Source organism: Pseudonocardia sp. Ae331_Ps2 (assembly GCF_001932405.1).
Lineage (GTDB): Bacteria > Actinomycetota > Actinomycetes > Mycobacteriales > Pseudonocardiaceae > Pseudonocardia.
The window spans coordinates 2,983,818-3,093,443 of record NZ_MCIM01000001.1 but is presented as its reverse complement, the minus strand read 5'-3'; the positions used below and the strand labels follow the sequence as shown (position 1 = coordinate 3,093,443).

Genomic DNA, 109,626 nt, shown 5'->3' with positions numbered 1-109,626 from the left:
GAACGCCGCACGACGGCCCGCGTCCCGGGGTCGCCGGGACGCGGGCCGCGTCAGCGGGACGTCACTTGAGGGTGATCGTGTCGAACGTCGGGTCCTCGGAGAAGTCCATGTTCACGTTGCCGAACTTCTCGGTGTTGACCAGGCGGGACTGCTGGCGGAACCAGAGCGGGATCAGCGCGAGGTCGTCGCCGATGGCGATCTTCTCGGCCCGCTTGTAGAGGTCGTTGCGGGCGGCCTCGTCCTGGGTCTGCGCGGCCTGCGCGAGCAGCTTGTCGAACTCCGGGTTGGAGTAGCGGCCACGGTTGTCGCCCTGGGCCGGCTCGCTCGGCGAGGCGGCACCGATCGACTGGGTGGCGAGCAGCGGGAACAGATAGTTACCCGGGGTCGGGTAGTCGGCGCTCCACGCCGCACGCCACAGGCCGGAAGCCTCGGGCTGCTGCTCGTTGTCGAGCAGGTCACGGAACGGCACACCGGTGTAGGTGACCTTCAACCCGAGGTTCTGCTCGAGCTGCTGCTTGACCGCCGCGGTCCACTCCTCGTGACCGGCGCCGGTGTTGTACTGCAGCTTCACCTCGGTGCCGGGGGTGAGACCGGCCTGCTGCGCGAGCCGCTTCGCCTCGTCCGGGTTGTAGGTGCACGCGGTGCAGACACCGGGGGTGTAGGCGTCCGGGAAGTTCGGCGGGATCAGCGCGTCGGCCGGCGAGGTCGAGTTCTGCAGCACACCCTGCACGATCGCGTTGCGGTCGATCGCCATCGAGACGGCCTTGCGTGCATCCGCACTGTTCAGCGGCTTGGTGGTGACCGAGACCAGCAGGTAGTTGTTGCCGTTGGTCTTCTTGTTCAGCCACTTGCCCTGGGGCTCGTAGGTCGACTTGGCCTGGTTCAGGACGGGGGTGGGCATGCGCGCCCAGTCGAACTGGCCGTTCTGGAAACCGTTGTACTCGGCGGGGACGCCGCCGCCCTCACCGGACGGGACGATGGTGATCTCGACGGCGTCGAGGTTCGCCTTGGTCCCCGCGGTGTAGGTGTCGTTGCGGACCAGCCGGATGCCGCGGTCGTGCTGCCAGGGGCCGTCCATCTTGAACGGGCCGTTGCCGATCGGCAGGTCGTTGTAGGTCTTGTTGTCCGCCGCGCCCGCGGTCGAGGGGACCGGGCTCAGCGCCGGGTGGTAGGTCCGCAGCTCGAACTCGCAGTCGGGCTTGGACAGCGTCACCTTGAGCTGGTTCGGGTTGGTCGCGTCCACGCCGGACAGCGCGTTGGCGGTCCCGGCCTGCATCTGGTCGTACCCCTGCACCTCGTCCAGGTGGTACGAGACCTCCGACGCCGAGGCCTTCGCCGCGGTGCGCTCCCAGCCCCGCTTGAACGAGGTGGAGTTCAGCGCCTCGCCGTTGGAGAACTTCTGGTCCGGCTTGAGGTCGAACACCCACTGCGTGCAGTTCTGGTTCGGCGTCCACTTCGAGGCCACGCCGTCGTAGACGTCACCGTTCGGCTTGACCCGGATCAGGCCCGTGAACAGCGCCCGGTTCACGAGGGTGCCCTCGGACTCCTGGGTGTTGTACGGGTCGATCGCGGTCGGCTCGGTGATCGCCAGCCGGAACGTGCCGCCCGGCTTGCCGGGCACCTCCGGCTGGTCAGGGGTCTCCTCGAACCCGGCGGCGGTGTCGCCGCTGCCTCCCGTGTTGCTCTGCTGGCTGCAACCCGTGAGGACCAGCCCCACGACCGCGGTCAGGGCGATGGCCGAAGCGGCCGCCCTTCTTCCCCTCATCTGCCGTGCCTCTCGAGATGTCGTGGGTGCACGCCGTTGTCGCACCCGTCCGGGACGCGACGGACCACCGGATGTGTGCCGGGGCCCGTCAGGGAGGCACGCTAGGAATCGCGGCCCTCCAGCAGCGAGGTCCGACGCCGATCGTGGCGAAACGGTGACCATTGAACGACGTGACGGGCTCGCAGCCGAACCGGACAGTAACAACGGAGCGTTGCGTCGCACAGCCCTCGATGCGCGCCGAAACATAGTTGGTACTTACGTACCACTCGGCGTCACCATGCAGCAGCGGAGTGCGCCCGAACGGGCGCACCCGACGGTGTCAGTTCGGGTCGTCCTCGCCGGTCGGGCGCTCGCCCGAGCCCTCCGGCTCGGCCCAGGTCCGGGCACCCGACATCGGACCGGTCGCGATCGGGCCGGGGGTGACCCGGGTGGCCGCGTCGGTCTGCTGGTTGCTGATGACCAGACCCTGCGCCTGGTAGAGCGGCAGCGCGGGCAGCTGACGCCGCAGCACCCGCTCGGCCTCGGCGACGACGGCCGGGTCCGGGCTGTCGGCGACCAACAGCTCGTCGAGCAACGGCTGCAGCGCGGGGAAGCAGGCCACGCCCGGCAGCTCGCCGGACACCGCGTCCGCGGGGCAGCCGTAGTCGGAGTCCAGTCGCGGCCCGATCGCGCCGTAGGCGGCCCGGGGTGCGACGAGCACGTCGACCGCGACCGGAGCACCGGACCCCGGGGCACCGGACGTCGTCGGAACGGTGGTCGTCGCGGGCGGGGGCGTGGTGACCGGTGCGGCGCCACCGCCGACCGGGCCCGCGCCCGGGGCGGGCGTGCTGGTGGGGGTCGGCGTCGTCGGAGCGACGCTCGGGTCGGTCAGCAGGTCCGGTGCCGGCGGGGCGACGATCGTGGCGCCGATCCCGCCGGCTTTGAGCTGCTCAGCCACGACGCGGGCGACGTTCACGTCCTCGGTCCGCTCGGCCCCGGCACCGATGACCACGCTGAGCGGGCGCCCGCCGAGGGTCCACCGGCCGTCCTCACCACGGACGTAGCCCGCCTCGGTGAACGCGGCCGCAGCCGCGGCAGCGTCGGGTCTGCCGGGTGCACCGGCCGGCGCGGTCGCCACGTAGCCGGGGTCCGACGGGGCGGCGCCGAAGGCGTTCACGGCCACGGCGTCGGGGTTGACGCGCTCCCGGATCGCGTCGCGGTCCAGCAGCGCCGCGATGCCCTCGCGGACCCGGGGATCGGCCAGCGGGCCGTCGGCGGTGCGGAACTCCAGCTGTTCGACGGCCGGTCGCGGCCCGCGCTGCACCGTCGGGGGCTTCGGGCCCCGGGCCAGGACCTCGATGGCCTGGGTGATCTCCGGTCGGGCGTCGGGCAGGGCGAGGTCGACGCCCTGGCTCTCCAGCGCCGTCGGCAGGGTGTTCGCCGGGATGCGGCGCAGGATGATCTCGTCGACGACCGCGGCGGTCGCCCAGTAGGGATCGTTGCGGGCGAGCAGCACCTCACCGCGGAGACGGTCGACCTGCATCAGCCGGAACGGGCCGCCCGAGGCGGGCACGCCGCCCGCGAACGGGGCCGTCCAGCCGCCCGGCGCGTCCTTGAGCAGGTGCGCGGGGAGCAGGTCGCCGAACAGCTCCTGCCAGTGCGGATAGGGCTCCCGGAACACCACGTCGACGGCCTTGCCCGCGGCGCGCGAGCGCACGTCGGTGATCTCGCGGTAGCCCGCGGCGCCGATCGTGTTGGGCTGGCTGCGCATCTGCTGCCAGAGGTAGACGAAGTCCTCGGCGGCGATCGGGGCGCCGGTGGACCACCCGGCATCGCGGTTGAGCTCGTAGCTGACGGTGAACGGGCTCTGCGACGTGACCGTCGCGGACGTGGCGACGGTCGTGTCGAGCTGCGGCACACCCCGGTCGTCGGGCCGGAACACCGACGGCAGGGTCATCGACGCGATCGCCGTGGTGACCGGCGACTGGTCCGACCGCAGGTGCGGGTTGAACCCGGGCCCCAGGTCGTCGACACCGACCACCACCCGGGTGGGGGCGGTGACCGGCTCGGTCGGGCGGTTCGTCTCCGGCGGAGGTGCCGGCTGCGGGTCCGCCGCGCAGCCCGTCAGCGCCAGCAGGGCGACCAGCAGGAGCGCCGGGAGCGCCCGGAAGCATCGACGTGCTCTCACGTCCGCAGTATCCCCACCGTGGCGGAGGCGCCCGCCGGACGGGGTCCGGCGGGCGCCTGCGCTCTGCTCACCGATACGCAGCGGTACCGGGTGTCGGCGAGGCTTTGCTCTGCTCACCGATACGCAACACCGCAGCGCACGAGCCGTGCGGGTCACTTCGTGGCGTTGGCCGCGGCCTTCGCACGGGACCGGGCGCGGGCCCGCAGGTTCGGGTCCAGCTCGATCTTGCGGATCCGGACGTTCTCCGGGGTGATCTCGACGCACTCGTCCGTCGCGCAGAACTCCAGCGACTGCTCGAGGCTCAGGATCGTCGGCGGGATCAGCTTGACCAGCACGTCGGAGGTCGACGAGCGGATGTTGGTCAGCTTCTTCTCCCGCGTGATGTTGACCTCGAGGTCTTCGTTGCGGGTGTACTCGCCGACGACCATGCCGCCGTAGACCAGGGTGGTCGGGCCGACGAACAGCGTGCCGCGGTCGGCGAGCTGGTCGATCGCGTACGGGGTGACGGGCCCGGAACGGTCCGAGATCAGCGAACCCTTGTTCCGGGTGCGGATCTCGCCGACCCAGGGGCCGTAGCCGTCGAAGACGTGGCTGGCGATGCCCGCGCCGCGGGTGATCGTCAGGAACTCGGTGCGGAAGCCGATCAGGCCGCGGGACGGGACGCGGAACTCCATCCGGACCCGGCCGTCGCCGTGCACCATGTCGCCCATCTCGCCCTTGCGGGCGGCGAGCAGCTGGGTGACGGCGCCGAGGCTGTCCTCGGGCACGTCGACCGACAGCTGCTCGAACGGCTCGTGGAGCTTGCCGTCGATGGTCTTGGTGACCACCTGCGGGCGGCCGACGGTCAGCTCGAAGCCCTCGCGACGCATGGTCTCGACCAGGATCGCCAGCGCGAGCTCACCACGGCCCTGGACCTCCCAGGCGTCGGGGCGCTCCGTCGGCAGGACGCGGATGGACACGTTGCCGACCAGCTCGGCGTCGAGCCGGCCCTTGACCAGGCGGGCGGTCAGCTTCTTGCCCGGGTGCGGGTCCCGGCCGGCCAGCGGCGAGGTGTTGGTGCCGATCGTCATCGAGATGGCGGGCTCGTCGACGTGGATGCGCGGCAGCGCGACCGGGTTCTCCGGGTCGGCGAGGGTGTCGCCGATGGTGACGTCGGCGATGCCCGCGACGGCGACCAGGTCACCGGCGCGCGCCTCGTCGGCGGGGACGCGGGTCAGCGCCTCGGTGCGCAGCAGCTCGGTGATCTTGACGCGCGGCGTGGTGCCGTCCTCGCGGCACCACGCGACCTGCTGGCCGCGGCGCAGCACACCGGCGCGGACGCGGCAGAGCGCGATGCGGCCCAGGAAGCTGGACGCGTCGAGGTTGGTGACGTGGGCCTGCAGCGGGGCGTCGACGTCGTCGGCGGGCGGTGGGACGACGTCGAGCAGGGTCTCGATGAGCGGCTGGAGGTCGTCGGAGTCCGGGAGCTCGCCGTCGGCGGGCCGGATCCGGGAGGCCTTGCCCGCGCGGCCGGAGGCGTAGACGACCGGGAGGTCGAGCAGGTGCGAGGTGACCGACTCGTCGAGCTCGAGCTCGTCGGCCAGCTCCAGCAGCAGCTCGAGGGACTCGTCGACGACCTCGGCGATCCGTGCGTCGCCACGGTCGGTCTTGTTGACCACGAGCATGACGGGCAGCCCGGCGGTCAGGGTCTTGCGGAGCACGAACCGGGTCTGCGGCAGCGGACCCTCGGAGGCGTCGACGAGCAGCACCACGCCGTCGACCATGGACAGGCCGCGCTCGACCTCACCGCCGAAGTCCGCGTGGCCGGGGGTGTCGACGACGTTGATCGTCGTGCCGTGCCAGTTCACCGCCGTGTGCTTGGCGAGAATGGTGATGCCCTTCTCGCGCTCCAGGTCGTTGGAGTCCATGACCCGGTCGACGAGCTCGGCGCGCTCGGCGAAGGCGCCGGACTGGCGGAGCATCGCGTCCACGAGCGTGGTCTTGCCGTGGTCGACGTGCGCGACGATCGCGACGTTGCGCAGCTCGGGTCGGCCGGCCCGATCGGGGACGGCGTCGCTCTCGATCGAGGAACGGGCATCGAGGGCCGAGGCGGAACGAGGGATGGTCACACCTCAACGGTATCCGCTGCAAGTCCTTCACCACGCCCCGGGCGCAGGTTAGCCTGACCTCATCATGGGCAAGGTCAAGAAGAAGTGCTGCCGGTCCAAGCCGAAGCGGTGCAAGAGCTGTCCGGTCGTCGCGCTGCGGTTGCGCAAGGCGGGTGCCGACGATCTGAGCGGCAAGGCACTCACGCGCGCGATCAAGATCGCGCGCATCTACTGAACGGACGTATGACCCGCTGACCTGCGACGACGTCGCGGTCCGGGTTGCGTGCGCACCGCCGGTGAGGTAACGCGGTGGAAGGTCGGTCGACGTGGTCCGACAGGTCCGGGCCTTCGTGCGCCCGGACCCCGGACCGGCCTTCGTGATCACCCCGTGGGCCGTGACGACGCGTCCGTCACCCGGACCCGACATGGCCGGAATCACAGTCGTCCGGGCGGCCCGACGACCCCGTGTGTGGTGGGGTTCGCCGGTCGTTCACCCCGCGGCCCGCCCCGCGGCACCGCCGGGGCCGGCCGGATGCCCGGTGACGGCCTCGTGGAGGCGCGCCAGGAGATCCTCGGGGCACCGGAGTTCCGCCGGTTCGACGACGAGTGTCCGCCACCCGTGCCGGCGCAGCACGGCCCGGCGCCACGCGGAGCCGCAGCCGTCGGCGCCCGTTCCGGCGTCGACCGGGTCGTGCACCTCGACGGCCAGCCGGGCCGCGGGGAACGCGAGGTCGAGCAGGACCCCGGCCACGGTGACGTCGGTGCGCCAGGCCCGCACCCCCCGGGCGGCGAGCAACGCCCGCAGCCCGTGCCGGGCACGGACGGCGATCCGGCGCGACGCCCCGGCCAGCATCCGGCCGACCACGCCCGAGCCGTGCGCCCCGAGGTTGCGCGCGTGCGCCTCGACCAGCTCGGCCACACCGACGGAGCCCGTGCCGAGGACGTGGTCGAGCAGCGCGTCCCCGGGCACCGCCGGGTCGGCCGCACCGTCCAGCACCGCGGCCGCCGGCCGGGCGACGACCACCCCGTCGTGGGTGGTGACGTCGAGCGGGTCCAGGTCGCGGCGCCGGACGAGGACCCCCGCACGCGAGCGCGGCGCCCGCCGGCGCGGCACGGTGACCGTGACCACCGCGGGAGCACCGGGCAGCAGCCCCCACCACCAGGCCGCGGCGGCCCCGGTCAGCACGGCGCCCTCCCCCGCCCAGAGCACGGCGGCCCGGACCCGGGACCGCTCGCTCGGCCGGTGGGCGGCGTGCCGGTAGACACGGGGGTGCACGGGGATCCAGCGCCGGGCGGCCAGCCTGCGGTCGACCTGGTCGGTGGACAGGCCGTGGGCGAGCGCCTGGGCCCGGGTGACCAGGCCGTCCTGCGCGGCGAACAGCCGGGCGAGCGGGTCGGCGCCACGCGCGGCCCGGGAGCGGCGGGCCGCCCGGTGCGCAGCGGTCGGGAGGACGGACGGGAGGGGCGCGGCGGCGTTCCGGTTCATGTGGCTTGGACGACGCCCGACCCGGATCGGTTCCACCGGATCCGGCGGTGATCGTCGTTCCGGCACCGGGGACCGCGCATCAGGTCCGCAGCAGCTCCACCAGTTCGGCGACGACGGCCCGGTCGGCGTCGAGCCAGCCCAGGGTCGCCACCTCGCGGCGCCCCACCCAGCGGAGCGCCCGGTGCTCGCGGGCCTCCGGCTCCGGGGAGCCGGGCTCCAGCCGGGCGGTGTGGATCTGCAGCACACGTCGCCCGAGCGGCAGGTCGGTGCCCAGCCGCTCCCCGACCACCACCCGCGCACCCAGCTCCTCGGCGCACTCCCTGACCAGGGCCCGGGGCCCGCTCTCGCCGTCCTCGACGCCACCGCCGGGCAGCTCCCAGCGGCCGGCCAGTTCGGCCGGGTAGGAACGCTGGGCGACGAGCAGCCTGCCGTCCCGGACGATCGCCGCCCCGACGACCACCCCGGCCCGGCCCAGCTCCGCGACCCGCTCGGCGAGCACCTCGCGGCGGGCCCGGAGCAGGCGCGCACCGAACCGGCGCAGCACCGGGTCGGAGATCCGGCCGAGCACACCGAGGGGCGGCTGCCAGGTGAGCTCGTCGCGGACATGGCTGCCACCCCCGGCGGCGGCCACGACCCGGGTCGAGTGCCGCAGCACCGCGGCGGGACCCGCCGCCAGCTCCGACCACACCCCACCGGCGCCGGCGCGGGTGATCCGTGTCCGGCAGGCGAGGAACCCGCCGGGCAGCGCGACCCGGACCTCGTCCCCGGCCACGAGCAGCGCCGACGGCGCGGTGAACCGGGCTCCCACCCGCGCGACCGCGCGGGCCGACGGGGCCGACTCGCGCAGCACCCCCGCGACGAGTCGGGGCGGTCCGTCCACGTGATGGTCCAGGCTCAGCACCGGCACGCCGTCGATCCTCGCAGCCGGTCCCGCAGCCGCCCGGGGCGGCCGATCGCCGGCCCCGCACCCGGCCGGAGTGGCCGAACTCGGCGAAAACGGCCCGCTCGCGCCGCCGCGCGGTCACGCTGGGTGCCGTGTACCCGACGTCCGCTCCCCTCGACCCTCCCGAGCCGCCCCCGGCGCCGCGCCCACCGGCGGTGCGCGCGATCGGTCTGTCCCGCGGTTTCGGCGCGGTGCGCGCGGTCGACGGGGTGGACCTGGATGTGCCGATGGGCGCGGTCCTCGGGCTGCTCGGCCCCAACGGCGCGGGCAAGACGACGCTGATGCGGATGCTGCTCGGGCTCCTCGCCCCCAGCGACGGCGAGGTCGAGCTGCTCGGACGGCGACTGCCGCACCGCGCGTCGGAGGTGTTGCCGCACGTCGGCGCCCTGGTCGACGCGCCTGCGCTGCACCCGCACCGCACCGGTCGGCAGAACCTGCTGCGGGCCGCGGCCGCCGAACCGCTGCTGGACTCGGCGCGGATCCCGGCCGCCGTCGACGCCGTGCTGCGCCGGGTCGGGCTCGCCGAGGCGGCCGACCGCCGCGCCGGCGAGTACTCCTCCGGGATGCGCCGCCGCCTCGGGCTGGCCGTGCCGCTGCTGACCCGGCGGCGCCTCGTCGTCCTCGACGAGCCGACCGACGGGCTCGACCCGGCCGGCACCCGGGAGGTGCGCCGGCTGATCGCGGAGATGAACGCCGCGGGCGCGACGGTGATCGTCAGCTCGCACCTGCTCGGGGAGATCGAGGCGACCTGCAGCCACGTCGCGGTGCTCCGGGCCGGGCGGCTGCTGTGCGCGGGCCCGCTCGACGAGCTGGTCGACTCGGGCCCGTCGGCGCTGGTGGTGACGACGCCGGACGGCGAGCGCGCCGTCGCGGCCCTGCTGGCCCGGGGCATCGACGCCGAGCAGGGAACCCGGGACCGGGTGTTCGTGCCGGCCGGGCCCGCCACGCCGGACGTCGTCGCGACGCTGGTGCACGCGGGTGTCGCCGTGCACGGGGTGACGCGGCCCGCGGCCCGGCTGGAGGAGTTCTTCGCCCGGCTCACCGAGGAACCGGCCTCGACGGGCGCCGGGTCCGGGGCGGGGCGGTGAGCGCGATCGTGCGCCCCGAGCACACCTGGGGCGCCCCGGACCCCCGCCCGGGCGACGACTGGGCCGCCGCACCCCACGGCTCCCCCGGCGCCGTCCCGGGCGACCCGGCGGTCGCTCCCGCGACGCGCGACCGGACCGGCGGCTCCCCGGCGACGACCGGAGCCAGGGCAGTCATCCCCCACGGGGCGGCCTACTCGCAGGCACCGGCACGGCCGCGGTCCGCCGGCTCCCCCCGCCCACGCTCCGGGCCGAGGACCGGTCGCCCGGCGCGCCGCCCCACCGCGGCCCCCTTCGGCCGGCTGCTCCGCTCGGAGCTGGAGCTCGCCCTGCTCCGTCCGCGCACGGCGGTCGTCCTCGCGTCGGCGGCGCTCGTCCCACTGCTGGCGACGATCGCGCTGGCCACCGACGACGGCCGGCTGTCCTTCGCGCTCGGGACCCTGACGGTCGCGCTGTCCGAGCCCGCGGCGTTCGCGCTCGGGATGCCCGTCGTGCTCGTGGCGGCCGACGCGTTCGCTGCGGAGCGGGCCCGCGGCACCCTCGACGCCCTGCGGCTCTCCCCCGTCGGCCCGGGACGGCTGCTCGGGCTCAAGGCCGCCGCGGTCGCGGTGACCTCGCTGCTCGCCGCGACGACGACGGTCGTCTCCGCCCTGGTCTGCGGCGGGCTCGCCCTGGGCGCGGGCCCGTTCGGGGTGGGCGACACCCTGCTCCGCGCGGTGGTGCTCACCGGCTGGGCCGCCGCGCAGCTGTGCGGGCTCGGGATGCTCCTGCTGGCGATGTCGGCGCTGGTCCGGCGGCCCGCCGGGGTCGTCGCGACCGGTCTGGCCGCGCTGACCGTCGCTCCGCTGGCGACCGTGCTGTGGGAGCCGGTCGCGCCGGTCCTGCCGTCCGGACACTGGCACGAGGTCCTGGCCGGGATCCTCGCGGTGCCCGCCGACCCGTCGGCGCTGTGGGCGACCACGGCGCGGGCGGCCGGCTTCGCCGTCGCCGGGGCGGGGGTCGTGGTGTTCGCCCTGACCCGCCGCGACGGCTGAGCGCTCCGGGACGATCCGGACACCCTCCATCGCGACGGGGTGCACCGTCTGCGCCACGATGGGCCGATGCCCACCCCGACGCTGACCGACGCCGAGATCGCCGACGCCCTGCAGAAGCTGCCCGGTTGGGACCGCGACGGCGACTCGATCGTCCGCACCGCCACCCTGCCCGACTTCGAGTCCGCGATCGCGGTGGTGGACCGGGTCGCCGAGGACGCCGAGGCCGCCGACCACCACCCCGACATCGACATCCGCTACGCCACGCTGACCTTCCGGCTGTCGACGCACTCCGAGGGCGGACTGACCGCGAAGGACGTCGACCTCGCCGCGCAGATCTCCGACCGTCTCAGCACCGCCGGCGGCTGAACCACCCACGGCCGGGCCGGGCCACGCACCGCTCCCCCACCGCGAGGCCCCCCGGCGCAGCACCCCGACGCGGCGCCCGACCGCCGAGCCACCGGACGCGGCCGGGCGCGGCTCAGAACCGCCGGTTGGCCAACACCGGGATCTGCTCGCGGACGGTCGCGGCCTCCGCCGGGTCCACGTCGACCACGAGCAGCCCGGGCTCGGCGCCGAGCGCGTCGACGACCTCGCCGCGCGGGCCGGCGACCAGGCTGTACCCGATCCCGGTCGGGGCCTTGCCGTGTTCGCGGCCGACCGTGGTCGGATCGGCCTGATCGCACGCCACGACGAACGAGCCGGTGTCCACCGCACGGGCCCGCACGAGCAGCTCCCACTGCTCACGCTTGCCCGGGCCAGTGCCCCAGGAGGCGGGGACCAGCAGCACGGTGGCGCCGTCGTCGGCGAGGCGCTGGTACAGCCCGGGGAAACGCACGTCGTAGCAGGTGGACAGGCCGACCGTGACCGGATCGTCCCCGCCCACCCCGACCACGACCGGATCGTTCCCGGGCTCGACGGTGTCGGACTCGGCGAAGCCGAACGCGTCGAACATGTGGATCTTGTCATAGTGGGTGTCGACACCGCCGCCGGTGGCGAGCAGCGTGTTGCGGACCCGGCCGTCCCCGGACGGGGTGAACATCCCCGCGACGACGGTGGTCCCGGCCGCCGCGGCGAGCTCGCGGACCCGGGTCGCCCACGGTCCGTCCAGCGGCTGCGCCACCGGGCCGAGCCGGACCCCGAAACAACACATGGTGGCCTCGGGGAACAGCACCAGCTGCGCGCCGGCGTCGGCGGCGGCGAGGGTGTTGCGCTCCACCTCCGCGAGGTTCTCCTCGGGATCCGGGGTGGACACGATCTGGGCCAGGGCGATCCGCATGTGCCGGTCGTACCACGCCGGTCCCGCGCGTGGGGTACGGTCGGGGCGTGCTGAACGCGTACTACTGGTTTCGCCGGCCGGCCCGGGATGGGCTGGCAGGTGCCGTAGCGCGCTGACCTCCATCCCCTCGAGCCGGCATTCCAGACCGGCTCGGTCGAGGTGATCCGAGGCGGTCCGCCGGGTAAGGACCACCGTCTCCGATGAGTGCGAGCACCACCCCTCTGCAGGTCGCCCCGACCGACGACCGCCGTATCGAGCGGATCAGCCCGCTGATCTCGCCCGCGCTGCTGCGCCACGACCTGCCCTGCGATCCCCGGGTCGCCGAGACCGTCACCCGCGGCCGCGCCGCGGTCACCGACATCCTCGACGGCGACGACGACCGGCTGCTCGTCGTCGTCGGGCCGTGCTCGGTGCACGACCCCGAGGCCGCCCTGGACTACGCCCACCGCCTCGCCGCCCGTGCCGAGGAGCTGTCCGGCGAGCTGTGCGTGGTCATGCGGACCTACTTCGAGAAGCCGCGCACGACCGTCGGCTGGAAGGGCCTGATCAACGACCCGGGCCTGGACGGCACCTTCGACGTGAACCGCGGGCTCCGGACCGCGCGCACGCTGCTGCTCGACATCTCCGCGCTCGGGCTGCCGGTCGGCTGCGAGTTCCTCGACCCGATCACCCCGCAGTACATCGCCGACGTGGTCACCTGGGGCTCGATCGGTGCCCGCACCGCGGAGAGCCAGGTGCACCGCCAGCTGGTCAGCGGCCTGTCGATGCCGGTCGGGATCAAGAACGCCACCGACGGCGACATCCGCGCGGCGATCGACGGAATGCGGGCGGCCGCGGCGTCGCACGTGTTCATGGGGGTCAACGCCGACGGGCTCGCCGGCCTGGTCACCACCATCGGCAACCCGGACACCCACGTCATCCTCCGCGGCGGTGCCACCCCGAACTACTCGGCCTCCGACGTCACCGCCACCGCCGACGCCCTGCGCGCGGCGGGCCTGCCGGAGCGGATCGTCGTCGACGCCAGCCACGGCAACAGCGGCAAGGACCACGTGCGGCAGGCCGGCGTCGTCACCGAGCTGGCCGAGCGGATCGCGGGCGGCGAGCGCGCCGTGACCGGGCTGATGATGGAGAGCTTCCTGGAGGCGGGACGCCAGGAGCTGGGCCCGGACATGATCCGCGGCCGCTCGGTGACCGACGCCTGCATGTCCTGGCCCACCACCGACGAGCTGCTGGGCACGCTCGCCGACGCCGTGCGCCGCGGCCGCCGCTGAGCCCGGGCCGCTCACCCCGGGCCGTCCAGCCGGTCGAGGACCCGGCGGCGCAGCAGCTCGTACTGCGCGCGGCAACGCCGCGGCGGGCCTGTCGGCCGCACGACCACCCGGGGCGGGTGGACCGTCTCGCCCGGGCCGAACTGGTCCCGGGTCAGGTCCACCTCGGCGCCGCAGGGCAGCCGGTTCCACCAGTGGTAGCCCTGCAGCGTGCCGTCGGCGTGCCACACTTCGGCGAGCAGCAGGTCACCGCCGAACAGGTCGTGCAGGACCAGTGCGGTCGCCCCGCACTGGCCCCGCGACGGACGGTCCGGCGTCCAGTCCCTGACGTCCGCGACGTCGCAGGTGTCGTGGCTCCAGGAGGCGCGCAGCGCGGCCACCACCCGCGACGGGACGGGTGGCGAGGCCGGGGGCGACGGCGGGGCGGTGGTCATGGTTCCGACGCTACGAGCGACCCCCGACAGTTCCGCGTCGCCGCAGCTCAGCGGTCCGGTAGGCCGAGGTGCAGGGCCATCAGGACGTCGTCGACGGCGACCCCGTCGACCACGAACTCGGCGCGCAGCACGCCCTCCTCGACGAAGCCGCAGCGGCGGTACAGCTCCCGGGCCCGGGTGTTCGGACCGAGGACCCGCAGCGTGACCTTGCGGCCGCCGGTGTCGCGGGCCCGGGCCACCGCGGCGGCGACCAGCGCGCGGCCGACGCCGCGACCGGCGTGACCGGGGTGCACCGCCAGCCCCCCGATGTAGTGGACGTGGTCGCGCGCCGGGACGGCGGGCGGCGCGGGCCCGACGATCACGTACCCGACCACGGCGCCGTCGTCGTCGGCGACGAGCACGTCCCCGACCGGGGTCCGGTCGAGGAACGGTTCGGGCCGCGGCGGGGCGGGGCTGACCTCGGCCGTCCAGGTCAGGGCATCGATCCGGGTCAGCTCGGGGTCGTCGGCGGGCGCCGCGGCCCGGACGGTCAGCACCGCGGGACCGGACGGCCGACGGGCCGGTCCATCCGGGTCTCGCTGATGCCGTCGGGGCGCTCGACGACGCCCCGGTCGACGAACCCGAGCCGGCGGTAGAACGCCGCGGCGCGGTCGTTGCCGACCACCACGTGCAGCGCCAGCGTCCGCGCGCCCCACCCGGCGGCGCGGTCGAGGACCGCGTCGACGAGCGCGGTCGCGGCATCGCCCCCGCGCGCGTGCGGGGCGACCCACAGGGCGATGAGGTCGGCGACGCCGTCGTCGTCCGGCGGGACGGCCACGACCTGCCCGGCGGGTCGGCCGCCGACCTCGACCACCAGGTACCGACCGGGCGCGGCCAGCCGGTCGCGCCATTCCTGCTCGCCCGCGCCGAGCCAGTCGGTGAGCCGGCTGTGGAACGCGTCGGGGGCCTCGGCCAGGGCGGCGAGGCGCAGGTCGCGCCAGGTCTCCCAGTCGTGGGGGCCCAGCTCCCGGACGGTGATCACGCATGGCCTCCCGGACGGACGGAGGCGCCGAACCTAGCAGCGCCCCGGGGCGCTCCCGCCGCCCGTCCGGCGATCGTCGATCCTGATGAGCCTGGTCCGCACGGCGCAACATCGACCCGCTGTCCGGCGAGAGGACCGGCATGAGCGCGCCGCACCGCCGTACCCGTCCCGCCGGGCCCCGCCTGCTGCTGGCCGGGGCCGTCCTCGTGGTCACCCTGTTCGGGACCGTGGTCGCCGGGCCCGCCTCCGCCGGCACGGACTGTTCCGCAGCCTGGACCGCGGCCGGATGTCCCTGATCCCGCCCGGCGGGCGACGCGATGCCGGGTCGCCGCAACCGGGTGTCACCCGTTCGGCAGAATGGTGAGCGTGGATCCCCGGGCGGTGCGCACGCGACGGCGTCTCCAGGACGCGCTGCTCGCGCTGGCCAGGGAGCGTTCCCTCGAGTCGATCACGATCGCGGACGTCGCGGAGCACGCGTCGGTGAACCGCAGCAGCTTCTACCAGCACTACACCGACAAGGAGATGTTGCTGGCCGACGCGCTCGCCAACCGGGCGGCGGACGCCGGGGCGGATCTGTCGGACCTGTCGATCGACGACATCGGGCCCGAGCCGCCGGCGGCGCTGCTGCGCTGGTTCCACCACCTCGCGGAGCACGCGCCGTTGTACCGGCAGGCGCTCGGCGGTGCCGCGGCGCCGGACGCGGCGGCCGGGATGCGCCGGCGGATGCAGTCGGTCGTCGCCGACACGACGGTGGGGCTCGGAGTCTCCGAGGACGCGTTCGGCATGCCGCTGGACGTGTTCGCCGCCGCCCTGACCTGGACGCTGCTCGGCGTCGCGGCGAGCTGGCTGGAACGCGATCCGCTGCCCCCACCCGAGGTCGCCGCCGGGTGGGCGTGGCGGATGCTGGTCCGCCGGGACTTCTGAGCTCCGCTCGGAGGAACCGGTCGGCCGTACCGCCCGGGCCGGGTCAAGCGGCCCGGGCGGTACGCGCCTCACGGGTGTTCCGCGGCGCTCAGCCCTGCACGATGCCGGAGTTGCTCTGGTCGACCGTGGTGGTCGACTGCGACACCGGACCGCCGGACAGCAGGCCGCCGATGTTGATCGACGGGTTGACAGTGGCCGCGATGTCGATCAGGCCGCCGCGCTGCGAGGCGTGCCCGCCACCGCCGTGCTTGCCGCCGGACTGCAGGATCCCGCTGTTGGAGTCGTCGACGGTGGTGGTCGACTGCTCCACCGGGCCGGAGTTCAGGATGCCGCCGATGTTGGCCGACGGGCTGACGTCCAGACCCAGCCCGACCAGGTCGTCGACCTGCACGGCGTCGCCCGCGCCGCCGCCGCTCTGCACGATGCCGGAGTTGGACCGGTCGAGCTTGGTGGTCTGCTGGGAGACCGCACCCTGGTTCAGGATGCCGCCGACGTTCAGCTGCGGGTCGACCGCGGCGTCGAGGCCGAGCAGACCGCCCTTCTGGTACGCCGAGGACGGCGCGCAGTCACGACCCTTGTCGTGGTGCTTGCCGCCGTCGCCGTAGTCACCGGCGAAGGCCATTCCGGCCGAGCCCAGGACCAGCGGGACGGACAGGGCGCCGGCGGCGGCGATCCGCCGGGCGTTGCGGCGGGCGGGAGTCGTCTCGGGGGCGTTCATGGCACTCCTTCTGTGGCGATGTGATCCGGCCGTCGTACTGACACTCCGTCACTGACCGGTGCCGCAGAACGTACGGAGGCTGATCACTCAAGCGAGAGAACCCCCTCGTTCGGGCAGCGTTATGTCCGTTTCGCTGCGCCCGAACCGACCGCTCGCCGCTGACCAGCTACACAGAGTGCTATCCACCAGGTGTCGTTTAGCTACTCTCCGTGCAGAATCAGCAGCTCGCCGATCGTTACGGAAAGCGTCTCGGAAGTGGCATGAATCACAGATGCGCAACGGGGAGGGTGAACGCGCGTCTCTAGCCCCCGGAGTCACCGCCCGCGCCGGGTGGACACCTCGCGATAACCGCATCCACCTGCGGGAATGGGCCGGACGGCGGGACGCGACTCGACCGTTCGTCGCGCGGGGAACGGCTGCCGGGTGTGTATCGATCGCCGAACGGCGGCCCGGAACGGGACTGGACAGCGCTTCGCACCAGACTGTCGCGCGGCGGCCAGCGCCCTCAGGATGGTCAACGACGTGGTCCGTCCGGAGTAACGCTGTCGGGGTGGATCCACACCCGGACGGGTCCTCCGGGAGCCGACGTCGCTGCCGGAGCCACGGTCGTGGTCGGCGGGGACCGGCCGCGCCCGGCCGTCACGGGCCGGAAACCCGGTGTCGCGCGGGACGGACGACCGCGATCCTGGGCGGGTGCACATCGGACTGCGGCGCCTCGACGAGCCCCTGCTGGCGGCGTTGTGTGACACGGCGGCCGCCGGGGCGGACCCGCTCGAGGTGATGCCGCCGGTGCCCGGTCCGCCGGGGTGGACGGTGCGGCGGCGCGCGGCGTTCGTCGCGTTCCACCGGGAGCGGTCGGTCGCGGCGCCGAGGCCGGTCGAACGGACCTGGGCGGTCGTCGTCGACGGGGAGGTGGCCGGGGCGGCGCGGCTGGAACCGGTCGACGGCGGGGAGGAGGCCGGGATCTGGCTGGCCCGGCCGTGGCGGGGCCGCGGCGTCGGTGCCACCGTGCTGCGGATGCTCGTGGAACGCGCCGACGGACCGGTCGTCGCGGAGACCACCGCGGACAACGGCGCGGCGGTCGCGGTGCTGCGCGGGCTCGGGGCGGGCGTGACCGTCGAGGGCGACGCCGTGCACGCCCGGTGGGGCCGGGCTGCCGGGCGGCCGCGCAGCGACGCGGGCAGGGCGGTCCTCGCCGCGGGCGACCGCACCGGCGGCCGGTGCTCACCACCCGGGCCCGGGTGACCGCTCAGTTCCCGACGCCCGCCCGGTCGTACCGGTCATGTCCGCAGCACACACCGCCCGCCGCATGTTCGAGCTGCTCGAGCCGATCTGCCTGGCCACCTACCTCGCCGACGAGCCGAACGAGGAGCTGGCCGCGCTCGGCCACCGCACCTACTGGGACGGCTACTTCGCGAGCCGCGCCGCGCCGCTGGGCCGGGTCCCGGCCGAGGTCGTGCACGCGGCGTTCTACAGCTTCGCCGACGGCGAGGCCGCCCGGCACATCCCGAGCGCCTGGGCGACGGCCCCGCCGGAGGAGTCCTTCGCCGCGTGGCGCCGGGGAAGCGTCGCGGCGCTGCGCCGGATCCTCGGCGCCGAGATGTCCGGCTCCCCCGGCGTGGCCCGCGCGGCCGACCTGCTCACCACCGCCTCGACGGGCGCGCCCGTCGAGGGCCGGGTGATGTACGCCGGGATGCGCGCCCTGGAGGTCCCCGCCGACCCGCTGACCCGGTTGTGGCAGTCCGCGACGACGCTGCGCGAGCACCGCGGCGACGGGCACGTGACCGCCCTGCTCGCCGAGCGGGTCGGGGGCACCGAGGCCCATCTGCTGTCCGCGCTGGACATGGGCATCCACCCGCCGGAGACGTTCGGGCGCGTGCACCACCTGCCGGCGGCCCGGCTGGCCGAGGTCATGGCCGGGCTGCGGCGACGCGGCCTGATCGACGACGACGGGTGGCTCACCGACCCGGGCCGGGAGGTCAAGGCACGCGTGGAGGCGCTGACCGACGAGCTCGCCGCACCGCCGTACGCGGTCCTGTCCGACGCGGAGCTCGACGAGCTGGTCGCGGAGCTGGAGCCGCTGTCCACGGTGATGACGGCGGCCTGGTCGCAGTGACCGTCGGTCAGGGCAGCAGTGCCGCCACCGCCGCCCGCGCCTGCCGCGCCGGCTCCGGGCTCCCGCCGATCGCCGCGGTCACCATCGCCCCCTCCGCGAGCAGGCAGACCGGCTCGACGGGGTCCACCCCGGCCGCCGACGCCCACTCCCCGAGTTCCCGGTGGAACAGCTCCTTGTGCCTGCGCACCTCTCGCAGCACCGGCTCCGAGGTACTGCCGAGCTCGCCGTAGGCGTTGATCCAGGCGCAGCCGCGGAACCCCGGCCGGGCGAACCACTCCCCCAGCCAGTCGAAGGCGGCGAGGAGCCGCTGCCGCGGGTCCTCGACCCGGGTCACGTACGCCGCCAGGTCGGCGCGCCACCGCTCGTCGCGCCGACGGAGCACCGCGACGACGAGGTCCTCCTTGGTGGCGAAGTCCCGGTAGATCCGCTTGAGCGGGAGCCCCGACGCCGACCTGACCTGGTCCATCCCGACGGCCCGGATGCCGCGCTCGTAGAACAGCAGCTCCGCCGCCTCCAGCAGGCCGTCCCGGTCGAGACGGGCCTGTTCCTCGGTGATGGCCGCAGGCACCGATGACCTCCTTGACATCGAGAACGGTCGTTCCCTACGTTACCGGAACGCATCGAGAACGATGGTTCTCGACCCACCGAGGAGGCAGCCGTGGCCGAAGGCCGTCCGCCCTACCCGCCGTTCACGCCGGAGACCGCGCGACAGAAGGTGCAGGCCGCCGAGGACGCCTGGAACACCCGCGACCCGGAGCGCGTCGCGGGCGCGTACACACCGGACTCGGTGTGGCGCAACCGCGACACCTTCGCGACCGGCCGGCAGGAGATCGTCGAGCTGCTGACCGCGAAGTGGCAGCGCGAGCAGGACTACGCGCTGCGCAAGAGCCTGTGGGCGTTCGACGACAACCGCATCGCCGTCCGGTTCCAGTACGAGTCCCGCGACGCCGACGGCCAGTGGTGGCGCAGCTACGGCAACGAGCTGTGGGAGTTCGACGAGCTGGGGCTCATGCGGCGGCGGGAGGCCAGCATCAACGACGTCCCGATCACCGAGGCGGAGCGGCGTATCCACGGCCCGCGCCCCGACTCCGAGCGGGGGGTCGACATCCCTCTGCAGTGAACGACGTCAGACCGTGTCCGCGCCGATGGTGTTCCGCATCCGGGTGAGCAGATCCTGCTGCTCCCGCCCGGGCTGGTCCGGCGCCGCGGGCCGGATGCGGCCGTCGACGTCGTGCAGCGGGATGTCCGAGCGCCCGATCGCGGAGATGCGGGCCATCGACCAGCGGGAGAACACCCGGGAGTCCACCGTCGTCGACTCGAGGACCGACACGTCGGTGTGCCGGTCGTCTGCCTCGATCTTCTCGAACAGCCCGGTGACCACTGCCTCGTCGCCCTCCAGGGTCTGGACGAACCAGTTGTCCGAGATCAACAGCGCACCGGTCACACCGGCCTTCTTGTTCTTCGACCGAGCCACGTCGAAGATCTCGGCGAGGACCTCGTCGCGGCGGTCGCGAGGCACGGTGCTGTGGCTGCGGTAGATCAGCCTGTGGACCTGCTCGGCCATGTGGTTCCCCCGTGTCGGTCGGGCCGCCTCACCGGAGACGGGCGTGGAACCGTCACGGACCCGGATCCCGGGTGATCGTCACGGCCGTCCCGACGGTAGTGGCGTACGACACACTCCGACGTCGCGATATGAGACGCCCTGTCGGAAGATCGGTCGCTACCGGGCCCCGTCGAACCGGACGTCCACCCGGACCTGTCGTCCGTCTCGCACCGCCACACCGTGGCCCGGCCGTTCCTCGCCGTCGACCCGGACCCGCAGCGGTGCGCCCTCGCCGGTGAAGTTGCGCCACCAGTTCTTCCGGTCCGGCAGCTCGACACGGATGACGCCGCCGTCGCCGGCGGGCTGGAAGGCCACGGGGAGCCGGAACTCCGTGCCGGATCGGCGTCCGTGGTAGCTGATCTCCGTCAACGGACCGAGCCTGCCCGAGCGCGCGAGGGGCGCGACGACGGTGTTGACGACCCGGGCCATGCGCTGGAGGAGGTTCACGCTCCGCCAGCGTAGCCGCGGGCGACCGGCGCCGCCCGTGCCGCGACGGGGAGGTCAAGGCAGGTCAGCAGTCGCTCCGGGGCACCAGGCCCCGCTCGCACAGGTACTGCATCTGGGTCTCGCCGCTGGTCGGTGCCCGGCCCGCGGACGTACCCGGGTCGAGGTACCCCTGGTAGGCGGAGCACGACGGGTCGAACCGGCCGGCCGCCATCGCCCGCTCCGCGCAGTCGGCACCGGCGGTCGTCGCCCTGCTCCGCTCGGCCTCCCGCGCCTCGGCCGCCGCAGCCCGGTCCATCGCCCGGCGGGCCTCGGTGAGCGCCCCGTCCACCGCCGCGCCCGGCACGGACGCCGCCGGACCGACGCGGAGCAGCACACCGGTGGCGGGTGCGAACCGGGCGGACACCGGAGCGACCGCGGGTTCCGGGACGGTGCTCGGCTCGGCCCCGGACGCCGCGGCGCACGCGCTGGTGGCGAACACGGCGGCGACGACGGCTGCCACGGCGAAGCGGCCCATGCCCATCGTCGTTCCCCCAGCCGGTCACACCGGCCCCGCTCGCCGGGGCCTCGCGCACAGTGTCGTGGGTGGCGCGACGACGGTCAGTGTGGGCGCCGGATCGTCACCCCTTCTGATGAGCGGGGGGTGCGCAGACGGGGCGGGTCAGACGTTGGAAGGGATGATCAGACGGCCGCTGCGTCGGCCACCGTCACCCAGGCGGCCGCGCGATCGGCATCGACACCGGCGGATCGGGCGACACTGCGGCCGAGGAGGTGTGCCGTCTCCAGGTCGTCGTAGCTCAGTTTCAGGGCGAGCACGGCGACGTCGTAGGCGGCTTCGCCGTTCATCCCGCGCGGGCCGATGAACCACGGCCGACCGCGGCCGTGGAGGACGTGGGGCGGTGAGAGGTCGGCGTGGCACAGTCCGGCCGGCGAGTCGGTGGCGAGCTGGTCGAGAACCACGTCGGCGGCCGGATCGGTGAGCCGTGCCCGGAGCCACGGGACGATGCTCGGCGCCGAGGGCACGCCGTCCTCGTCGGCGAGGGTGCGCAGCATCGTGGCTGCGCCCTCGAGGTCCCGCGGCCGCGGCTCCCGCTCGGCGAACGATGCGCCGGGCTCGACCGCGTCCAGTGCGGTCCACGTGCTCGTGGGTGTGTTCCGCAGGAGATGGACCGCAGGCGCCAGACCAGCTCGCGAGAGCTGCTCCAGCACCGCGGCCTGGTGAACGGCGTCCGGGTCGGGGCTCGACCGCAGGACCACCCGAGCGCCGGCGCTGGTCGTCGCCTCCACCACGTGGGCCGACCTGGAGGAGAACGTCGTGCCGGTCGGTGTGACCGAGAGTGCGGCGCAGACCTCGGCCAGCTCGACGGGGAGCGCCTCCACCCAGGCGGGTGCGCGGTCGGGCCATCGCGCGTGTACGGCTCGGGCGAGGTCGGGATGCAGCGGAGTCACGGGCGCAGTGCGGTGGCGACGGCGGGCCGGGTCAGACGTTGAAGCGGAACTCGACCACGTCGCCGTCGTGCATCACGTAGTCCTTCCCCTCCATCCGCACCTTCCCCGCGGCCTTCGCGGCGTTCATCGACCCCGCGGCGACCAGGTCGTCGAAGGAGACGATCTCGGCCTTGATGAAGCCCCGCTCGAAGTCGGTGTGGATGACCCCGGCCGCCTGCGGCGCGGTGGCCCCCTGCGGGATCGTCCAGGCCCGCGACTCCTTGGGCCCGGCGGTCAGGTAGGTCTGCAGACCGAGAGTGGCGAACCCGGCGCGGGCCAGCTGGGCCAGTCCCGGCTCGTCCTGCCCGATCGACTCCAGGAGCTCGGCAGCGGACTCGTCGTCGAGCTCCAGCAGCTCGGCCTCGACCTTGGCGTCGAGGAACACGGCCCGGGCGGGGGCGACCAGCTCGGTGAGCTCCTTGCGCCGGGCGTCGTCGGTGAGGACGGCCTCGTCGGCGTTGAAGACGTAGAGGAACGGCTTCGTCGTGAGCAGCGTCAGCTCGCGCAGCAGCTCGGTGTCGGCCTCGGCCTGGAACAGCGTCCGGCCCTCATTGAGGATCGCGACGGCGGCGTTCGCGGCGTCGAGGACCGGCTTGCGGTCCTTCTGCGTGCGGGCCTCCTTCTCCAGCCGCGGCACCGCCTTCTCCAGCGTCTGGAGGTCGGCCAGGACCAGCTCGGTCGCGATCGTCTCGATGTCGCTCGCGGCGTCGATGCGGCCGTCGACGTGCACCACGTCCGGGTCGTCGAAGACGCGGACGACCTGGCAGATCGCGTCGGACTCGCGGATGTTCGCGAGGAACTTGTTGCCCAGACCCGCGCCCTCGGACGCGCCCTTGACGATGCCGGCGATGTCGACGAACGACACCGTCGCCGGGATGATCTTCTCCGACGAGAAGATCTCGGCCAGCTTCCCCAGGCGCTCGTCGGGGAGCGGGACGACGCCGACGTTGGGCTCGATCGTCGCGAACGGGTAGTTCGCGGCGAGCACGTCGTTGCGGGTCAGCGCGTTGAACAGGGTCGACTTGCCGACGTTGGGCAGGCCGACGATGCCGAGGGTGAGGGACACGGACGACCAGGGTAGTCGGGACTCCTCAGCCCGGTTCGAGCCGGTAGCCCGCGCCGCGCACCGTCGCGATCCAACCGGCGCCGAGCTTACGACGCAGGTAGCGCACGTAGACGTCGACGACGTTGGACGAGGCCCCCGACTCGGCAGGCCCCCACACCAGCCGGAGCAGCTGGTCGCGGGACAACACCTGGCCCGGGTGGCGCAGGAACGTCTCGGCCAGCGCGCACTCGCGCGTGGACAGCTCGACGGTGCGGCCGTGCACGCTCACGTGCCGGGTGCGGGGGTCGAGCTCGAGTCCGTGGAAGGTCAGCAGATCCGGGTCCGGGACCGGGCGGGCGCGCTCCAGCCGCAGCCGGATCCGGGCCACCAGCTCCTCGAACCGGAACGGTTTGGCCATGTAGTCGTCGGCACCGCCGGTCAGCCCGGCGACGGTGTCGTGCACGCTGTCGCGCGCGGTCAGGATGATCACCGGGAGGCTGCTGCCGGCCGCCCGCAGTCGTCGCAGGACCTCGAAGCCGTCCATCCCGGGCAGCCCGATGTCGAGCACCAGCAGGTCGAACCCCCCGGACACGGCGTGGTCGTGCACGCCGGCCCCGTCGGCGACGACCGTGACCTCGAACCCGGCCCCGACCAGGCCCTTCTTCACCAAGGACGCGATGCGCAGCTCGTCCTCGGCCACCAGGATCCGGCTGGTCACGTCTCGCTCCTCGGCAGGTCCAGTGTGAAGGTCGCCCCGTGCCCGGGCGTGCTCTCGAGCAGCACGCGACCGCCGTGCGTCGTCGCGATGGCCTCGACGATGGACAGCCCGAGCCCGGCGCCGTCGGAGCGGGGTGCGTCGTCGCCGCGCGCGAAGCGCCGGAACACCCGCTGCCGGTCCTCCGGCGCGACGCCCGGTCCGGTGTCGGCCACCCAGATCCGCACCCGCCCGTCGACCGCCTCCGAGCCGAGCGCGATCCGGTCGCCGTCGCCGGTGAAGCGGGTCGCGTTGTCGGCCAGCGCGACGACGGCCTGGGTGATCCGCTGCGGGTCCATCCGGCACCGCACCGCGGCCACCGCCTCCAGCCGCCAGTCCCGGTCGGCGAGGCCGGTCAGCTTCTCGAACAGCTCCCGGGTCAGTGCGCCGACGTCGACGAGCTCGGTCCGGAGCAGCGACGGCTGCTCGGCCCGGGTCAGCGCGAGCATCTCCGACACCAGCCGGTTCATCCGCTCCAGCTCGTCGTCGACCAGGGCGACGGTCTCGACGACGTCGTCGGGGTCGTGCGGGTCGAGCACCCCGAGGTGCCCCCGCACGATGGTGATCGGGGTGCGCAGCTCGTGGCCGGCGTCGTCGACGAACCGCCGCTGGGACTCCATACCGCTCTGCACCCGGTCGAGCATCGCGTTCAGCGTGATGGCCAGCTCGGCGATCTCGTCGCGGGCCTGCGCGCGCTGCGGCACCCGGCGCGACAGGTCCCGCCCGGTGATGGTGTTCGCGGTCGCGGCGACGTCGCGCAGCGGCCGCAGGATGCGCCCGGCCACCAGCCACGCCCCGACCGCGGACAGCAGCGCCGTACCGAACCCGACCAGCCCCATCAAGCGCGCGGCCTCGTGGGCGAAGTCGTGCTCGCGGTCGGTGAAGTAGCCGATCACGATGACGCCGCGCTGCGGGTCGCCGGCGAGCCCGACCGGCAACGCCGACCAGCGCACCTCGCCCGCCGAGCTCTCGTAGGACCCGCGGGTGGGACGACGGACGTCGGCGACCAGCGCGGTGAACGCCGGGTCCTCGCGCAGCAGCACCCGCGGGCTCGTCCGCCGGGACTCCCAGCGGAAGCGCCCGTCGAGATAGCCGAGGAACTTCTCGTTCGGCCGCGCGACGTTCGCGGCGATCACCGACCGCAGGATCTCGTCGACCGAGGAGTACGGCCGGCCGGTCGTCGGGTTGATGCCGGTCTCGGTGACGCGGGCGAACTCGGCGATCTCGGAGTTCAGCGCCCCGTCGATCCGGCGGTCGGTCTCGTCGATCAGCAGCATCCAGGTCAGCAGCGTGACGACGCCCAGCGAGGCCAGCACCAGCAGCACGACCCACCCGACGATGCGGGTGCGGGCCCCGATCGCCCGACCGACGCGGCGGGGCCCGGGGCCGGACCCGACGGCCTCGGTCGCGATGATCGCCTCCAGTTCGTCCGTGCCGGTGACCATGATCCCGTACCCGCTGCGGGACGGGCGCACCGTGGGCAGCGCTCTCGTGCCGACACCCGGCACGGATGAGCACCGTCGGTCGTCGATACAGCTCCGTTGGGAGTAAGGCACGCTCCGTCGCACGGCGCACAGGTGACACACGGACATCGTCGAACGGCTGCCACCACCCGGACGGCCGAGCACCACACCCGTCCGGGCCGAGCTCCGACGACCGGGACCGAGGGGGACGTCGTGCGCCTGCCCTGGACCGGCCCCGGACACCGGTGACCGATTCCCGCCAGTGGCGACGGCCGCCCAGTGGCATCGTCGGTACCGTGCTGCTCGACCACGACTCCTGCTACCGCGCCGTCGCCGCCAAGGACGCGCGGTTCGACGGCCAGTTCGTCACGGCCGTGCGCACCACCGGCATCTACTGCCGTCCGTCCTGCCCGGTACCGCCTCCGCGCTCGCACAACGTCGAGTTCCTGCGGACCGCGGCCGCCGCGCAGACCGCGGGCTACCGGGCCTGCCGGCGGTGCCTGCCCGACGCCGTCCCCGGCTCGCCGGAGTGGAACCTGCGTGCCGACGCCGCGGGGCGGGCCATGCGCCTGATCGCCGACGGCGTCGTCGAGCGCGACGGGGTCCCCGGGCTCGCGTCGCGGCTGGGCTACTCGCCCCGCCAGCTCGGCCGGATCCTCACCTCCGAGGTGGGTGCCGGGCCGCTGGCCCTGGCCCGCGCGCAGCGCGCGCACACCGCCCGCATCCTGGTCGAGACCACCCCGCTCGGGCTGGCCGACGTCGCGTTCGCCGCCGGGTTCGGCAGCGTCCGGCAGTTCAACGACACCGTCCGCGCCGTCTACGGCGTCCCGCCCTCCCAGCTGCGCGCCGAGGCCGCACGCCGCACGCGCAACCGCGAGCCCGGCCCGCCCGGGGCGCTCGTGCTGCGGCTGCCCTACCGGTCCCCGTTCGACCCGCACGGTCTGCTCGACCACCTCGCGGCCCGCGCGGTCGACGGTGTCGAGACCGTCGGCGGCGGCACCTACCGCCGCACGCTGTGGCTCCCGCACGGATCGGCCGCCGTCGCACTGGACCTGACCGCGCGGCCCGGCGCCGTGGTGGCGACGCTGCGGGCGTCCGACCCGCGGGACGTCGGGCCCGCGGTGTACCGGCTGCGCCGATTGCTCGACCTCGACGCCGACCCGCTCGCCGTCGACGCCGTGCTGGGTGCCGACGCCGCACTCGCCCCCCTGGTCGCCGCGACGCCCGGGATCCGGCTGGCGGGCACCGTCGACCCGGCCGAGACGGCGGTCCGCACGGTGCTGGGCCAGCAGGTGTCGGTCGCCGCCGCCCGCACCGCCGCGGCCCGTCTCGCGGCCACGCACGGGACGCCGCTGCCCGCGGAGCTGTGCGACGACGGCGGGCCGCACCTGCTGTTCCCCGAGCCGGGAACCCTCGTCGACGCCGACCTCGCGGGCCCGGCCCGACGAGCGTCGTCGCTGCGCGGGCTGTGTGCCGCGCTCGCCGACGGCACGCTCGCCCTCGACCCCGGGCGCGACCCGGACGACCTGCGCGCCGAGCTGTGCGCGCTGCCCGGGATCGGACCCTGGAGCGCCGGCTACCTGGCCATGCGGGTCCTGGGTGACCCCGACGAGCTGCTCGCCTCCGACCTCGCGGTGCGCCGCGGCGCCGAGGCGCTCGGACTGCCCTGCGACGGGGCCGCGCTCACCGCGCGCGCCCGCGCCTGGGCCCCCTGGCGGTCCTACGCCGCCACCCATCTCTGGCGGGCCGCGACGTCCGCCGCCACCACCACCGCTCGGAGGAGCGCATGAGCACAGCAACGTGGTCCACACGGGACACCCCGGCCGGGCCGTTCACCGCGGTCGTCGACGACGACGGCCACGTCCTCGCCTCCGGCTGGACCGCCTCGGTCGACGAGCTGCTCGCCCTGGTGCACCGCTCACTGGCCCCGACGACCGTGGTCGAGGGCGACCTCGGCGCGGTCGGCGAGGCGGTCGACCGCTACCACGACGGCGAGCTGTCGGCGATCGACGACGTGCCCGTCCGCCAGCGGTCCGGCCCCTACCGGGAGCTGGCGTGGGACGTGCTGCGGGCCGTGCCCGCGGGGGCACCGGTCACCTACACCGGCTACGCCGAGAAGACCGGCCGCCCCGCGGCGGTGCGTGCCGCGGCCGGCGCCTGCGCGTCCAACGCGGCGGCGCTGTTCGTCCCGTGCCACCGGGTGCTGCGCAGCGACGGGACCCTGGGCGGGTTCCGCTACGGCCTGGCCGTGAAGCGGTGGCTGCTGGAGCACGAGGCGGTCTGAGACCGTCCCCGGCGACCGCGGATCGCGCACCGCGGCCGCCGGGTGCCCCGGCACCGGTGCCCCCGGGTCAGCCCTCGGTGACCGGTCCGACCTGGATCCCGGCGTCGACGCCGATCGGTCCCCGGGCCAGGAAGCTGCCCGGGATGTCGCCGCCGGGACCGTGCAGCGAGAACTCCAGCTCGTTCGCCGGGGCGGGCCCGGCGGAGTTGCGGATCTGCACGTCGAACTGCACGGGCTCCCCCGGCCCGAACTCGACGGCGCGGGTCTGGTCGCCGTAGGGCACCGCGACCTCGGAGGCGCGCGGCGAGCCGTTCAGGCTGAACACCAGGTCCGACGGCGATCCGGACAGCAGGCACGGCGCGGTGCCCGGGGCCGCGCTGAGCACGACCGAGTAGTGACGGTGCCCGGCGCTCGCCGGCGCCGGGTGGATGGTCGCCTGCTGGTTCGCCGGCCGGCAGGCGCTGGGCGCCGGGTCCCCCGCCGGCGTCGCGGGTGCGGCCGAGGCGACCCCGGCCGGGACGAGCACTGCCGCGGCGGCGACAGCCAGGGCGGCGGTGGTCGTGGCGGCCGTACGGCCGATGGTGCGGGCGAGTCGGGTGGTCATCACAGGTACCTCTCTCACTCTCGCGGCGCCCGGGCCCCCGGCCCGGACCGTCGGCCCCCGAAGGTCCGACACCGGAGAAGACGTGTGCATAGCGAACCGGTTCGCCCCGCGTGGCATCCGTCTCGCCGGGGCAACCCGTCCGGCCGCAGACCTCCCCTGCGATCCGGTGCGCGACACCGGACTCCGGACACGCCGCCGACCTGCGGCGACGCGGAACTGTCGGGGGTGCGGTGCACGCTGCGGGGGTGGACGTCCTCAGCCTGCTCCTCGGATCGATGCTCGGTGCGGCGGTCGCCGCCGCCGTGGTCTGGTCGGTGGCCGCCGCCCGGTTCCGTGCCGAGGCGGCCGAGGCGGCCCGCGCCGCCGCGAACACCGCCGCCACCACCCGGGCGGACGCCGCGGGCCTGCGCGCCGAGCGCACCGCGCTGCTCGAGCGGGTCGAGGAGCTGCACGAGTCGCTCGACGACGCGACGAACCGGGCCCGGCGCGCCGAGTCCGAGGCCGCCGGGGCCACCGCCGCGCTGCGCGCCGAGCGGGAGGCCCGCGCGCAGGCCGAGGCCGCGACGACGCGCCGCGAGGCCGAGCTGAAGGACTCCTTCGCCGCGCTGTCGCAGGACGCGCTGGCCCGCAACAACGAGGCGTTCGTGGCGCTGGCGGAGAGCCGGATCAAGGAGGCGACCGCCGCGCTCGCGGCCAGGGCCGACGGCGACCAGGCGGCCCGCGCGAAGGCCGTCGAGCAGCTGCTCGACCCGGTCTCGGCGGCGCTGGGCCGGGTCGAGGGCCAGCTGCGGACGGTGGAGAAGGAACGCGAGTCCGCCTATGCCGGGCTCCGCGAGCAGGTCAGGGCGATGGCGGCGAGCTCGGACAGGCTCGGCACCGAGACGAAGGCGCTGGTCAACGCGCTGCGGGCGCCGCAGGTGCGGGGCCGGTGGGGTGAGATGCAGCTGCAGCGGGTCGCCGAGATGGCCGGGATGCTCGAGCACTGCGACTTCTCCACCCAGGTGTCCGCCGCCGGGGAGGACGGCGGGGTCCGCCCGGACATGCTGGTCCGGCTCGCGGGCGGCAAGCAGGTCGTCGTCGACGCGAAGGTGCCGTTCGCGGCCTACCTGCAGGCGGTCGAGGCCTCCGACCCGGACGTGCACATCGAGCGGCTCGCCGCGCACGCCCGGCAGCTGCGCACCCACGTGGACCAGCTCTCCGCCAAGGCCTACTGGGAGTCGTTCGAGCCCACACCGGAGTTCGTGGTGCTGTTCGTGCCCGGCGACCCGTTCCTGGAGGCCGCACTCCGCTCGGACCCGGGGCTGCTGGAGTACGCCTTCGGCCGCAACGTCGTGCTCTCGACGCCGACCACCCTCGTCGCGCTGCTGCGCACCGTCGCCTACGGCTGGAAGCAGGAGGCGCTGGCCCGCAACGCCGCCCAGGTGCACCGGCTCGGGCGCGAGCTGCACGGGCGCCTCGCGACGATGGGCACCCACGTCGCGAAGCTCGGCCGCAGCCTCGACGCGGTCGTGGACAGCTACAACCGGACCGTCTCCTCGCTGGAGGCCCGGGTCCTGGTGAGCGCCCGGAAGTTCACCGAGCTGCAGGTGTCCGACACCGAGCTGGAGACCCCCGCGACGGTCGACCGGACCCCGCGCGGTGTCTCCGCACCCGAGCTGGTCGCCTCCGCCGGGGACTCGCTGGTGTCCCTGGAGGACCTCGGGCGGCCCGACCACAACCGGACGGACGGCACCCGATCCGGCGGTGGCCGACCCGACGGCGCACATCCGGGCACGTTCGGCGACGGCGACACGGAACACGACGAGGCGGCCGGGACACCGTGGCGGGAGGGGTTAGGCTGACCGGGTGACCACGGCCCGATCGACTTCGGCCCGCCGGCCCGGCCGGGGGTCCGCCCCCGCGCGCGGTGGCTGGCCGGTGCGCGAGCGGTCCCTGCTCCCCCCGGTCCTCGGGATCCCGCCGATGGCGGCGACCGGCCTGGCCGTCGGCACCACAGCTCTCGGGGTCCTGGTGGACCTGCTGCGGATCGGCACCGTCGGCCGGGTGTTCGAGGTCTGCTACCTGCTCGGTTGCGTGCTCGCGGTGTCCTGGGTCCGCCGGCGCAGCCTGTTCCTGCCGGCCGTGCAGCCGCCGCTGCTGCTCGCCGTCGTCGTCCCGCTGGTCGCGGTGCTCATCGGCGCCCCGTCCGGTGGCGGCGCGGCGCAGAGCCTGCTCATGGCGGGCGCACCGCTCATCAACGCGTTCCCGGCGATGGCGGTGACCACGCTGGTCGTGCTGCTCGTCGCCGGCCTGCGGGTGCTGCGCCAGCGGCTCGGCCCGGACGACGCGGTCGGCCGGCTGCGGCAGCGCCTGGGCCGCGACCCGGGCGGGTACGACCCGGACGGGCCCGGCGGGCGGACCCGGGCGCCGCGCGGTGCGGGTACGCCCGGCACGGCGACCGCGGCCCGGTCCCGCACGTCCGGCACTGCCCGCACCGGGTCGGCCACCGGGTCGACCCCGACCGGCTCCGCCCGACGCGACACGGCCCGCACCGGGTCCACCGGCACCGGGGTCTCGCGCACCGGCTCCGCAGCGCGCTCCACCGGGATCTCGCGCACCGGTTCGGCGGCACGCTCCACCGGGTCCGCGCGCTCCGGCTCCTCCCGCGCGGAGTCCTCCCGTGTCGATCCGTCCCGCTCCGAGCCCACCCGCGGGTCGACGCGCGGGGCGACCGGCCGGACACGCCGCGACACCCGCTGACGGCGGAACCGGCGCTCCGCATGCATCCGCCCAGGTGGACGGCCGGAACGTACCCCGCAGACCGCCCGGGTGACGACGGACCGGACAATGGGAGCAACCCACTGCCCTCCCGAGCGTCTTCCCCATCGGGGGCACGGCGTGACCCCGCCGCTCCCCCCGACGCACGCCGGAACCACTGGAGCGCCATGTCGACCACCCGCAGCCCCCGCAGGACGCGACCCGCGATCGTCGTCGCGCTGGTCACCGCGGCCGTCGCGCTGATCGGCGTCGGCACCGCGATCGCCGGGACCCCGGCCGCCCAGGCCTTCCGGGACCAGCCGCTCGTCGCGGGCACCCCGTGCACCGTCACGGCCCGCGCCTGTGTCGACCTCGACTCGCAGCGCTCCTGGCTGTTCACCGACGGGAAGATCACCCACGGGCCCGTCCCGGTCGCCATCGGCGGCCCGGGCAAGGAGACCCCGATCGGCCACTCCCTGCGGGTGTACCGCAAGGAGCAGCTCCACAAGAGTGGCGAGTACACGATGACCAACGGCGAGCCCGCCCCGATGCCGTGGGCGGTGTTCTTCCAGGACGGCGGCATCGCCTTCCACGAGGGCCGCACCGACACCCCGTCGGCGGGCTGCGTCCGGCTCGCCCCGGAGAACGCGAAGCTCTGGTTCGACACCCTGCAGATCGGTGACCAGGTGCAGGTCGTGTCGGCGAAGCAGGTCCAGGCGGACCGCGCGGCGGGCTGACCGCTCCACCCCCTGTACGACGCAGGCCCCGGACCGAGTCGGTCCGGGGCCTGCGTCGTGCGTGACGGGCTCAGTTCACCGGGCTCAGTTCACCGGGGTCAGGCCCAGCGACCGGCCACGCGGCGGGCGCAGCTCACGGGGCAGCGAGAAGGTCAGCGTCTCCTCGGCGGTGTCGACCTCCTCGACCGAGCCGAAGCCGCGCTCGGCCAGGTACTCGACGACACCCTGCACCAGGATCTCCGGCACCGACGCGCCGCTGGTGATCCCGACCGTCGTGACGCCGTCGAGCCACGACTCGTCGATCTCACGGGCGTAGTCGATCAGGTACGAGGCGCCGGCCCCGGCGCCGAGGGCGACCTCGACCAGACGCACCGAGTTCGACGAGTTCCGCGACCCGACGACCAGCACGAGGTCGCAGCGCGGCGCCATCGTCTTCACCGCGACCTGACGGTTCTGCGTGGCGTAGCAGATGTCGTCCGACGGGGGGTTCTGCAGCTTCGGGAAACGCTCGCGCAGGGCGCGCACGGTGTCCATGGTCTCGTCGACGCTGAGCGTGGTCTGCGAGAGCCACACGACCTTCTCCGGGTCGCGGACGGTCACGGAGTCGACGTCGGCGGCGGACTCGACGAGCTGGATGTGCTCGGGCGCCTCACCAGAGGTCCCCTCGACCTCCTCGTGCCCAGCGTGCCCGACGAGCAGGATGTCGTAGTCCTCGCGGGCGAACCGCTTCGCCTCCTGGTGGACCTTGGTCACCAGCGGGCAGGTCGCGTCGATGGTCTGCAGGTTCCGGCCCGAGGCCTCGGCGCGGACCGCGGGCGAAACGCCGTGCGCGGAGAACACGACGTGCGCGCCCTCCGGGACCTCCGACGCCTCGTCGACGAAGATCGCGCCGCGCTCGCGCAGCGTCTCCACCACGTGCTTGTTGTGCACGATCTCCTTGCGGACGTACACGGGGGCGCCGTACTGGTCGAGTGCCTGCTCCACCGCCTCGACGGCACGGTCGACGCCCGCGCAGTAGCCGCGGGGCTTGGCGAGCAGGACCTGCTTGGCAGAACCGGACATGCCCCCAGGGTACGGACCACCCCGGGAACGGGCAGCCGCACGTGACCGGCCCGACCGGGCGCCCGGCGCGACAGGCGACCGCGGATCAGGGGACAATGGCGTGCATGTCTCCGCTGCCGTTCCCCGTGCGGATCGCCGCCGGCCTCGTCGTGACCGCCGTCGAGCAGGCCCGAGAGCTGCCGCGGCACGCCGTCGAGCTGCCGGTGACCGCGGTCAGCCAGGCGTTGCAGGTGTCCATGCGGGTCCAGCAGCGGATCACCGAGCTGGCCATCAAGGGTGACCGCGCGCTGGGCACCCTGCGTCCCGCCGACGACGTCCCCAGCTGGGCGACCTTCGACGACGACCTGGCCGACGGCGCCGACATCTCGCTGCCCGACCCGGAGCCGATCGCCCCGCCGCTGCCGCCCGCCGCCCCGGCCGGCCGCAACGGCACCGTGTCGTCGCTGCGACCCGCCCGCACCGGCATCCCGATCGACCGGTCCCCGTCGTCCCGGCCGGCGGCGGCGTCGAACCGGGCCGAGGCGAGCGCGACCGCGCCGGCCGTGCTGCCCGAGTACCCGACGATGACCGTGCCCCAGCTGCGCGGCAAGCTCCGCACGCTGAGCCTCGACGACCTCACGGACCTCCTCGCCTGGGAGACCGCACACGAGAACCGGCCGCCGTACGTCACGATGCTGACGAACCGGATCGCGACGGTGTCCGAGAACCGTTGAGCGCCACGACCTCCGAGGAGGACCCGTGGCCGGTCCGCACGGTCGCCCGCAAGATCGCCGAGTGGGTCGACCGGCTCGGCGCGGTGTGGGTCGAGGGCCAGCTCGCCCAGGTCAACGCCCGCTCCGGGACCACGTTCCTGACGCTGCGTGACCCGGCCGCCGACATCTCCCTGCAGCTGACGGCGCCGTCGTCGCTGGTGCGCGACGCCGGCGGCGCCGTGACCGAGGGCAGCCGGGTGATCGTGCACGGCAAGCCGTCGTTCTACCTGGGGCGCGGCACGCTGTCGCTGCGCGTCGACCGGATCCGCGCGGTCGGTCTCGGTGAGCTGCTGGCCCGCATCGAGCGGCTGCGCAGGCTGCTCGCCGCCGAGGGGCTGTTCGACCCGTCCCTCAAACGGCGCCCGCCGCTGCTCCCGCACACCATCGGTCTGGTCACCGGGCGCGACTCCGCGGCCGAGCACGACGTGGTCCGCAACGCCACCGCGCGCTGGCCCGCGGTGCGGTTCCGGATCGAGAACGTCGCCGTACAGGGCGGGCTGGCCGTGGAGCAGGTCGTCGGCGCGCTGCGGGCGCTCGACCGCGACCCGGACGTCGAGGTCATCGTGCTCGCCCGCGGCGGCGGCAGCGTCGAGGACCTGCTGCCCTTCTCCGACGAGACGCTGTGCCGTGCCGTCGCCGCCTGCCGTACCCCGGTCGTCTCGGCCATCGGGCACGAGCCGGACACCCCGCTGGTCGATCACGTCGCCGACGTGCGCTGCTCCACCCCGACCGAGGCCGGACGCAGCCTGGTCCCCGACCTCGCCGAGGAGACCGCCCGGATCTCCGGGCTGCGCGACCGGGCCCGCCGAGCCCTGCACGGCTGGGTCGACCGCGAGCAGCACCGCCTCGACGACCTACGACGGCGGCCGGTGCTCACCGACCCGCTGCGCATGGTCACCGCCCGGGAGGGCGAGATCGCCGACGCCCGCGCCGCCGCCCACCGCGCGGTGCTGCGCCGGCTGGACCGGGCGTCGTCGGAGCTGGAGCACCTGGGCGCCCGGCTCGCCGCGCTCAGCCCGACCGCGACCCTGGCGCGCGGCTACGCGATCGTGCAGCTCGCCGACCGCACCGACGACGTGCCCCCGCTCCTGCGGTCGGTCACCGACGCGCCCGCCGGCACCGGCCTGCGGATCCGGGTCGCCGACGGCGCCGTCGCCGCCACCGTGACCACCACCCCCGACCCGGAGACCCGATGAGCGACCGACCGGCAGTGGAGACCCTGGGCTACGAGCAGGCCCGCGACGAGCTCATGGAGGTCGTGCGCGCACTGGAGGTCGGCGGCCTCGGCCTGGACGAGTCCGTCGCGCTGTGGGAGCGCGGCGAGGCCCTGGCCAAGCGCTGCGACGCCCAGCTCGCCGGCGCCCGCACCCGCATCGAGGAGAAGCTGGCCGACGCCGACGCCGACGCCGACGACCCCGACGACGCCTGAGCCTCCGACACGGGAACCGGCGTCCGACACGGGTTCCGACCCCGTGTGGGACGCCGCATCCGGTGTGGGAGGTCACCGGGGCTGCAGCCTTGTACGGAGGCGGGTCAGGAGGGCGGTGGGGGCGTCCAGGTCGCGCCAGGTCCACCGGACGACGTGCAGGCCCAGGTCACGGAGCCGGTCCTCGCGGATCTTCTCCTCGGTGATCACCTGACCCGCCGTCCTCCCCGGCGGGAGCAGACGCCCGTACTTCACCTCGCCGTCGAACTCCCCGACGACGGGCGGGCTGCCGTCCCACCAGAAGTCGACGGTCGCGCACCACCGGCCGCCGGCGTCCCGGACCTCGCGCTGCAGGTCGGGGGCCGGGAGCCCGGCCGCGTGGAACAGCACGCGGCTCCGTGACTCGCCGGGGCTCGCGGCGCGCCCGTCGGCGAACCGCGCGACGCGCACCGCGGCCGCCGTCCCCCGCCGACGACGCTCCGGGCGCGCCGCGGTCAGGAGCTCCGCGGTCCGGAGCCCGTACCGCCGGGCCAGACCGTCCGCGACGACGACCGCCTGACCGAACGGCACCGTCCTGGCCACGTCGGCGACGGTGCGGGCGGGCGCGGTCACCAGGATCCCGCGCACCCGCAGCGTCTCCGCGGGATCGAGGGGCACCGCGTGGAGGACGAGGTCGTGTCCCCGGCGAGCCCCGGTCGGCGCCGACCGCGTGACGTGGACGCGGTCCAGCGGCACGTCCCAGATCTCGGTGCCGTGCACGACCGCGGCGGAGACGTGGCTGACGACCGCGGGCGACTCGAGCCGACGCACCACCCCGCGCACGGCGCGCTCGTGCCCGGCGACGAGCTCCTCCCAGCGTTGACCGGGGTCCCCCCGCAGCACCGGCGACCCCGACGGCACGGCACCGCGGTACATCCCGCGGCAGACCCGCACGATCGCCCCCGAGCCGACGGCGTGGCGGATCTCGGCCTCGCTCATCCCCGCGGCGAGCAGCTCCGAGCGCCGCACGGGCGTCGTACCAGGCAGAAGGTCCATGCCCCGACCCTGCCCCGCAACACCCCCACCAACGCCCCCGAACCGAACCCTGTGGACAACTCCCCGCAATGTGGACAACCACGTCCCACAGGGATTCCGGCGTCGCACACGGGATCGGATCCCCTGTGGGACGCCGGAACCCGTGTAAGACCGGGGTCAGGAACCGGGTGGGAAGACTCGGGCGGTGGTGAGGGCTTCCGCCAGGGTTCGGAACTGGTCCTCCGACGCCGAGCCGGTCACCAGGACCCGGACCTCGGGACGGCCGGGCAGCGTCGCGATCCGGAAGGGCTCGCCGCCCTCGGCGCCGTAGACCTCCCAGGTCAGGCCGCCCGCCTGCACGGTGCCGCGCATCGTCGGGGGTCCGTCGCCGCGGCCCGCGGAGCCGGACTCGGTGGCGAGGACGCCCTCGACCGACCCGTCGGTCTGGACCAGGCTCAGGAAGTCCGCGTCGGGGGTGACGAAGCCGATGCGCACGGCGGTGCCGCCGCCCTCGACCGGGCCCCGATCGGTGGAGTTGGCCCGGAACGGCACGTCCGGCAGCCGCAGCGGGAAGGTCGAGCCGCGGGCGTACTCGGCGATCCGGGCCGGGGCGTCGACGGTGGGTCCCGACGCGGCGTCCTCGGCCGGGCCGCCGGGCGAGAACGAGCACGACCCGCCGACCGAGAAGATCAGCAGCGCGACCGGGACGAGGATCAGGCAGGCCCAGATCAGGTCGCGCACCGACGCGTCGCCGCGGCCGGGCTTGTGCATCGCCTGCGGTCCGGCCTCCGGGATCCGGCGGGTCACCGGCGGTGGCTGCGGCCGTCCGGCCCGGGCCGCACCCGCGGGCGCGGCGGCCGGAGCCGCCCGGGCCGCAGCGAGAGCCGGATCCGAGTCCGCGGCCGGAGCCGGGCCCGCAGCCGCAGCCGGGTCCGCGGCCACAGCCGGGTCCGCGGCCGCAGCTGGAGGCGCAGCCGAATCCGGGTCCGAAGCGGGGTGCGCAGCCGGATCCGCAGCCGGGGAAACGGCCGCGGCCGGCTCCCGGACCGGCCCGGCGTCCGCGTCCGGGGCCACCGGACCCGGCGCCGGGTCCGGGGACGCCGGGTCAGGGGACGCCGGGTTCGGGGCAGCCGGGGACCCGCCGGGCCCCGAGGCCTCCGGGCGCTCCGAGGACGGCGTTCCCGGGTCAGGTCGTGCGCTCACGTGTCCATCGTCCCAGGCATGGCGTCGGTCGCTCATCACTGCTCCCCCGGCGCCCCACGTGCGAGGATCGCCGGGCGCCTCCCCGTACGCCGGTCACCACCCGGGCGAGGGGACGTCGCCGACGAGCACGCCGCCCGTGAATGGAGACGTATCCGTGAGCCAGTCCGCCAGCCCCGCCCCCCGCCGTCGTGAGGCGCCCGACCGCAACCTGGCGATGGAGCTGGTCCGGGTCACCGAGGCCGCCGCCATGGCCGCGGGCCGCTGGGTCGGCAAGGGCGACAAGAACGGTGGCGACGGCGCCGCCGTCGACGCCATGCGCCAGCTCATCTCGTCGGTGTCGATGCGCGGTGTCGTCGTCATCGGCGAGGGCGAGAAGGACGAGGCCCCGATGCTGTTCAACGGCGAGGAGGTCGGGAACGGCGAGGGCCCGTTCTGCGACGTCGCCGTCGACCCCATCGACGGCACCACGCTGATGGCCAAGGGCATGCCGAACGCGCTCGCGGTGCTCGCCGTCGCCGAGCGCGACGCGATGTTCGACCCGTCCGCGGTGTTCTACATGGAGAAGATCGCGGTCGGCCCGGACTCGGCCGACGTCATCGACATCACCGCGCCGGTCGCGGAGAACATCCGCCGGGTCGCGCGGGCCAAGGAGACCGACGTCGCCGACGTGACGGTCTGTGTGCTCGACCGTCCGCGGCACGAGCAGATCGTCGCCGAGATCCGCGAGGCCGGCGCCCGGATCTCCTTCATCTCCGACGGCGACGTCGCCGGTGCCATCGCCGCGGCACGTCCCAACTCGGGCGTGGACATGCTCTACGGCGTCGGCGGCACCCCGGAGGGGATCATCACCGCGGCCGCGCTCAAGTGCATGGGCGGCGAGATCCAGGGCCGCCTGTGGCCCACCGACGACGCCGAGCGGGAGAAGGCCCTCGCCGCGGGCCACGACCTCGACAAGGTCCTGACCACCGCCGAGCTCGTGCGCGGCGAGAACGTCTTCTTCTGCGCCACCGGCATCACCGACGGCCCGCTGCTGCGCGGCGTCCACTACCGGGGCGGCGGCGCGACCACCCAGTCGATCGTGATGCGGTCCAAGTCCGGCACGGTGCGGCTGATCGACGGCTACCACCGCCTCACCAAGCTGCGCGAGTTCTCCTCCGTCGACTTCGACGGCGTCGAGGGCGAGGCCCCGCCGCTGCCGTGAGGTTAGGCTCACTTAACACTGCGGGACGGGTCGCGGAGGAGTAGACCTTCGCCCATGAGCGAGGACTTCCGCATCGAGCACGACACCATGGGCGAGGTCCGGGTCCCCGCCGACGCGCTGTGGCGGGCCCAGACCCAGCGCGCGGTGGAGAACTTCCCGATCTCCGGCCGCGGCCTGGAGCGCGCCCAGATCCGCGCGCTCGGCCTGGTCAAGGCGGCCGCGGCCCGGGTGAACGGCGAGCTGGGCGTACTGGACGACGACCGGGCCCGCGCGATCGCCGCGGCCGCCGACGAGGTGGCCGCGGGCGGGCACGACGACCACTTCCCGGTCGACGTCTTCCAGACGGGCTCCGGCACGTCGTCGAACATGAACGCCAACGAGGTGATCGCCTCGCTGGCCGCCCGCGCCGGTACGGACGTGCACCCGAACGACCACGTCAACGCCTCGCAGTCGTCGAACGACGTCTTCCCGACGACCATCCACCTCGCCGCCACCGAGGCGCTGGCGACCGAGGTCGTCCCGGCGCTGGAGCACCTCGAGGCCGCGTTGCGCCGCCGCGCCGCGGACTGGTCGGAGGTCGTGAAGGCCGGCCGCACCCACCTGATGGACGCCGTCCCGATCACCCTCGGCCAGGAGGCGGGTGGCTGGGCCAGCCAGGCCGGCTACGGCGCCGACCGCGTCCGCGACGCACTGCCCCGCCTCGCCGTCCTGCCGATCGGCGGGACCGCGGTCGGCACCGGGCTGAACGCGCCGGACGGGTTCGGCGCCGCCGTCGTCGCGAAGCTGCGCGAGACCACCGGTCTGGAGCAGCTCGCCGAGGCCACCGACCACATCGAGGCCCAGGGCTCGCGTGACGGCCTGGTCGAGGCCTCCGGCGCGCTGCGCACCGTCGCCGTGTCGCTCTACAAGATCGCCAACGACCTGCGCTGGCTGTCGTCCGGACCGCGGACCGGGCTGGCCGAGATCCACCTGCCGGACCTGCAGCCGGGCAGCTCGATCATGCCGGGCAAGGTCAACCCGGTGATCTGCGAGGCCACGATGATGGTCTGCGCCCAGGTCATGGGCAACGACGCGTGCGTCGGCTTCTCCGGCAGCCAGGGCAACCTGGAGCTGAACGTGATGATGCCGGTGATGGCGCGCAACGTGCTGGAGTCCGCACGACTGATCGCGAACGTGGCGCGGCTGCTCGCCGACAAGGTCGTCGACGGGATGGAGGCCGACCTCGAGCGCACCCGCGAGTACGCCGAGTCCTCGCCGTCGATCGTCACCCCGCTGAACTCGAAGATCGGCTACGAGGAGGCGGCGGCCATCGCGAAGCAGGCACTGAAGGAGCGACGGACCATCCGCGAGGTCGTGATCGAGCGCGGGCACGTGGCGAACGGGACGCTCACCGAGGCCGAGCTGGACCGCGCGCTGGACGTGCTGGCGATGACCCGCGGCGAAAAGCGCTCCTGACCCCGGCTGCGCCCGGTCACCGGCCGGGCGCACCGGGTCAGTCCACCCGCTGTTCATCTCCGGTCCCCGTTCGGTCCACATCGACGTGACACTATGTGAGCACCAGTCGATCACTTTCACTCGAACGGACCGCACCATGGCCGACCAGCGCTTCGCGTACGTCCCCGTGCACGATCTGCGCACCGGTCGCGTCGCCGGGGTCGAGGTGGTGCCGCGCCGGCAGCACGACGCGGTGGCCGTCGTGGCCCGCGACCGCGGCTGGGACGCCCGCCGGATCGCCGAGCTCGACGCGGGTACCGCGGTCTCGGCGGTCGCGTCGGCCCGCGCGCACGGCGGCACGGTCCCGATCCAGGTCGATGTCGCCGCGGACACCGTCCTGCACGCGCGGGAGCGGCTGCGCGGCATGCTGGGCGACGCCACCGACCCGGTGGCCCCGCTGCTGGAGGTGGGGCCGCCGATCGCCGCCGCGGCGCCGGCCGAGCACCTCGTCCCGGCACTGGCCGAGCTGCGGCGGTGGGGATTCCGGATCGGGCTCGACGGGGCCGGGCGCGCGTTCGGGCCCGAGGTGGTGGCCGCCGTCCGGCCGGACGTGGTGAAGCTGGAGCCCGACCTCTGCGGCGGGGTGCTCGACGCGGGCACGGGTGCCGCCGTCCGCGCGGTGCTCGAGGTGTCCCGCACGGCCGGGGCGCCGGTCGCCGCGACCGGGGTCCACGACGCGGGCCGGCTGGTCGGGTTGTTCGTGACCGGCGTCGCCCTCGCCCAGGGCCCGCTGCTGGGCGGGGCGCGCGCCGTCCCCGAGGCCGACCCGGCGACCCGTGCGGAGCTGCTCGGCCTGCTGAGCGCGGTGCCGCAGCCGTTCACGCCCGGGTCCGCGCCGCCCGGGGTCACACCGCCCGGGATCACACCGTCGGTCCCCGAGCGGCCCGCGACACCCCGGCCGGCCGGTCCCCCGGTGCGCGGGCTCGCCGTCCCGGCCGTGACCCTGCCCGACGACGCCGTCGGCGACACCGCCCGCGAGGTGCTGCGCGCCCGCCCCGAGTCGGCCGGGATCGTCCTGGTCGACCGGGCGCACCGGCCGGTCGGCTACCTCGACCGCAGCCGCGTCCTGCTCCAGCTGGCAGGCAGGTTCGGCCACGCGCTATGGGCCGAGAAGCCGGCGGCCGAGCTGGCGGACCCGCCGCGGACCGTCGACGAGCGGACCCCGCTGCACCGCGCGATGGAGATCGGTCTGGCCGGCGACCCGGCCCGCGGCTACGACGACCTGGTCGTCGTCGCACCGGACGGCACCTGCCGCGGGGTCGTCCCGGTCGCCGAGCTGTGGCGCCGCGCGATCCTGCCGCCCGCGGGCGGCCCGCGTCCCGCACCGGCACCGCAGGTCGTGCGCACCGCCTGACCCGACGACGCGCGGAGTGTCGGGGGTCGCTGCTTCACTGGCTCGGTGCTGTTCACCGACGTCGTCACCACCTCGGCCGCGGTCGGGGCGACCCGCGCGCGGAAGGAGAAGACCGCCGCGCTCGCCGGGCTGCTGCGCGCCGCCGCGCCGGTCGAGGTCGTGCCGGTCGTCGCGTGGCTGTCCGGAGTGCCCCGGCAGGGCCGGATCGGCACCGGCTGGCGGACCCTGTCGGGCGTCGACGTGCCGGCCGCGGCGGGGCCGTCGCTGACGGTGGAGCGGGTCGACGCAGTCCTCGACGAGCTGGCCGGCACCGCGGGGGCGGGCTCGGCGGCCCGGCGCCGTGAGCTGCTCACCGAGCTGTACGGCGCCGCCACCGCCGAGGAGCAGCGGTTCCTGCACCGCCTCCTCACCGGCGAGCTGCGTCAGGGCGCGCTGGAGGGGCTGATGGTCGACGCCGTCGCCGCCGCGGCCGAGGTGCCGGCGGCGTCGGTGCGGCGGGCGTTCATGCTGTCCGGGCGGCTCCCCGAGACGGCGGCGACCGCGCTGACCGGCGGTGAGGAGGCACTCGCCGGGGTGGCGCTGGAGGTGGGCAGGCCGGTCCGGCCGATGCTCGCCTCCCCCGGTGACTCGCTCGACGCCGCGCTGGCCGGGCTCGGCGCCGACGTGACCGTCGAGCACAAGCTCGACGGCGCCCGCATCCAGGTGCACCGCCACGGCGACGAGGTGCGGGTGTGGACCCGGACGCTGCGCGAGATCACCGCTCGCGTGCCCGAGATGGTGGATCTGGTCCGTGGGCTGCCGTGTGACACCGCGGTGCTCGACGGCGAGACCCTCGCCCTCGACGACGACGGCCGCCCCCGCCCGTTCCAGGACACGATGAGCCGGTTCGGGACCGAGGAGTCCGGCGGCGAGGTGATGCTGTCGCCGTTCTTCTTCGACCTGCTCCACCTCGACGGCCGCGATCTCGTCGACGAGCCCACCGAGGTGCGGCTCGACGCGCTCGCCGGGCTGCTGGCCGCCGACGTCCACGCCGCGCTGCGGATGCCGGGGGTCCGGCGGCCGTCGCCGGAGCAGGCGGCCGCGGTCCTCGAGGAAGCGCTGACGGCGGGGCACGAGGGCGTCGTCGTGAAGGACCTGGCCGCGCCGTACGCGGCCGGTCGGCGCGGCAAGGCCTGGCAGAAGGTGAAGCCGGTGCACACCCTGGACCTGGTGGTGCTGGGCGCCGAGTGGGGCTACGGGCGGCGCACCGGGTCGCTGTCGAACATCCATCTCGGCGCCCGCGACCCGGACGGCGGGGAGCCGGTGATGGTCGGCAAGACGTTCAAGGGCATGACCGACGAGCTGCTGGCCTGGCAGACAGCGACCTTCCCCGACTACGAGACGTCCCGGGAGCCGGGGGTGGTGCACCTGCGCCCGGAGCTGGTCGTGGAGATCGCGCTCGACGGCGCGCAGCGCAGCACCCGCTACCCGGGCGGTGTGGCGCTGCGCTTCGCCCGGGTGCTGCGCTACCGGCCGGACAAGACCCCGGCCGAGGCCGACTCCCTCGACGCGGTGCGGGCGCTGCTGTCCGACTGAGCCGACCCGGCGCCGTCGCGGGCCGCGGTCACCGTCCCGGTCGGGTCGGCACGCAGCACACTGACGGCGAGGACCCGACCGTCGCCGCCGGTCAGGGTGCGTTCGGCGCCCAGCAGCGGGGCCCCGGCGGCGACACCGAGCAGCGCCGCGGAGTCCGGGTCGGCGGGCACCGGGCCGGAGCGGGTGTCCGCCCACACCGGGTGCAGCCCTGCCTCGGTCAGCTGCTGGGCGAAGGGGCCGGTCCCGGGCACTGCGAGCAGCCGCGCCGCGGCCGTGGTCGTCACGTAGTGGGTCTCCAGCACCGCGCCGCCGCCGGCCGTCGCCGAGACGCACTCGGTGCGCAGGCACGGCGCCCCGACCGGCACACCGAGCCACTCGGCGAGCACGTCGGGCGCGGCGATCCCGGTGCGCTCCAGCCAGCGCGGGAGGCGGGTGCCCGTGCCCGTGACGGCGGCCCGTCCGGGGTAGTGCGGGCGGGCGACGATCCGGTACCCGGTTGGCCCCGGCCGCAGCAGCCCCTCCTCGCCCAGCAGACCCAGGGCGGCCCGGACGACGGCGCGCGGCACGGCGTGGCGCACCATCAGCTCGTCCTCGCCGGGCAGCAGGCCCCCGGGGCGCCCGCCCCCGGCCACCGCGATGCGCAGGAGGTCACGGAGCCGGCGCACGTCTGCGGCACGCACACGAGGGTTCGGCGACGGCACCGGCATGTACCCGACGGTAGGACGGCGTCGTTTCCCCACCATTGACGCCGGGTCACACACAGATGACGGCCGCTTCGTCAGTCCGTCCGTCCCTCCGCGGCCCGGCGGACGACCTCGTCCTCCTCCGGCGGGCTGGGAGGGTGATGGCTCAGGCACTGCGGTGAGCGCATCAGGTCGAAGGGCCGCCCCTCGGTGGCGAGGTAGAACTGCCCGGTGCCCAGACGCGAGATCTCGTTGACCGTGCCCCCCTTGTCGCGGGCCAGGCTCTTGGCGGCGGAGATCTGCGCGGCGGAGTTGAGGAAGCCATAGAACTGGGTGGCCGCGTTGCCCGACACCTGGTTGTGCAGGCCCTTTGGTGCCTGAGTCGCGAAGATGAGCCCCAGCCCGTACTTGCGGGCCTGGGAGGCGAGGGCGATGGTGCTGGCGGTGCAGGCCGTGTGCGCTCCCGAGGAGGCGTAGTTCTGGGCTTCGTCCATGACGAGCAACCCGCCCAGGGGACGCTCTCCCGCCGGGTTCGCCTTGATCCAGGAGAACAGCGCCATCTGCAGTTGGTTGACGAACGCCTGGCGCTGCTCCGGCACCGGCAGCCCGACGAAGCTGATCACCGAGATCCGAGCCCGGCGCCCCGGCGGCGGGGTCAGCAGGACACCAGGATCCAGCGGCTCGCCCGTCTCACGGAGCAACGGGTCGTTGATCCGTGCCGCACGCAGTGCCTCCGACATCTCCTCGGCCAGCTTGACGCCGGTGCGCAGTGTGGTCAGGTCCTCCGGCAGCTCCGCCAACAGCTCGACGAGCCCGCCGAGCGAGGTCCCTCCCTGTTCCACGAAGTAGGTCAGCACTTCGCGCAGCACGGCTTTGCCCTGGGCGAGTTTGCGGCCGCTCAGTCCGGTATGCGGTTCGAGACTGGACACGGCTGAGTCGACGGCCATGCGGAACTCGTCCTCGTCATCGCTCACCGCCGCGAAGTCGGGAAGCGGACGAAGTGTGAGCGGGCGTCCACGGCTCCGTCCCGGAGTCCAGATGACGACCTCGGTCCCGTCCAGGTACGTCTCCGACCGTTCCTGGTCACCTGGCAACCAGTGGACCGGCGGTCGGGGCCACGGGTCCCCCAGCCGACACAGGTCGTTGTTGATGTCCAGGACGATCGAGGAGACGCCCTGCAGCGCGCATTCTTCGACCAGGCGCCGCAGCAGCACGGTCTTGCCCGACCCTGATCCCGCGAAGACAGCCGTGTGTTTGCGGAGGGCCTCGACCGGGAGCGCGACCGGCAGCCCGTCCGCCCCTGGCCCGATGAGTGCGCGAGGTCGGGGGTCGGTCTCGTCGGCGTCCGGTTGCTGGGCATGTGGGGCGGGGACGGCTTCGGACCCGGCCGATGCGTCGTGTACTCCGCCGGGCTCCACAGCGGGAGCACCTGGTCCGGGCAGGAATCTACGGAAGAGCTCGACGGACTCCGCCGGTCGCCGGGTCAGCAGCCAGTCTCTCCACCCGGGAGCGGCACGGCGACGCATCGCCTCGAGCGCGGTGAGGGTCCGGATGTCGGCCTCCCCGAGCGGGACTGCGACACCGCCCTGGGCCTCCAGCCGCTCGACGGTCTCCGCCGTGATCCGGCCACGTGGCCAGTCGCGGTTCCGGAGCAGCACCAGAGCCCGTCGCTGCGCCCCGCCGGCAACTCCGGCTTCCGTGCGGGCTGCCGTGATCCGGCTCTGGACCGCGCGCGCATTGGAGTGCGCGATGGCCCGAAAGGTGTAGTGCACCTCGTTCTCGGTGCTGTCGTCGAGGGTGTGCCGGAGCCGGGCATGCACCGGAGGGCGACGGGCACGGACCGTGTCGACGCTGAAGGCGTTGCCGCCGTCACCCATCTCGACGATGTAGGCCTGGAGCCCTGCCGCGAGCAGGCGCTGCATCAGCTCGTCCTCCTGCTCGGGGTCGAACGGCGCCGACACGTCGGCAGCCGCCCGTAGCTTCTCGAACTCTGCGTCGAGCCCGTTCAGCCGTTCAGGATCGGCGGCGACCGCGGGCAACGCCGTGCGGGAGACATCCTGCAGATCGGACAGCTCGCTGACTCGGCCGGCTTCCAGGCAGGCTCGGACGTGTTCCTCCACCGTTCGCAGCAGGCGCCGTGGTGTGTAGGCACCGATGCCGTCGAACGCCTCAGGTCGCACCGGCCAGGTCGGGTACGGCGGAACGTGGCCTGCCTCGGCGTAGAGGCCTCCGAGGTGCTCGGCGACGATTGCACGGGCCACCTCGTCGTCAGGCATGACGCCCTGCAGGGTCAGGACCCGGAAGCGGTCCTTGGCCGACTCGACCGCACCGGCGGTGAGCAGCGTCCAGGAGGTCGGCAGGCAGGCGACAACGGTCAGGGTGCACCGGGTGAGTTCCCGCAGCTCCATCAGACCGTCCGCGACGTTGCCCACCGTCTGCGCGGCCGTGGTCTGCGGAGCTCGTGCATCGTCGAATGCGGTGGACGCAGAATGGCTGATCAGCGGGTCGATCTGGTCGACGGCAAACACCGACGGGCCGGTCAGGGCGAGTAACCGGGACAGGTCGCGCAGCACCAGCTTCCGTGACCGGGCAGGGGCGGGCCGGAAGCCCCACTCCTCGCGCGCGGCCTCCTCGACGTCCCCGTCGTTGCTCAGGTAACCGTTGCCGACCTCGTGCACCTCTGGCCGGTCGGCCCGGAAGAGGACGAGTGCACGCAACGTGTCCTGGCAGTCGTTCCAGACCTGGGCGTCGAGCCGGCGCAGGACGGCGAGCAGGGAGTCGAGATCCGCGCGTGCCACGAGAATCGTCCCTGCGATTCGCGACACCTCGACGGGTGGAAGGCCGCACGCCGTCGCGAGCCGCCGCAGCAGCGGTGACAGTTGGTCCACCGATCCCGCCTGGAACCCGTCCAGGATGCCGTGGACAGCGTTGCGCCAGAAGTCGTCCCCCTCCATCAGCCGGAGCAGGAAGAAGTAGCCATCGATCTCCTGGACCCGCTGCCGCAGCCAGCGCAGCAGGTGGGTCTTCCCGACACCACGTTCGCCCTGCAGGACGATGCCCACTGGGCTGGCCCGTCGTGCGGCGCTCTTGGGAACCGCGGCCCACAGCGCGCGAGCCGCCGGTGCGTGCAGGCCCTCGACGTGCTGTTCGACGGGACTCCAGATGTCCTCCGCCGTCATCGCAGAGCTGAACTGCACTGCTTCGAGGGCGGCGAGGTCGTCGCCGATCATCCGTTCTCGATCATGATCATGTGGCGCGGTTCTCCGGCGACGGTGACGGCAGCCTCGTGATCCGCCGCGGTCAGTGCTTTCGTGTTGGGTTCCGACTGCAGGTGGACGCCGGGTGAGACGGCCAGGTCGGTGAGCGCGGCGTCGACATCACCCCGGGACAGATCGGCGAGTTCCTTGCGCAGCCGCGACAGGCCGACCCAGCCTCCGGGTTCCGTGAGTCGGGCCACGGCGTCACGGATGCGTGCCTGCGGGTCGGGTCGGTAAGGAAACAGCTCCGACAACGGGATACCGGTCCGCTCGATGCCGTGCAGGATCGCGTAGAGCGCGCCGCCGAGATACCCCGCACGATCCGGGCGCGTGGCGCCGAGTTCCTGCGTGCACCAGGCGGTGCCGGCGTCGCTGATCTCGTGGACGAACCCCCGGCCGACCTTCCTCGAGTCGACGAGACCGTGTTCGTTGAGGCGACGACGGGGTTCACCGTCGAGCCTCACGCCACCTGCCTCCTGGAGCTGAGCGTTGGTCAGCTCCCGCCCCTCGGCGAGCAGCGTGAGGAGCACCGCTCGCTCCCGCTGGTTCAAATCCACCCTGGTCACGTACATCCTCCGATTCCGCAACGTGTCACGACGCGCCCCCGCTGTTGTCGACCATCAGCTCGATCCGGCCGTCTCTGGTGGTCAGCTCACCGCGAACCTGGACCGGTCGGGACCGGTCGTAGCGGCGCACGACGCGCTCATAGGTGGACTGGTCCGGGAACCGGACCCAGATCGTGCGGCCCCGCCGGGCACCGTGCGCCGGTGCGACCTCTCCCGACAGTCGCGCTCGCCACCGGTCGTCCGATCCCGGCTCGTCGTGCAGACCGTCCACCATGCCCGCGGCCGTCGCCGGACCGCTGACTCCCGACCTGGACAGCCGTCTCATCCCTTTTCTGAGCCCCTCGCCCGCTCCGGCCGCGAAGCCGACCTTCTCGACTCGCGCGGATGCAACGGGCCGGTCCTGCTCCGGTGTCCGTATCGCCCACCGGAAGCTGAACTCGAAAGCGTCGTCGTCCTCCCCCGCCAGCCTCGCGAGAGCCGAGCAACACTCCAGGGAGACGCCCTGTAGGGCCACGTCCTCGAACGAGGCGCCGCGGTTTCCCACTGTCTCGGCCAGCGCACGGGCCGCGTTACGCACCTGCAGCGACACGGCCCGATGGCTGGACCTGTCGGGGCGTTCCCGAGTGTCGAAGAACAAGGAGAACCCGGGCAGGTCCCGTGGTCCGGGACCGAGATCGACCGCATCGAGGAGATCACGGACCGGTCGGGGCTCCCCCTTCGGGAATCGCAGGTGCGGACCCTCGGAGACGGCCCGAGCCGACTCCCGGACGAAGCTGCGCAGCCCCTGGAGCGCGGATGCGCCCTCGGATATCGTCAGTGTGCTTTTCCGGCGGACGGTGATCTCGTCGACGGTGGGATGACGCAGTGCGCGTCGTACGTCATCGACAAGGCGCCCCTCGGCCCGTGCCACGGTCCGGAGCAGCTCCGACACCCGCTGCGGGAAGTCCCCGACCCCGGAGGACCCTGGCAACAGCACTTCCAGACCATCGAGGGCCCAGATGCCGGCTCCCCTCCATGCCAGCCCGGTGTCGGTCCATCCGGTTCCACGCAGGTAGTCGGCGAGCTGGTCGACACTCGGATCGTCGGTCACCGTGCGACCACCGGGTCCAGCTCGACGAGTCGACGGAGCGAATCGGGGGTCAGAACGTTGGCCAGCGGCAACCGGACCGTGGTTCCGGCCCTACCCTGCTCGTCGGCGAAGAGTGTCCGGTCGCGGAGCGACGTCACATACCCGATCGTCCGAAGCAGCAGCCCTGAGGTGAACATGTCCGAGAACCGGTCCGTGTCACGAGGGACGACGACCACGACCAGGTAACGCGCCACCTGGAACCGGTCCCCGGCCAACCGGTTGAAGCTCTTGCGGTCGAGACCCCTGAAGGTCAGGCAACCGGCCCCCCACGACGGCGACGCCGTGGTCTTGATCTGCATCTCGACCGCGCGGGCGAACCCGGGGCCGGGAGCCGGCATGCGCACACCGAGATCGATGCCGTCCCGATCGAGCTCGTCCTTGTAGACGGTGAGCCCGGCGGCGGCGGCAAGCACGCGTACGTACGCTTCGCCGAAAGAACCACGGTGATTGTTCGGGTCGAGCATCCGCGCCTTTCTCGGACGCCGATCACCCGCCGGCGCGGGGCGAACCCTATGAGTGACCGATCAACCTCCGCGAGAGCCGGTCGGGTGTATCGAGGAGGCGTACAGTCTCGATACCGTGCGCTTCCTCGACGACCGCCGGCCCGAGCACGACCTGACCTACGACGACGTCTTCCTCGTCCCACGCCGTTCCACCGTGACGTCCCGCTTCGACGTGGACCTCACCGCCCCGGACCGTTCCGGGGCCACGGTGCCCGTGGTGGCGGCGAACATGACCGCCGTCGCCGGACGTCGGATGGCCGAGACGCTCGCCCGGCGCGGCGCGCTGACCGTGCTCCCGCAGGACGTGGCGACCGATGCCGTCGCCGAGATCGTGTCCTGGATCAAGTCCCGGCACCCGGTGTGGGACACCCCGCTGGTGCTGCGCACCTCCGACGCGGTCGCCGACGCGCTGAACCTGCTGCCCAAGCGGGCCCACGACGCCGTCGTGGTCGTCGACGACGGCGGCCGCCCGGTCGGCACCGTGTCCGAGGCGCACTGCGCCGGGGTGGACCGCTTCACCCGCCTCGCCGACGTCCTCGATCCGGACCCGCTGGCGCTGCCGCTGGGCACCGAGCCGCGCGAGGTGTTCGAGCAGCTCGACACCCGCCGCAAGGCCGTCGCGCTCGGCCTCGACGGCGACGGCCGCCTCGCCGGCCTGCACACCCCGCTCGGCGCGATCCGCGCCGGGATCTACTCCCCCGCCCTCGACGGCGCCGGCCGGCTGCGCACCGCGGCCGCGATCGGCATCAACGGCGACGTCGCGGTGAAGGCGAAGGCCCTGCTCGACGCCGGGGTGGACGTGCTCGTCGTCGACACCGCGCACGGCCACCAGGAGAAGATGGCCGACGCGCTCGGCGCGGTCCGCCGTGTGGTCGACGAGGCCGGGGCCACGGTCCCGGTCGCCGCCGGCAACGTGGTCACCGCCGAGGGTGTCGCCGACCTGGTCGAGGCGGGCGCCGACATCGTCAAGGTCGGAGTCGGCCCCGGCGCGATGTGCACGACCCGGATGATGACCGGCGTGGGGCGCCCACAGTTCTCCGCGGTCGCCGAGTGCGCCGCCGCGGCCCGCGAGCGCGGCGCCGTGATCTGGGCCGACGGCGGGGTGCGCCACCCGCGCGACGTGGCACTCGCCCTGGCCGCCGGCGCGGCGTCGGTGATGATCGGCTCCTGGCTGGCGGGCACCTACGAGTCCCCCGGAGACCTGCTGCGCGACGAGCACGGCCGCGCGTACAAGGAGTCGTTCGGGATGGCGTCCAAGCGCGCGGTCAGCGCACGCACCCGGGGCGACAACGCGTTCGACCGGGCCCGCAAGGCGCTGTTCGAGGAGGGCATCTCGTCCTCGCGTCAGCGGCTGGACCCGGACCGCCCCGGTGTGGAGGACGTGCTCGACGAGATCTGCTCGGGCGTCCGCTCCGCGTGCACCTACGCCGGCGCCCGCTCGGTCGACGAGCTGCACGAGCGTTCCGTCGTCGGGGTGCAGACCACCGCCGGGTTCACCGAGGGCACCCCGCACGGCCTCTGAGCCACCCCTTGACCCGGCGCGTGATCCGGCGCACGGTCGGGTCATGGCCGCCCCCACGCAGGACACCACCACCAGCAGCTCCGGTACCGCCGCCCTCGGCGGCGGCGGTACCGGCGGTCTGCCGGTCCCACCGACGTTCGCCACCTCCGCCGAGGAGCGCCTGCACCGCAAGCAGCAGCTCGCGGGGGCGTTCCGGATCTTCGGCCGCTTCGGCTTCGGCGAGGGCGTCGCCGGGCACATCACCGTGCGCGACCCGGAGGACCCGGACATGTTCTGGGTCAACCCGTTCGGCATGAGCTTCCGGCACATCCGGGTCTCGGACCTGATCATGGTCGACCACCACGGCACGGTCCGGCACGGGAACCGCCCGGTGAACCAGGCCGGGTTCGTCATCCACTCGGCCGTCCACGAGGCGCACCCGCACGTCGTCGCGGCCGCGCACGCCCACTCGGTGTACGGCAAGGCGTGGTCGTCGCTGGGCCGGCCGCTGGACCCCATCACCCAGGACGCCTGCGCCCTCTACGAGAACCACGGCGTCGTCCACGAGGGTGCCGGCGCGGTCGTGCTCGACCCGGAGGCGGGCCGGGCCCTGGCCCGCGGTCTGACCGGCCGGCGGATGGTCTTCCACCAGAACCACGGGATCTTCTCCGTCGGCGAGACGGTCGCCGAGGCCGCCTGGTGGTTCATCTCGACCGAGCGCAACTGCCAGGCCCAGCTGCTGGCCGAGGCCGCGGGGACGCCGACGCTCGTCGACCACGCCAACGCGCGGTTCACCGCCGAGCAGACCGGCACGCCCTACGCCGGCTGGTTCTCCTACCAGCCGCTGTGGGACGAGGTCGTGCGTACCGACCCGGACCTGTTCGACTGAGACACACCACGGCCCCCGTCGGCGGCTGCCGACGGGGGCCGTGTGCCGTCGTCAGGAGTTGGGTCCCTCCAGCATCTCGGTGACCAGCGCGGCGATCGGCGAGCGCTCACTGCGGGTCAGCGTGACGTGCGCGAACAGCGGGTGGCCCTTCAGCTTCTCGATGACGGCGTTGACGCCGTCGTGCCGTCCGACGCGGAGGTTGTCGCGCTGCGCGACGTCGTGGGTGAGCACGACGCGCGACGCCGTCCCGAGCCGGGACAGCACCGTGAGCAGCACGTTGCGCTCCAGCGACTGCGCCTCGTCGACGATCACGAACGTGTCGTGCAGCGACCGGCCGCGGATGTGGGTCAGCGGCAGGACCTCCAGCAGGCCGCGGGCGATGACCTCGTCGATCACGTCCTGGCTGACCATCGCCCCCAGGGTGTCGAAGACGGCCTGCGCCCAGGGCTGCATCTTCTCGACCTCGCTGCCCGGGAGGTAGCCGAGATCCTGTCCGCCGACGGCGTAGAGCGGCCGGAAGACCACGATCTTGCGGTGCTGCCGTCGCTCCAGCACCGCCTCCAGGCCCGCGCACAACGCGAGCGCCGACTTGCCCGTCCCGGCGCGTCCGCCGAGGGACACGATCCCGACCTCGTTGTCCAGCAGCAGGTCCAGCGCGATCCGCTGCTCGGCGGAACGGCCGTGCAGCCCGAACGCCTCCCGGTCCCCGCGCACCAGCTTGACCCGCTTGTCCGCGGTGACCCGCCCGAGCGCGTTCGACGCCCCGATCAGCCGCAACCCCGTGTTGCAGGGCAGGTCGCGGGCCTCGTCGTGATCGATGACGCCGTCGCGGAACAGCGCGTCGACGTCCTCCGCGGTCACCTCCAGGTCGGTCATGCCGGTCCAGCCCGAGAACAGCACGTCCTGGCCGTGGTACTCATCGGCGTCCAGACCGACCGCGGCGGCCTTGACCCGCAACGGCATGTCCTTGGTGACCAGCGTGACGTCCGGCGGCACGGACGGGTCCGCCTTCAGGTTCAGCGCACAGGCCAGGATCCGCGAGTCGTTGGAGTCGGTGCGGAACCCGGCCGGCAGGACCGTGGGGTCGGAGTGGTTCAGCTCGACGTGCAGCGTGCCGCCGGACTCGCCGATCGGCACGGGTGCGTCGAGACGGCCGTACCTGACGCGCAGCTCGTCGAGCTGGCGCAGCGCGGTCCGGGCGAACCAGCCCAGTTCGGGGTGGTGACGCTTGGCCTCCAGCTCACTGATGACGACGAGCGGCAGGACGACCTGGTGCTCGTCGAAGCGCTGCAGCGACCACGGGTCGGACAGCAGCACGGACGTGTCGAGCACGTAGCAGCGGGTGGTACCTGCCGGTGCGTCCCCGACGGACCCCTGCGGTGCGGAGGTCGGGTCGGTGAGGGCGGGACGACGATCGGTCACGGGTGCTCCCTCGCAGGCGCGGCACCGCACCTGCTCTGCGTCGGGCCGGCCGGCCCTGGTGCGGGCCGCGACGACGCGGAGGGACCATGGCGGTCCTCCGGCCGGCACGCCCGCGAGGGCCGGGTGCCGGCCCTCTCGGGTGCGTGTGACACCACTCCAGGGCCTCCCGAACGGGCCGCATCGGGTACAGCCCGTCGACATGGACGCTACTAGTGGTCACCCTCGTGCGGTCAATAGCAACGCTCCGTCGGATCGCGACGTTGACCCCTGATGGAACAGTCGTAACGTGCCGTTCATCGTGTGATCGGTACCGTCCGGCGTCAAGTCGGGTAGAGACACCTCGTTCGGCTGCGAGCCGTTCGGCTCAGTCAGGGACCGGCGTACGGAGCAATCCGACCGCTGCCGAGGGTAGTCCGCCGCGATCCGGACCGCGTCCGCTGCCACCGTCGGTGACCAGATCCGACGGCAGGACCGGGGTGTCGAGCAGGGCCGCCAGCGCGGCGGCCGGACCGTCCGGGGCCGCGGCGAGCCGGGCGCGCACGAGCGGGCCGCCCTCGGCGTAGGTGACCGGGTAGGTGCGCCACTGGGGATGGTCGAGGAAGTCGAGCATCCGCCGCGCCCGGTCGTCGTCGACCAGCAGCCATCGGGACAGGTGGGCGAGCACCGCGTCGGGGCCGGCGCCGTCGACGTGGCGCATGAGGGCGGCGTCGAGCCGGACCCGGCCGAGCAGGTCCAGCTCCCGTTCGATCCGCTCGGCGGCCGGGCCGTCGAGGCGCACGCCGACGCCCGCGAGGACGCGTTCGGCGACCGGGCCCCAGCCGGGGCCGGGCACCACGTCGACGGCGGCCTCCGCCGCACCCTCCGCGACGAGCCCCTGCGGGCTGTGGACCAGTCGCAGCGCCAGCTCCGGGTGCCGCGCCGACGCGATCTCGACCCGGCAGTACTGCAGGTGGTGGCCGGGGTAGACCTCGTGGGCGAGCAACGGCAGCAGCGACCCGGCGCGCACCCGGCCGGTCGTCGCGACCGAGACCCGGCTGTGCAGCCCGCCGCGGTAGCGGGTGAACGCCGTCCAGGGACGCGCGCCGACGAGGCCGACGTCGGCGTGCTCGCCGGCCGGGAGCCCCAGCGTGTCGCGGGTGCGGCCGCGCAGCTCCGCGACGACGGCGGCGACCGCGTCGGCCAGCCGGTCGGCGGGGACGACGTCGGCGGCCCGGTGGTCCCGCATCCGGGCGGCCAGCGGACCGCGCCCGGGCAGCACCGCCGCCAGCCTGCGGTGCGCCTCGTGCAGTTCGTCCAGCTCGCTACGACGCGGGACCACCCCGAACAGGTCGCGGACCTGCTCGAGGTAGCCGATGTCGTCGCCGGCGAGCAGCCGGGCCCGGCACCGCAGCGCGACCAGCAGCGCCTCCAGGTACCGGCGACGGTCGGCCGGGAGTCCCGCGGCCGCGACCTCCGCACGCAGCCGTCCGGCCGTGACGACCAGGGCCGCCGGGTCCTGGAGCGGCTCCGCGGCCACCCGCCGGGCGATCGACGGGTACGGCGGCGGCCCGTCCAGCACCCCCGGCCGCAGCCGGTCCAGCCGCGACGCGAGCTCCGCCGTCGCGTGCAGCAGGTCCACCCCCGGAGCGTAGGCGGCCCGGAACCGAACGACCGCGAGGGCGGCCGGTGACGCGTCCGTTCGGACGTATCCGGCCACGCAGGGTGCACGATCCGCGGACGGCGACGGCTCGGACGCGCGGGGCCAGAACAACCTATTTGGGGAGTATCGGAACCGTCAGTGAAAGTGTACCTCGATTGGGTCACGAGATTTGTTTCGTCGGAATAACACCGGTAGCTTTTCAGGTAGTCGGTACGGGCTCCCCCTCGTCAGCGTGCCGGCACGCGTGAGACCGGCTTCGGGCGGACTCGAGACTCAACAGGAGAAAACTGCGCTGAAGAAGGCTGGAATCGTGGTTGCGGCCTCCGCCGCGTCCCTGCTCGCCCTGTCCCCGCTCGCCTTCGCCGGCGACAAGGACGGCGACCACGGCCACAAGGGCGGCCACCACGGTGCCGAGAACGTCATCGACAAGGACGCCAAGGGCCTCATCGCCGGCCTGAACGGCAACAACCTCAACGTGCCGATCCAGGCCTGCAACAACAACATCCCGGTCAACGTGCTGGGCGTGCAGGTCCCGGTCGAGGACGCCTCCGCCCTCAACGGCCTCACCGGTGCCCTGGGCATCCTGGGCGACGCCAAGGCGAAGTCCGGCGACTCGGTCACCGACCAGTCCGACAACTGCGGCCAGGAGGCCGGCGCCGGCGACTCGATCGGCTGATCTCCTCGCAGATCTGAGAATGCCCCGGAGCTTCTGCTCCGGGGCATTCTCGTGTGTCACCCCGGGCACCCGCCGGAGTGACCGAAATTCCGCCGGGTCACCGTTCACCGCGTCCGCGCGGCCGTGTTCACCCCGTCGTGTCGACGCCACCGATACCGATCTGATTCACCAGTGACGTGATCACGCTCCGTACTCGGGCCGGCGGCCTCGCCGGCCGTCCTCCTCCCGGACACGTTCCAGAGCGCACGACGGTGCCGGACACCGGACACCGGACACCGGACATGATCACCGGTTGTGGAGCGGAGCGGCCGCAACGCGAACGTCGGACTCCACAACCGGTGATCATGCAGCCCGACAGGTGGAGCCAGCCGAGCCGGAGCAGGACGGCGCGCTGAGCCCGCTCGCGTTCGCGGGTGAGCACGGTGGCGACGCCTACATCGACGACAGCAGCACCAAGGCCGAGGCCTCGACCGTCGGGGGCTCCGAGAGAGCCATGACGAGTGAGTCGACCGGGAGCCACGGTCGATCCGAGTTCATCCGCCGAAACGTCGGTGTCGCGCGCCGAAGTCGCGCAGGGCGCGCAGGAAATCGACGCGGCGGAACTCGGGCCAGTAGGCCTCGCAGAACCAGAACTCCGAATGGGCCGACTGCCACAGCAGGAACCCCGACAGACGTTGCTCACCGCTGGTCCGGATGACGAGGTCCGGGTCAGGCTGACCGGAGGTGTAGAGGTGCTCCGCGATGTGGTCGACGTCGAGCGACTCCGCGAGCTCCTCGATCGTCCGTCCCGCCTCCGCCTGGGTCAGCAGCATCTTGCGGACGGCGTCCGCGATCTCCTGCCGGCCGCCGTAGCCGACGGCGACGTTCAGCTGGATGCCCCCGCGGTCGCTGGTACGGGCGACCGCCGCGGTCAGCCGGTCGGCCAGGCTGCTCGGCAACAGCTCCATCGCGCCGACCACCCGCAGCCGCCACGGCGTGTCCGGACCGGAGAGGTCGTCGACGACCCCGGCGATGATCTCCAGGAGGTCCTTGAGCTCCTCCGGGGAGCGGGTGTCCAGGTTGTCGGTGGACAGCAGGAACACCGTGACGACCTCGACGCCGGCCTCCGAGCACCAGCCGAGCATCTCCGCGATCTTGGCCGCGCCGGCGCGGTGCCCCTCCGCGGGGTCGACCAGGCCGGCCTCCCGCGCCCAGCGGCGGTTGCCGTCGAGGATGAGCGCCACGTGCCTGGGCCGCTCGGTCCCGGCGATCTGACGCAGGATCCTGCGCTCGTACACCGTGTAGAGCAGGTCTCGGAGGGCCACGTACACGGAGCCTAGTCCCGCGTGTGGCGTTCGTCCGCCGGACGGGACCCCCGCCGTCTCGACCCGTAACCTCGGGGCGCGTGAGCATCGCCCCGTCCGTCCCGCTCAAGCCCCGTATGCGGGGCTGGTTGCACCTGTGGAGCCTCGTCGGTTCCGTCTTCGCGTGCGCCGCACTGATCAGCGTCGCGGGGGCGCTCGTCGGGACCTCCGCGGCCGTGGCCACGGCCGTCTACACGCTGACCACGTTCGGCCTGTTCGGGATCAGCGCGCTGTACCACCGGCACACCTGGGCCGACCCGGCCCGGCGACGGCTGATGAAGCGCCTCGACCACTCGATGATCTTCCTGTTCATCGCGGGCACCTACACGCCGGTCTCGGTGCTGGCGCTCCCCGCGGCCACCGCCACCTGGGTGCTCGCCGTCGTCTGGGGCGGGGCACTCGCCGGGGTCGCACTCAAGCTCGCCTGGCCGACCGCGCCGGCCTGGGTGGGAGTGCCGATCTACATCGCGCTCGGGTGGGTCGCGGTGTTCGTGCTGCCCGGGCTGCTGGCCGGAGGCGGGGTCGCCGCACTCGTCCTGCTGCTCGCCGGCGGGGCGCTCTACACCGTCGGCGCGGTCATGTACGCGCTACGACGGCCCGACCCGTGGCCCGCGACGTTCGGCTACCACGAGTTCTTCCACGCCGCGACGGTCCTGGCCTGGGCCTGCCACCACGTCGCGATCTGGCTGGTCCTGCTGCGCTGACCCGCGCTCCCGCGGGTCGGCGACTCAGGAGCGGGCCGTTCCGGGCTCGCCCCGGTCGGTCGCGGCCGGGTCGGATCCGCCCTCGGCGGTCCCCTCGCCGTCGAAGGACTCCGGGAGGCGGGTGATGCGCTTGCTCATGTTGCGGATGAGGAAGACCGTCGCGAGCAGCAGGAGCAGCACGATCGCCAGCCCGGCCGGCGCCGCGTTGCCGAACTCCGGCAGCTGCCCGGGCGGCGGGGGACGGTCCTGCATCGGGACGAGCAGGCCCGTCACGACCTGGTTCACCACAGCCGTCACGTTCTCGACCTGCACCGCCACGCGCCTCCGTACTCCGGTTCCCGGGTCACCGGCACCGTCCCGGAGCTGCGGGACGGTCCGGTGGCCAGGCTACCCGCGGGGCCCGCGCCGTCAGCCGGCGCGGCGGCGCTCCCCGCCGACCTCGACGGGGATGCCGGCGAACAGGTCGTCCTCCGGGATCTCGGTGTCGACCAGGGAGTGGACCAGCTCGTAGTCCTCGGTGGGCCAGACCCGGGCCTGCACCTCGAGCGGGGTGAAGAAGAACCTGCTGTTCGGGTCGATCTGGGTGGCGTGCGCGCGCAACGCGTCGTCCCGCCGGCCGAACCAGTCCGAGCACGGGACCCTGGTGGTCACCCGGGTGCCGGGGTCGGGCCGGTCGCTGGTCCAGTTCTCCAGCCACTCCGCGTACGGCGACTCCTGGCCGGACTCGACGATCGCGTTGTGGAAGGCCTCCAGCCGGGCCTTGGAGAAGCCGTGGCCGTAGTAGAGCTTCAGCGGCTGCCACGGGGCGCCCGCCTCCGGGAAACGCGCCGGGTCGCCGGCGGCCTCCCACGCGGCCATCGAGATCACGTGGGTGCGGATGTGGTCCGGGTGCGGGTAGCCGCCGTTCTCGTCGTAGGTGACGAGGACGTGCGGGCGGAACTCACGGATGACCTTCACCAGTGCCGCGGTCTGCTCCTCGACGTCACCCAGGGCGAAGCAGCCCTCGGGCAGCGGGGGCTTCGGGTCGCCCTCGGGCAGGCCGGAGTCGACGAAGCCGAGCCAGACGTGCTGCACGCCGAGGATCTCGGCGGCGCGGGCCATCTCGTCCCTGCGGACCGCGGTCATGTTCTCCAGGACGTCCGGCCGTTCCATCGCGGGGTTCAGGATGCTGCCCCGCTCGCCACCGGTGCAGGTCACGACCATGACCTGGTGCCCCTCGTCGACGTACCGGGCGGTGGTCGCCGCGCCCTTCGAGGACTCGTCGTCGGGGTGGGCGTGCACCGTCATCAGCCGGGGACGCTCGCCGGGCGCCGGCAGCTGGACCGGGCGCGGGGCGGACGGGGTGTACTGCGTAGCCATCGGGGCGGGTTCCTCCACGGTCACCGGACTCGGGTCCCGCGCCGGTGGTCTGCCGGCGGCGGGCGGCGAGGCGTGCTCAGGGACGATCCTGGCAGAGAGGGCCGACAGGAACCGCGCCGAGCACGGGCACCGGCATCCGCAACGCCGTCGCCGGCGCCATCTGTTCCCGCCGGTGGACCGGTCTGCGACGGGCGGTTGCCGCCGGCGGGGACGGTACGGCTGCCCTGCCGTCGTCGACCCCACTACCTGCGAATACTTCTCCCGCGGGAACTTTCCGGGACCCGCACCCGTTCACCGAAAGGCTGCGACGAGCGGCACGCTCCGTGGTAAGGTGAGCCCCACACGACCCGCAGGCGGGTCGTGTTTTTCCTTACTCGGGGCGTGCTGCTCGGAGCCGCCACCCCCGTGTGCCCGCCGGGCGCCAGGCGTCCCGGCGGCGACACGTCCTGCTTTCCTGGAGGAGTTGATGACGGTGACGGACACCCAGGCCACCTGGCTGACCCAGGACGCCTACGACCGGCTGAAGGCCGAGCTGGACGGGTTGATCGAGAACCGGCCCGTCATCGCCGCGGAGATCAATGCCCGCCGCGAGGAGGGTGACCTGAAGGAGAACGGCGGCTACCACGCCGCCCGCGAGGAGCAGGGCCAGCAGGAGGCCCGGATCCGTCAGCTGCAGGAGCTGCTGCGCACCGCCCAGGTCGGCACCGCGCCGTCCAGCTCCGACGAGGCCTCCCCCGGCACCGTGCTCGAGATCCGCTACGAGGACGACGACGAGGCCGAGCGGGTCCTGCTCGGCTCCCGCGAGGAGGGCAGCCACGGCGACCTGCAGGTCATCTCGCCGCACTCCCCGCTCGGCGCGGCGCTGCTCGGTGCGAAGCCGGGTGACACCCGCGAGTACCAGCTGCCCGACGGCGGGACCATGAAGGTGACGCTGGTGTCGGTGGAGGCCTTCACCGGCTGATCCACACCCACCCGCGGAACGGGCCCGGCCGGTCGGCCGGGCCCGTTCGCGTGTCCGGGCAGGTCACGGCGTGGCGACCGCGTGCCCTGCCTCGCGCAGGTCGGCGACGATGGCGTCGCGGTGCTCGGGCCCACGCGTCTCCACGCTGAGCTCGACGTCGACCTCCCCGACCGCGAGCGCACCCCTGATCCGCGAGTGCGCGACGTCGGTGACGTTGGCCCCGAGCCGCCCGACCCGGGCCAGCAGCTCGGCGAGCGCGCCGGGCCGGTCGGGCATCCGCAGGTGCAGGGTGAGGTAGCGGGACGAGGCGACCAGGCCGTGCCGGATGACCTGCAGCAGCACGAGCGGGTCGACGTTGCCGCCGGACAGCACGCAGACGACCGGCCCCGGCCACCGGTCGGGCTGCTCCATCAGGGCGGCGACGGACGCGGCCCCGGCAGGCTCGACGAGCATCTTCGCCCGTTCCAGGCAGTGCAGCAGCGCCGCGGACAACGCGTCCTCCGAGACCGTGACCATCTCGTCGATCAGGGCGCTGACCTGGGCGAACGTGACGTCACCCGGGCGGCCGACGGCGATCCCGTCGGCCATCGTGCGCATCCCGCCGACCGGCATCGGCGCACCCGCCGCGAGCGACGACGGCCAGGCCGCGGCACCCGCGGCCTGCACCCCGACGATCCGGATGTCCGGCCGCGCGGCGCGCAGGACCGCGGCGGTCCCACCGAGCAGCCCACCACCGCCCGCGGAGATCAGCACCGTGCCGACGTCGGGGACCTGGTCGAGGATCTCGCAGCCGACGGTGCCCTGCCCGGCGATGATGTCGGGGTGGTCGAAGGGGTGCACGAACACCGCGCCCGACCGCTCGGCGGCCGCGGTGGCGGCCGTGACGGCCTCGTCGACGGTGCGGCCGGTGAGCACGACCTCGGCGCCGTAGCCGCGGGTCGCGTCGACCTTGGGCAGCGCCGCCCGCTCGGGCATGTACACGGTGGCGCGCACGCCCAGCAGCCGCGCGGCGAGCGCGACGCCCTGGGCGTGGTTGCCGGCCGACGCCGCGACGACACCGCCCGCGCGCTCGTCGTCGGAGAGGCGGGCGATGCGCGTGTAGGCGCCGCGGATCTTGAACGACCCGGTGCGCTGCAGGTTCTCGCACTTCAGACCGACCCGGGAGCCGGTCAGGTCGGACAGGGCACGGGCACCGGCGACGGGCGTGGTGCGCACGACACCGGAGAGCAGTTCGCGGGCGGAGAGCACGTCGTCGGCGGTGACCGGGGGGATGACGGGGGCGGCCATACCGGCAGTCTCGCACCGCCCCGGGTAACCTCGCCGGTGTCTCACCGGGCGTGACGTCCCCTGCGCGCCCGGTGTCGGGAGGGACTCGGGAATGACGCGTCTGCGCACGACGGCACCGCTGCTGCTGGCCGCCGGACTGGCGGCGCTCGCGGTGGCGACCGTGCACGACGCGGGCTGCGCCGACCCGGGCCGCTACGAGGCCCGCGGCGACGGCACGTGGTCGCTGGTCGGTGGCTGTGTGGACCCGGGTGACCTGGTCGTCCCGCCGCCGCCGGTGGTCCAGCCCCCCGCGCCGTCGCCGGAGCAGTCGCGCAGCTGAGCCCGTGCGGCGCTACCGGACCGCGTCGAGTGCGGCCCGCAGGTCGTCGAGCAGGTCGTCGGCGTCCTCGATGCCGACCGAGAGCCGGATCAGCGAGTCCGGCACCTCGAGCATCGACCCCGCGGTCGAGGCGTGGGTCATCTCGCCGGGGTGCTCGATCAGCGACTCGATCCCGCCGAGCGACTCGGCGAGGGTGAACAGCCGGGTGCCCGCGCAGATCCGCAGCGCCGCGTCGCGCCCGCCCGCGGCGAGGAACGACACCATCCCGCCGAACCGGCGCATCTGCTTGGCCGCGACCTCGTGGCCGGGGTGCTCGGGCAGGCCCGGGTAGAGCACCGAGGCCACCGCGGGGTGCGCGGAGAGCATCTCGGCGACGCGCTCGGCGTTGTCGCAGTGGCGCTCCATGCGCACCGCGAGGGTCTTGGCGCCGCGCAGGGTCAGCCAGGCGTCGAACGGGCCGGGCACCGAGCCGGTGGAGTTCTGGACGAACGCGATCTGCTCGGACAGCGCGTCGTCGTCGGTGACCAGCGCGCCGCCGACGACGTCGGAGTGGCCGCCGACGTACTTGGTCGTGGAGTGCACGACGACGTCGGCGCCCAGCGCCAGCGGCGTCTGCAGGTAGGGCGAGGCGAAGGTGTTGTCGACGACGAGCCGCGCGCCCACCTCGTGCGCCACCCCGGCCAGCGCCGCGATGTCGGCGATGCCGAGCAGCGGGTTGGTCGGGGTCTCGCACCACACGACCTTCGTCGTGGGGCGCAGCGCCGCGCGCAGGGCGTCGTGGTCGGCGAGGTCGACCGGGGTGTGCTCGACACCGAACCCGGACAGCACCTTGTCGACCAGGCGGAAGGTGCCGCCGTAGGCGTCGTGCGGGATCACCAGGTGGTCACCGGGCCCCAGCAGGACCCGCAGCAGCGTGTCCGTCGCCCCCATCCCGGAGCCGAACGCGTGCGCGTGCCGGCCGCCCTCCAGGGCGGCGAGCTGGTCCTGCAGCACGGTCCTGGTCGGGTTGGCGCTGCGGGAGTACTCGTACCCCCCGCGGGTCCCGCCGACGCCGTCCTGGGCGTAGGTCGAGCTGGTGTGGATCGACGTCGTCACCGCGCCGGTCGTCGGGTCCGGGACCTGGCCGGCGTGGATCGCGCGCGTGGAGAAGCCCTGCATGGGCGCCGAGGCTACTCCCGGCGCCCGTGCGGGCCGGATCAGGCGTTGCCGCCGAGGAAGGCGATCACGTCGGAACGGGTGACGACGCCCGCGGGCTTGCCGTCCTCCAGGACCAACGCGGCGTCGGCCTTGGCGAAGGCCTCCATCGCGTCCTGCACCGACTCGCCGGCGCCGAGGGTCGGCAGCGGCGGGGACATGTGGTCCTCGAGCCGGTCCGAGAGCTTGGCCCGCCCGGTGAACAGCGCGTCGAGCAGGTCGCGTTCGCTGACCGAGCCGGCGACCTCGGCCGCCATGACCGGCGGCTCCGCCTTGACCACGGGCATCTGGGAGACGCCGAACTCGCGCAGGTAGAGCGCGGCGTCGGCGACGGTCTCGTTGGGGTGGGCGTGCACCAGCGAGGGCAGTGCGCCGTCCTTGCGCCGCAGCACGTCGCCGATGGTCGTGCCCTGCGACGGGGGGAGGAAGCCGTAGCTGGCCATCCAGCGGTCGTTGAAGACCTTGCCGAGGTAGCCGCGGCCGCCGTCGGGCAGCAGCACGACGACCACCGCGTCCGCGGGCAGCGTCGCGGCCACCCGCAGGGCGGCGACGGTCGCCATCCCGCAGGAACCGCCGACGAGCAGCGCCTCCTCGCGGGCGAGGCGGCGGGTCATCTCGAAGGAGTCGCCGTCGGAGACGGCGACGATCTCGTCGCAGACGTCGCGGTCGTAGGTGGTCGGCCAGAAGTCCTCGCCGACGCCCTCGACCAGGTAGGGACGGCCGGTCCCGCCGGAGTAGACCGAGCCCTCCGGGTCGGCACCGATGATCCGCACGGCACCGTTCGACTTCTCCTTGAGGTACCGCCCGATGCCCGAGATGGTGCCACCGGTGCCGATCCCCGCCACGAAGTGCGTGATCCGGCCCTCGGTCTGCTCCCAGATCTCCGGGCCCGTCGAGTGGTAGTGCGACTCCGGGTTGGCCGGGTTCGCGTACTGGTTGGGCTTCCAGGCGCCCTCGATCTCGCGGACCAGGCGGTCGGAGGTCTGGTAGTAGGAGTCCGGGTGGTCCGGCTCGACCGCCGTCGGGCACACCACGACCTCGGCGCCGTAGGCCTTGAGGACGTTGCGCTTGTCCTCCCCGACCTTGTCCGGGCACACGAACACGCAGTGGTAGCCCTTGCGCTGGGCGACCATCGCCAGCCCGACGCCGGTGTTGCCCGAGGTCGGCTCGACGATCGTGCCGCCGGGACGCAGCTCACCGGAGGCCTCGGCGGCCTCGACCATCCGCAGGGCGATGCGGTCCTTCACCGATCCACCGGGGTTCAGGTACTCGACCTTGGCCAGGACCGGCGGGGCGATGCCCTCCGCCGACGCTCCCAGCCGGACGAGGGGCGTGTTCCCGACCAGGTCGACGACGTGCTCGACGTAACGCATGCATGCATCCTCGCACCGTTCACTCGCGCGAGACCTCGTGCATCCCGCCTGCCGGGGTCCACCACCGGACCACGAGACGGTTCCGCGCGTCGTTCAGCCCGGTCCAGACGACCTCGGTCAGGTCGACGCGGAACGCGTCGCCGGTGACCGGCCCGGAGAGCGGGCCCTGCAGCACCGCCCGGCCCGACACCTTCAGGTCACCGTCGCCGAGATCTCCGCCGGACTGGTCGGCGGGCGCGGCGTGCAGCGCGAACCGCGGGTCCCGCCGCAGGTCGGAGCCCTTCCGGGCGCCCGGCATCGATCCGAAGGAGAGCTCGGTGTCACCGGCCGCGTCGTCCAGCACCACCTCGATCCCGGAGACGCGCGGTGACCCGTCGGCCCGCAGCGTCGCGATCACGAGCGCGATCCCCCGCCGCAGGATCCGCTCGGACAGCTCGGCGAACGCGGGCTCGGCCCGCCGGAAGTCTCCCCACGTCGTCATGGACGAGAGCATGCCGCGCACCCCTGACGGTTTCGTCACGCCGTCTCCCGATCATCGGTTACCGGCGAGTAGGGTCGATGGGAGTGGTACCTGCGATGGAGGAGGACGTCCCATGCCCGAAGCCGTGATCGTCGCCGCGGCCCGGTCCCCGATCGGCCGCGCCAACAAGGGCTCCCTCGCCGGGATGCGCCCGGACGACCTGACCGTACAGATGATCCGCGCCGCCCTCGACCAGGTCCCGCAGCTGGACCCGGCCGAGATCGACGACCTGATGCTCGGCTGCGGCCTGCCCGGCGGGGAGCAGGGCAACAATCTGGCCCGGATCGTCGCGATCCAGCTCGGCTACGACTCGCTTCCCGGCACCACCATCACCCGGTACTGCTCGTCGTCGCTGCAGACGACCCGGATGGCGCTGCACGCGATCAAGGCGGGCGAGGGCGACGTCTTCGTCTCCGCCGGCGTCGAGACCGTCTCGCGCTTCTCCCGCGGCACGTCGGACTCCTGGCCGGACACGCACAACCCGCTGTTCGCCGACGCGGAGGCCCGCACCGCCGAGACCGCGGAGAAGGGCGCCGAGACCTGGACCGACCCCCGCGACCAGAACCTGCTGCCCGACGCCTACATCGCGATGGGGCAGACGGCGGAGAACCTGGCCCGGTACAAGGACGTGTCGCGCGAGGACATGGACCGCTTCGCGGTGCAGTCGCAGAACCGCGCCGAGCAGGCCATCGCCGACGGCTTCTTCGCCCGTGAGATCACCCCGGTGACGCTGCCCGACGGCACGGTCGTCGACACCGACGACGGCCCGCGTCCGGGCACCACCTACGACAAGATCTCGCAGCTCAAGCCGGTCTTCCGTCCGGATGGGCGGATCACCGCGGGCAACGCCTGTCCGCTCAACGACGGCGCCGCCGCCCTGGTGATCATGTCCGACACCAAGGCCGAGCGGCTCGGGGTCACCCCGCTCGCACGGGTCGTGTCCACCGGCGTCACCGGGCTCTCGCCGGAGATCATGGGCTACGGCCCGGTCGAGGCGTCGCAGCAGGCACTGCGTCGCGCGGGCCTCACGATCGACGACATCGACCTCGTCGAGATCAACGAGGCGTTCGCCGCGCAGGTCCTGCCCAGTGCGCGCGACCTCGGCATCGACGAGGCGAAGCTGAACGTGCACGGCGGCGCGATCGCGCTGGGCCACCCGTTCGGCATGACCGGCGCCCGGATCACCACGACCCTGATGAACGGTCTGCGCAGCACCGGCGGCCGCTACGGGCTGGAGACGATGTGCGTCGGCGGCGGCCAGGGCATGGCGCTGGTGATCGAGAACCTCGCCTGATCCCACGGCGTCCTCAGGACGGGCCGGCCCGACCCGCGCGGGCCGGCCCGTCCGCGCGACGAGGTCAGGCCGCGTGGCCGGGCGGGTCGATGCGCACACCCGTGGTCTCGATCGCGGCCTCGGTACGCAACCGGGCGAACTCCCGGTCGGCGTCGAGCGCGCCCTGGGTACCACCCATCTCGACGTGGGCGCGCAGCGGCGGGTCCTCGACGCCGACGGCCCGGCAGACGTCGAGCAGCACGTCGTCGTAGGCGGCCAGCAGCGCCAGCCGCCGGACCCGGGTGGCCTGCTGCGGCCCGCGGCGCAGCCGGTCGAGCCGGCGCAGGTCGGCGACGAGCCGTTCCAGTGGCGGCCCGATCGGGCGCGGCGTCGGACGGCCTCGCCGCGCGGCGGCCCGGCGCGCCAGCCGGGACAGGTGCACCAACAGCCCCACCAGCACCACGGGGCCGAAGGCGATGGCCAGGAAGACGGCGATCCCGGTGACGACCGGGTCGTTCCCGGGCACGGCACCGACGCTACGACTCCCGGCTCCGCCCGGCCACCCCCGACACGACGACGCCGCGGACACCGGAGGTGTCCGCGGCGCGCGCGACCGGAGGGGGCGATTCCGGCCGCACCCGGCCCTCACGGGCCGGGTCGTGGGTGACCGGTCAGTCCTGGCGCAGGTAGCTCAGCAGGCGCAGGATCTCGATGTAGAGCCAGACGATCGTGGTCATGAGGCCGAAGGCGAGGTACCAGGAGTACTTCGCCGGGACACCGGCCTTGACCGCGTTGTCCGCGGCGTCGAAGTCCATCAGCAGGCTGAACGCCGCCACACCGATCACGACGATGCTGAACAGGATGGCCAGCGGGCCGCCGTCACGGAGGCCGAAGCCACCGTCGGTGAAGAAGCTCGCGACCAGGTTGGCCAGCATGAGGACGACGACGCCGATCAGGGCGCCCATCATCCACTTGGTGAAGCGCGGCGTGACCCGGACGGCACCGGTCTTGTAGACGACCAGCATGCCGAAGAAGACACCGGCGGTGCCGATGACGGCCTGGATCCCGATCCCCTGCAGGGCCGGGCTCTGCTGCATCATCCCGGTGATGCCGCCGAGGGCGACACCCATCGCGCCGGAGTAGATCAGCGTCAGCGGAGCGCTGGGCTTCTGCTTGAAGATGACGATCAGCGAGACGACCAGGCCGACGAGGAACGCCGGCAGGGCCAGGATGTAGAGCCCCGACATCACGGTCAGGATGCCGGCGACCAGCGCGAGACCCGCGCTGATCGCGGTCTTCTGGACGACGTCGTCGACCGTGATCGGGCGACCCGTCTCCTGCGTGGCCTGGGTCGGGTCGACGTAGGACGGCTGGGAGCCGGCCATGGCGGCGCCCCCGCCCATCATGCCGCCACCCGAGCGGTCGAACGTGGCGTAGCCGCCCTGCTGCTGTGTAGGCAGGTTGCGGAACGCCGGGTTGCTCGTGGAGCGCACCTGGATCCTCCTCGACGGACGTGTGCGGGGCCCACCTCTGGCAGGCCCTCACACGTGTGCAACGCCGAGGGAGAGCCGGGGGTTCCCGCTGGTAAAAGAAAATTTACCGCGTCCGGGGGTCCGGCGTCAGTCCTGTCCCCCACAACGGGCGGTGATCACCGTCCCGGGAGTCTCACCTGCGGGAACGTCGACGTCGTCGGCAGCGGTTCGGCACGCACCGCCGGCATCTCGGGCGTGGTGTCGTCGTGCCGGTCGTCCACGGTGTCGAGGGAGTCGAGGGTGTCGACGGAGTCGGCACGCCCGTCGACCAGCGGCGCGTCACCGCGCATCTCGGCGCGGATCAACGCCGGCCAGCGCCCGACCGAACCGAGCGCGGCCACCGCGGCGCGGCGTCCCGCCGGGCTGACCAGCACGGCGACCACGACGACCAACGCGACGGCGACGACCACGCCGCTGGAACCCGGAGCGAGCACGGGCGTACCTCCTCGCAGAAGCGGGCGCCCGGCCGGGGGCAGCCGGACCCACCCTCGCGCCGTACAACGATCCTGTGGCGGGTCGGTCACGGGCCGTCACCGCGCAGCGGGCGGACCCGCGCGGGCCGCACTACTCTCGGCGCGTTCGCGACGGCGCCTCCGTCGCCCCTCCAGTGAAAGGACGGTCCGGATATGTGGGCCCTGCTCTCCCGGCACCTGCGCGTGTGGCTGCTGCTGGCGGTCGGTGCACCGCTGCTGGCCTGGCTCCTGGGCAAGATCGGCGACGCCGTCGAGCGCCGCCGCGGCCCCAACACCCTGACCAAGCTGATCCGTTCGGGCCGCCGCTACCTGGAGCGGCGCAGCCGGGGACCGCTGCGCCGCCACGAGCAGACCGACCCCGAGCGGCTCGCCCGCTGACGACTCCCGCGCCGGCGCCGCACGCTCAGGCCGGCAGCATCCGGCGCAGACCCCAGCCGCGCCGGCGGGCGGGGCGCCGCCGCGGTGCCTCGTCCGCCGGGGGCGTCGGGTCGAGCTGTCCGCAGCGGCCGCACGGCACCCCGGCGACGTCGATCAGCGGGGCCGGGGACACCAGGTGGCCGCACAGCGCCGCATAGCGGCCGGTCCGCACCGAGTGCGGCGCACAGAGTTCCGCGTCGGTCACCTTGTGTGCACGACCGTCGAGAACCGACGTCAGCGTCAGGACATCGGGGCAGCCGGCGTCGTTCGTCCGTCCGGCGGTCACGACGACGCCCACACGACGGCAGATCCGTGCGTCGACCGGCGCATTTCTCTGGCCCCCTCAGCGTGTCAGTCGTTCCATCGTCACGGATCACACTTGCGGATGCAAGATCCCTTCCACAGTCTTTCGACACTCTCCGCAGTCAAACGGACGCCGCGGACACATCCGGAGGTCCCCCATGTCCCACTCGAACGGCACGCGCGCAGCAGATCTCGGCCCGGTGACGTGGCGTCGCCCGGCCGGCGGGGCCGCCGAGGGGCAGAACGTGGAGTTCGCCGTCCTCGACGACGGCCAGGTCGCCGTCCGCAACGCCCGCGACCCCGAGGGCCCGGTCCTCGTCTACACCCCGGCCGAGATCTCCGCGTTCGTCGACGGCGCCAAGAAGGGCGAGTTCGACGACATGGTCGACCCCTTCCGCGACTGAGCCGGGCTCACGGCAGCAGCGGGTCCGCCTCGCGCCACAGCCGGGCGACCACCTCGGACGCGGGGTCGGTCGTCGCGCGTCCGGCGGCCTGGCCCGCCCAGTGGTTCACCCGGTCGACCACGCCGGGCTCACCCGCGCGGTAGCGGGCCACCAGGCGTCGCTGGTGGGGGTAGGGCGCCGGCGCCGGGGCGCCCGGCACGGTCCAGGCCCGGACGAAGTCGGTGGCGATGCCGCGGGCCAGCCGGCCGGTGTAGGCGCGGGTGGTCGTCGTACCGGTGGGGTCCAGGCCGTCGAGCCGGGCGGACCAGCCGTCGTCGATCCCGGCCTCGGGACTGCGCAGCAGTGCCGTCCCCACCTGCACCGCGCTCGCGCCGAGGGTGAGCGCGGCGGCCAGGGCCCGGCCGTCGCCGATCGCCCCGGCGGCGACCACCGGGACATCGACGGCGTCGGCCACCCACAGGACGAGCGCGAGCAGCCCGACCGAGACGGTCTCGGCGTCGGCGGGGTCGGTGGTGCCACGGTGCCCGCCCGCCTCCATCCCCTGCACGACGACGGCGTCGGCCCCCGCCCGCTCCGCAGCGAGGGCCTCGGCGCGGGTCGTGACCGTCGCGAACCAGGCGCAGCCCGCACCGTGCACCGCGGCGACCTGCTCGGCCGTGAACAGCCCCATGATCGTCGAGACGACGGCCGGCCGGGCCGCCAGGACCGCGGCGAGCTGGTCGGGGAACGCCGGTCCGGGGCCGCCGGGCGGAGCCGGCGCACCGCCCAGGGAGTCGAGATAGGCGGTCTGGAGGCCCACGTCGTCGTCGGTGGGCGAGTCGGGGATCCACAGGTTGAGCTGGAACGGAGCGGTCCCGGCGAGGACGCGGAAGCGGGCAGCCCAGTCGGCGATCGCCTCCGGGGTGTCGTTGACGACGCCCGCCGCACCCATACCGCCCGCCGCGGCCACCGCGGCCGCCAGCTCCGGCGGGCAGGCCCCGGCCATCGGGGCCTCCAGGACCGGGACCCGCAGCCCGTGGCGTGTGCAGAAGGACTCGGCCCGGCTCCGTGCGCTCACCGTCGCGAGTGTGCCACTGCACCGCGGGTGGACCGGGGCGGCGCGGACAGGAAGGATCGACCCCGACCCCGACCCGCAGTGCGAAGGAGCCCGCTCCCCCTCATGACCGGACCCTCGTTCCTCGAGCAGCTGCGTGCGCACGCCCCCGAGCTGCTGCCCTCGCGTCTCCCGCGTGACCCCGCCCAGCGGGTCCCCGCCGACATGGACGTCCCGCACGGCACCACGATCATCGCGCTGACCTGGGCCGACGGGGTGCTGCTGGCCGGCGACCGGCGCGCCACCTCCGGCAACCTGATCGCGCAGAAGGACCTGGTGAAGGTCGTCGGCATCGACGACACCTCCGCCGCCGGGTTCGCCGGGTCGGTCGGTCACGCGTTGCAGATGCTGACGATGTTCGCGGCCGAGGTGGAGCAGTACGAGAAGGTCGAGGGCGCCCCGATCAGCCAGGACGGCAAGATCCGCAGGCTGTCGAGCATCGTGCGGGAGAACCTGGGCGCGGCGATGCAGGGCTTCGTCGCGCTGCCGCTGTTCGTCGGCTACGACCCGACCGACCCCGACCCGGTCCGCATCGTCACCTACGACCCGACCGGCAGCGTCAAGCGCGCCCGGTCCGGCTACGTCGGCATCGGGTCCGGCTCGCAGTTCGCCGAGGCGTCGCTGAAGAAGCGGCACGACCCGGGCGTCGACCGGGCCGGCGCGATCGCGCTCGCGGTCAACGCGCTGTGGGACGCCGCCGACGACGACACCGCCACCGCGGGTCCCGACCTCACCCGCGCGATCTTCCCGAACCTGATCACGGTGACCGCCGACGGCGTCGAGGAGATCGGCGTCGACGAGGTCCGGGCCGCGACCGAGCGGATGCTCGCCGAGCGGGCGGAGCGCCCCGGCGGCTGAGCCGACCGGGTCAGGGCCGGGGCGGGCCACCGGCCCGGCCGATGATCTCCTCGACGACCGGGCCCTTGGCGTCGGCGTAGAGGTTCATGTCGGCCCACTCCCGACCGGCGAGCCCACGCTTGTGCGCCTCGTAGCGCGCCCGCTCGTCGTCGTGGGTGCGCAGCCGGTCGCGGAACACCAGGTAGCGGGTGATCTCCGGGCTGCCCCGCGGGTAGCAGTGCAGGTTCACGGGCAGGTCCCCGACGGCGCCGCGCAGGCAGCGGTGCCCGGGCTCGCGCACCCGCAGGTCGTAGCCGTCGGCGAGCAGGTCGGGCAGGTAGGCCGGCTCGTCGTCGGGGTCGTCGAGCGCCACGACGACGTCGATCACCGGCTTCGCCGCGAGCCCCGGCACCGAGGTGGAGCCGATGTGCTCGATGCGGTGCGCACGCTCCCCCAGCGTCGCGCGCAGGCGGGCCGCCGCCGCGTCGAAGGCCGCGGGCCAGGCCGGGTCGGGCTCGGCGAGCTCGACGACGACCGGACGCATCCCGTGCACGAGTGCCCGGTTCAGCTCGTCGTGGCGACTGGTCACGATGCCGAGCATGCGGGCAGACTGCCTCGGTGTCCACGCTGCGCTCGGTCGCCCCGGTCTTCGCCACCACCGATCTCGACCGGTGGCTGGACCACTACCGGGCGCTCGGGTTCACCGTCGAGCGCTACGACGACGGCTACGGCTTCGCCGCCCTCGGCGGCGTGGAGCTGCACGTCTCGGTGCTGCCCGACCACGACCCGGCCCGCACCGCGGGCTGCGCCTACCTGCACGTCGACGACGCCGACGCACTGCACGCCCGCTGGTCGGCCGTGGCCGGCGGCCGCGAGGTGGCGCCGGTCGACACCCCCTACGGGCTGCGCGAGGGCGCGCACCACGACCCGGACAACAACCTGCTGCGCTACGGCTCGCCGCTGCAGGACTGATCCGCTCAGCCCGCTTTCTCCCGCCGGTCCAGCACGACGACCGCGGCCCCGGTGAACACGAGCACGACCGTCGGGTAGGCCCACGGCAGCGCCGGTGCGTCGCCGAGCGGGACCGTCCACAGGCCGATCCCGCCGGTGATCAGGTACTGCAGCAACGGGATCGCTCCGAGGAGCACCCCGAGGATCCCGGCGATGTTCTGTGCTGTCCTCACATGCCCCCCTGTAGCAATGCAGTCGCATTGCAACAGCTCCATCGGGCCTTGTCAATGCGACCGCATTGCTACAGTGGCGTGGTGCCCCGTTCCGTCGACCACGACGCCCGACGCTCCGAGATCGCCGACGCCGTGCTCGCGCTCGTCGCGCGGTCGGGCACCGAGGCGGTCTCGCTGCGCTCGGTCGCGGCCGAGGCCGGGATCTCGATGGGCCGCGTGCAGCACTACTTCGCCAGCAAGGACGCGCTGCTGTTGCACGCCCTGGACCGGTCGCACCGGCAGATGGAGGAACGGATCGAGGCCAGGGCCCGGGCCGTGGGCGGCGGGGATCGGACCGTCCTCGCGACGATCCTCGACGAGCTGCTCGGCGAGCACCCGCGGACCCGCGACGCGCTGCGCATCCACGCCGCCTTCGCCACCCGCGAGGTCGACGAGCGGGCGCGGGCGATCCTCACCGACGGCGACGACGAGATCCATGCCCTCGCCGTCCGGGTCGTCGCCGACGCCGGATCGCCCGATCCGGACACCGACGCGCACGCGCTGCTCGCCCTGACCTCGGGGCTCAGCACGGAGGTCGCGCTGCACGGCGCTCCCGTCGACCGCGCCCGGCGCACCCTGACCGCGATGCTCGACCGGCTGGCCCCCGCCACGGCGCGCGCACCGGCCGGCGACCCGGAATGATCCGAGCGGTGCGCCCCTGGTTCCCGCTCCTCGCCGGCTCGGTGTTCTACGCGTTCGCCCTGGTGTGGGCGGCCGGGGAGCTGCCGGAGGACGGGGTGCCGCTGCACTTCGACCCCGCGGGCGTGCCGACCGCGTTCGGCACCCGCGCCGGGTTCCTGGCGCTCGGCACGCTGTTCGGGCTGCTCGTCGCCGGGATCGGGGCGGGGCTCTACCGCCTGGTCACGACCGGGTCGCTGGCGCGGGTGTCGGTGCCGCACCGCGACTACTGGACGGCGCCGCAGCGGGTCGGAAGGCTGCGCCACATGCTCGCCGAGGACATGGGACGGACCTTCGGCGGGACGCTGCTGCTGCTCACCGTCGTCCCGGTGACGGCGGTGTACGCCACCCGCAGCGACCCGCCGCGGCTGCCGGTCGGGCCGGTCTGGGTGGTGCTCGTCCTGCTGGTCGTCGGGATCGTCGGGTACTGCGTGTACCTGGGGCGTTACCGGTACCGGCCGGTCTGAACGGTCACGCGCCGGCGACGGTCCGCCGCCGGGTGCGCAGGGCAGTCCTGGCGCAGACGCGCCCGCTGCGGGAAGGTGCCGGGGTGGCACGGATCGGACCGGGGGACGTCGCCCTCACCATGGCCGACCTGCGGGTCGTGACCCGGTTCGCCGCGCTGACGACCGCGCTGGACGACGCGTTGCGCGACCGATGGGTCCGGGGTCAGCGGACACGCTCATAGCGCAGGTGCACGGTCCCGCCGTCGAACACACGCTGCTCGATCAGCCGCAGCCGCAGGTCCGCACCGGGCGGGAGGAACGGCTTCCCGCCGCCGAGGACGACCGGCACCACCCGCGGGCGGAACTCGTCGATCAGCTCCAGCAACGACGCCGCCAGCCCCGGCCCGCCGACGGCCAGCTCGCCGTCGTTCTCCGCCTTCAGCCGGGACACCTCGTCCAGTGCGCCGACTCGACGGACGAGGCGGCACCCGGGCGCGACCGAGGTCAGCGAGTCGGAGAACACGACCCGCGGGACGGCGGTGTAGAGCTGGGCGAACTCCGCCTCCACCGGATGCCCGTCGGCCCGCTCGGGGGCGGTCCAGAAGTCCTCCATGATCTCGTAGAGGCCACGGCCGAACAGGAACACCGACGTCGCGCGGGTCTGGTCGTTGGACAGGCGGTGCACCTCCTCGTCGGGGTCGCCGAAGGCGATGCTGCCCGTGGGGTCCTCGACGAAGCCGTCGAGGGACATGCTCATGGCGTAGGTGACCAGGCCCATGGGTGTCAGCCCTTCCGGTTCCAGAACTGGTGGATGCGCCCGCTCGGCGAGGCGACCGACTCGACGGTGAACCGGTCCTCGACGCCGGTCAGCCCCTCCCACGGGGACACCCCACGGCCGAGGACGATCGGCAGGATCACCACGTGCATGACGTCGACCAGGTCGGCGTCGAGGAACTGGCGGATCGTCGAGGGTCCCCCGCCGAGCCGGACGTCCAGCTCGCCCGCGGCCGCACGCGCGACCGTCAGCACCTCCTGCGCCGACCCGTCGACGAAGTGGAAGCTCGTCCCGTTCGCGAACTCGATCGGTGGCCGCGGATGGTGGGTCATGACGAACACCGGGGTGCGGAACGGGGGCTCGTCGTCCCACCAGCCCTGCCAGCCGTCGTCGGTCCAGGGGCCGGTCTGCGGGCCGAACTTGCGCCGCCCCATGATCTCGGCGCCGATCCCCTGGGCCCACGTGCTGGTCAGGGCGCGGTCCGGGGTGACGGGGGCGTCCACACCGCCGATCCCGTGGATGAACCGCCCGTCGAAGCCGGCGAAGAGCGCCCCGGCGTCGCCGATCGGGGCGTCGAGGCTCACGTGGTCGCCGGCGGCGTAGCCGTCGAGGGAGACGAACAGGTTGTGCACCCGGGTGCGGGACATGGGGGCTCCTCGGTGGACGTGGCTCAGATGGTCGACCGGCGGGGGCGGCGGAACTCATCGCCCGCGCTGCGACGACGGGGCGGCGGGCACGTCGAACTCGAACGGGACGGGGCAATCGTCACGCTCGGCCGGTCACCGTCGCTCGCGCTCCAGGCGGGCGGCCACCTCACGGAACCGGCTGACCGGGACGAGATGCACCCCGGCGAAGGCTCCCGTGTCGCGCAGGGCGCGGATCTGCTCGCACGCCGCGTCGACCCCCGCGGCCGGGTCGTCCGAGACCCGGTGGACGAGCTCGTCGGGAATGTCGATGTCCGGGATCGACGCCCGCAGCCTGGTCGCCATGCCGGCGCTCGCGAGGACCATCACACCGGCATAGACGGGCAGGTCCATCGGGTTGGCCTCGCGCCACTGCAGGAACGCCTCGGCCGAGTAGCCGACCTGCACGAACACGAAGTCGGCCGCCTGCTTCCAGGCCGCCATCCGACGACGGTGGCCGGCCGTCACACCGAGCCGGAAGGGCGCGACCCCCGCGAACGCATCCTGACCGGTCGCCGCACGCGCTTCCTCGATCATGGTCCGCACGGTCAGCTCGCCGGTGCGATCTCCGACCGACGGCTTGTCCCCCTGGACGAACAGGAACTGGTCCACGCCGTAGGCGGCGGCGGTCAGGAGATCCCGGCGGAAGCCCAACAGGTTGCGGTCACGGGAGTTCACGCAGGCGATGCCGGCCCCGCCCATCGCCCGGACCTCGTTGGCCACCGCGATGCTGGACACCGTGGCCCGACCGATGTGGTTGTCGGGGATCAGGAACGCATCCGACACCGGAGTCAGGACGCCGATCTGGTGGCGGGCGTGCGTCAGGTCGGGCCTGGTCGGCGGCTCGATCTCGCAGATGATGCGGAATCCGTCGGTCACGGTCCGAGGGTAGAGACCCTGTGGCCGGAACTGGCCGGGTCGAGGCACAGCGGGCCAAGCTGTCGGTGGCCCCTGTCAGCATCCCGAGCATGAGCAGCCCGAAGGACGATCTGGTCCGCTACCTCGACGAGGCGCGCAATGCCGTCGTGTGGAAGGTCGACGGGCTCGACGAGTACACCGCTCGCCGGCCTGCGACCGACACCGGCACCAATCTCCTCGGTCTGGTCAAGCACCTGACTAGCTGCGAGCTGACCTACTTCGCCCAGACCTTCGACCGCCCGACCAGGGATCTCGCCTACCTCGACGCGTTCGACCCGTGGGAGAACGAGGACATGTGGGCCCGGGCGGACGAGAACCGGGCAGACGTGGTCGAGCGCTACCGCCGCGTCTGTGCGCACTCGAACGACGTCGTCACCGAGCTGTCGCTGGACGACACGGGGCGTGTCCCTCACTGGCCCGAGGACCGGGCAACCGTGACGCTCCACCACATCCTCATCCGGATGATCGCAGAGACCAACCGCCATGCGGGCCAGGCGGACGTCATCCGTGAGGGCTTCGACGGCGCGACCGGGCATCAGGAAGGTTCGTCGTCGCTGCCTCCCGGGGACCGTGTGTGGTGGGAGCAGTACGTCAGCCGGATCGAGTCGGCGGCGCGGCAGGCTTCGCGGTAGTGGTCGCCGTCCAGCCTCGAGAAGCTGGCAACCCCCGCCAAACCCGCGGATCGCAGCGAGGTGATGGCAACGGAACGTCGAGCCCGGTTCGGGCTGGGAATGTCCGTCAGCGGATCGGGGTCGCTGACGATCGATTCCGGCCCTCGTCGCGTCGCTTCTGTCCCGGATTCGTCGGATCGCGACGGAGCCAGGAGGTCTAGCTGAGCTTCTGACGAAGTCGATCGAAGCGTCGGCGGGCGTAGGCGGGTTCACTGGCCCATCCGCAGGCAGCTTCCCACGCGTCGATCGCGTTGCTCGCGACGGCGGCACGGTGACCTCGCAGTGGCCCTCCGGGGATCTCGGCCAGGTCGAGGTCGGCGTGATCGACTCGCGATTCGTCCCAGTCGAGGAAGCCGACACAGCCGCCACTCACCCGGACGTTGCCCGGGCCGGGGTCGCCGTGGACGACGCAGTCCGGGCCGGCCGAGAGGGCGGCCCAGGCCCGCCTGCAAAGGTGGGCGACATGATCGGGCATGGCCTCGAGATCGATGTCTCCTCCGCGTGACTCCCGCTGGAGCTCCCGGGTCGACCGGAAGCCGGGGCGCTGGTTCGCCCACCCCGCAGTCAGTCGGTGCAGCCGCTCCAGCTCGGAAGCGACAAGGGCCCAGTCACTGGCCAGGGGCTCCCGCCCGTGCAGCCAGGTTTGCACTACCACGCCGCCCGCCGAGCGTCGGCCGTCCGCTGTGGGGACGGTGTGCGGCACGACGAACCCGTGGTGTTCCAGGAACTCCAGTAGATCGAGTTCCCAATCCAGGGCCGGCGCTGTTCGCCTGGTGCGCCGCGCGACCAGGCGGTCCCGACCGCGCACCTCGTAGACATCGTTCCGATGGCCACCACCGAGTGGTGCAGTCACGCTGAGACCGGGCCACGGGCTGAGGTCGATCACGGCGCCAGCCTGCCGGACGGCAGGAGAACATGCCCCTCACGACCGGCCCTTCGCTGCCGGAGTGCTCGACGACGGCGCTGGTGCCCGAGACGAGCGTCGTCGCTGGGAGCAGTGCGCCCTCAGTCGGACTCGGACCGACGCTGGAGTCTGCCAACGGGAACCGTGGTCGCCTTTGAACGTCACCTCTGTCCTCGAACGACGTGGAGGTAGATCCCTCGCAGGTGAAACATCGACGCGTACTCAGCACGTATGTGGTGAACTGGCGGTTCCGCGGACCACCGCGCAACGCGGCGGAGGCCGCAACATCCGGGAGTCCGGTCGCGCGCCCGTAGGAGGACGTTCGTGGTTCGCGCCGAAGTCGTCGCCTACGCCGGGGTTCCGGACGGATTCCAGGCTTGGCCGGTGACCGACAGCTATCCCGACATCGTCTTGGACGGGAATCAGCCCGACGAGCAGATCGCGCTTCTCGTCGCCAACATCGCGTGGCTGGCCACGCCTCCCAAACTGGCGATCGCCCAGAGGCTCCTTCGCCGACACCCGCCGACGGTGGCACAGCTCGCAGAGCCCAGCGCGGTCCTGGACCGCATTCTCGATGCCCGCCATCTGACGAGCCAGGGAGGCGTACGACTCACCGATGACACGACCGGCACTGTCATCGCTCCAGGATGCTGCACACACGTCCGTGACTGGGCCGACTGGACCGACCTCCTCCTCCATGGCCGGCCCGTGGTGATGGGACACGCCCCGGAAGTCGTTGTCGCACTGCGCGACGACATCTGCCTCGCGTGGGCAACCGAAGACATGAACACCGATGATCGAGGCCCGCTACCGGACGATTCCCACATCGAGTTCTCGAAGTCGACCGTGCCTGAGCTGGTGTCCGAGATGCAGCGCGGACTCATCGCCACCACGGATCGCATCGGTCAGTGAGGTGTTCTCAGTAGCGGGGTGGCAGGTCGTGGCGACACGCCGAGGGTGGTGAGATGAGCGGGAACGGGGCAGGACCCCGGTAGATCGGTTCGGTCCAGCACAGATCGACACCGTCACCGAGGTCCTGCATGTCTGATCCTGTCACCTACACCGCTGTCCTCCCGATCGGGGAGCGCACCGTGGCCTATCTGGCGCGGCTCCTGGTCCTTCAACGCCGTCGACGTGGCACCCGGCGGCGGGCGTTGACCCCGTTCGCCCAGGCAGTGCTGGTGATCCGCTGGTTCTGTGATGCTACCCGGGTCCGATGTTTGGCCGGTGACAACGCGATCAGCACTGCAACGGCCTACCGTTACCTGCACGAAGGCATCGACGTCCTCGCCGCGGCCGCACCCGGCCTGCACGGAGCCCTGCTCGCCGCCCGCACAGCCGGGCACACCCACGTGAATCTCGACGGCACCCTGATCGCCACCGACCGGTGCCGCGCGCTCGGCCTCACCCCCGGGGTCGACCTGTGGTGGTCGGGCAAGCACCGCCGCCACGGCGGGAACATCCAGGTCCTCACCGCACCTGATGGATGGCCGCTATGGACCAGCGACGTGCGGCCGGGCCGCGAGCACGACACCCGCTGCGCCCGTACCCACCCCGGGCTGCTCGAGGGCCTGGCCGCGTTCACCGACGACACCCACGCCGCGCTGGGCGACCTCGGCTACGAAGGCGAAGCCGACCGGCTCACCGTGCCCATCAAACCCGTCCCCGGCCGCGGGCAGACGGTCAACCAGCGCACCGTCAACACCCTGCACTCAGCCCTTCGTGCTCTGGCCGAACGCGGAAACGCCCTGCTCAAGACCACCTTCGCCGCGTTGCGGCGAGTCACGCTATGTCCCTGGCGCACCGGCGCGATCACCGCAGCTGCGCTCGTACTACTCCACACCGAGTACGACCGCACGACATGATCAACCCGCTACTGAGAACACCTCACTGCCTTGGTGGTCAACGATCTGCTCGGCGGAGACCTGGTCGTCGGCGAAGTACACAAAGACGGCACGCACGTCGACTACCACTGGTGGAACCGCTTTGGCCTCGTGGACGTCGACCTGACTCGCGAACAGTTCACCGCCCATGAGGTCGTTGTGGGCGGAGAGGCTCTCAAGCGACCGCCAACCAGCGAGCTCCGTCGATGCGTCGACGAGTACCTCTTGCTGCGTCGGCGTGTCCTGGCGAGGCTCGCGGTCGCTGACGATCCCCCTCTGGAGTCAGACGCCCCTCCTCATTTGGGGGGAGCCGTTTTGCCCGCCGATCATGGCCTCTGAGCTGCTTGGATGCCCGCACTCGGCGTCTCGCCAGCCGAGCTTCGGCGCGTATTCAGCGCGCTCGTCCGGTCGGCAGCCGCACCGAGGGCGGTCCCGGCTCAGCGAGAGATGCCTGTCCGGACGATTCTTACGATGTCCGCCTCACCACGGAACCGCCGCCGACCCGACACCTCGAGAACGTCCCCGGTGTCCCCTGTAGCCCAGACTCTCGCAACAATCTTTCCCCGCCGTACCCATTGCTTCTCGACAAGAGGTCGGTTGAGTTGGGCGGCGACCCAATCGAGCGCGATCACTGCGTGCCGCTCATCGGAGAAGGATCGAGCGTGAACGAGAAGGTTGTCGGGGTGCTTCCGGTCGAAGCCGTCCCAGATGTCATCGCCGCCCCAGGTGCCTGAGAGGCCTCCACGACCATCGAAGAGAACCTTGAGTGTGATCTCGCCCGGGTCCTCGGTGAGGGCGACGTCCAGGCAGAGCAGCACGAACGGCGCAACAGGGTAGGAGCTGACGACCGTTGCGTCGGGCTCGATCAAGCCGGTGAGTCTGTTTGGCGCGAGCCTGCGCACTGCTTCCAGGAACGGCGATCCTTCGGCCTCGCCGTCGCTGTAGGTCACCGGCCCGAACCACTCGTCGGTCATGAGGTCATCGTTCTTGATCGTTCACCGTCTGTCCCCTCCTACCGCCCGCTGAGGTCATCCCTCGCGGCGTGGGTTCACCCCCGGTTGCCGGTTCGGGCACCGTGACGAGAGCACCCCCACCACGGCTCCCCCGATCTCCGAGCAGTGTTGGGTTCGGGCGAGCCCGGCCGCCGGAAGCCATCAGTCGATGAAGCCGGTCTCCGGATCGATCTGCGCCAGGAAGCCCCTGATCGCGTCCTCGACGTCGGCCGGAGTCATGGGCTCACTGCTGGAGTAGGAGGCGGTGAACCCATAGTCGTGTGGGCCGGTCAGCCAGCGGAAGTCGTACCGGCTGTGGGTGCCGAGTTGCCAGCTCACGCGGAAGATCTGCCCGTCTACTGTCACGGTCTGGGACGTCGCCGACATTGTTTCAGCGTCGACGGTCGGTCCCCGGTCCGCAAGGACCTTGGCCCGTCCATCATGACGCTCGTCGGCGCCTGTAGGCCGCCGACCGTGCCCGGTTGTTGCATGCGGTGGAGCAGTAGCGACGGCTGGCGTTCTTCGATTCGTCGAGGTAGACCCGGTTACAGTTCTGTGCGTCGCACGTGCCGAGCCGGGCCGCCTCGCCCGCAGCGAGGATGCGCGCGATGTTCTCCGCGCAGATGGCGGTCCACATCGGAACCAGCGGAAGGTCCGGGGGATGGTGGTGAAGGCGCCACCGCCCGAACTCCTTGGCCAGATGCGGGTGCGCGGGGTACAGGGCGAGGAGCACGTTGAGTCGTTCCGCTGCCTCGTCGAGTCGGTCGCCATCGATCGCCGCGAACACCTCCCCGAGCTGGTTGGCCAGCTCCGTGAAACCCGCCTCGTCGGCCTTGTCCAGCAGCTCCACGGACGCCGGATCCACGGCGAGGATGCGTGCGAGTTCGACGACCGGAATGACGGGGCCCTCTGCCTGACGGCGCAGGTCGACGAGATCGACAGCGACGAACACCCCTGCGTCGACGTAACGATCGAACTGCTCTTGACCCGTCACGCGCACTCTCCTAACCTCGTCACGACTCAAACACCTAACGTCTGTGACGGTACAGAATGAGAACCTCGACGAGCCCGACGACACTACGACCGGCGAACGCCGCTGACCGTGAGGCGATCGCAGAGCTGTGGCACGACGGATGGCGGGACGGACATGTCGGCCACGTGCCGGATGCGCTGCTGGGGCACCGCACTCCCGCAACGTTTCGCCACCGCACGCCGGCGCAGATCTCCTCCACGACAGTCGTCGTCGACCACGACGACGTCATCGGCTTCGTGACGGTGAAGAAGGCCGAGATCGAGCAGTTGTACGTCGGGCGAGCAGCCCGTGGAACCGGTGCGGCAGCGCAGTTGCTGCGCCACGGTGAAGGACTCATCAGCGCAGACGGACACCCTCGATGCTGGCTTGCTGTCGCCCCCGGAAACAGGCGCGCCCGTCGCTTCTACGAGCGCGAGGGTTGGCGAGACGTGGGGGCCATCGACTACGAGGCCAGGACCGCTGGTGAGGCGACCATCGTCGTTCCGTGTCGTCGCTACGAGAAGAACCTTCCGCCCGCCGGAGGACGGGCATGATGAGCTGGAGCGAGTTCGTACTCGCCGCACCGACCGTCGCGGAGATCTTCGAACGTAGATACGTTGCCACCGACAACCTGTGCATGCTCGGAACCGTCCGCGCCGATGGGTCACCTCGGATCAGCCCGATGGAACCCAGGATCTTCGAAGATCGGCTGTGGATCATCGGCATGCCCGGCACACGGAAGTTCGGCGATCTCGCGGCCGACCCCCGCTTCTGCCTCCACAGCGCGACGGTGAGCACACACCCCACCGACGGAGACGCGAAGCTGTCGGGTCGAGTCCATCACATACCCGACCGAGAACAACAGCAACGATTCGCAGAACATCTTTTCACCCTGATCGGACTCGACATCCGGGGGCGGGAGTTCGAGACGTTCTACGCAGCCGACATCACGAGTGCGTCCGCCGTTCAACTCGTCGATGGCCATCTCGACATCACCGTCTGGACTCCAGGACTGTCCGAACGCACCGTGCGGAAGTACTGACGCAACCCTCCGACAGCGAAGAGGAGGACGGAACTACAGAGAGCTGTCACACCGGCCCTGACCTACGATGCAACCACGCATCGCTCCCGCGTCCGCGTATCGTCCGCGACCCGCGGCGCGGTGGCCGGGGCGGGTGTCACCGCTGGTCAGAGGGGTAGCCTCGACGTGGAAGCGGGGTGCCCCCGGTCGGACTCGAACCGACACTGGGACCCTTTTAAGGGGCCTGCCTCTGCCGTTGGGCTACGGGGGCGCCGCGACAGCGTAGCCAGGGCGGGAAGAACTCATGCCGAGCACCGAGAAGGTCGACCTCCGGGGCGCCGCGGCGACCCTGCTGATGACCCTCTACATGCGACGCCTGGACGCCCGGTCCCGCCGCCCGATCCTCGGCGACCCGTGGGCGGAGCCCGTCTGGGACCGCATCCAGCACGACGTCCACGGCCTCTGGCAGTTCACCGGCGACGTCTCGACCATCGTGTGCCGCGCCGCGATCCTCGACGGCTGGACGCGGGAGTTCCTCGCCGCCGAGCCCGCCGGACAGGTCCTGCACCTGGGCTGCGGGCTCGACAGCAGGCCGTTGCGGGTCGGGGTGCCGTCGACGTGCCGCTGGGTCGACGTCGACCAGCCCGAGGTCATGGACGTCCGCCGTCGGCTCTACGACTTCCCCGACAACGTCGAGCAGGTCTCCGGCTCCGTCGTCGACGACGACTGGTGGTCCGCCGTCGACCCGGCGCTGCCGACGCTCGTCGTCGCCGAAGGGCTGTTCATGTACCTCCCGGCCGAGGCCGTGCACGCCACCGTCGACCGGGTCGTTGCCGGCACCCCGGCGGCCACGCTGGCGTTCGACGCCGTCGCCCCGTGGACGGTGCGCGCCTCGCGCTGGACGCCGACGTTCCGCGCGGTCGGCACCGAGTTCCGGTGGTCGTGGAACCCCGCCGAGTTCGCGCACCGGCACCCGTCGTTGACCGAGCGCGACGACGTCTCGATCTACGACGAGGTGTCCCTGCGCGAGCCGCGGGTGTGGCTGCGTCCGCTGCTGTCGGCGGCCGGGCACGTCCCCGCCATGCAGGACGCGATGCGGCTGCACCGCTTCACCACCGACTGAGCCCCGCTACCGGGACACCCGCCGAGATGCAGCTCAGCGGGTGGCACCCCGCGCCGGAACCCCGCTGAGCTGCATCTCGACGACGGCAGCGGCGCGGCGGGGAGGGTGCTGCGTAGCGGTGAGCAGAGCAGAGCAACCCCGGACCTCACCCCGACCAGCGACGACGAGACTTATCGTCGGATCGGCGTCAATCCGCCGGCCGATGCGGTGTCGGCCAGGACCTGCTCCACCATGGCCGGGGTGAGTCGTCCGGTGAAGGTGTTCTGCTGGCTCACGTGGTAGCAGCCGAACAGCTCAAGCGGCTCCCGGTCGGGGCGGGCGGGGGCCAGCGTCACCGACGCCCCGTGCCCGAACTTCGGGGCCGGCCGCGGGACCGTCCACCCCGCCCCGGCGAGCACCGGCAGCAGCGCCTGCCACCCGAAGCCGCCGAGCACCATGATCGATCGGACCGTCGGGGCGAGCAGGTCGAGCTCCTGCTCCAGCCAGCCGCGGCAGGTGTCCCGTTCGGCGGGGGTCGGCTTGTTCGCCGGCGGCGCGCAGTGCACGGGCGCGGTGATCCGGACCCCGTACAGCTCCAGGCCGTCGCCGATGTGCGAGGCGGTCGGCTGCGAGGCCAGCCCGACGGCGTGCAGCGCGGCGTAGAGCACGTCGCCGCTGCGGTCGCCGGTGAACATGCGCCCGGTCCGGTTCGCTCCGTGCGCGGCCGGGGCCAGCCCGACGATCAGCATCCGCGCGTCGGGCGGGCCGAAGCCGGGTACCGGCCGACCCCAGTAGGTCTCGTCGCGGAACGCGGCCCGCTTCTCTCGGGCCACCTGCTCGCGCCACTCGACCAGCCGCGGGCAGGCCCGGCACTCGGAGATCCGCTGGTCCAGGACCGCCAGGTTCATGCGATCGATCGCGCGATCCCGTCGAGGATGTCGTGCTCGGACACGACGACCCGGTCGATCCCGGCGCGCGCGTGCAGCTCGTCGGCGAGGGCCTGCACGACCAGCGATCCGGCACCGATGACGTCGACGCGGCCCGGGTGCAGCGAACCGTGCTTCTCCCGCTCCGACCGCGACGACCGGATCAGCAGGTCCGCGACCCGGTGCAGGTCCTCGCGGGTCAGCGTCGAGCCGTGCACCTGCTCGCGGTCGTAGGCGGGCAGCTCCTGGGCGATCCCGGAGAGCGAGGTGATCGTCCCGGCCACCCCGACCCAGGTCTTCGCGGTCTCGACCGGCACCGACGCGAACGCCTCGGCCAGCACCTCACCGGCGACCGTACGCGCGGAGTCGATCTCGGCCTCCGACGGCGGGTCGGAGGGCAGGCAGCGCTCGGTCAGCCGCACCGACCCCATGTCGACCGACTTCGCCGCGGTCACCACCGCGACCCCGTCGCGCAGCTCGCCCACGACGACCTCGGTGGACCCGCCGCCGACGTCGGTGACGACGAACGGGCCGTCGTCGGGGTCGAGGTCGCCGACGGCGCCGACGAACGACAGGCGCGCCTCCTCGTCGCCGGAGATGATCTCCGCCTCGACGCCGAGGGTGTCGCGGACCATCGCGAAGAAGTCCTCGCGGTTCGACGCGTCCCGGGTCGCCGACGTCGCGACCATCCGGACCCGCTCGGCGCCCTTGCGGCGGGCGGCGACCGCGTAGTCGACGAGTGCCACCCGGGTCCGCTCCAGCGCCTCCGGGTCGAGCCGGCCGGTCGCGTCGACGCCCTTGCCGAGCCGCACGATCCGCATCTCGCGGTGCAGGTCGCGCAGCTCCTTCTGGCCGTCGAACGCCTCGGTGACGTCGGCGACCAGCAGCCGGATCGAATTGGTTCCGCAGTCGATGGCGGCGACCCGCGACATCGGCACTCCCTGTTCTCGGCGACCGTCGGACCTCACCGTAGTCGCGATCACTCGGTGGAGCCGCCGGTCCGGGTTACCCTCCGGTAATGGCGACGACGCACACCCCCGCCCCGGTGTCGGACCTCGGCACCCACGAGGTCCTCAACCAGGTCCCGCCGCGTTCGGACGGCGATCTGCTCTCCGCGGACCCGGCCGTCGCCGAGGCGCTCGCGCGCGAAGGCGGGGACGCGGCGGCGCTGGAGGCGGTGGCCGCGGCCGTCGGGACCGCGGAGCACCGCGAGCACGCCCGCGCCGCGAACGCCCACGAGCCGGAGCTGCGCACGCACGACCGCACCGGGCACCGCGTCGACGAGGTCGCCTTCCACCCGTCCTGGCACGCGTTGATGCGCACGAGCGTCGAGCACGGTCTCGCCGCCACCCCCTGGGCCGCGGCACCCGGCACCGGCGCGCACGTCACCCGGGCCGCGGGCTTCTACCTGACCTCGCAGGTGGAGCAGGGCCACCTGTGCCCGATCTCGATGACCTACGCGTCGGTGCCGGCACTGCGCCACGCCCCGGAGCTCGCCGCCGCCTACGAGCCCGGCCTGACCGCGCGGACCTACGCGCCAGGGCTCGCCGTCCCCGCGGACAAGGACGGGCTGCTCGCGGGGATGTCGATGACCGAGAAGCAGGGCGGCTCCGACGTCCGCGCGGGCACCACGGTCGCCACCCCGCAGCCCGACGGCAGCTACCGCCTGACCGGGCACAAGTGGTTCACCAGCGCCCCGATGAACGACCTGTTCCTCACCCTCGCCCAGGCCCCCGGCGGGCTGACCTGCCTGGTCCTGCCCCGGGTCCTGCCCGACGGCACCCGCAACGCGATCCGGCTCCAGCGGCTCAAGGACAAGCTGGGCAACCGGTCCAACGCCTCGTCGGAGATCGAGTACGCGGGCGCCGTCGGGTGGCGGGTCGGCGACGAGGGCCGGGGCGTCCGCACGATCATCGAGATGGTCTCGATGACCCGGCTCGACTGCGTGCTCGGCTCCGCGGCGACCGCGCGGGCCGCGGTCACCGAGGCCGCGCACCACGTCGCGCACCGGTCGGCCTTCGGCGCCCGGCTGGCCGACCAGCCGCTGATGCGCGAGGTCCTCGCCGAACTCGCCGCCGAGACCGAGGCCGCGACGGTCCTGGCGCTGCGGCTGGCCGGCGCCGTCGACCGGGGTGAGACGGCGCTGCTGCGCCTGGCCCTGCCCGTGTCGAAGTACCTGGTGTGCAAGCGGGCCTCGACCCTCGTCGCCGAGGCGTTGGAGTGCCTGGGCGGCAACGGCTACGTCGAGGAGTCCGACCTGCCCCGGCTCTACCGCGAGGCGCCGCTGAACTCGATCTGGGAGGGCTCGGGCAACGTCACCGCGCTCGACGCCCTGCGTGCCATCGCCCGCGAGCCGCACGCCGTCGAGGCGCTGCTCGCCGAGATCGACCTGGCCGCGGGATCCGACCCGCGGCTGGACGCGACGGTCACCGCGCTGCGCGCCGAGCTGGCCGCGCCGGAGGAACGGCGGGCCCGCCGTCTCGCGGAGCTGGCCGCGCTGGCGCTGCAGGGGTCACTGCTGGTCCGCCACGCCCCGACGGCCGTCGCGGACGTCTTCCTCACGACCCGGCTCGACGCCGACGGGCCGCTGCGCACCGCGGGGACCCGGCCGGGCAAGGACAGCGTCGGGGTGTTGCTGGACCGGGCGACGCCCGTCGGCTGACACACCGGCCGGTCAGGCCCGGGCGGCACCGTCGCCGGGCACGAGCACGAGCCGCCCGAACACGCTGCCCGCGTCCATCCGGCGGTGTGCCTGCGCCGCCGACCGCAGGGGCAGCACCCCGTCGACGACGGTGCTGAGTCCACCCCGCACGGCGTCCTCGAACTGGTCGGCGCGGACCGCGTCCCGCCGGTCACGGGGGACGGTGTCCAGGCTGAAGGTGGCGAGCGAGCGCGACTGCTGGAACGCCCGGATCAACGCGGACCCCACGTCGGCGGGCGGGAACCCGGCCACCGCACCGACGAGGACGAGCCGGCCGTTGGGCGCGAGCCGGTCCAGGAACGCCGGGACGTCCGGCCCCCCGACGACGTCGACGATCACGTCGTAGGAGTCCGGCCCACCCGCACCGGACCGGTCGAGGACGTGGGTCGCCCCGAGCTCGCGCAGCCGGCGGCCGCGCTCCGGCGAGGAGGTCGTCACCGCGACCGTGCTCGCGCCGCCCCGCACGGCGAGCTCCACCGTCGCGATGCCGATGCTCCCCGCCGCACCCCGGACCAGGACGCTCTCACCGGGTGCGTGATGGGCGTGGGCCAGGGCGAAGTGCGCCACGGGCCCGGCGCTGCCGAGCGTCACCGCACGGGTCGCGGACAGGGCGTCCGGGAGGGCCACCACGTCGCCGACCGCGGCCGCGACCTGCTCGGCGTAGGCGCCGCCGGTACCGGTGAAGGCCCAGACCCGGCGCCCCGTCCACGCCGGGTCGACCCCCTCCCCGGTCGCGGTCACGACTCCCGCCGCCTCGCTGCCCGGCACCATCCCGGCCGGGAAGCGCGTACCGAGACCACCGCGCCGGATCACCGCGTCGACACCTCCGACACCGATCGCCTCGGTCCGGACGACGACCTGCCCCGCGCCGGGTTCCGGTACGGCGACGTCGACCATCTCCAGCCCGTCCGGGCCACCGAACTCGCGGATCCTGACTGCCTGCATCGCCGGTCCTCCCTGGTCCCGCTACCCTGGCGACGGTAGTGGACGCACCCGTCCACTTCGGCGGAAGTGAGACGGATGGACCGCGAGCTGCCTCGTCTGCGGGCCGACGCGCAGGACAACCGCGACCGGATCCTCGTCGCCGCCCGCGCCCTGTTCGCCGAGAACGGACTGGACGTCGGGATGCGCGCGATCGCCCGGCGGGCCGGGGTCGGCCCCGCGACCCTGTACCGCCGCTTCCCCACCCGCGACGACCTGGTCCGCGAGGCGTTCACCGAGGAGATGCACGAGTGCCGGCAGATCGTCGTCGACGGAGTCGCCGACGACGACCCGTGGCGCGGATTCCGGACGGTCGTGCACCGGCTCCTCGCGCTGAACGTGCGGAACCGGGGCTTCGTCGACGCGTTGACGAGCGCGGAGCCCGCCCGGGACCTGCTCGTCGGCCACCGGCGGGAGCTGCTCGGCATGCTCGACGGTCTCGTGTCACGGGCGCGGGCGGCCGGTGCGCTGCGGGCCGACTTCGGCCTGGACGACCTGGTCCTGATCCTCCGGGCCGGGCGTGGCCTGGCCCTCGCACCGGAGGCGACCCGCGCACGCGACGCGGCCCGCTTCGCCCGGCTCGCGGTCGATGCCCTCCGCGCCCCCGGCCCGGGCCGTGAACAGCCGGTCTAGAGGCAGGGTGGCCCGGACCGCCACCACTCCCCGATCTCCTCGAGCGCCTCGTCGCCGAACGGGTTCACCCCGGACCCGGCCGCCAGGGCGTGCGCGACGTGCACGTGCAGACACTTCACCCGGTCCGGCATGCCCCCGGCGGTGACGTCGGGGTGCGTGGACAGCGGTTCGATCGCGTCGCGCTCGGCGAGGTAGGTCTCGTGGGCGCGGCGGTAGGCGGCGGCCAGCTCGTCGTCGACGGCGAGCCGTTCCTCCATCTCCTTCATCCGGCCCTCGGCCTCGAGCGTCCCGATCCGCGACGCGAGCCGGGCACACGTCAGGTAGTACAGCGTCGGGAACGGGGTGCCGTCGGGAAGCCGCGGGGCGGTCTGCACGACCGCGGGGTGCCCGGAGGGGCAGCGGTAGGCGATCGCGAGGACCCCGCGCGGGGCGCGACCGAGCTGGTCGGCGACGGCGTCGAGGTCGGCCTGGGCGACCGGGCCCGACTCCAGACCGGGCGGACGGGAACGAGTGCTGCTCACGCTCTCATCGTCGCGGGTCGCCCACGACGTCGTTCCACAGGGTGTGGAACCAGGGCACGCCGGGCTCGGCCTGACCGTCCTCGACGACCGGCGCCGGCGGGGCCGGGAACTGCGGCACGTAGGGCGTCTCCCCCGGCTCGACCATCCCGAGCCGGGCCCGGGCCTGGGCCTCGACCTCGGCCGGGTCCGAGAGCCGGGCACGGTCGGCGGCCAGCCGCGCGACGTCGGCCTCCAGCGCCTGCTGCCGGTCCGAGACGTCGGACAGCTCCTGGCGCTGGGCGACGAAGTTGTGCAGCGGCACCGCGACGGTCAGCGCGAGTGCGCAGACCACGATCGCCAGGATGGCGGCCCGCTTCGTCGACGACAGGCCCAGCAGGCCGGTCGTGCGGGCGACGACCTCGCCGGCGCGGGACCGGGCACGGGTGAGACGCGGCCGGGCGCCCTGGGGGCCGGCCGGACGCGACCGCGCACCGGAGCCGCCCGTCGACGCGGGGGCCCGCGCCGAGCGCCCGGTCGTGCTCCGCGGCTTCGCCGCGGCCCGGCCACGACCCGTGCCGGTCGTGCGGGCGCGAGCGTCCCGTCCACGTCCCCGACGGTCCGCCATGCACCCTCCCGTCCGTACCGGGTTCCCTCACCCGCCAGTGCTGCTCGGTGCCGCTGCGTGGCGGCCCGTCCAGCATGCCGCCCGATCGGGCACCGGTGACGGTGCCGCGCCGAACCGTCCGCAGACGATCCGGGCGGCACCGCCGTCACCGACGAGGGAACAACCGGAGCCTCAGCTCTGGCCGGGCACCTGGTACCGCGGGAACGCCAGCTCGCCGTTGTAGCGGGCGGCGTCACCGAGCAGCTCCTCGATGCGCAGCAGCTGGTTGTACTTCGCCACCCGCTCGGACCGGGCCGGGGCGCCGGTCTTGATCTGGCCGCAGCCGGTCGCGACAGCGAGGTCCGCGATGGTGACGTCCTCGGTCTCCCCGGAACGGTGGCTCATCATGCAGCGGTAGCCCGCGTTGTGCGCCATCGTGACCGCGTCGAGGGTCTCGGACAGGGTGCCGATCTGGTTGACCTTCACCAGCAGCGCGTTCGCGGCGCCGCGGGCGATGCCGTCCTCGAGCCGCTCCGGGTTGGTGACGAAGAGGTCGTCGCCGACCAGCTGCACCTTGTCGCCGATGGACTCGGTGAGCGCGACCCAGCCGTCCCAGTCGTTCTCGTCCAGCGGGTCCTCGATCGAGACCAGCGGGTAGGCGGCCACCAGCTCGGCCCACACCTCGGACAGCTTGTCCGCGGTGATCTTCTTGCCCTCGAAGGAGTACTTGCCGCCTTCGTGGAACTCGGTCGCGGCGACGTCGAGCGCCAGCACGACGTCGGTGCCCAGCGTGTAGCCGGCGCGCTGCACGGCGGCGGCGATCAGGTCGAGCGCGCCGCGGGTGCCGCCCTTGACGTCGGGGGCGAAGCCGCCCTCGTCGCCGAGGCCGGTCGACAGGCCCTTGTCCTTCAGCTCCGACTTGAGCGCGTGGTAGACCTCCGCGCCCCAGCGCAGCGCCTCGCGGAAGGTCTCCGCACCGATCGGCGCGACCATGAACTCCTGCACATCGACGGAGGTGTCGGCGTGCGCACCACCGTTGAGGATGTTCATCATCGGCACCGGCAGGACGTGCGCGTTGGAGCCGCCGACGTAGCGGAACAGCTCCAGGCCCGAGGACTCCGCCCCGGCCTTCGCGACGGCCAGCGACACGCCCAGCAGGGCGTTCGCGCCGAACTTCGACTTGTCCGGGGTGCCGTCGAGGTCGACGAGGCGCTGGTCGACCAGTCGCTGGTCCACCGCCTCGACGCCGACGAGCTCCGGCCCGATCTCGTCGAGGACGGCCGCGACGGCCTTCTCGACGCCCTTGCCGCCGTAGCGGTTCTTGTCGCCGTCCCGGAGCTCGACGGCCTCGTGCTCACCGGTCGAGGCGCCCGACGGGACCGCGGCACGCGCCAGCGTGCCGTCGTCCAGCGCGACCTCGACCTCCACCGTGGGATTGCCCCGGGAATCGAGGATCTCGCGTGCCCCGACCTGCTCGATGACCGCCACCGTGACTCCTGTTCTGATCGCGGGTGTCGTCCGGTGCGTCAGCGTAGTCACCGGTCGGCCCCCGGCGGGGGACGCTTGCGTCACCCTGCTCCGCACCGGTGGTCTGTCAAGGCCTCGCATCCCGCCCGGATCGCACCTAACGTGGGGGTGACCATGAGCAGTCCCCGTGCGAACCACCAGGACCCGGTCGCCGCGTTCCGCCGTGCCGACCGCCTGCTCTCCCGGCACCGCCCGCTCGAGGCCCTCGACGCGCTCCGTCCCGTCCTCGACGCGCACGGTCCGGACGAACCCGGCGACGCCTCGGTGCACCTGCTCGCCGGCCGCCCCTACCTGGACTCGGCGCAGCTGCGGAAGGCCGAGGCCGCGTTCGTGCGGGTCGTCGAGATGGATCCGGCCGACCACTACGCGCGCTTCGCGCTCGGCAAGACACTGCAACGGCAGGGCAGGCTCGGCGAGGCCGAGACCCAGCTGAAGATCGCCTCGGCGATGGACCCGCGCCCGGAGTACCAGGAGGCGCTGGGTGAGGTGCGGGCCCGCATCGCACTCGCGCCCGACCGCCCCTGAACTGCGAAAACGGATCTTCCGGGGCGAATGCCTCGCGACACTTCCCTCCTCGATCGGGTGAGGTTAGCCTTCCCGCCCGGCAGCTCACCCTCACCTGGCGACTGCTCGTGGTGTCCGTGCCGCTGGAGGTCGCATGCTGGGAAACGCGCTCATCGGGCTGCGCGAAGGACTCGAGGCCGCGCTCGTCGTGGCGATCCTGGTGGCCTTCCTGGTCCGCACCGGGCGTCGGTCCGAGCTGCCCCGGGTGTGGGCCGGCGTCGCGCTCGCCATCGCCGTCAGCGTCGGTGTCACGCTCGGGCTGACCCTGACCCAGCAGGCGCTGACGTTCCAGGCGCAGGAGGCGCTCGGCGGTTCCCTCTCGATCATCGCGGTCGGCTTCGTCACCTGGATGATCTTCTGGATGCGCTCGCACGGCCGGACCCTGTCCCGCGAGCTCGAGGGTGCACTGGACCGGGCCGTGTCGATGGGGCCGTGGGCCGTCGTCGTGATGGCGGCGCTCGCCGTGGGCCGCGAGGGCCTGGAGACCGCGATCTTCTTCTTCGCCGCAGCGCAGGCCGCGGGCGAGACCGCCGGACCGCTGGTCGGGTTCCTGATCGGCATCGCGGTCGCCGTCGCGCTGGCGTACGCGATCTACCGCGGCGCACTGAAGATCGACCTGGGGCGGTTCTTCACCGTCACCGGCTTCCTGCTGATCTTCGTCGCCGCCGGGATCCTCGCCTACGGCGTCCACGACCTGCAGGAGGCCGGGCTCCTGCCCGGCCTGAACACCCTGGCCTTCGACGTCAGCGACGTCGTCCCCGCCGACTCCTGGTACGGCACGCTCCTCAAGGGGATCTTCAACTTCTCCCCGCAGACGACCGTGCTGCAGGCCGTCGTCTGGTCGCTCTACGTCGTGGTGGTCCTGGCGCTGTTCCTGCGCCCGGCCCGCCGGCGCACCCCCGCCGCCACCGGCGCCTGAACCCTGCACCGTCCACGGTGTCCGTCCCTCGATGAGTACGCACGATGTCCCCCGTCACGCGCACGGCTGCCGGCCTGGCGTCGCTCACCGTCGCCGCCGCCCTGCTGGCCGGCTGCACCTCGACCGCCCCGGCGGCGCAGGGACCCGGCGACGGCGGCCCGATCACCGTGAACGCCACCGACACCGCCTGCGAGGTGTCGACCCCGCAGGCCCCGGCCGGCAACGTCACCTTCCGGATCACCAACGCCGGCAGCAAGGTCACTGAGTTCTACCTCTACGCCACCGGCGACCGGATCATGGGCGAGGTCGAGAACATCGGCCCCGGCCTGTCCCGCGACCTGATCGTCGAGGTCCCCGACGGCGGCACCTACACCACCGCGTGCAAGCCCGGTATGTCCGGCGACGGCATCCGCGCCCCGTTCACCGTCACCGGGTCCGCACAGCGCGCCACCGACACCAACGCCGAGCTCGCCGCCGCCACCGCCGGCTACCTGCGCTACGTGTCCTCCCAGTCCGACGCGCTGGTCACCAAGACCTCCGAGTTCGCCGCCGCCGTGTCGGCCCGCGACGTCGCGAAGGCCAAGACCCTGTTCCCGGTCGCCCGCACCTACTACGAGCGGATCGAGCCGATCGCCGAGTCCTTCGGCGACCTCGACCCGAAGCTGGACGGCCGTGAGGACGACGAGCGCGACCCCGGCGTCGCCTGGACCGGGTTCCACCGGCTCGAGAAGGACCTCTGGGTCGACGGCCTGAAGGCCGACTCCCCGCAGATCGCCGCGACCCTGGTCACCGACACCAAGGACCTGCAGGGCCGCATCCCCGGTCTGAAGCTCACCCCGGCCGAGCTCGCCAACGGCGCCAAGAGCCTGCTCGACGAGGTCGCCACCGGCAAGATCACCGGTGAGGAGGACCGCTACTCCCACACCGACCTGTGGGACTTCCAGGCCAACGTGGAGGGTTCGCAGGCCGCCGTCGCCGCGCTGCGCCCGGTGATCGACCAGAAGGACCCTGCGCTGGGCCCGCTGCTCGACCAGCGCTTCGAAGCCGTCGACACGCTGCTGCAGGGCTACCGCGTCGGCGACGGCTACAAGCTCTACACCCAGCTGACGCCCGAGGACACGAAGAAGATGGCCGCGGCCGTCGACGCGCTGGCCGAGCCGGTCAGCAAGGTCGCGGGCACCGTCACCGCATGAGCCCGCTGCACGTCTCCCGGCGGGGACTGTTCGGCCTGACCGGCGCCGGAGTGGCCCTGGCCGGGGCGGGCGTCGCCGCCGGGTACGGCCTGTCCGGGAACGGCGCCGCGGCGGGCGACGGGACCGTCGCCTTCCGCGGCGCCCACCAGGCCGGGATCGTGACCCCCGCCCAGGACCGGCTGCACTTCGTGGCCCTGGACCTCACCACCACCGACCGGGACGCGGTGCGCGACCTGCTGGCCCGATGGACGGCGTCGGCCGAGCGGATGACGGCCGGACGGGAGACCGCCGAGGGCGGCGCGCTGCCCGGCAACCGCTACACCGCCCCGGCCGACACCGGCGAGGCGCTCGGGCTGCCGCCGTCGTCGCTGACGCTGACCTTCGGCGTCGGCTCCGGGTTCTTCGACAGGCTCGGCATCACCGACCGGCGCCCGGCCGGGCTCGCCGCGCTGCCGCGGTTCCAGCGCGACCAGCTCGACACGGCCCGCTCCGGCGGTGACCTCTGCATCCAGGCCTGCGCCGACGACCCGCAGGTCGCCGTGCACGCGGTGCGCAACCTGGTCCGCGAGGGCTTCGGCGTCACCGAGGTGCGCTGGTCGCAGCTGGGGTTCGGACGGACGTCGTCGACGTCCACCGGGCAGGCCACGCCGCGCAACCTGTTCGGCTTCAAGGACGGCACCAACAACCTCAAGGCCGAGGAACCGGACCTGCTGGACCGTCACGTGTGGGTCGGCGACGAGGGCCCGGAGTGGCTGCGCGGCGGCTCCTACCTGGTGGCGCGTCGGATCCGGATGCACATCGAGGTGTGGGACCGCTCCAACCTCGACGACCAGCAGCGCACCATCGGACGGGACAAGGGCGAGGGCGCGCCGCTGACCGGGACGGCCGAGTTCGACACCGCCGACCTCGCCGCGACCGACGCCTCCGGGCCGGTCATCCCGGACGACGCGCACATCCGGCTCGCCTCCGAACAGGAGAACGGCGGGGCGCGGATCCTGCGGCGCGGCTACAACTTCGTCGACGGCTCCGACGGGCACGGGCACCTCGACGCCGGCCTGTTCTTCATCGCGTTCGTGCGCGACCCGCAGCGCCAGTACGTGCCGATGCAGCGCAGGCTGGCCCGCTCCGACGCGCTCAGCGAGTACCTGGAGCACAGCGGCTCGGCGCTGTTCGCGGTCCCGCCCGGCCTCGCCGAGGGCGACGACCACTGGGGCCGCGCGCTGCTCGCCTGACCCTGCGACGCCGGGGCCGGCCCCGTCAGGGGGCGGGCGGTGCGGGGGCGGCGGTGCGCTGCGCGTAGTCCGCGGCGGCGGCCCACACGTCGCCGGCGTACTCGCGGGAGGCGTTGTAGGCGAGCACCCCGCGCCACCAGTCCCCCGCCTCGGCGACGTCGCGCCCGTTCGCGCACAGGTAGCCGGCCGCGGCGAGCGCGGCGTCGTCGACCTGTTGGGGGTCGGCGACGCCGTCGTCGTTGCCGTCCGCGCCGTAGCGCGCCCAGGTCCCGGGCAGGAACTGCATCGGCCCGACCGCGCGGTCCAGCACCGGGTCGCCGTCGAGGCGGCCGCCGTCGGTGTCGGCGACCCGGCGGGTGCCATTGGTGCCGTCGAGCGGGATGCCGATGATCGGCGGGTCGACGCGGCCGTCCGGGCCGGGCTCGGCGCCGCGGAAGGTGGCGTGCCCGGACTCGATCCGGCCGACCCCGGCCAGCGTCGCCCAGCTCAACCGGCAGGCCGGGGTGCGCTCGCGCTGGCGCAGCTCGGCGTTCGCGTAGGCCTGCAGGGTCCGTTCGGGGATGTCCGCCTCGGCCGCGGTGGCCCTGGCCCATGCGACGACGTCGGTGTCCGCGGGCAGCGGCGCGGACGCGGGCGGGGCGGACTGCCGGTCGACCGGGGTCCGGGGCAGCGACGGCCCGAAGTCCGGGCCGGTCGCCAGCGAGACGACCACGATCAGGGCCACGATGCCGCCGATGGCCACGAGGAGCGACTGAGTGCGCACGCTCACACGTTACCGACGGGTATCACCCGATCGGGGATTGGGTCATGGGCCTGCCCAGTAGCGACGCCAGTCCTGCGCGGTCAGCGTGTGCGGATCGAGCCCGTCCGCGGCGGCGGCCTTCTCCGCCGACCGCACCCGTGCCTCGAACTCGCGGGCGGCCGTGCGCAGCGCGGCCTCGGGGTCGCCGCCGCCGAGCTGCGCGGCCGCGGCCAGCCGGAACAGTGCCGCACCGGCGTCGTCGCCGGCGGGCAGCAGGTCCACGGGCAGCCCGGCCTTCGCCGTGCGGGAGGTCAGCTTCGCGGCGAGCGCGACGGCCGGCTGGACCGTCGCGACGCCGTCGACACTGGACTCGCGCTGCTTCTCGGCGCGCTTGAGCTCGTCCCAGCGGCGGTCCTGGTCGGCGGCCGTGGCGACCTGCTCCCCCGCGGCGAACACGTGCGGGTGGCGACCGACGAGCTTGTCGACCAGCCCGGTCGCGACCTCGTCGATCCCGAACGGGGCGTCGGGGTGCTCGGTGGCGACGCGGGCGTGGAACAGCACTTGCAGCAGGACGTCGCCGAGCTCCTCGCGCAGCTCGGTGCGGTCACCGTCCTCGATGGACTGGTACAGCTCGTAGCACTCCTCGACGAGGTAGCGCAGCAGCGACGTGTGGGTCTGCTCGGCGTCCCACGGGCAGCCGCCGGGTGAGCGGAGCCGGTCCATCACCGCGACGGCGTCCAGCACCGCGTGCCCGGTCGGCGGCGGTACCGCGCAGGGGTGCGCGGCGGCGGGGTGGCCCGCCGGTACGAGCAGCACCGTGCCGTCGGCGAGCTCGGCGGGGTCGGTGCCGGTCCAGTCGACGGCCCCGGCGGCGGCACCGGCGTCGAGACCGGGCACGGCGAGCACCTCGGTCGCGGAGCGCAGCACCGACAGCGCCGCGGCCGGGAGTGCGGCCCCGCGACGGGGACAGACGACGATCGTCGCGGCCATCAGGGGGCGGGCGGGGTCGGGTTGCCGGCGGCGACCGGGAACACCACGGAGGCGTCCTCGGCGGTCGGCACGGCGAGCATCTGGATCGGGTCCCACACGCCGTAGCGGGGGTTGAGCTGCACCCCGGTGCGCAGCGCGGTGGGGGTGAGCATCCGGATCCCGGCCTCGGACAGCGACCGCTGGTCCAACTGGCCGACCGCATTGCCCGGGGCAGGGGCGCCGAGGTCGCGCTCGGTCACCCGGACCACGACCCAGCCCTGGCCGCTGCCCAGCGGGAACGCCGCGACCCAGCCGGCCGGGATGCCGATCAGCGGGGTGAGCGCGGCCTGCGGGGTCTCGGCCGGGCGGATCGCGAGCCCGCGCTGGGTGGTGCCGGCACCGGCCAGCGCCGCCTCGGCCCGCTGCCCGCCGGCGGCGACCTCGCGGGCCAGCGTCGTGGCCTGGGCCCGGTCCTGGGCGACCGCGACGTCCGCGGTCACCGACAGCCGCGGCAGCTCACGCCGGGCGAGCTCGGTCAGGGTCAGCTCGTCCCGGGTCGCGGCCTGCACACCGCCGACCGCCAGCGACGACTCCTGCACCGCCTGCTCGCCGCCCTGCCGGGCGATCGCCGCGGTGACCTGCTGGTCGGTCACGGTGACACCCTGCTCCGGGGCGGTCAGGCCGATCAGGTCGCGGATCACCAGCTGGGACACCACGGCCCGGCCGATGTCGGCCTGGGAGCCGCCCTGGGCCTTCAGACCGTCGACCAGCCCGGGCCGGGTGAGCACGGAGGTGATCGCGGGCTGCACGGTGGCGAGCGGGATCGACCTCTCGCCGACGATCGCGGCGGAGTCGACCCGGCTCGGCCCGGCACCGCAGCCGGCCCCGGTGACAGCGACGGCCCCGACGATCAGCAGGGCGGCGGTGATCCTGCGAGTGCGCACGGCGGTCAGCCTCTCACGCGATGTGGTGCCGATCTCCCCCACCCGGCCGACCCGGCAGCGCGGGCCGGGCCACCGACGGCCGCCCGGCGAGGTCCGGCGGCCGCGCGGGCGGGTGCTCGGCGAGCCGGGCCATGGCGATCTCGATCGCCCGGTCCAGCTGCGGGTCCCGGCCGGCCGCCCGGTCCTGCGGGGTCACGACCACCTCCACGTCGGGGTCCACCCCGTGGTTCTCCATCGTCCAGCCGACGTCGTCGAACCAGGTGGCGTAGCGGGGCTGGGTGACCAGGGTGCCGTCGACGAGCCGGTAGCGGCTGTCGATGCCGATCACCCCGCCCCAGGTGCGGGTCCCGACGACCGGGCCGACCCCGAGCCGCTTGATCGCGGCGGTGACGATGTCGCCGTCGGAGCCGGAGCGCTCGTCGGCCAGGGTCACCACCGGGCCGCGCGGCGCCTGCTCGGGGTAGGTCGCGGGTGCGCCGTGCCGGGGCAGGTCCCACCCGATGACGCGGTGGGCGAGCTTCTCCACCACCAGCTGCGAGGTGTGTCCGCCGCGGTTGCCGCGCACGTCGAGCAGGAGGCCGTCCTTCGCGGTCTCGCGGGCGAGGTCGCGGTGCAGCTGGGCCCAGCCGTAACCCATCATGTCCGGCACGTGCAGGTAGCCCAGCCGCCCCGCGGACCGCTCGGCGACCTCGGCGCGCAGCCGGGCCACCCGGTCCTGGTAGCGCAGCTCGTCCTCGGAGTGCAGCGGGCGCACCGCCACGCGGCGGACGGTGCCCGCGTCGGGCCGGTCGGGTCCGGAGCGGACGGTGAGCTCCACCGTGCTCCCGGCCGTCGCGACGAGCAGCGGCGCGGGCCCCCAGTGCGGGTCGAGCGGGCGCCCGTTCACCTCCAGCAGCACGTCACCGGCCCGCACGTCGACGCCGGGCCCGGACAGCGGGCTGCGTGCGGCGGGCGCGGAGGTCTCCGGCGGCAGGACACGCCGGACCCGCCATCCCGGGCCGCCGTCGGGTTCCGGCCCGAGGTCGGCGCCGAGCAGCCCGGGCCGCCCGGTCGGGTCGCCGCCCGCGCGGCCGCCGATGACGTAGGCGTGCGAGGTGCCGAGCTCGTCGTGCAGCTCCCACAGCACGTCGAGCAGGTCGTCGTGGCTCCCGACCCGGTCGACCAGCGGCCGGTACCGGGCGGTCTCGGCGGCCCAGTCGACCCCGGCCATGTCCTCGACCCAGAAGTGGTCGCGCATCAGGCGGGCGGTCTCGTCGAACATCTGCCGCCACTGGGCGACCGGGTCGACGGTGACCACGAGCCGACGGGTGTCGATCGTGAACTCGTCGCCGCCGGCGTCGTCCTCCGGGGCGGCGGACCCGCCGCGGTCGGCGCGCAGCAGCCGGACCGTGCCCCGGTCCCGGACGACGAGCCGGGTGCCGTCACCGCTCACCGCGAACGACGACGCCGGGTCGGCGACGACGGTGACCGCGCGCCGGGCCAGGTCGAACCGCTCCAGCACGGCGCGGTCGGGCTCGGCGTCGTCGTCGGGGAGGCTGTCGCCGAGCACGCCGGTGCCGCTGGGCAGCCGCAGCCACACCAGGCCGCCCCGGACCGCGGCGAGCCGGGTGTAGCGGGCGGCCTCGACCGGTACACCGACGACCCGGTCGGCCAGCCCGTCGACGTCGACCAGGACCTCCGGCGGCCCCTCGTCGGCGTCCCGCCCGGACCCGCGACGGCCGCCGCGCGCACCTCCCCGGGCCGGTGCCCCGGCCCCGGTCGCCGCGGCCACCGCGCGGCGCGCGCCGTCGGCGGCCCCGTCGACCGCCCCCTCGACCGCCCCGTCGACCGCGGCACCGACCGCGGCATCGCCGGGCGGCTCGGGCTCGTCGCCGGGCTCCGGCGGGGCCGGGGGTGTCGGTGGGGTGGCGGGTTGGTCGTCCGGGCCCTCGTCGGCCGGGTCCACCGGGCGGCCGTCCGGCCCCGCCCCGAACGGCGACGGCGTCCGCGCGGCCAGGGGCACCAGGAACGGCTTCCATCCGGTGCCGAAGGTCAGGTCGAAGGAGTGCTCGTCGTAGCTGGGGTCGAACACCCGCCGGGACAGGAACGCCAGGTGCCTGCCGTCGGCGGTGAAGACCGGGTCGCTGTCGTGGAAGCGGGCCGGGGTGACCTCGGCGTGCTCGCCGTCGGCGACCCGGGTGAGCACGATCCGCGAGAGCCCCTCGGGCGTCGGGTCGCACCAGGCCAGCCAGGCGGAGTCCGGGGACCAGGACACGTCCGACGGCTCGCCCGCGGTGCCGCGGTGCAGCTCGCGCAGCTCCCCCGCCGGCCGGGCCGGGGCGGCCTCGTCGACCACGCCGTCGTCGGGTCGCTCGTCGGGGCCGGACACCGGGTCCGGCACGGGTTCGGCGCCGGTGTGCAGCACCAGCAGCCTGCCGTCGTGCGTGGTGAGCGCGACGGCGGAACCGTCCGGCGCCGGGGCCAGCTCCAGCACCCGGCCGAGCCTGCCCGCGGCGTACCGCGCCCGCTCCGGGGCGGCCGGGGCGTGCGCGTCGAGCGGGGCCACGACCACGGCGTCCTCGCCGGTCGCGTCGTCCACCCACACGGCGCGGTCCGTGCCGAGCGGGTGCGCGAGCCGGGCGCGCACGCCGGGCTCGGCGAGCAGTGCGCGGGCGGGGCCGTCGCGGTGGGTGAGCCGGTGCACGGTGCCGAGCACCGACACGATGCTCGCCCGTCCGGTGCGGTCCGGCCGGACCGGGCCCAGGTCGGCGGGCAGCGACGCGCGGAAGGGCTCGCGGGCGCGCCGCGGCCCGCCGGGCCGGACGTCGATCCGGCGCGGCTGCGAGGCGGCGGACAGGTCGTCGAGCAGGAAGATCTCCCCTGCCGACTCGTAGACCACCCGGCGCCCGTCGGTGCTCGCGTGCCGGACGTAGAAGTCGGTGCCGCCCCCGGAGCCGTGGTCGGTGTGCCGGCGCAGGTCGGTGCCGGGGTCGGCGAGCGGGACGGAGTAGACGTTCCCCCAGCCCTCGTGGTCGGAGACGAACGCCAGCCGCGGGCCCGACCCGTCGTCGACGATCATGGGGCACTCCAGCTGCCCGGCCAGACCGGCGAGGACCCGGGTGAACTCCCCGGTCCCGGTGGCGTCGAGCCAGAGCCGGCCCGCGCGCCCGCCGCGGTAGCGCTTCCAGTGGGCCGCGTCCCGCCCGCCCTCGACCTGGGTGAGCACGGCGGGGCCGCCGGGCTGGTGGGCGAGCGCGGAGAGCGTGCCGTGCGGCAGCAGCTCCGGTGTGCCGCCGGTCGCCGGGACCGCGTACGCCCACAGCCGGGAGGTCGCGTCCCCGTGCGCCGACAACGCGACCACCGCCCCGTCGGGGGTCCAGCCCGCCGCGCGGGTCGTCGCCTCGCCCCACCAGGTGAGCCGGGTGGGCGTGCCGCCCTCGGCGTCGACCCGGTACACCTCGGGCGCACCGTCTCGCCGGGACCCGAAGGCGATCGACCCGCCGTCGGGTGAGAAGCGCGGCGCGGTGACCGGCACCCCGTCCGCGGTCAGGCGGTGGGCCCGCCCGCCCGCGACCGGAGCCGTCCACAGATCGTCCTCCGCGACCAGGACGAGTGTGTCACCCGACAGGTGGGGATGGCGCAGGAAGCTCACACGGCGACGTTAGCCGCACGCACCGACGTTCCGGACCCGCCCGTGGCGGGGTCCCCGGTGCAGACGCAGCGCAGCGGGGCGAACCCGTTGAAGCCGACCGAGGAGTAGCTGGTGGTGTAGGCGCCGGTGTGCAGCAGCCGGACCACGTCACCGGCGCACAGGTCGTCGGGGAGCAGGTAGGGATGCCTGCGGTAGAGCACGTCGGCGCTGTCGCAGGTCGGTCCGGCCAGGACGACCGGCGAGCGGGGACCGTCGTCGTGTGCGGTGCGGATCGGGTAGCGGACCAGCTCGCCCTCGGTCTCGGCGAGCCCGCCGAAGCGGCCGATGTCGAGGTAGACCCAGCACGGACCGGCGTCGCCGTCCCGGTCGGACACGAGCACGACCTCGCTGTAGAGCGTCCCCGCGCCGGCGACGAGGCCCCGGCCCGGCTCGATCATCAGCTCCGGCCGGTCGTCGCCGAACTCCGCGGCGACCGCGTCCCGGATCGCGACGCCGTAGTCCGCCAGGGGGAGGACGTGCGCGTCGTAGTGCGCGGGGAAGCCGCCACCGAGGTTGAGCAGGTACGGCCGCAGACCACGGGCGCGGACCCTGCGGAACACCTCCGCGGCGTCGGCGATCCCGGCGCGCCACGCTCCCGGGTCGAGCTGCTGGGAGCCGACGTGGAACGACACACCCGCCGCGCGCAGCCCGGCCGCGTCGGCGTCGAGCAGCAGCGACGCGGCCGCGGCGGGCGAGCACCCGAACTTGCGGTCCAGCGGGAAGCATGAGCCCGCGCCGCTGCAGGCGACCCGGACGAACACCTCGGCTCCCGGCGCGCACCGGGCGATCTTCGCCAGCTCGGCGGCCGAGTCGACGGCGAACCGGCGCACGCCGCTGCGGTGCGCGAACGCGATGTCGCGTTCCTTCTTGACGGTGCTGCCGTAGGAGATGTCCGCGGGCCGGGCACCGGCCGCCAGGCACAGTTCCAGCTCCGGCCGACTGGCGACGTCGAATCGTGCGCCGAGACCGACCAGGAATGCGACGAGCCGCGGGTCAGGATTCGCCTTGACCGCATAGAACAGGTCCACACCGGGGAGGGCGTCACCGAATTCGGCATACCGTTCTCGGACGGTGTCCATGTCCAACACCAGGCACGGAGTGCAGAAATCGGCGGAATCGGTGGAGTCTGGCCGGCGATCGGACATCGGACACACCTCTTTCCCAGAAACGGGGAGCCCACGACGGAAACGGCCTTCTCACGCGCCGTTGACCTGATCGTAAAACAGTGAGGTGTTCTCAGTAGCGGGTTGATCATGTCGTGCGGTCGTACTCGGTGTGGAGTAGTACGAGCGCAGCTGCGGTGATCGCGCCGGTGCGCCAGGGACATAGCGTGACTCGCCGCAACGCGGCGAAGGTGGTCTTGAGCAGGGCGTTTCCGCGTTCGGCCAGAGCACGAAGGGCTGAGTGCAGGGTGTTGACGGTGCGCTGGTTGACCGTCTGCCCGCGGCCGGGGGCGAGTTTGATGGGCACGGTGAGCCGGTCGGCTTCGCCTTCGTAGCCGAGGTCGCCCAGCGCGGCGTGGGTGTCGTCGGTGAACGCGGCCAGGCCCTCGAGCAGCCCGGGGTGGGTACGGGCGCAGCGGGTGTCGTGCTCGCGGCCCGGCCGCACGTCGCTGGTCCATAGCGGCCATCCATCAGGTGCGGTGAGGACCTGGATGTTCCCGCCGTGGCGGCGGTGCTTGCCCGACCACCACAGGTCGACCCCGGGGGTGAGGCCGAGCGCGCGGCACCGGTCGGTGGCGATCAGGGTGCCGTCGAGATTCACGTGGGTGTGCCCGGCTGTGCGGGCGGCGAGCAGGGCTCCGTGCAGGCCGGGTGCGGCCGCGGCGAGGACGTCGATGCCTTCGTGCAGGTAACGGTAGGCCGTTGCAGTGCTGATCGCGTTGTCACCGGCCAAACATCGGACCCGGGTAGCATCACAGAACCAGCGGATCACCAGCACTGCCTGGGCGAACGGGGTCAACGCCCGCCGCCGGGTGCCACGTCGACGGCGTTGAAGGACCAGGAGCCGCGCCAGATAGGCCACGGTGCGCTCCCCGATCGGGAGGACAGCGGTGTAGGTGACAGGATCAGACATGCAGGACCTCGGTGACGGTGTCGATCTGTGCTGGACCGAACCGATCTACCGGGGTCCTGCCCCGTTCCCGCTCATCTCACCACCCTCGGCGTGTCGCCACGACCTGCCACCCCGCTACTGAGAACACCTCAGTGTGGATCGCGTCCGCGAAGTGCTGTGGATCACCGGAAAAAATGGGAACCCACGTCGCGCGATTGATCCCGACAACTCCGACGACCGGTTCGCCGGAGTCCGTCCCGTTACGTCCCGGAAACAGCACGGACGCCGACACCCGAAGTTCCCCGGCGGTACACCGGGTGTTCATCAGGATCGCGTCAGGACCGCGTCAGGAGGAGGCCGAGCTGTGCACCGGGGTGGAGGTCGGCACGATCTGCAGCAGCAGCTCCGCGCACCAGCCGAGCAGCTCGACGTCGCGCAGCGCCGCCCCGCCGATCCGGTTGCCCTGCATCGGCTTGGGCACCGTGACGATCTGCGCGGCCGCCTTGTACTGCGCCTTCGGGTAGAGCCGGCGCAGCCGCAGCTGGGCGGAGTCGGGCAGCTGCATCGGCCCGATCCGCAGCTGGGTGCCCGCCGAGGCGACCTCACGGATGCCGAGGCGCCGGCACAGCTGGCGGAACCGGGCGACCTCCAGCAGGTTCCGCACCGGGGTCGGTGGCTCGCCGTAGCGGTCGGTCAGCTCCTCGACGATCGCGGTGAGCGCGGCGTCGTCGGGCGCTTCGGCGATCTTGCGGTAGACCTCCAGACGCAGCCGCTCGCCGTCGACGTAGTCGTGCGGGACGTGTGCGTCGACCGGCAGGTCGACCCGGACCTCCTGCAGCTCCTCCGGCTCGGCCCCGATCTCCCCGCCCGCCTGCTTGCGGAACGCGGCGACGGCCTCCCCGACCAGGCGGATGTAGAGGTCGAATCCGACGCCGGCGATGTGGCCGGACTGTTCGGCGCCCAGGATGTTGCCCGCTCCGCGGATCTCCAGGTCCTTCATCGCGACGGCCGCGCCGGAGCCCAGCTCGGAGTGCTGGGCGATGGTGGCGAGCCGGTCGTGCGCGGTCTCGGTGAGCGGGTGGTCGGCCGGGTAGAGGAAGTAGGCGTAGCCACGGTCGCGGCCACGCCCGACCCGGCCGCGCAGCTGGTGGAGCTGGGACAGCCCCAGGGTGTCGGAGCGCTCGACGATCAGGGTGTTGGCGTTGGAGATGTCCAGGCCGTTCTCGACGATCGTGGTGCAGATCAGCACGTCGAACTCGCGGTGCCAGAACGCGCTGACGGTCCGCTCCAGCAGGTCCTCGTTCATCTGCCCGTGCGCGACGGCGACCCGGGCCTCGGGGACGAGGTCCTGGATCTTCTTGGCCGCGCGGTCGATCGAGCTGACCCGGTTGTGGACGTAGAACACCTGGCCGTCGCGCAGCAGCTCGCGGCGCACGGCGGCGGCGACCTGCTTGTCGTCGTAGGCACCGACGTAGGTCAGGGTCGGGTGCCGCTCCTCCGGCGGGGTGGTGATCGCCGACATCTCGCGGATGCCGGCCAGGCTCATCTCCAGGGTCCGCGGGATCGGTGTCGCGGACAGGGTCAGCACGTCGACGTGCGCGCGCAGCGCGGTGATGTGCTCCTTGTGCTCGACACCGAAGCGCTGCTCCTCGTCGACGATCACGAGGCCGAGGTCCTTCCAGCGGATGCCGGTCTGGAGCAGCCGGTGCGTGCCCACGACGACGTCGACCTGCCCGTCGGCGAGCTTCTCGATCGTCTCCCGCGCCTCGGCCGGGTCGGTGAACCGCGACAGCCCGCGCACGGTCACCGGGAACTGACGCATCCGCTCGGAGAACGTCGACAGGTGCTGGGTGGCGAGCAGCGTCGTCGGGACGAGCACGGCGACCTGCTTGCCGTCCTGCACCGCCTTGAACGCCGCCCGCACCGCGATCTCGGTCTTGCCGAACCCTACGTCGCCGGAGATGACGCGGTCCATCGGGACCGGACGCTCCATGTCCCGCTTGACCTCGTCGATCGCCGACAGCTGGTCGGGGGTCTCGGTGTAGGGGAAAGCGTCCTCGAGCGCGCGCTGCCACGGGGTGTCCGCGCCGAACGCGTGCCCCGGCGAGGCCTGGCGGGCCGCGTAGAGCTGCACCAGACCGGCCGCGATGTCCTTGACCGCCTTGCGGGCGCGGCTCTTGGTCTTGGCCCAGTCCCCGCCGCCGAGCTTGTTGACCGCGGGCTGCTCGCCGCCCACGTAGCGGCTGATCTCGTCGAGGGCGTCGGTCGGCACGAACAGCCGGTCGGCGGGCTGGCCGCGCTTGGAGCTGGCGTACTCCAGCACCAGGTACTCGCGGGTGGCGCCCTGGACGGTGCGTTCCTTCATCTCGACGAAGCGCCCGATGCCGTGCTGGTTGTGGACGACGAAGTCGCCGGGCTGCAGCACCGCCAGGTCGACGGCGTTGCGCTTGCGCGGGGTGGTCCGGCGCGGCGCGGTGTCGAGCCCGGCGCGACTGCCGGTCAGGTCGGGTTCGGAGACGACGACCAGCCCCACCTCCGGCGCGGTGAACCCGTTCAGCACCCGCCCGCAGGTGACGGTGACGATCCCCTTCTCCGGGGCGTCGGCCAGCACCGGGACGGCCGCGGCGGGGACCTCCGCCTCGCGCAGCTGCTCCAGCGAGCGGTCCGCGGTGCCCTGTCCGGCCAGCACGAGCACCGCGGCACCGCCGGTGGCGACGTGGGCGCGCAGGTCGGTCAGCGCGCGGTCGGTGTCGCCCCGGTAGGGCTCGATCTCGTGCACGCCCGCCACGACGACGTCGTCGGCACCCGACAGCAACGGCGACAGCGACACCACGGGGCGGCCGGTCGCCGTCGCGTGCTCCAGCGTGACGCGCAGGTCGCGGTAGGCCGACCCGGAGACGTCGATCGGGGCCTCGCCCCCGGAGCCGGACGCCAGCCAGGACGCCTCCAGGAACTCCTGCCCGGTGCGCACGAGGTCGGCGCAGCGGGTCCGGATGCGCTCGGGGTCGGCGAGCAGCACCCGCGTCCCGTCCGGCAGCAGGTCGGTGAGCGTCTGCATCTCCCCGCCGACCAGCGCCGGGATCAGCGACTCCATGCCCTCCCCGGGGATGCCCTCGGACAGCTTCTCCAGCAGCTCGCGCAGCGGGTTGCGGTTGAGCCCGGCGGTCTCGGGCTGTTCGAGGGCCAGCTCGGCGGCCCGCTCGCGCACCGGGGTGGTGAGCAACAGCTCGCGACACGGCGGGACGTCGATCCGGGTGACCTCGCCGACCGAACGCTGGTCGGCGACGGAGAACGACCGCACCTCGGAGACCTCGTCGCCCCAGAACTCGACGCGCACCGGATGCTCGGCGGTCGGCGGGAAGATGTCGAGGATGCCGCCGCGCACGGCGAACTCGCCACGGGTGGTCACCATCTCGGCGCGGTTGTAGGCCAGCTCGACCAGCCGCACGAGGAGCTGCTCGAAGTCGTGCTCCTCGCCGACGGCCAGCGAGACCGGGTCGAGCGTGCCCAGCCCGGGCGCGACGGGCTGGATCAGGCTGCGCGCCGCGGTCACGACCACCCGCGGGGCGGTCTCGGCCGAGGCGCGCCGGCGGAAGATCATCAGCCGGCGGGCGACGGTGTCCGGGCGCGGGGACAGCTTCTCGTGCGGCAGCGTCTCCCAGCTCGGCAGCACGACGACGGGTGCGCCCGCGCAGTCGTGCACGGTGTCGGCGGCGGCGCCCGGCGCCTCGCCGTGGCCGAGCAGGTCCGACACCGCGGCCGCGAGGTCCTCGGCCTCCCGGTCGGTGGCGGTCACGGCGAGCACCGTGGAGGTCTCGGCGAGCCCGGCGGCGAGCAGGGGGCGCACCGCGGAGGGCCCCTCGACCTGCACGGCAGGGGTCTCACCGGCGCGGGTGTCCGCGGCGCGGGCGGCATCGACGGCGGCACGGAGACCGGCGTCGGACAGGGCGGAGGTGAGCAGACCGGACAGGATGGCCACGACGGCGCTGGCTCCTCGGTGGAGGTGGGCTGGCGGTGCGCGCGGCGGCGGGGGCCGACCGCGGGCAGGGCAGACCCCTGCCCGGGTCGCGGTAGGGCTCCCGACCCGGTCGGGGTGCCGACCCTCGACTTTACGCCTGGCCCGCGCGGCCGCCGACCGCACCGTCGGTGTGCCACGGCACGCTGGCGCGGGCCCGCCTCACGGACCGCCCGCCGCCGGTCCCGGGGTGCCCACCGTGCCGCGGACCACGGCCGCGACGGCCGCCTCCGCACGCTCGGCGACCGTGCCGCCGCCGACCGCGGCGCCGGCGAGAAAGCCGTCGACGTCGAGGGCGCCGTAGCCGTGGGCGGTCGTGACCACCCGCTCCATCAGCGACACCGCCGCGGCCGGGTCGGCGAGCTCCAGGGCCGGGGCGAGCAGGACGTCCCCGATCCGCCGTCCCACGGCCGCGAGGTCGCGGTCGCCCAGTGCCCGCAGCTCGGCGCCGTAGACGAGGTCCAGCCCGACCCGGCGCCCGGTGAGGAACCCGGCGTAGGCCCCGCCGGCGGCGGCGAGTCGCGATACCGGGTCGTCCCCGGCCCGCGCGGCCGCGGTCTCCATCTGCTCCGCCAGCTCGCCGGCCGCCGCGGTCACCACCGCGGCCAGCAGCCGGTCGCGGTCGGCGAAGTGCCGGTACGGCGCGGCCGTGCTCACCCCCAGCCTGCGGGCCAGCACCGCGACCGAGAACCCGCGCACGCCCACCTCGGCCAGCAGGTCGACGCCGGCACGCACGAGTGCGCCCGGCAGGTCGCCGTGATGGAACCTCGCCCGCCGGGCCATGCGCCCTCCTTGCTGTGATCGGGCTATCACATTAGCGTGTAAGTGGGTTATCACTTCGAGTCGGGAGACACCGTGGACACGCAGGAAACCATCACCGGCAGGGTCGTCGCCGTCACCGGCGCGAGCGGGGGCATCGGCGCGGCGACCGCGGTCGAGCTCGGGGCCCGCGGGGCGCGCCTGATCCTGGGGGCGCGTCGGGCGGACCGGCTGGAGGCCGTGGCCGACCGGGTGCGCGCCGCGGGCGGGACGGCGGTCACCGTGCCGATGGACGTACGCGACCGGGCCGACCACACCGCGCTGGTCGACCGCGCACGGGCCGAGTTCGGCAGGCTCGACGTGCTGGTGGCGAACGCGGGGGTGGGCCGGGTCCGTCCGCTCGACGAGCTCCCGGTCGAGGAGTGGGACGAGATGATCGACGTCAACCTGCGCGGCGTCCTGTACGGGCTCGCCGCGGCGCTGCCGGTCTTCCGCGCCCAGGAGGCGGGCCACCTCGTCGTGGTCGCCTCCACGTCCGGCCTGCGGGTCGTCCCCGGTCAGGTCGTCTACGCCGCGACGAAGAACGCCGTCCGGACCCTCTGCGAGGGGCTGCGCCAGGAGGCGGGACCCGCGCTGCGGGTCACCGAGGTCTCGCCGGGGTTCGTCGCGACCGACTTCGTCGAGGGCATCGGCGACGAGCGGTTGCGCGCGGACTACCGGGCACAGCGCGACGAGATCGCCCTCGACCCGGCCGCGATCGCCCGCGCGGTGGTCTTCGCGCTCGAACAGCCCGCCGGGGTCGACGTCAACCAGCTCGTCGTCCGGCCGACGGCCCAGGGGTGAGCCCGGCTCAGATCAGCCCGTCGCGCTCCAGGGTCGCCTCGTAGAGGTCGAGCATCCGCTCGTCGTCGCCCTCGGCGGCGGCGGCCGCGTCGGCGTAGGCCTTCTCGAAGCGCTCCTGGTTGGCCCGCCAGGTGCGACGGAAGGTGTCGGCGTCGCGCCGCCAGTAGCCGAGCACGCCGTAGGCGCCGGGCGGCAGGCCGCGCTCGTGGCGCAGGTGCTTGCGGGCAGCCCGGGTCGCGGACGCCTCACCGCCGACGTAGACGTAGCCGGGCCCCTCCGGCAGCACGAGCCCGGCGACGATCTCCGCCAGCCGGCTGCCGGTCTCGCTCGCGGGCTCGCGACGCACCCGGGCCCGCGCGGGGAAGTCGGCCGGCACCTCGTCGATCTCCAGGACGACCTCGGTGTCGATGCCCTCGGGGGTCTCGGTGACGATCCGGGCGAGCGCCGGGAGGGCCGCCGCGTCGCCGACGAGGATCTGCCAGCCGACCCCGGCCGGGCGCTTGAACCAGCTGTTCGTGTGCGAGACCTCGATCTCGTCGCCGACGCGGGCCCGCCGCGCCCAGCCCGCGCCGACCCCGCCGGGGTGGCAGACCAGGTCGATGGACACCCGGGTGCGGCAGGGGCTGACCTCGCGCAGGGTGTACCAGCGACCGTGGTCGTCGCGGCCGCCGTCGGGCAGCGGGAAGTGGAAGACGCAGGCCTCGTCGGGGACGCCGGGCAGGTCGAGACCGGCCAACGCCTCCCCCTCCAGCCGGGCCCGGACGAAGACGTCCGAGACCCGCTGCAGGCCCACCACACGGACCGCCGCGCGGTCCTCGGTCACGACCGACATCGCCACCTCCCCATAGGTGAGGCTCACCTAATCACGGAGAGGAGGGCGGCATCAACCGGACCTTTCGGTCACGGTGTCGCAGAGTCCCTTCTACTACGTTGCATAGTGGACAACCACCCGATCGTGTCCGCTAGCGTCAGCAGGTGTCAGACGGGTGTCGAACCCGAGTCAGCACGGAGGAGCAAGCGGTGATCACGGTCTACCTGAACCGCCGGATCGACGACGACGCGCGCCGCGAGTCCCTGTTCCGGGGCGACTTCCATCTCTACACCGGGATCGGTGGCGCGAACGCCCTCGCCGACCACGCCAAGGACCTCATCGGTCAGGCCTTCGAGGGCATGGACCCGGAGCGCGCCCAGTACGAGATGGACGTCGACGAGTTCATCCGCCGCGTCGAGCCGCTCAAGCACGAGTTCACCAACGGTGAGAAGACCAAGTCGCTCTGCCAGCAGTTCGCCGTCGACTTCGGTGTCGACCCCGAGCGGACCT

The 109,626-nt window shown here is 73.6% G+C and carries 116 protein-coding genes and 1 tRNA gene (1 of these 117 cut by a window edge); 50 read left to right on the top strand and 67 right to left on the bottom strand.

The annotated features are described in order from the left end of the window. Window positions 1–61: 61 nt before the first annotated feature. From Ae331Ps2_RS14885 to typA, 3 genes are all read right to left on the bottom strand, one after another. Entirely contained in the window at window positions 62–1,765 is a 1,704-nt protein-coding gene (locus tag Ae331Ps2_RS14885) for an ABC transporter substrate-binding protein (protein WP_075308211.1), read from the bottom strand. A gap of 319 nt (window positions 1,766–2,084) precedes the next feature. Then, window positions 2,085–3,932 carry an ABC transporter family substrate-binding protein gene (locus tag Ae331Ps2_RS14880; protein WP_075308213.1) on the bottom strand — a complete coding sequence of 616 codons (1,848 nt, stop codon included), beginning with the start codon at window positions 3,930–3,932 and terminating at the stop codon, window positions 2,085–2,087. A 152-nt stretch (window positions 3,933–4,084) separates the two neighbouring features. Continuing rightward, the gene (gene typA, locus Ae331Ps2_RS14875) at window positions 4,085–5,995 is read right to left on the bottom strand and encodes a translational GTPase TypA (protein WP_075312348.1); all 1,911 of its coding nucleotides are present in this window, start codon (window positions 5,993–5,995) and stop codon (window positions 4,085–4,087) included. 109 nt (window positions 5,996–6,104) lie between these two features. Here typA and Ae331Ps2_RS32065 point away from each other — a divergent pair, with 109 nt between their 5' ends. Then, window positions 6,105–6,254, top strand: a complete 150-nt coding sequence (locus tag Ae331Ps2_RS32065; RefSeq protein ID WP_020626377.1) for a hypothetical protein — start codon at window positions 6,105–6,107, stop codon at window positions 6,252–6,254. Window positions 6,255–6,509: 255 nt separating this feature from the next. Here the strand turns inward: Ae331Ps2_RS32065 and Ae331Ps2_RS14870 are convergent, their stop codons facing one another. Together Ae331Ps2_RS14870 and Ae331Ps2_RS34260 are read right to left on the bottom strand one after the other, a co-directional pair. Next, entirely contained in the window at window positions 6,510–7,505 is a 996-nt protein-coding gene (locus Ae331Ps2_RS14870; protein ID WP_075308214.1) for a type IV toxin-antitoxin system AbiEi family antitoxin domain-containing protein, read from the bottom strand. 79 nt (window positions 7,506–7,584) lie between these two features. Continuing rightward, on the bottom strand, window positions 7,585–8,412 hold the full coding sequence (locus Ae331Ps2_RS34260) for an NUDIX domain-containing protein (RefSeq protein WP_349289825.1): 828 nt from the start codon (window positions 8,410–8,412) through the stop codon (window positions 7,585–7,587). A 128-nt stretch (window positions 8,413–8,540) separates the two neighbouring features. Here Ae331Ps2_RS34260 and Ae331Ps2_RS14860 point away from each other — a divergent pair, with 128 nt between their 5' ends. From Ae331Ps2_RS14860 to Ae331Ps2_RS14850, 3 genes are all read left to right on the top strand, one after another. After that, the gene (locus tag Ae331Ps2_RS14860) at window positions 8,541–9,536 is read left to right on the top strand and encodes an ABC transporter ATP-binding protein (protein WP_075308215.1); all 996 of its coding nucleotides are present in this window, start codon (window positions 8,541–8,543) and stop codon (window positions 9,534–9,536) included. Beyond that, window positions 9,533–10,567, top strand: a complete 1,035-nt coding sequence (locus Ae331Ps2_RS14855) for an ABC transporter permease (RefSeq protein WP_075308216.1) — start codon at window positions 9,533–9,535, stop codon at window positions 10,565–10,567. Before Ae331Ps2_RS14860 ends, Ae331Ps2_RS14855 begins: the two co-directional genes overlap by 4 nt. A 66-nt stretch (window positions 10,568–10,633) precedes the next feature. Beyond that, window positions 10,634–10,933, top strand: coding sequence for a 4a-hydroxytetrahydrobiopterin dehydratase (locus Ae331Ps2_RS14850; protein WP_060713209.1), 300 nt, complete (start codon window positions 10,634–10,636; stop codon window positions 10,931–10,933). A gap of 112 nt (window positions 10,934–11,045) precedes the next feature. On the opposite strand, the gene Ae331Ps2_RS14845 is transcribed toward Ae331Ps2_RS14850, so the two are convergent. After that, window positions 11,046–11,843, bottom strand: a complete 798-nt coding sequence (locus Ae331Ps2_RS14845; RefSeq protein WP_075308217.1) for a carbon-nitrogen hydrolase family protein — start codon at window positions 11,841–11,843, stop codon at window positions 11,046–11,048. A 200-nt stretch (window positions 11,844–12,043) separates the two neighbouring features. Between Ae331Ps2_RS14845 and Ae331Ps2_RS14840 the strand changes: the two genes are divergently transcribed. After that, window positions 12,044–13,114: a 3-deoxy-7-phosphoheptulonate synthase gene (locus tag Ae331Ps2_RS14840; RefSeq protein ID WP_075308218.1), complete on the top strand. Its 1,071-nt coding sequence runs from the start codon at window positions 12,044–12,046 to the stop codon at window positions 13,112–13,114. Window positions 13,115–13,125: 11 nt separating this feature from the next. Here Ae331Ps2_RS14840 and Ae331Ps2_RS14835 read toward each other — a convergent pair whose 3' ends face one another. Genes Ae331Ps2_RS14835 through Ae331Ps2_RS14825 form a run of 3 tightly spaced genes read right to left on the bottom strand, consistent with a single transcriptional unit; the run spans window position 13,126 to window position 14,566 of the window. After that, the gene (locus Ae331Ps2_RS14835; protein ID WP_020622671.1) at window positions 13,126–13,545 is read right to left on the bottom strand and encodes a hypothetical protein; all 420 of its coding nucleotides are present in this window, start codon (window positions 13,543–13,545) and stop codon (window positions 13,126–13,128) included. Between the two features lie 47 nt (window positions 13,546–13,592). Continuing rightward, the gene (locus Ae331Ps2_RS14830) at window positions 13,593–14,081 is read right to left on the bottom strand and encodes a GNAT family N-acetyltransferase (protein ID WP_075308219.1); all 489 of its coding nucleotides are present in this window, start codon (window positions 14,079–14,081) and stop codon (window positions 13,593–13,595) included. Further along, the gene (locus Ae331Ps2_RS14825; protein WP_075308220.1) at window positions 14,075–14,566 is read right to left on the bottom strand and encodes a GNAT family N-acetyltransferase; all 492 of its coding nucleotides are present in this window, start codon (window positions 14,564–14,566) and stop codon (window positions 14,075–14,077) included. The genes Ae331Ps2_RS14830 and Ae331Ps2_RS14825 overlap by 7 nt, the downstream gene beginning before the upstream one ends. 140 nt (window positions 14,567–14,706) lie before the next feature. Here Ae331Ps2_RS14825 and Ae331Ps2_RS32060 point away from each other — a divergent pair, with 140 nt between their 5' ends. Both Ae331Ps2_RS32060 and Ae331Ps2_RS14820 read left to right on the top strand, forming a co-directional pair. Then, window positions 14,707–14,862, top strand: a complete 156-nt coding sequence (locus Ae331Ps2_RS32060; RefSeq protein WP_158071451.1) for a hypothetical protein — start codon at window positions 14,707–14,709, stop codon at window positions 14,860–14,862. 70 nt (window positions 14,863–14,932) lie between these two features. Further along, a complete protein-coding gene (locus Ae331Ps2_RS14820) occupies window positions 14,933–15,490 on the top strand; it encodes a TetR/AcrR family transcriptional regulator (protein WP_075312352.1) in 558 nt (185 codons plus the stop codon). A gap of 88 nt (window positions 15,491–15,578) precedes the next feature. On the opposite strand, the gene Ae331Ps2_RS14815 is transcribed toward Ae331Ps2_RS14820, so the two are convergent. Then, complete coding sequence (locus Ae331Ps2_RS14815) at window positions 15,579–16,208, bottom strand: hypothetical protein (protein ID WP_075308221.1); 630 nt, start codon at window positions 16,206–16,208, stop codon at window positions 15,579–15,581. A 693-nt stretch (window positions 16,209–16,901) separates the two neighbouring features. Here Ae331Ps2_RS14815 and Ae331Ps2_RS14810 point away from each other — a divergent pair. Continuing rightward, entirely contained in the window at window positions 16,902–17,453 is a 552-nt protein-coding gene (locus Ae331Ps2_RS14810; protein ID WP_075308222.1) for a GNAT family N-acetyltransferase, read from the top strand. Window positions 17,454–17,490: 37 nt separating this feature from the next. Beyond that, a complete protein-coding gene (locus tag Ae331Ps2_RS14805) occupies window positions 17,491–18,324 on the top strand; it encodes a MarR family transcriptional regulator (protein ID WP_249265258.1) in 834 nt (277 codons plus the stop codon). 7 nt (window positions 18,325–18,331) lie between these two features. On the opposite strand, the gene Ae331Ps2_RS14800 is transcribed toward Ae331Ps2_RS14805, so the two are convergent. Beyond that, the gene (locus Ae331Ps2_RS14800) at window positions 18,332–18,892 is read right to left on the bottom strand and encodes a TetR/AcrR family transcriptional regulator (RefSeq protein WP_075308223.1); all 561 of its coding nucleotides are present in this window, start codon (window positions 18,890–18,892) and stop codon (window positions 18,332–18,334) included. Between the two features lie 90 nt (window positions 18,893–18,982). On the opposite strand from Ae331Ps2_RS14800, the gene Ae331Ps2_RS14795 reads away from it, so the two are divergent. Then, a complete protein-coding gene (locus Ae331Ps2_RS14795; protein ID WP_075308225.1) occupies window positions 18,983–19,444 on the top strand; it encodes a nuclear transport factor 2 family protein in 462 nt (153 codons plus the stop codon). A gap of 6 nt (window positions 19,445–19,450) precedes the next feature. Here Ae331Ps2_RS14795 and Ae331Ps2_RS14790 read toward each other — a convergent pair whose 3' ends face one another. The 7 genes from Ae331Ps2_RS14790 to Ae331Ps2_RS14760 all read right to left on the bottom strand — a co-directional run bounded on the left by Ae331Ps2_RS14790 (window position 19,451) and on the right by Ae331Ps2_RS14760 (window position 25,103). Continuing rightward, window positions 19,451–19,888, bottom strand: coding sequence for a BLUF domain-containing protein (locus tag Ae331Ps2_RS14790; RefSeq protein ID WP_020623134.1), 438 nt, complete (start codon window positions 19,886–19,888; stop codon window positions 19,451–19,453). A 156-nt stretch (window positions 19,889–20,044) separates the two neighbouring features. Further along, window positions 20,045–20,374 carry a hypothetical protein gene (locus tag Ae331Ps2_RS14785; protein WP_198932129.1) on the bottom strand — a complete coding sequence of 110 codons (330 nt, stop codon included), beginning with the start codon at window positions 20,372–20,374 and terminating at the stop codon, window positions 20,045–20,047. A 64-nt stretch (window positions 20,375–20,438) separates the two neighbouring features. Then, window positions 20,439–20,888 (bottom strand): hypothetical protein, encoded by a 450-nt coding sequence (locus tag Ae331Ps2_RS32055; protein WP_075308227.1) that lies wholly within the window; start codon window positions 20,886–20,888, stop codon window positions 20,439–20,441. 164 nt (window positions 20,889–21,052) lie between these two features. Continuing rightward, on the bottom strand, window positions 21,053–21,820 hold the full coding sequence (locus Ae331Ps2_RS14775) for an aminoglycoside phosphotransferase family protein (protein WP_139318811.1): 768 nt from the start codon (window positions 21,818–21,820) through the stop codon (window positions 21,053–21,055). Between the two features lie 31 nt (window positions 21,821–21,851). Beyond that, the gene (gene ychF / locus Ae331Ps2_RS14770) at window positions 21,852–22,925 is read right to left on the bottom strand and encodes a redox-regulated ATPase YchF (protein WP_075308229.1); all 1,074 of its coding nucleotides are present in this window, start codon (window positions 22,923–22,925) and stop codon (window positions 21,852–21,854) included. A 25-nt stretch (window positions 22,926–22,950) separates the two neighbouring features. Beyond that, window positions 22,951–23,622, bottom strand: a complete 672-nt coding sequence (locus Ae331Ps2_RS14765) for a response regulator transcription factor (RefSeq protein WP_075308231.1) — start codon at window positions 23,620–23,622, stop codon at window positions 22,951–22,953. Further along, complete coding sequence (locus Ae331Ps2_RS14760; protein WP_139318812.1) at window positions 23,619–25,103, bottom strand: cell wall metabolism sensor histidine kinase WalK; 1,485 nt, start codon at window positions 25,101–25,103, stop codon at window positions 23,619–23,621. The genes Ae331Ps2_RS14765 and Ae331Ps2_RS14760 overlap by 4 nt, the downstream gene beginning before the upstream one ends. Before the next feature lie 314 nt (window positions 25,104–25,417). On the opposite strand from Ae331Ps2_RS14760, the gene Ae331Ps2_RS14755 reads away from it, so the two are divergent. Both Ae331Ps2_RS14755 and Ae331Ps2_RS14750 read left to right on the top strand, forming a co-directional pair. Continuing rightward, window positions 25,418–26,911, top strand: a complete 1,494-nt coding sequence (locus Ae331Ps2_RS14755) for a DNA-3-methyladenine glycosylase 2 family protein (RefSeq protein ID WP_170917037.1) — start codon at window positions 25,418–25,420, stop codon at window positions 26,909–26,911. Further along, window positions 26,908–27,405, top strand: coding sequence for a methylated-DNA--[protein]-cysteine S-methyltransferase (locus tag Ae331Ps2_RS14750; RefSeq protein ID WP_075308233.1), 498 nt, complete (start codon window positions 26,908–26,910; stop codon window positions 27,403–27,405). The genes Ae331Ps2_RS14755 and Ae331Ps2_RS14750 overlap by 4 nt, the downstream gene beginning before the upstream one ends. 67 nt (window positions 27,406–27,472) lie before the next feature. Here Ae331Ps2_RS14750 and Ae331Ps2_RS14745 read toward each other — a convergent pair whose 3' ends face one another. Beyond that, window positions 27,473–28,009: a hypothetical protein gene (locus Ae331Ps2_RS14745; protein WP_075308235.1), complete on the bottom strand. Its 537-nt coding sequence runs from the start codon at window positions 28,007–28,009 to the stop codon at window positions 27,473–27,475. 245 nt (window positions 28,010–28,254) lie between these two features. Between Ae331Ps2_RS14745 and Ae331Ps2_RS14740 the strand changes: the two genes are divergently transcribed. The 3 genes from Ae331Ps2_RS14740 (at window position 28,255) to Ae331Ps2_RS14730 (ending at window position 31,482) form a co-directional block, all read left to right on the top strand. Then, window positions 28,255–29,850, top strand: coding sequence for a DNA recombination protein RmuC (locus Ae331Ps2_RS14740; RefSeq protein WP_075308237.1), 1,596 nt, complete (start codon window positions 28,255–28,257; stop codon window positions 29,848–29,850). Between the two features lie 76 nt (window positions 29,851–29,926). Next, window positions 29,927–30,748 (top strand): DUF6542 domain-containing protein, encoded by an 822-nt coding sequence (locus Ae331Ps2_RS33975; protein WP_075308239.1) that lies wholly within the window; start codon window positions 29,927–29,929, stop codon window positions 30,746–30,748. A gap of 185 nt (window positions 30,749–30,933) precedes the next feature. After that, window positions 30,934–31,482, top strand: a complete 549-nt coding sequence (locus tag Ae331Ps2_RS14730; protein WP_060713230.1) for a L,D-transpeptidase — start codon at window positions 30,934–30,936, stop codon at window positions 31,480–31,482. Between the two features lie 84 nt (window positions 31,483–31,566). Here the strand turns inward: Ae331Ps2_RS14730 and Ae331Ps2_RS14725 are convergent, their stop codons facing one another. Then, entirely contained in the window at window positions 31,567–32,544 is a 978-nt protein-coding gene (locus Ae331Ps2_RS14725) for a 4-hydroxy-3-methylbut-2-enyl diphosphate reductase (RefSeq protein WP_020626874.1), read from the bottom strand. A 104-nt stretch (window positions 32,545–32,648) separates the two neighbouring features. Between Ae331Ps2_RS14725 and Ae331Ps2_RS14720 the strand changes: the two genes are divergently transcribed. From Ae331Ps2_RS14720 to Ae331Ps2_RS14710, 3 genes are read left to right on the top strand one after another with little or no spacing between them, the layout of a single operon-like run. Further along, entirely contained in the window at window positions 32,649–33,257 is a 609-nt protein-coding gene (locus Ae331Ps2_RS14720) for a lipid droplet-associated protein (RefSeq protein WP_075308241.1), read from the top strand. Then, on the top strand, window positions 33,254–34,492 hold the full coding sequence (xseA, locus tag Ae331Ps2_RS14715) for an exodeoxyribonuclease VII large subunit (protein ID WP_075308243.1): 1,239 nt from the start codon (window positions 33,254–33,256) through the stop codon (window positions 34,490–34,492). The genes Ae331Ps2_RS14720 and xseA overlap by 4 nt, the downstream gene beginning before the upstream one ends. Beyond that, entirely contained in the window at window positions 34,489–34,725 is a 237-nt protein-coding gene (locus tag Ae331Ps2_RS14710) for an exodeoxyribonuclease VII small subunit (protein WP_075308245.1), read from the top strand. The genes xseA and Ae331Ps2_RS14710 overlap by 4 nt, the downstream gene beginning before the upstream one ends. Before the next feature lie 72 nt (window positions 34,726–34,797). Here the strand turns inward: Ae331Ps2_RS14710 and Ae331Ps2_RS14705 are convergent, their stop codons facing one another. Continuing rightward, a complete protein-coding gene (locus tag Ae331Ps2_RS14705) occupies window positions 34,798–35,757 on the bottom strand; it encodes a type IV toxin-antitoxin system AbiEi family antitoxin domain-containing protein (protein ID WP_075308247.1) in 960 nt (319 codons plus the stop codon). A 156-nt stretch (window positions 35,758–35,913) separates the two neighbouring features. After that, on the bottom strand, window positions 35,914–36,543 hold the full coding sequence (locus Ae331Ps2_RS14700) for a DUF4245 domain-containing protein (protein WP_075308249.1): 630 nt from the start codon (window positions 36,541–36,543) through the stop codon (window positions 35,914–35,916). A 610-nt stretch (window positions 36,544–37,153) separates the two neighbouring features. Here Ae331Ps2_RS14700 and glpX point away from each other — a divergent pair. The 4 genes from glpX to Ae331Ps2_RS14680 all read left to right on the top strand — a co-directional run bounded on the left by glpX (window position 37,154) and on the right by Ae331Ps2_RS14680 (window position 42,563). After that, window positions 37,154–38,140: a class II fructose-bisphosphatase gene (gene glpX / locus Ae331Ps2_RS14695; protein ID WP_226363091.1), complete on the top strand. Its 987-nt coding sequence runs from the start codon at window positions 37,154–37,156 to the stop codon at window positions 38,138–38,140. Between the two features lie 54 nt (window positions 38,141–38,194). Beyond that, window positions 38,195–39,595 carry a class II fumarate hydratase gene (locus Ae331Ps2_RS14690; RefSeq protein WP_075308251.1) on the top strand — a complete coding sequence of 467 codons (1,401 nt, stop codon included), beginning with the start codon at window positions 38,195–38,197 and terminating at the stop codon, window positions 39,593–39,595. A gap of 136 nt (window positions 39,596–39,731) precedes the next feature. Further along, complete coding sequence (locus Ae331Ps2_RS14685) at window positions 39,732–40,988, top strand: EAL domain-containing protein (RefSeq protein WP_075308253.1); 1,257 nt, start codon at window positions 39,732–39,734, stop codon at window positions 40,986–40,988. Window positions 40,989–41,033: 45 nt separating this feature from the next. Next, window positions 41,034–42,563 (top strand): ATP-dependent DNA ligase, encoded by a 1,530-nt coding sequence (locus tag Ae331Ps2_RS14680; protein ID WP_075308255.1) that lies wholly within the window; start codon window positions 41,034–41,036, stop codon window positions 42,561–42,563. On the opposite strand, the gene Ae331Ps2_RS14675 is transcribed toward Ae331Ps2_RS14680, so the two are convergent. The 5 genes from Ae331Ps2_RS14675 to Ae331Ps2_RS14655 all read right to left on the bottom strand — a co-directional run bounded on the left by Ae331Ps2_RS14675 (window position 42,494) and on the right by Ae331Ps2_RS14655 (window position 48,662). Beyond that, window positions 42,494–43,270 carry a UTRA domain-containing protein gene (locus tag Ae331Ps2_RS14675; RefSeq protein WP_075308257.1) on the bottom strand — a complete coding sequence of 259 codons (777 nt, stop codon included), beginning with the start codon at window positions 43,268–43,270 and terminating at the stop codon, window positions 42,494–42,496. The genes Ae331Ps2_RS14680 and Ae331Ps2_RS14675 overlap by 70 nt on opposite strands. A 71-nt stretch (window positions 43,271–43,341) precedes the next feature. Next, entirely contained in the window at window positions 43,342–46,476 is a 3,135-nt protein-coding gene (locus tag Ae331Ps2_RS14670) for a helicase HerA domain-containing protein (protein ID WP_075308259.1), read from the bottom strand. Further along, window positions 46,473–47,069 carry a hypothetical protein gene (locus tag Ae331Ps2_RS14665; RefSeq protein ID WP_249265257.1) on the bottom strand — a complete coding sequence of 199 codons (597 nt, stop codon included), beginning with the start codon at window positions 47,067–47,069 and terminating at the stop codon, window positions 46,473–46,475. The genes Ae331Ps2_RS14670 and Ae331Ps2_RS14665 overlap by 4 nt, the downstream gene beginning before the upstream one ends. Before the next feature lie 25 nt (window positions 47,070–47,094). Further along, window positions 47,095–48,159: a hypothetical protein gene (locus Ae331Ps2_RS14660; RefSeq protein WP_075308263.1), complete on the bottom strand. Its 1,065-nt coding sequence runs from the start codon at window positions 48,157–48,159 to the stop codon at window positions 47,095–47,097. After that, window positions 48,156–48,662 carry a DUF4365 domain-containing protein gene (locus Ae331Ps2_RS14655; protein ID WP_075308265.1) on the bottom strand — a complete coding sequence of 169 codons (507 nt, stop codon included), beginning with the start codon at window positions 48,660–48,662 and terminating at the stop codon, window positions 48,156–48,158. The genes Ae331Ps2_RS14660 and Ae331Ps2_RS14655 overlap by 4 nt, the downstream gene beginning before the upstream one ends. A 115-nt stretch (window positions 48,663–48,777) precedes the next feature. On the opposite strand from Ae331Ps2_RS14655, the gene Ae331Ps2_RS14650 reads away from it, so the two are divergent. Both Ae331Ps2_RS14650 and Ae331Ps2_RS14645 read left to right on the top strand, forming a co-directional pair. After that, window positions 48,778–50,223, top strand: coding sequence for a GuaB1 family IMP dehydrogenase-related protein (locus tag Ae331Ps2_RS14650; protein WP_075308267.1), 1,446 nt, complete (start codon window positions 48,778–48,780; stop codon window positions 50,221–50,223). 43 nt (window positions 50,224–50,266) lie between these two features. Then, window positions 50,267–51,091: a class II aldolase/adducin family protein gene (locus tag Ae331Ps2_RS14645; protein ID WP_020624480.1), complete on the top strand. Its 825-nt coding sequence runs from the start codon at window positions 50,267–50,269 to the stop codon at window positions 51,089–51,091. A gap of 51 nt (window positions 51,092–51,142) precedes the next feature. Here the strand turns inward: Ae331Ps2_RS14645 and Ae331Ps2_RS14640 are convergent, their stop codons facing one another. Together Ae331Ps2_RS14640 and Ae331Ps2_RS14635 are read right to left on the bottom strand one after the other, a co-directional pair. Then, entirely contained in the window at window positions 51,143–52,423 is a 1,281-nt protein-coding gene (locus Ae331Ps2_RS14640; protein WP_043278933.1) for a PhoH family protein, read from the bottom strand. Window positions 52,424–52,877: 454 nt separating this feature from the next. Next, a complete protein-coding gene (locus Ae331Ps2_RS14635; protein ID WP_075312364.1) occupies window positions 52,878–54,131 on the bottom strand; it encodes a hypothetical protein in 1,254 nt (417 codons plus the stop codon). Window positions 54,132–54,462: 331 nt separating this feature from the next. On the opposite strand from Ae331Ps2_RS14635, the gene Ae331Ps2_RS14630 reads away from it, so the two are divergent. Next, window positions 54,463–54,828: a hypothetical protein gene (locus Ae331Ps2_RS14630; RefSeq protein ID WP_233147422.1), complete on the top strand. Its 366-nt coding sequence runs from the start codon at window positions 54,463–54,465 to the stop codon at window positions 54,826–54,828. A 533-nt stretch (window positions 54,829–55,361) separates the two neighbouring features. Here the strand turns inward: Ae331Ps2_RS14630 and Ae331Ps2_RS14625 are convergent. Next, window positions 55,362–56,132 carry an isoprenyl transferase gene (locus Ae331Ps2_RS14625; RefSeq protein WP_075312368.1) on the bottom strand — a complete coding sequence of 257 codons (771 nt, stop codon included), beginning with the start codon at window positions 56,130–56,132 and terminating at the stop codon, window positions 55,362–55,364. 116 nt (window positions 56,133–56,248) lie between these two features. Here Ae331Ps2_RS14625 and Ae331Ps2_RS14620 point away from each other — a divergent pair, with 116 nt between their 5' ends. Beyond that, on the top strand, window positions 56,249–56,875 hold the full coding sequence (locus Ae331Ps2_RS14620) for a hemolysin III family protein (protein ID WP_075312370.1): 627 nt from the start codon (window positions 56,249–56,251) through the stop codon (window positions 56,873–56,875). A gap of 24 nt (window positions 56,876–56,899) precedes the next feature. Here the strand turns inward: Ae331Ps2_RS14620 and Ae331Ps2_RS14615 are convergent, their stop codons facing one another. After that, window positions 56,900–57,193 carry a hypothetical protein gene (locus Ae331Ps2_RS14615; protein ID WP_139318813.1) on the bottom strand — a complete coding sequence of 98 codons (294 nt, stop codon included), beginning with the start codon at window positions 57,191–57,193 and terminating at the stop codon, window positions 56,900–56,902. 90 nt (window positions 57,194–57,283) lie between these two features. Further along, window positions 57,284–58,162, bottom strand: a complete 879-nt coding sequence (gene mca / locus Ae331Ps2_RS14610) for a mycothiol conjugate amidase Mca (protein ID WP_075312374.1) — start codon at window positions 58,160–58,162, stop codon at window positions 57,284–57,286. Window positions 58,163–58,706: 544 nt separating this feature from the next. Between mca and greA the strand changes: the two genes are divergently transcribed. Beyond that, the gene (gene greA / locus Ae331Ps2_RS14605; RefSeq protein WP_170917035.1) at window positions 58,707–59,195 is read left to right on the top strand and encodes a transcription elongation factor GreA; all 489 of its coding nucleotides are present in this window, start codon (window positions 58,707–58,709) and stop codon (window positions 59,193–59,195) included. 63 nt (window positions 59,196–59,258) lie between these two features. Here greA and ilvA read toward each other — a convergent pair whose 3' ends face one another. Continuing rightward, complete coding sequence (ilvA, locus tag Ae331Ps2_RS14600) at window positions 59,259–60,482, bottom strand: threonine ammonia-lyase (protein WP_075308271.1); 1,224 nt, start codon at window positions 60,480–60,482, stop codon at window positions 59,259–59,261. A gap of 91 nt (window positions 60,483–60,573) precedes the next feature. Between ilvA and Ae331Ps2_RS14595 the strand changes: the two genes are divergently transcribed. Further along, the gene (locus Ae331Ps2_RS14595; RefSeq protein ID WP_020621958.1) at window positions 60,574–60,801 is read left to right on the top strand and encodes a hypothetical protein; all 228 of its coding nucleotides are present in this window, start codon (window positions 60,574–60,576) and stop codon (window positions 60,799–60,801) included. Window positions 60,802–60,813: 12 nt separating this feature from the next. Here the strand turns inward: Ae331Ps2_RS14595 and Ae331Ps2_RS14590 are convergent, their stop codons facing one another. The 3 genes from Ae331Ps2_RS14590 to Ae331Ps2_RS14580 are packed head-to-tail and all read right to left on the bottom strand — an operon-like array spanning window position 60,814 to window position 63,849. After that, window positions 60,814–61,959 (bottom strand): cystathionine gamma-synthase, encoded by a 1,146-nt coding sequence (locus Ae331Ps2_RS14590; RefSeq protein WP_075308273.1) that lies wholly within the window; start codon window positions 61,957–61,959, stop codon window positions 60,814–60,816. 38 nt (window positions 61,960–61,997) lie between these two features. After that, window positions 61,998–63,368, bottom strand: a complete 1,371-nt coding sequence (locus tag Ae331Ps2_RS14585) for a cystathionine beta-synthase (RefSeq protein WP_075308275.1) — start codon at window positions 63,366–63,368, stop codon at window positions 61,998–62,000. Window positions 63,369–63,387: 19 nt separating this feature from the next. Then, on the bottom strand, window positions 63,388–63,849 hold the full coding sequence (locus Ae331Ps2_RS14580; RefSeq protein WP_043276228.1) for a pyridoxamine 5'-phosphate oxidase family protein: 462 nt from the start codon (window positions 63,847–63,849) through the stop codon (window positions 63,388–63,390). A 112-nt stretch (window positions 63,850–63,961) separates the two neighbouring features. On the opposite strand from Ae331Ps2_RS14580, the gene Ae331Ps2_RS14575 reads away from it, so the two are divergent. After that, window positions 63,962–65,182, top strand: coding sequence for an acetyl-CoA C-acetyltransferase (locus Ae331Ps2_RS14575; protein ID WP_020621954.1), 1,221 nt, complete (start codon window positions 63,962–63,964; stop codon window positions 65,180–65,182). Window positions 65,183–65,246: 64 nt separating this feature from the next. On the opposite strand, the gene Ae331Ps2_RS14570 is transcribed toward Ae331Ps2_RS14575, so the two are convergent. The 3 genes from Ae331Ps2_RS14570 to Ae331Ps2_RS14560 form a co-directional block, all read right to left on the bottom strand. After that, window positions 65,247–65,687, bottom strand: coding sequence for a hypothetical protein (locus Ae331Ps2_RS14570; RefSeq protein WP_075308277.1), 441 nt, complete (start codon window positions 65,685–65,687; stop codon window positions 65,247–65,249). Window positions 65,688–65,832: 145 nt separating this feature from the next. After that, entirely contained in the window at window positions 65,833–66,654 is an 822-nt protein-coding gene (locus Ae331Ps2_RS14565; protein ID WP_075308279.1) for a Bax inhibitor-1/YccA family protein, read from the bottom strand. A gap of 155 nt (window positions 66,655–66,809) precedes the next feature. Then, window positions 66,810–67,127, bottom strand: a complete 318-nt coding sequence (locus Ae331Ps2_RS14560; RefSeq protein WP_139318814.1) for a hypothetical protein — start codon at window positions 67,125–67,127, stop codon at window positions 66,810–66,812. A 192-nt stretch (window positions 67,128–67,319) separates the two neighbouring features. On the opposite strand from Ae331Ps2_RS14560, the gene Ae331Ps2_RS14555 reads away from it, so the two are divergent. After that, window positions 67,320–67,544 carry a hypothetical protein gene (locus Ae331Ps2_RS14555; RefSeq protein WP_020621950.1) on the top strand — a complete coding sequence of 75 codons (225 nt, stop codon included), beginning with the start codon at window positions 67,320–67,322 and terminating at the stop codon, window positions 67,542–67,544. Window positions 67,545–67,569: 25 nt separating this feature from the next. Here Ae331Ps2_RS14555 and Ae331Ps2_RS14550 read toward each other — a convergent pair whose 3' ends face one another. Next, window positions 67,570–67,788, bottom strand: coding sequence for a hypothetical protein (locus tag Ae331Ps2_RS14550; protein WP_139318815.1), 219 nt, complete (start codon window positions 67,786–67,788; stop codon window positions 67,570–67,572). A gap of 256 nt (window positions 67,789–68,044) precedes the next feature. Between Ae331Ps2_RS14550 and Ae331Ps2_RS14545 the strand changes: the two genes are divergently transcribed. Continuing rightward, window positions 68,045–68,290 carry a DUF397 domain-containing protein gene (locus Ae331Ps2_RS14545; protein ID WP_060713255.1) on the top strand — a complete coding sequence of 82 codons (246 nt, stop codon included), beginning with the start codon at window positions 68,045–68,047 and terminating at the stop codon, window positions 68,288–68,290. Between the two features lie 7 nt (window positions 68,291–68,297). Here Ae331Ps2_RS14545 and Ae331Ps2_RS14540 read toward each other — a convergent pair whose 3' ends face one another. After that, window positions 68,298–69,347 carry a nitronate monooxygenase family protein gene (locus tag Ae331Ps2_RS14540; protein ID WP_075308283.1) on the bottom strand — a complete coding sequence of 350 codons (1,050 nt, stop codon included), beginning with the start codon at window positions 69,345–69,347 and terminating at the stop codon, window positions 68,298–68,300. A gap of 102 nt (window positions 69,348–69,449) precedes the next feature. On the opposite strand from Ae331Ps2_RS14540, the gene prcB reads away from it, so the two are divergent. Continuing rightward, window positions 69,450–70,241, top strand: a complete 792-nt coding sequence (gene prcB / locus Ae331Ps2_RS14535) for a proteasome subunit beta (RefSeq protein WP_020621946.1) — start codon at window positions 69,450–69,452, stop codon at window positions 70,239–70,241. A 10-nt stretch (window positions 70,242–70,251) separates the two neighbouring features. On the opposite strand, the gene Ae331Ps2_RS14530 is transcribed toward prcB, so the two are convergent. Continuing rightward, window positions 70,252–70,809 (bottom strand): GrpB family protein, encoded by a 558-nt coding sequence (locus Ae331Ps2_RS14530; protein ID WP_233147421.1) that lies wholly within the window; start codon window positions 70,807–70,809, stop codon window positions 70,252–70,254. 29 nt (window positions 70,810–70,838) lie between these two features. On the opposite strand from Ae331Ps2_RS14530, the gene Ae331Ps2_RS14525 reads away from it, so the two are divergent. Continuing rightward, the gene (locus Ae331Ps2_RS14525) at window positions 70,839–71,192 is read left to right on the top strand and encodes a VOC family protein (protein WP_075308286.1); all 354 of its coding nucleotides are present in this window, start codon (window positions 70,839–70,841) and stop codon (window positions 71,190–71,192) included. A 5-nt stretch (window positions 71,193–71,197) separates the two neighbouring features. On the opposite strand, the gene Ae331Ps2_RS31260 is transcribed toward Ae331Ps2_RS14525, so the two are convergent. Next, window positions 71,198–71,404, bottom strand: coding sequence for a hypothetical protein (locus Ae331Ps2_RS31260; RefSeq protein WP_139318816.1), 207 nt, complete (start codon window positions 71,402–71,404; stop codon window positions 71,198–71,200). 81 nt (window positions 71,405–71,485) lie between these two features. Here Ae331Ps2_RS31260 and Ae331Ps2_RS14520 point away from each other — a divergent pair, with 81 nt between their 5' ends. The 3 genes from Ae331Ps2_RS14520 (at window position 71,486) to Ae331Ps2_RS32050 (ending at window position 72,809) form a co-directional block, all read left to right on the top strand. Beyond that, the gene (locus tag Ae331Ps2_RS14520) at window positions 71,486–72,085 is read left to right on the top strand and encodes a TetR/AcrR family transcriptional regulator (protein WP_233147420.1); all 600 of its coding nucleotides are present in this window, start codon (window positions 71,486–71,488) and stop codon (window positions 72,083–72,085) included. Between the two features lie 8 nt (window positions 72,086–72,093). Continuing rightward, the gene (locus Ae331Ps2_RS14515) at window positions 72,094–72,588 is read left to right on the top strand and encodes a hypothetical protein (protein WP_075308290.1); all 495 of its coding nucleotides are present in this window, start codon (window positions 72,094–72,096) and stop codon (window positions 72,586–72,588) included. Window positions 72,589–72,671: 83 nt separating this feature from the next. Next, on the top strand, window positions 72,672–72,809 hold the full coding sequence (locus tag Ae331Ps2_RS32050; RefSeq protein WP_158071448.1) for a hypothetical protein: 138 nt from the start codon (window positions 72,672–72,674) through the stop codon (window positions 72,807–72,809). Here Ae331Ps2_RS32050 and Ae331Ps2_RS14510 read toward each other — a convergent pair. The 3 genes from Ae331Ps2_RS14510 to Ae331Ps2_RS14500 all read right to left on the bottom strand — a co-directional run bounded on the left by Ae331Ps2_RS14510 (window position 72,791) and on the right by Ae331Ps2_RS14500 (window position 74,904). Beyond that, window positions 72,791–73,345, bottom strand: a complete 555-nt coding sequence (locus tag Ae331Ps2_RS14510) for a dihydrofolate reductase family protein (protein ID WP_075308292.1) — start codon at window positions 73,343–73,345, stop codon at window positions 72,791–72,793. The two genes, Ae331Ps2_RS32050 and Ae331Ps2_RS14510, sit on opposite strands and share 19 nt — an antisense overlap. 5 nt (window positions 73,346–73,350) lie before the next feature. Next, entirely contained in the window at window positions 73,351–73,989 is a 639-nt protein-coding gene (locus Ae331Ps2_RS14505; protein WP_075308294.1) for a dihydrofolate reductase family protein, read from the bottom strand. A gap of 132 nt (window positions 73,990–74,121) precedes the next feature. Continuing rightward, entirely contained in the window at window positions 74,122–74,904 is a 783-nt protein-coding gene (locus Ae331Ps2_RS14500) for a methylenetetrahydrofolate reductase (RefSeq protein WP_075308295.1), read from the bottom strand. A gap of 89 nt (window positions 74,905–74,993) precedes the next feature. Between Ae331Ps2_RS14500 and Ae331Ps2_RS14495 the strand changes: the two genes are divergently transcribed. Further along, the gene (locus tag Ae331Ps2_RS14495) at window positions 74,994–75,575 is read left to right on the top strand and encodes a DinB family protein (RefSeq protein ID WP_075312376.1); all 582 of its coding nucleotides are present in this window, start codon (window positions 74,994–74,996) and stop codon (window positions 75,573–75,575) included. A gap of 196 nt (window positions 75,576–75,771) precedes the next feature. On the opposite strand, the gene Ae331Ps2_RS14490 is transcribed toward Ae331Ps2_RS14495, so the two are convergent. Then, complete coding sequence (locus Ae331Ps2_RS14490) at window positions 75,772–76,500, bottom strand: phosphotransferase enzyme family protein (RefSeq protein ID WP_075308296.1); 729 nt, start codon at window positions 76,498–76,500, stop codon at window positions 75,772–75,774. 342 nt (window positions 76,501–76,842) lie between these two features. Between Ae331Ps2_RS14490 and Ae331Ps2_RS14485 the strand changes: the two genes are divergently transcribed. Beyond that, window positions 76,843–77,430: a hypothetical protein gene (locus Ae331Ps2_RS14485; RefSeq protein ID WP_075308297.1), complete on the top strand. Its 588-nt coding sequence runs from the start codon at window positions 76,843–76,845 to the stop codon at window positions 77,428–77,430. A 128-nt stretch (window positions 77,431–77,558) separates the two neighbouring features. Then, window positions 77,559–78,383 carry a transposase family protein gene (locus tag Ae331Ps2_RS14480; RefSeq protein ID WP_075329683.1) on the top strand — a complete coding sequence of 275 codons (825 nt, stop codon included), beginning with the start codon at window positions 77,559–77,561 and terminating at the stop codon, window positions 78,381–78,383. Here Ae331Ps2_RS14480 and Ae331Ps2_RS32045 read toward each other — a convergent pair whose 3' ends face one another. From Ae331Ps2_RS32045 to Ae331Ps2_RS14465, 4 genes are all read right to left on the bottom strand, one after another. Beyond that, window positions 78,384–78,551 (bottom strand): hypothetical protein, encoded by a 168-nt coding sequence (locus Ae331Ps2_RS32045; RefSeq protein WP_170918294.1) that lies wholly within the window; start codon window positions 78,549–78,551, stop codon window positions 78,384–78,386. A 287-nt stretch (window positions 78,552–78,838) separates the two neighbouring features. Continuing rightward, complete coding sequence (locus tag Ae331Ps2_RS14475; protein ID WP_020626462.1) at window positions 78,839–79,375, bottom strand: hypothetical protein; 537 nt, start codon at window positions 79,373–79,375, stop codon at window positions 78,839–78,841. A gap of 180 nt (window positions 79,376–79,555) precedes the next feature. Next, entirely contained in the window at window positions 79,556–79,780 is a 225-nt protein-coding gene (locus Ae331Ps2_RS14470) for a hypothetical protein (protein ID WP_075308298.1), read from the bottom strand. Window positions 79,781–79,832: 52 nt separating this feature from the next. Beyond that, window positions 79,833–80,393, bottom strand: a complete 561-nt coding sequence (locus tag Ae331Ps2_RS14465; protein WP_139318818.1) for a CGNR zinc finger domain-containing protein — start codon at window positions 80,391–80,393, stop codon at window positions 79,833–79,835. A 158-nt stretch (window positions 80,394–80,551) separates the two neighbouring features. Here Ae331Ps2_RS14465 and Ae331Ps2_RS14460 point away from each other — a divergent pair, with 158 nt between their 5' ends. Next, window positions 80,552–80,959, top strand: a complete 408-nt coding sequence (locus Ae331Ps2_RS14460; RefSeq protein ID WP_233147419.1) for a GNAT family N-acetyltransferase — start codon at window positions 80,552–80,554, stop codon at window positions 80,957–80,959. Beyond that, window positions 80,956–81,447 (top strand): pyridoxamine 5'-phosphate oxidase family protein, encoded by a 492-nt coding sequence (locus Ae331Ps2_RS14455; RefSeq protein WP_075308300.1) that lies wholly within the window; start codon window positions 80,956–80,958, stop codon window positions 81,445–81,447. Before Ae331Ps2_RS14460 ends, Ae331Ps2_RS14455 begins: the two co-directional genes overlap by 4 nt. 177 nt (window positions 81,448–81,624) lie before the next feature. Here the strand turns inward: Ae331Ps2_RS14455 and Ae331Ps2_RS14450 are convergent. After that, a tRNA-Leu gene (locus tag Ae331Ps2_RS14450) sits at window positions 81,625–81,697 on the bottom strand. Window positions 81,698–81,730: 33 nt separating this feature from the next. Between Ae331Ps2_RS14450 and Ae331Ps2_RS14445 the strand changes: the two genes are divergently transcribed. Further along, on the top strand, window positions 81,731–82,549 hold the full coding sequence (locus tag Ae331Ps2_RS14445; protein WP_075308301.1) for a class I SAM-dependent methyltransferase: 819 nt from the start codon (window positions 81,731–81,733) through the stop codon (window positions 82,547–82,549). Between the two features lie 170 nt (window positions 82,550–82,719). Here Ae331Ps2_RS14445 and Ae331Ps2_RS14440 read toward each other — a convergent pair whose 3' ends face one another. After that, complete coding sequence (locus tag Ae331Ps2_RS14440; RefSeq protein ID WP_020626456.1) at window positions 82,720–83,436, bottom strand: uracil-DNA glycosylase; 717 nt, start codon at window positions 83,434–83,436, stop codon at window positions 82,720–82,722. Beyond that, window positions 83,433–84,386 carry a Ppx/GppA phosphatase family protein gene (locus tag Ae331Ps2_RS14435; RefSeq protein ID WP_043280876.1) on the bottom strand — a complete coding sequence of 318 codons (954 nt, stop codon included), beginning with the start codon at window positions 84,384–84,386 and terminating at the stop codon, window positions 83,433–83,435. The genes Ae331Ps2_RS14440 and Ae331Ps2_RS14435 overlap by 4 nt, the downstream gene beginning before the upstream one ends. Before the next feature lie 86 nt (window positions 84,387–84,472). Here Ae331Ps2_RS14435 and Ae331Ps2_RS14430 point away from each other — a divergent pair, with 86 nt between their 5' ends. After that, window positions 84,473–86,116 carry an acyl-CoA dehydrogenase family protein gene (locus Ae331Ps2_RS14430; RefSeq protein ID WP_075308302.1) on the top strand — a complete coding sequence of 548 codons (1,644 nt, stop codon included), beginning with the start codon at window positions 84,473–84,475 and terminating at the stop codon, window positions 86,114–86,116. Between the two features lie 12 nt (window positions 86,117–86,128). On the opposite strand, the gene Ae331Ps2_RS14425 is transcribed toward Ae331Ps2_RS14430, so the two are convergent. Beyond that, the gene (locus Ae331Ps2_RS14425; RefSeq protein ID WP_075308303.1) at window positions 86,129–87,100 is read right to left on the bottom strand and encodes a zinc-binding dehydrogenase; all 972 of its coding nucleotides are present in this window, start codon (window positions 87,098–87,100) and stop codon (window positions 86,129–86,131) included. A gap of 75 nt (window positions 87,101–87,175) precedes the next feature. On the opposite strand from Ae331Ps2_RS14425, the gene Ae331Ps2_RS14420 reads away from it, so the two are divergent. Then, window positions 87,176–87,769 (top strand): TetR/AcrR family transcriptional regulator, encoded by a 594-nt coding sequence (locus Ae331Ps2_RS14420; RefSeq protein WP_020623101.1) that lies wholly within the window; start codon window positions 87,176–87,178, stop codon window positions 87,767–87,769. On the opposite strand, the gene Ae331Ps2_RS14415 is transcribed toward Ae331Ps2_RS14420, so the two are convergent. The 3 genes from Ae331Ps2_RS14415 to eno all read right to left on the bottom strand — a co-directional run bounded on the left by Ae331Ps2_RS14415 (window position 87,766) and on the right by eno (window position 90,361). Continuing rightward, window positions 87,766–88,290 carry a DUF501 domain-containing protein gene (locus Ae331Ps2_RS14415; protein ID WP_075308305.1) on the bottom strand — a complete coding sequence of 175 codons (525 nt, stop codon included), beginning with the start codon at window positions 88,288–88,290 and terminating at the stop codon, window positions 87,766–87,768. The genes Ae331Ps2_RS14420 and Ae331Ps2_RS14415 overlap by 4 nt on opposite strands. A gap of 4 nt (window positions 88,291–88,294) precedes the next feature. After that, window positions 88,295–88,894: a septum formation initiator family protein gene (locus Ae331Ps2_RS14410; RefSeq protein ID WP_075308307.1), complete on the bottom strand. Its 600-nt coding sequence runs from the start codon at window positions 88,892–88,894 to the stop codon at window positions 88,295–88,297. A gap of 171 nt (window positions 88,895–89,065) precedes the next feature. Continuing rightward, window positions 89,066–90,361 (bottom strand): phosphopyruvate hydratase, encoded by a 1,296-nt coding sequence (gene eno / locus Ae331Ps2_RS14405; RefSeq protein WP_020625110.1) that lies wholly within the window; start codon window positions 90,359–90,361, stop codon window positions 89,066–89,068. Between the two features lie 153 nt (window positions 90,362–90,514). Here eno and Ae331Ps2_RS14400 point away from each other — a divergent pair, with 153 nt between their 5' ends. The 4 genes from Ae331Ps2_RS14400 to efeB all read left to right on the top strand — a co-directional run bounded on the left by Ae331Ps2_RS14400 (window position 90,515) and on the right by efeB (window position 94,308). Further along, window positions 90,515–90,925 (top strand): tetratricopeptide repeat protein, encoded by a 411-nt coding sequence (locus tag Ae331Ps2_RS14400; RefSeq protein ID WP_075312380.1) that lies wholly within the window; start codon window positions 90,515–90,517, stop codon window positions 90,923–90,925. Between the two features lie 133 nt (window positions 90,926–91,058). After that, window positions 91,059–91,883: an iron uptake transporter permease EfeU gene (efeU, locus tag Ae331Ps2_RS14395; RefSeq protein WP_075308309.1), complete on the top strand. Its 825-nt coding sequence runs from the start codon at window positions 91,059–91,061 to the stop codon at window positions 91,881–91,883. Between the two features lie 44 nt (window positions 91,884–91,927). Further along, complete coding sequence (efeO, locus tag Ae331Ps2_RS14390; RefSeq protein WP_075308311.1) at window positions 91,928–93,076, top strand: iron uptake system protein EfeO; 1,149 nt, start codon at window positions 91,928–91,930, stop codon at window positions 93,074–93,076. After that, on the top strand, window positions 93,073–94,308 hold the full coding sequence (gene efeB / locus Ae331Ps2_RS14385; RefSeq protein ID WP_075308313.1) for an iron uptake transporter deferrochelatase/peroxidase subunit: 1,236 nt from the start codon (window positions 93,073–93,075) through the stop codon (window positions 94,306–94,308). Before efeO ends, efeB begins: the two co-directional genes overlap by 4 nt. A 25-nt stretch (window positions 94,309–94,333) precedes the next feature. On the opposite strand, the gene Ae331Ps2_RS14380 is transcribed toward efeB, so the two are convergent. The 8 genes from Ae331Ps2_RS14380 to Ae331Ps2_RS14345 all read right to left on the bottom strand — a co-directional run bounded on the left by Ae331Ps2_RS14380 (window position 94,334) and on the right by Ae331Ps2_RS14345 (window position 107,486). After that, on the bottom strand, window positions 94,334–95,071 hold the full coding sequence (locus tag Ae331Ps2_RS14380; protein WP_233147418.1) for a lytic transglycosylase domain-containing protein: 738 nt from the start codon (window positions 95,069–95,071) through the stop codon (window positions 94,334–94,336). A 42-nt stretch (window positions 95,072–95,113) separates the two neighbouring features. Further along, entirely contained in the window at window positions 95,114–96,040 is a 927-nt protein-coding gene (locus Ae331Ps2_RS14375; protein ID WP_075308317.1) for a MazG family protein, read from the bottom strand. Then, window positions 96,040–96,963: a SurA N-terminal domain-containing protein gene (locus Ae331Ps2_RS14370; protein ID WP_158071447.1), complete on the bottom strand. Its 924-nt coding sequence runs from the start codon at window positions 96,961–96,963 to the stop codon at window positions 96,040–96,042. The genes Ae331Ps2_RS14375 and Ae331Ps2_RS14370 overlap by 1 nt, the downstream gene beginning before the upstream one ends. 13 nt (window positions 96,964–96,976) lie before the next feature. Next, entirely contained in the window at window positions 96,977–100,594 is a 3,618-nt protein-coding gene (locus Ae331Ps2_RS14365) for a S41 family peptidase (RefSeq protein ID WP_075308319.1), read from the bottom strand. After that, the gene (locus Ae331Ps2_RS14360) at window positions 100,591–101,778 is read right to left on the bottom strand and encodes a type III PLP-dependent enzyme (protein ID WP_083695559.1); all 1,188 of its coding nucleotides are present in this window, start codon (window positions 101,776–101,778) and stop codon (window positions 100,591–100,593) included. The genes Ae331Ps2_RS14365 and Ae331Ps2_RS14360 overlap by 4 nt, the downstream gene beginning before the upstream one ends. A gap of 106 nt (window positions 101,779–101,884) precedes the next feature. After that, window positions 101,885–102,709, bottom strand: a complete 825-nt coding sequence (locus Ae331Ps2_RS14355; protein WP_075313133.1) for a transposase family protein — start codon at window positions 102,707–102,709, stop codon at window positions 101,885–101,887. Between the two features lie 325 nt (window positions 102,710–103,034). Further along, window positions 103,035–106,658, bottom strand: coding sequence for a transcription-repair coupling factor (gene mfd / locus Ae331Ps2_RS14350; RefSeq protein ID WP_075312382.1), 3,624 nt, complete (start codon window positions 106,656–106,658; stop codon window positions 103,035–103,037). A gap of 207 nt (window positions 106,659–106,865) precedes the next feature. Beyond that, entirely contained in the window at window positions 106,866–107,486 is a 621-nt protein-coding gene (locus Ae331Ps2_RS14345; RefSeq protein ID WP_075308323.1) for a TetR/AcrR family transcriptional regulator, read from the bottom strand. 72 nt (window positions 107,487–107,558) lie between these two features. Here Ae331Ps2_RS14345 and Ae331Ps2_RS14340 point away from each other — a divergent pair, with 72 nt between their 5' ends. After that, entirely contained in the window at window positions 107,559–108,305 is a 747-nt protein-coding gene (locus Ae331Ps2_RS14340) for an SDR family oxidoreductase (RefSeq protein ID WP_249265254.1), read from the top strand. 7 nt (window positions 108,306–108,312) lie between these two features. Here Ae331Ps2_RS14340 and Ae331Ps2_RS14335 read toward each other — a convergent pair whose 3' ends face one another. Then, complete coding sequence (locus Ae331Ps2_RS14335; protein WP_075308325.1) at window positions 108,313–109,164, bottom strand: siderophore-interacting protein; 852 nt, start codon at window positions 109,162–109,164, stop codon at window positions 108,313–108,315. 161 nt (window positions 109,165–109,325) lie between these two features. On the opposite strand from Ae331Ps2_RS14335, the gene Ae331Ps2_RS14330 reads away from it, so the two are divergent. Further along, a protein-coding gene (locus Ae331Ps2_RS14330; RefSeq protein WP_020623847.1) for a hypothetical protein crosses the window boundary here: on the top strand, window positions 109,326–109,626 show its 5' end (the start). Its footprint extends 581 nt past the window's final position; only the first 301 of its 882 coding nucleotides appear in the window; it begins with the start codon at window positions 109,326–109,328; the stop codon falls past the right edge of the window.

What these genes read in the sequence shown, in the direction of transcription:
- Ae331Ps2_RS14885 (WP_075308211.1), bottom strand. Translation starts at nt 1,765, where the DNA reads ATGAGGGGAAGAAGGGCGGCCGCTTCGGCCATCGCCCTGACCGCGGTC.
- Ae331Ps2_RS32065 (WP_020626377.1), top strand. Translation starts at nt 6,105, where the DNA reads ATGGGCAAGGTCAAGAAGAAGTGCTGCCGGTCCAAGCCGAAGCGGTGC.
- Ae331Ps2_RS14870 (WP_075308214.1), bottom strand. Translation starts at nt 7,505, where the DNA reads ATGAACCGGAACGCCGCCGCGCCCCTCCCGTCCGTCCTCCCGACCGCT.
- Ae331Ps2_RS14850 (WP_060713209.1), top strand. Translation starts at nt 10,634, where the DNA reads ATGCCCACCCCGACGCTGACCGACGCCGAGATCGCCGACGCCCTGCAG.
- Ae331Ps2_RS14845 (WP_075308217.1), bottom strand. Translation starts at nt 11,843, where the DNA reads ATGCGGATCGCCCTGGCCCAGATCGTGTCCACCCCGGATCCCGAGGAG.
- Ae331Ps2_RS14840 (WP_075308218.1), top strand. Translation starts at nt 12,044, where the DNA reads ATGAGTGCGAGCACCACCCCTCTGCAGGTCGCCCCGACCGACGACCGC.
- Ae331Ps2_RS14835 (WP_020622671.1), bottom strand. Translation starts at nt 13,545, where the DNA reads ATGACCACCGCCCCGCCGTCGCCCCCGGCCTCGCCACCCGTCCCGTCG.
- Ae331Ps2_RS32060 (WP_158071451.1), top strand. Translation starts at nt 14,707, where the DNA reads ATGAGCGCGCCGCACCGCCGTACCCGTCCCGCCGGGCCCCGCCTGCTG.
- Ae331Ps2_RS14815 (WP_075308221.1), bottom strand. Translation starts at nt 16,208, where the DNA reads ATGAACGCCCCCGAGACGACTCCCGCCCGCCGCAACGCCCGGCGGATC.
- Ae331Ps2_RS14805 (WP_249265258.1), top strand. Translation starts at nt 17,491, where the DNA reads ATGTCCGCAGCACACACCGCCCGCCGCATGTTCGAGCTGCTCGAGCCG.
- Ae331Ps2_RS14790 (WP_020623134.1), bottom strand. Translation starts at nt 19,888, where the DNA reads ATGGCCGAGCAGGTCCACAGGCTGATCTACCGCAGCCACAGCACCGTG.
- Ae331Ps2_RS32055 (WP_075308227.1), bottom strand. Translation starts at nt 20,888, where the DNA reads ATGGGCCGCTTCGCCGTGGCAGCCGTCGTCGCCGCCGTGTTCGCCACC.
- Ae331Ps2_RS14760 (WP_139318812.1), bottom strand. Translation starts at nt 25,103, where the DNA reads ATGGTCACCGGCACGGACGAACTGGAGGCGATCATCGCGACCGAGGCC.
- Ae331Ps2_RS14750 (WP_075308233.1), top strand. Translation starts at nt 26,908, where the DNA reads ATGAGCACAGCAACGTGGTCCACACGGGACACCCCGGCCGGGCCGTTC.
- Ae331Ps2_RS14745 (WP_075308235.1), bottom strand. Translation starts at nt 28,009, where the DNA reads ATGACCACCCGACTCGCCCGCACCATCGGCCGTACGGCCGCCACGACC.
- Ae331Ps2_RS14730 (WP_060713230.1), top strand. Translation starts at nt 30,934, where the DNA reads ATGTCGACCACCCGCAGCCCCCGCAGGACGCGACCCGCGATCGTCGTC.
- Ae331Ps2_RS14725 (WP_020626874.1), bottom strand. Translation starts at nt 32,544, where the DNA reads ATGTCCGGTTCTGCCAAGCAGGTCCTGCTCGCCAAGCCCCGCGGCTAC.
- Ae331Ps2_RS14720 (WP_075308241.1), top strand. Translation starts at nt 32,649, where the DNA reads ATGTCTCCGCTGCCGTTCCCCGTGCGGATCGCCGCCGGCCTCGTCGTG.
- Ae331Ps2_RS14710 (WP_075308245.1), top strand. Translation starts at nt 34,489, where the DNA reads ATGAGCGACCGACCGGCAGTGGAGACCCTGGGCTACGAGCAGGCCCGC.
- Ae331Ps2_RS14705 (WP_075308247.1), bottom strand. Translation starts at nt 35,757, where the DNA reads ATGGACCTTCTGCCTGGTACGACGCCCGTGCGGCGCTCGGAGCTGCTC.
- glpX (WP_226363091.1), top strand. Translation starts at nt 37,154, where the DNA reads ATGGAGCTGGTCCGGGTCACCGAGGCCGCCGCCATGGCCGCGGGCCGC.
- Ae331Ps2_RS14690 (WP_075308251.1), top strand. Translation starts at nt 38,195, where the DNA reads ATGAGCGAGGACTTCCGCATCGAGCACGACACCATGGGCGAGGTCCGG.
- Ae331Ps2_RS14685 (WP_075308253.1), top strand. Translation starts at nt 39,732, where the DNA reads ATGGCCGACCAGCGCTTCGCGTACGTCCCCGTGCACGATCTGCGCACC.
- Ae331Ps2_RS14675 (WP_075308257.1), bottom strand. Translation starts at nt 43,270, where the DNA reads ATGCCGGTGCCGTCGCCGAACCCTCGTGTGCGTGCCGCAGACGTGCGC.
- Ae331Ps2_RS14670 (WP_075308259.1), bottom strand. Translation starts at nt 46,476, where the DNA reads ATGATCGGCGACGACCTCGCCGCCCTCGAAGCAGTGCAGTTCAGCTCT.
- Ae331Ps2_RS14655 (WP_075308265.1), bottom strand. Translation starts at nt 48,662, where the DNA reads ATGCTCGACCCGAACAATCACCGTGGTTCTTTCGGCGAAGCGTACGTA.
- Ae331Ps2_RS14645 (WP_020624480.1), top strand. Translation starts at nt 50,267, where the DNA reads ATGGCCGCCCCCACGCAGGACACCACCACCAGCAGCTCCGGTACCGCC.
- Ae331Ps2_RS14620 (WP_075312370.1), top strand. Translation starts at nt 56,249, where the DNA reads ATGCGGGGCTGGTTGCACCTGTGGAGCCTCGTCGGTTCCGTCTTCGCG.
- mca (WP_075312374.1), bottom strand. Translation starts at nt 58,162, where the DNA reads ATGACGGTGCACGCCCACCCCGACGACGAGTCCTCGAAGGGCGCGGCG.
- ilvA (WP_075308271.1), bottom strand. Translation starts at nt 60,482, where the DNA reads ATGGCCGCCCCCGTCATCCCCCCGGTCACCGCCGACGACGTGCTCTCC.
- Ae331Ps2_RS14595 (WP_020621958.1), top strand. Translation starts at nt 60,574, where the DNA reads ATGACGCGTCTGCGCACGACGGCACCGCTGCTGCTGGCCGCCGGACTG.
- Ae331Ps2_RS14590 (WP_075308273.1), bottom strand. Translation starts at nt 61,959, where the DNA reads ATGCAGGGCTTCTCCACGCGCGCGATCCACGCCGGCCAGGTCCCGGAC.
- Ae331Ps2_RS14585 (WP_075308275.1), bottom strand. Translation starts at nt 63,368, where the DNA reads ATGCGTTACGTCGAGCACGTCGTCGACCTGGTCGGGAACACGCCCCTC.
- Ae331Ps2_RS14580 (WP_043276228.1), bottom strand. Translation starts at nt 63,849, where the DNA reads ATGACGACGTGGGGAGACTTCCGGCGGGCCGAGCCCGCGTTCGCCGAG.
- Ae331Ps2_RS14575 (WP_020621954.1), top strand. Translation starts at nt 63,962, where the DNA reads ATGCCCGAAGCCGTGATCGTCGCCGCGGCCCGGTCCCCGATCGGCCGC.
- Ae331Ps2_RS14555 (WP_020621950.1), top strand. Translation starts at nt 67,320, where the DNA reads ATGTGGGCCCTGCTCTCCCGGCACCTGCGCGTGTGGCTGCTGCTGGCG.
- Ae331Ps2_RS14545 (WP_060713255.1), top strand. Translation starts at nt 68,045, where the DNA reads ATGTCCCACTCGAACGGCACGCGCGCAGCAGATCTCGGCCCGGTGACG.
- prcB (WP_020621946.1), top strand. Translation starts at nt 69,450, where the DNA reads ATGACCGGACCCTCGTTCCTCGAGCAGCTGCGTGCGCACGCCCCCGAG.
- Ae331Ps2_RS14510 (WP_075308292.1), bottom strand. Translation starts at nt 73,345, where the DNA reads ATGGGCCTGGTCACCTACGCCATGAGCATGTCCCTCGACGGCTTCGTC.
- Ae331Ps2_RS14505 (WP_075308294.1), bottom strand. Translation starts at nt 73,989, where the DNA reads ATGTCCCGCACCCGGGTGCACAACCTGTTCGTCTCCCTCGACGGCTAC.
- Ae331Ps2_RS14495 (WP_075312376.1), top strand. Translation starts at nt 74,994, where the DNA reads ATGAGCAGCCCGAAGGACGATCTGGTCCGCTACCTCGACGAGGCGCGC.
- Ae331Ps2_RS14480 (WP_075329683.1), top strand. Translation starts at nt 77,559, where the DNA reads ATGTCTGATCCTGTCACCTACACCGCTGTCCTCCCGATCGGGGAGCGC.
- Ae331Ps2_RS32045 (WP_170918294.1), bottom strand. Translation starts at nt 78,551, where the DNA reads ATGGGCGGTGAACTGTTCGCGAGTCAGGTCGACGTCCACGAGGCCAAA.
- Ae331Ps2_RS14475 (WP_020626462.1), bottom strand. Translation starts at nt 79,375, where the DNA reads ATGACCGACGAGTGGTTCGGGCCGGTGACCTACAGCGACGGCGAGGCC.
- Ae331Ps2_RS14470 (WP_075308298.1), bottom strand. Translation starts at nt 79,780, where the DNA reads ATGTCGGCGACGTCCCAGACCGTGACAGTAGACGGGCAGATCTTCCGC.
- Ae331Ps2_RS14455 (WP_075308300.1), top strand. Translation starts at nt 80,956, where the DNA reads ATGATGAGCTGGAGCGAGTTCGTACTCGCCGCACCGACCGTCGCGGAG.
- Ae331Ps2_RS14445 (WP_075308301.1), top strand. Translation starts at nt 81,731, where the DNA reads ATGCCGAGCACCGAGAAGGTCGACCTCCGGGGCGCCGCGGCGACCCTG.
- Ae331Ps2_RS14440 (WP_020626456.1), bottom strand. Translation starts at nt 83,436, where the DNA reads ATGAACCTGGCGGTCCTGGACCAGCGGATCTCCGAGTGCCGGGCCTGC.
- Ae331Ps2_RS14435 (WP_043280876.1), bottom strand. Translation starts at nt 84,386, where the DNA reads ATGTCGCGGGTCGCCGCCATCGACTGCGGAACCAATTCGATCCGGCTG.
- Ae331Ps2_RS14430 (WP_075308302.1), top strand. Translation starts at nt 84,473, where the DNA reads ATGGCGACGACGCACACCCCCGCCCCGGTGTCGGACCTCGGCACCCAC.
- Ae331Ps2_RS14425 (WP_075308303.1), bottom strand. Translation starts at nt 87,100, where the DNA reads ATGCAGGCAGTCAGGATCCGCGAGTTCGGTGGCCCGGACGGGCTGGAG.
- Ae331Ps2_RS14420 (WP_020623101.1), top strand. Translation starts at nt 87,176, where the DNA reads ATGGACCGCGAGCTGCCTCGTCTGCGGGCCGACGCGCAGGACAACCGC.
- Ae331Ps2_RS14410 (WP_075308307.1), bottom strand. Translation starts at nt 88,894, where the DNA reads ATGGCGGACCGTCGGGGACGTGGACGGGACGCTCGCGCCCGCACGACC.
- Ae331Ps2_RS14400 (WP_075312380.1), top strand. Translation starts at nt 90,515, where the DNA reads ATGAGCAGTCCCCGTGCGAACCACCAGGACCCGGTCGCCGCGTTCCGC.
- efeU (WP_075308309.1), top strand. Translation starts at nt 91,059, where the DNA reads ATGCTGGGAAACGCGCTCATCGGGCTGCGCGAAGGACTCGAGGCCGCG.
- efeO (WP_075308311.1), top strand. Translation starts at nt 91,928, where the DNA reads ATGTCCCCCGTCACGCGCACGGCTGCCGGCCTGGCGTCGCTCACCGTC.
- efeB (WP_075308313.1), top strand. Translation starts at nt 93,073, where the DNA reads ATGAGCCCGCTGCACGTCTCCCGGCGGGGACTGTTCGGCCTGACCGGC.
- Ae331Ps2_RS14375 (WP_075308317.1), bottom strand. Translation starts at nt 96,040, where the DNA reads ATGGCCGCGACGATCGTCGTCTGTCCCCGTCGCGGGGCCGCACTCCCG.
- Ae331Ps2_RS14360 (WP_083695559.1), bottom strand. Translation starts at nt 101,778, where the DNA reads ATGTCCGATCGCCGGCCAGACTCCACCGATTCCGCCGATTTCTGCACT.
- Ae331Ps2_RS14355 (WP_075313133.1), bottom strand. Translation starts at nt 102,709, where the DNA reads ATGTCTGATCCTGTCACCTACACCGCTGTCCTCCCGATCGGGGAGCGC.
- Ae331Ps2_RS14345 (WP_075308323.1), bottom strand. Translation starts at nt 107,486, where the DNA reads ATGGCCCGGCGGGCGAGGTTCCATCACGGCGACCTGCCGGGCGCACTC.